Genomic DNA, 94,616 nt, shown 5'->3' with positions numbered 1-94,616 from the left:
GCCCCGTCGCCGGTCGGCTTCAGATCGGAACGGTGGCCGGCTTCGCCTCGGAATGACGGCCGGCTTCAACTTGGAACCCCCGGCCGGCTTCGTCGGAATACGCAGGCTCGGTTTCACCGAGGTCGAGGTGATCGACGAGGATCTCGGCTGCTCGGCCGCCGGAGGTACGCTGCGCGCCGGCTTCGAGCGCATGGTCGCCGAGGTCTGCCTGGGCAAGGTTGGCGCGGTCGCCGCACGGGAGGTCTCCCGCTTCGCCCGCAACAGCCGCGACTGGCAGCAACTCGTGGAGATGTGCCGCGTCGTCGATACCCTGCTCGTCGACCAGGAGACGATCTACGCGCCGCGTCTCGGCAACGACCGCCTGCTCCTCGGGCTCAAGGGCAGCCTCAACGAGTACGAGCTCGACCTCCTGCGCCAGCGCTCGCTCGCCGCGCGCTACGAGAAGGCCCGCCGGGGTGAACTCGTGGTCGCTGCGCCCGTGGGCTTCATCAAGGTCGGTGATCGGCTCGAGATGGATCCCGACCGGCGCGTGCAGGCCGCGATCCGCCTCGGCATCGACAAGGTGGCCGAGCTGGGCAGCGTGCGCCAGGCCCTGCTCTGGTTCCTGGAGCACGGGCTCGACCTGCCGACACGCGTCAACGCCGGCCCGGTCGTCTGGCGCCGTCCCCGCTACTCGACGCTTCGCGAGTTCATCGCCAACCCGGCCTATGGCGGCGCCTACGCCTACGGGCGCAGCCGCGTCACGGCCAGCTACGACGCGGCCGGCGCCAAGGCGCGGGCAAGGCGCACGCCACGCTCGGAGTGGCTGGCGTTGAAGCCGGGCGTGCATGAAGGTTACGTGGAGTGGGAGCGGGCGGAGGCGATCCGGACGATGGTGAGCGAGAACGTTCCGGCCAGTTCCCGCGGCGCGCCCAAGCTCGGCGCGGCGCTGCTCTCGGGGCTGCTGCGGTGCCGGCGCTGCGGGCGCAAGCTGAGCGTGCAGTACACCGGAGCCAAGGGACAGATCCCGCGCTACGCCTGCGTGCGCGGGCGGATCGACTATGGGGAGCCGAACTGCATCGCCTTCGGCGGTCTGCGCGTCGACGATGTGGTCGAGGCCGCGCTCCTGTCGGTCGTGCAGCCGGGCGCGGTCGAGGCGGCGCGGGCAGCCGAGGCGCAGGCGAGCACGCGACGCGACGAGGCGCGCGAGGCGATGGTGCGCGACCTGGAGGCGGCCCGCTACGCGGCCGACCGCGCCTTCCGGCAGTACGATGCCGCCGACCCCGAGAACCGTTTGGTGGCCGGCGAACTCGAAGCGCGCTGGAACCGGGCTCTGTCCCGGTTCGGCGCCTGCGAGACGCGCATCGTTGAGCACGACGCGGTCGCCCCCCGGCCCGCCCTTTCTCCGGTCGCGCTGGAGACGCTCGCCGCAGACCTGCAGGGCGTCTGGTCGTCGCCCACGACGGACGCACGGCTCAAGAAGCGGATCGTGCGCACCCTGATCCACGAGGCGGTCGCGGACCTCGACGAGGCGCGGGCCGAGATCGTGCTCACCCTGCACTGGATCGGCGGTGCTCACACGGAGCATCGCCTCCCGCGTCGGCGACGCGGCCAGCGGACCAGTACGCCTGCCGATGTGGTGGAAGCCGTGCGCTCGCTGGCGCTGATCGCGCGCGACGCCGTGATCGCGGGCGTGCTCAACCGCAACGGCGTCAGGACGGGGCACGGCAACCGCTTCACGCGCGAGCGCGTCACGGCGTTGCGCTCGCAGTACCGCATCCCGGTGTTCCGCGAGGCCGCGGCGGGCGACGAGCCCTGGCTGAACCTGACCCAGGCCGCCGCTCGCGTCGGCGTCGCCGCGCGCACGCTTCGTCTGGCGGCGGAACGGGGCGAAATCGATGCCATGCATCCGCTCGCCGACGGACCCTGGGTGTTCAGCCGCGCCGCTCTCGACGGCCCGGTCGCCCAAGCCCTCGCGCAGGAGGCATTGAACCGCGGCAAACACCCCGCGGTACCGCATCCGGCGCAACAATCCCTCTTCGCCTCAATAACATAGCGAGATGCGCGTTCTGATGAGCAGTTGTACAACAGGCAGCGCATCCATTCGGCTCTCGGCTACGTCACACCCGAGCAAGCCGAGCGGAACGCGAGCTAACACCTGTGTCCGCGAAATCTGGGGAGGATCACCAACTATCTCGCCATAATCACGCTTCGCATTAACCATGCTCTGACTCGCATGAGCTTGCGGAGACTCCCTAGGGTACGCTGCGGTACAGTTGCCGATTTTTCCGCCGGTGCTAGATAAAAATTTCATCAAACTGGAGAGCTAAGTGCGCCGCCCTACTATTGCCGATGTGGCCAAGGCTGCCAATGTCAGCGTATCAACAGTCGATCGTGTCCTGAAGCGCCGCCATCCCGTGCGGGAGGAAACCGCCGAGCTGGTACAACGTGCCGCGGAGGCCGTCGGCTATCATCTCGCTCAGACGGTCCGTCGCAGCGGCGAACAGGATCGGCCTGTCCGCACCCTCGGCTTCCTTCTCCAGCGGAGAAACGAGTTTTACGACACACTGGGGAAGCTCCTGCAGGAGACAACGGCTGCCTCGACGACCATCAGAGGCCGGTCGATGCTGAAGTTCCGGGACTACCAGGAGGAGGAGGTCGTCGTGGAACGCCTCGTCCAGCTTGGGCGGACATGCGATGCCGTGGCTGTCGTCGCCGCAGATCACCCACAGCTGACCGAGGCCATCGACATTTTGCACGAGAAAGGCGTGCCTGTATTCGCGTTAATTTCCGAGCTCACGGCGCCGAATCGTGCCGGCTACATAGGACTGGACTATTGGATGGTCGGCAAAACCGCGGCCTGGTTCCTCTCCAATATGTGCAGGACGCCGGGAAAGATCGCCATTTATGTAGGGAATCATCGCTTCCAGAGCGAAATTGCCAGCGAAATGAGTTTACGTTCGTATTTCCGTGAATATGCGAGAGATTTTCAGTTACTCGAGTCGGTGGTAACCCTCGATGAAGACGACATAGCTTATAAATATACAATTAATTTATTAAGAGAGACGCAGGATTTAGTTGGAATTTACGTCGCTGGCGGCGGCATCAACGGCGTCATCCGGGCGTGCCGTGAGGACCCGAGCACCTCGTCCCGAAACCTCGTGATTATTGTAATGGAAGGGACTCAAGAGGCGGCTAAAGCACTCCTTACCGGTGAGATCAAAGTGATCCTGGCGCACCCAAAGAAATTGTTAGCTGACACCCTGGTCGAAGCGATGGCGAAATCAACGATCATTAACCAAGGCGCCTACTACGTGCATCCTAGAATTCAGTTCGATATACGGACACAAGCAAATTGGATTCCTGAATCTGAGTTGCTGAAGCCGTATAAGCCCGGGCTTCCATAGCGGAGGGACATACCACGGAACCCGACATAGAGGGGCGTATCGCCGCTGCCGTCATCAGACGGGAACTTGAGCGCCTGAGCAAACAGAAGCTGATCGAACTACGAATAATTTGAACCATTCGAGTATTTGGAAAGGGGAGCCGGGCCGCAAGGCCCGGCTCTGGCGCAGCACCACGGCAGCACGGTCAGGCGATCGCGGACTGGATCCAGCGCAACAGGTCGCCCTTCGGCGCCGCCCCGACCTTCTGGCTGGCGAGCTTGCCGTCCTTGAAGATCATCAGGGTCGGGATCGGGCGGATGCCGTATTCCGAGACGATGCCGGGGTTCTCGTCCACGTTCACCTTGGCGATCTTCACCCGGCCCTGCATCTCGCTCGAGATCTCCTCGAGCGCCGGCCCGATCGCCTGACAGGGACCGCACCACTCGGCCCAGAAATCGACGACGACGGGCTCGGAGGCCTCGAGGACATCCTGCCTGAAGCTCGCGTCGGTCACCTTCACGGTTGCCATCGCAAAACCCTCGTTTCTCCGGGACGCCGCAGACCCGGCTTCACCGCGGCGTGAGTGCCGCCTAGCAAGCTGCGAGAGCCCGATCAAGCCGGATAACTAATGTAATTGAGAATATATGAACTCCAATATCCCAAGAAATATTCTATGAAGGTTCTTGAGTTCGTTATTGCCCGCGCCCCTTGCGCGACGTAGGTTTCCCTGATTTCCTTGAGGGATGGGCCGCAGGTAAGCAGCCACGCCCGCGGCAGCGGGCTCAGGCGCGGATGGTCTTGAGAATGTTCGCGAAGGTGCCGGCACCTGAGGGGCGAGCGGTGTCGACGACCGTACGGTCGTCCGCCTCGCCCGCGGGCGCCCACATGGCCCGACAGCCGTTCGTCACCTTCCGCTGCACCACCGCCGGGCGCAGGGCTCGCTCGCAGCCGTTGTTAGTGACCGCCACACGGTCGGGATGGCCGAGGAAGACCAGAAGCTGATCGCGAGCCCGGCCGATTTTAGCCTGCAGAGCGCGGGCCAGATCGCAACGGCTTGGTACGTGCAGGATGGCGGACAGACGCCGCTCCAGCGCCCGGCGCTTGGCCGCGAGCGTCGAGGCCGCCAGGCCGGTGACGCGCTCGGCCAGGCTGAACACGGATCCCAGCCAGAGCTGCAGGCGCAGCGGCACCTGATCCTCGCTCACCTCGACCGTATAAGCGACCTCGCGCGCCAGATGCGCCAGGCAGGTCTGGTGACGCTCGCCGTGGCCCTGCTGGGCGGTGGAGCGGTCCGACAGCCGCACCGCGGGCCGGTGCCCGTCCATCATCGCGTGCACCACCGCGGCGGCTCGGGTCGGGGCAGCGTGATGCAGCACCGCCTCGTCCGAGCGGAAGACCCCTCGCGCCGCTCCTTGCGATCAGTGGAGGGCGGCTTGGAGTAGGTGCGCGAGGTCTTCTCCGGCCGCTGCAGCCGCAGCACCGGCTCGATCAGCTCCTACTTGCTCAGGCGCTCCAGCTCGCTGCGGCTCATCCCACGAGGGAATCAGCGAAATCCACGCCGCGCGAGGGGCGTGGGCAATACCGAATTCAAGGCCATGCATGAAATATACTTTGGGATATATGATCGTGTATATTCCCGGCGATAAAACAATCTGTCCGATTGGCGACATTATAATCTATATTTTGGTATATGATCTGCAATATGGAGCTAAATATAATTCTATGACATCTTTGCAAGCTTCACGAACAAGCGCATACGGATCGAGCACCGTGAGTGCTTCACTTGGAGCGACCGCCATGCCCCTGAAGGAACGACTGATCGGCGACCCCGCCGCAGAGATCCGCGTCCAGACCTTCCTGAAAGGCGAGCCGATCACGACCCTCGCGAAAGGCCGCGTCTATGTGGTCGTGTTCTGGCCGATCTGGTGCGACCCATGCAAGGCGGCCATCCCGCATTTCACCGCCCTGCAGGATCGGTATCCGGAGGTTTCGATCATTGGCGTCGCCGTCGACTGGACGGATCTCGGCAAGATCGTGGCCTTCGTGCGCGATCACGGCGACGCGATCGGCTACCGGAACGCGGCCGATCTGCCGTCCTCGCCCGACGAGCGTCTGGGCGCGATGAACCGGACCTGGTGCCAGGCGGCCTATAATATCGCCATCCCAACCGCCTTCATCTTCGACCGCGAGGGCCGGACCGCCTGGGTCGGGCATCCCTGGAAGTGCGACGGCCCGCTCGCCGCGGTGGTCGAGGGGCGCTGGGACCTCGCGGCGGCCCGAGAGAAGCAGGAGGCGGTCCTGCAGCGCGACAAGGTGCGGGAGCTGTGAAGACTGGAGGAGGCCGTCGAGCACCACCTCGCCGCGGGAGACCGCACCGGCCTCCTGCAGGCTTACGATGCGGCGTTCGCGGCTGATCCCGGCCTCGAGTCGCTCCAAGGTCTGCACAAGTTCGCGCTGCTGCCCGCCCGCGATGCGGCGGCCCTGGATTACGCGCGGCACCTGATCGGGGCGGTCGTCGCGGACCAGATCGAACCGCTCATCCACCTCGGCACTATGCTGGCCGAGGCGGCCGAGCAGGGCACGGCGCCGCCGGACTGGCCTCCGGCCGCCGCGAACCTGGCGCTGTCGGCGTTCACTCGGGCGGAGGCCTCCGGCGAAGGGACTCGCACCGACCAGCGGATGCAGCTCGCGGACACCGCCGCCCGGGCCCTGCTCGTCGTCGGCCGGACCGGCGAGGCCGCCGCCCGCGCCCGGGCGGCCCGGGCCCTCGCGCCCGCGCCCGACATAGTCCGGGCGGTGATCATCTTCCAACTCGACCAGCTCGTCGCGCGCTGCGACGCGGCCGCCGGGCGCCGCGATGGAGCGACTTGCCGGCTCGACGAGGCGTGACCCGCGGGCGGGAAGCCGACGCGCCTTCCCCAACCCCGGGGCTGTCGGACATTGTCAGATCCCCGACAGCCCGGTGAGGTCTCCACCAATCGCTCTCGCAGCCATTAACTCACTGGTACCAATATAAAAATGTACTCGGAAGGAATTGGCGCATCGCTTGCGCAACGAGGGTGCGACGGCGGCGGAAGTCGCTGCCGGCCGTGACATCGGGAGCGATGTCGCCGCCAACCAAGCGCGGTTCGGCCATAGCTGATCTGCGCCAGGTACCGTCCGCAGAAAACCGCCCGGAGGTAGCATCGATGTCCACGCAGTTCGCATTCGCCTGGAGGGCGCTGGCTGCCCATTTCGGCCCCGAGCAGATCAACAGGATCGTGAGCTCGCGGCGCGAGTTCGGTGCGCACCTGCGTCCTGACGTCCAATCCGCAATTAACGAGCAACTCGCCCCGTTCGAGACCACCCTGCTGGGCTTGCACCAATACGAGGCCTGGGATCCGCTCACGTTCTCCAGGCTCTTGGTCCGCGGTGAGCGGCACCAGATTCCCGTCACGGCACTTCAGTACCAGGACGTGGATGTCGGCGAGGCAAAACCCTTCGCCGTGCTGAACAACGGACTGTGGCTGTTTCGGGTGGAGAATCGCCCCGTCGCCGTCTTGGTATCGCAGTACACCGTGCCTCTCATGGGAAAATTCACCCAAGTAGAGATCGCGACGCTGGACGAGCCGACTTCGGTGGAGTTCGCTCGTAACTTCCTGGCCGCGGTGCAGGCGGCCGGCGCGACTTCGGCCCTCTATCGCGGCAAAATGCTCTCCTTCGAGGAGGAAACCGACTATTCAGGCGTGCGCGCCGCCACCATGCGGGTCCACAAGCTGCCGGCCGTCCCCCGCGAGGCTGTCATCTTGGACGAGGCGACGATGGCTCGGCTCGACCGCGGAATCTTCAAGTTCGTCCGTCATCGGGAGGCGCTGAAGCAGCTCGGCCAGTCCACCCGCAAGGGCCTGCTGCTCTATGGGCCGACCGGAAACGGCAAGAGTCTCATCATCCGCTACATCGCCTCCAATCTGCCCGAACACACCACGCTGTTGATCACGGGAGACCAAGTGGGAGACCTCCTGAGTTATATGCGGATCGCCCGCACCCTTCAGCCGAGCATCGTTGTGCTGGAGGACATGGACCTCATCGGCCGCACTCGCGAAGACATGAACAGCCCGAAGACCGAGGTGCTGCTCAACACACTGCTCAATGAGGTGGACGGTCAGCGCGACGACGCCGACTTGCTGTTCATCCTCACGACAAACCGGGTGGAGGACATCGAGAAGGCTCTGGCCTGCCGACCAGGGCGTGTGGACGAGGCGATCGAGATCGCTAACCCGGACTCTGCGTGCCGGGCCCGACTGATCGCGCTCTACGGAGACGGCCTTGTCTTTGAAGACGGGGCCGTGGACGAGTTCGTGCAGCGATCGGAAGGCGAGAGCGCGTCCTCCGTCAGGGTGACGGTTCGCCGCCTCGCCCAGGCCGCTCTCGCGAGCGGCAACGGCACGCGGATCAGCCGCGAACTGGTTGCCCGGGTCCTCGGGGAGGCCACTGACCCTGGCAGCCGGATCGTCGCTCTCTTCGACACGGCGTCGGGAGGGTAGGAAGGCGGCCACCCTACGGCGACTGAGACGATGATTTGTAACGCAGTGGCGTCCATCCTCGTCTGCCCTAGCAGATGAGGATGGACGCAAAGCTGCTGATCGCTTCCTGCAGTCTTCTCGCCGTCTTCGGCTCGACAAGGGCGCGGGTCCGGTTGCATCTCTACGAAGACGATGTGTCACGGCGAGGGCGCCGGCTCTTCGGGCAATTCGAGCTGATCCGGGAGAGCAAAGATCCGCAGGCCAGCGCCAATGATGTGATCGAGGCAGCCCAAAGCACCCGCGGCATCGGCGCCACATAGCGCTGAGAAAATACCATCACTTATCGCTCAAAGGCACAGCCAAGGAGGCCCCGATCCGGGTGTGAAGTTTCCCGTTTGAGAGCCCATTTGAGAATGAAGCTTGAGCACAATACCTCGCAGCTCGCAGCGGCGGCGAGCTATGGCTCCTTGTGGTCCCATGGGCAATACCCAATTCAAGGCCATGCATGAAGCATAGTTTGGGATATATGATCGTCTATATTCTCGGTGATGTGAGATATACATCTGATTCACGGCCGTGCAAGCTATAATGTAGGACTGAATATACAATATAAAGGAAATTACATGCTCATTGTATCTTTGCAAGCTTCACGAACAAGCGCATACGGGTCGAGCACCGTGAGTGCTTCACTTGGAGCGACCGCCATGCCCCTGAAGGAACGACTGATCGGCGACCCCGCCGCAGAGATCCGCGTCCAGACCTTCCTGAAAGGCGAGCCGATCACGACCCTCGCGAAAGGCCGCGTCTATGTGGTCGTGTTCTGGGCGATCTGGTGCGCCCCATGCAAGGCGGCCATCCCGCATCTCACCGCCCTGCAGCTCCGGCATCCGCAGGTTCCGGTCATCGGCGTCGCCGTCGACTGGACGGATCTCGGCGAGATCGCGGCCTTCGTGCGCGATCAGGGCGACGCGATCGGCTACCGGATCGCGGCCGATCTGCCGCTCTCGCCCGGCGAGCGTCAGGGCACGATGGGCCGGACCTGGTGCCAGGCGGCCTATAATACCGCCGTCCCAACCGCCTTCATCATCGATCGCGACGGCCGGATCGCCTGGATCGGCGATCCCCTGGAGAGCGACGACCCGCTCGCCGCGGTGGTCGAGGGGCGCTGGGACCTCGCGGCGGCCCGAGAGAAACAGGAGGCGGTCCTGCAGCGCGACAAGGTGCGGGAGCTCCGGAGACTGGAGGAGACAATCGAGCGCCATCTCGCCGCGGGAGACCGCACCGGCCTCCTGCAGGCCTACGACGTGGCGTTCGCGGCCGATCCCGGCCTCGAGCCACTCCGAGGTCTGGACAAGTTCGCGCTGCTGCTGGCCACCCGCCATGCGGCGGCCCTGGATTACGCGCGGCACCTGATCGGGGTGGTCGTCGCGGACCAGATCGGACCGCTCATCCGCCTCGGCACCATGCTGGCCAAGGCGGCCGAGCAGGGCACGCCGGCGCCGGACAGGCCTCCGGCCGCCGCGAACCTGGCGCTGTCGGCGTTCACCCGGGCGGAGGCCTTGTTCGGCGAAGGGACCGACACCATCACGCGGGTGATTCTCGCGGACACCGCCGCCCGGGCCCTGCTCGTCGTCGGCCGGACCGCCGAGGCCGCCGACCGCGCCCGGGCGGCCCGTGCCCTCGCGCCCGCCGCCTTCGCCCTCGAGCCCGACATAGACCTGGCGGCGACCATCTCCCAACTCGACCAGCTCGTCGCGCACTGCGATGCGGCCGCCGGGCGCCGCGATGGAGCGACCTGCCGGCTCGACGAGGCGTGACCCGCGGGCGGGAAGCCGACGCGCGACATCCGCGCCGGTTCGACCGTGGGAGCCTCCCGGTCTCGTTCGACAAGGCAGACGAGGCGCTCCGGCCGGGCCGCGGCCGGCGCGCCGCGATCAGGAACGGTGCAGGTCCGGCATGATCCTCGGGCGAGGCTCTGGGCGCATGCAGGCCGCCCCGGCCCGGAGCGCTCCCGGGGATGCGGCGGATCAGCCAGGCCCCGAGGTCAGTACGACAACCAAGACGTGATGGACCGCCTTTCATCCGGATCGTGCCCGGCGGAGCACATCGATCCGAGAGGCTTCCGTTCACACGGACGCTCCTCGCTCATTACGGGCCGTTGCGAAGGCCCCTCTTCAAGGAAATCAGCATGAAACCGCGGAAGCACTCTCTCCCCCACCCGACCGGCAGACCCGGCCCCGCCCTGCGCCTCGATGCGGCGCCGCACGGGCGGGCCGAGGCGGGCGGGCCCGATGTCGCGTCCTTCACCCTCGACAACGGCCTCGACGTGGTCGTCATCCCCGACCACCGGGCACCGGTCGCGACCCACATGATCTGGTACCGCAACGGTTCGGCGGACGATCCGCTCGGCCAGTCGGGCATCGCTCACTTCCTCGAGCACCTGATGTTCAAGGGCACCGAGAAGAACCCGGTCGGGGCCTTCTCCAAGGCGGTGTCGAGCCTGGGCGGGCAGGAGAACGCCTTCACGTCCTTCGACTACACGTCCTACTTCCAGCGCGTCGCCCGCGACAACCTGAAGTCCATGATGGAGTTCGAGGCCGACCGGATGACCGGCCTCGTCCTCGACGATTCGGTGGTGGCGCCCGAGCGGGACGTGGTGCTGGAGGAGCGCCGCATGGAGGTCGAGAACGACCCGAGCGCGCAGCTCTCCGAGGCGATGGCGGCCTCGCTCTTCGTCCACCACCCCTACGGCATCCCGATCATCGGCTGGATGCATGAGATCGAGGAGCTCAACCGCGCCCACGCGCTCGCCTATTACCGGCGATTCTACACGCCCGAGAACGCGATCCTGGTCGTGGCAGGCGACGTGACCGCCGACGAGGTGCGCCGCCTCGCCGAGGCCACCTACGGGCAGGTGGCGCCCCGCGGCGAGCGCCCGGTGCGCCTGCGCCCGCGCGAGCCCGAGCCCCGCGCGGCCCGACGCCTCAGCGTCGCGGATCCGAAGGTCGAGCAGCCGAAGCTCCAGCGCTACTACCTCGCGCCCTCCTACAACACGGCCCGGGAGGGAGAGGAGCACGCCCTCGAACTCCTCGCCGAGGTGATGGGCGGCGGGCGGACCTCCTATCTCTACCGCTCGCTGGTGATGGAGCAGGGCGTCGCCGTGAGTGCCCACGCCTGGTACGTGGGCGCGGCCAAGGACGACACCCGCTTCTCGGTCTACGCGGTGCCGGCCGAGGGCGTCTCCCTGGAGAAGCTGGAGGAGGCGGTCGACACGGCCCTCCGGCGCCTGCCCTCTCAGGCTCTCGCCCCCGAGGCGGTGGAGCGGGCCAAGACCCGGCTCGTCGCCTCGATGGTCTATTCCTCGGACAACCAGTCCGACCTCGCCAGGATCTACGGCACGGTGCTCGCCATCGGCAAGAGCATCGAGGAGGTGCGCCGCTGGCCCGCCGACATCGAGGCCGTGGAGGCGGACCGGCTCGCGACTGCGGCCGAGCGCTACCTCACCCCGGCTCGCTCCGTGACCGGCTACCTGATCAAGGCCCACGAGGCCGATGCGGCCGTCGCCTGACGGCTGCCGCCCGCCCCCGACCTGAACCAAGACAAGAGGTCCCCATGGCCGACCCCAGCATCCAGACTGCCGCCCTCGCCACCCCCTCTTCCCCGGTCAAGGCCAGGTCCGTGATCGCCGCAAGCGGTGTCGAGGCGTGGCACGTCGAGTCCCCCGTCGTCCCGCTGGTCGCGCTCGCCTTCACCTTCGAGGGCGGCGCCGCCCAGGACCCGGAGGGCAAGTCCGGCGCGGTGCAGATGCTGTCGTGGCTTCTCGACGAGGGCGCCGGCCCCTACGGCTCGGACGCCTTCCAGGAGCGGCTCGCCGCCCGGGCGATCGAACTGAACTTCCACGCCAGGCCGGACGCCATCGGCGGCTCGTTCATGATGCTGGTCAAGCACGCGGACGAGGCGATCGAGCTTCTGGCACTCGCCCTCGCCGAGCCCCGCTTCGACGAGGCGGCGGTCGAGCGCGCGCGCGCGCAGATGCTGATGAGGATCCGCCGCCAGCAGAACGACCCGGGCGTGATGGCCTCGCGCCGCTTCTTCTCCGAGGCCTATCCGGGCCATCCCTATGGCCGCCCCTCCGGGGGCACGCTCGAGAGCGTGGCGAGCATCACCCGCGGCGACCTCGTGGCGCTGCACCGCCGGCTGATCAGCCGCGCGCGGGTCAAGGTCGCGGCAGTGGGCGCGATCGGCGAGGCGGCGCTGCAGCGGGCCCTCGACGCGGCCTTCGGCCGCCTCTCCGAGGGCGGACCGCTCGCCGAGGTGCCGCCGACGCGGATCGCCGGCCTCGGCCGCCGGGTCGTGGTGGATCTCGACGTGCCGCAATCGGTGATCCGCTTCGGCACGCACGGCGTGCCGTGGCGCGACCCGGACTACTTCCCGGCCTGCGTGCTCAACCACATCCTGGGGGGCGGCGCCTTCACGTCGCGGCTGTACCAGGCGGTGCGCGAGAAGCGCGGCCTCGCCTATTCGGTGGACACCGCGCTGGTGAGCCACCGGGCCGCCTCGATGACCTGGGGCTACACTGCCACCAAGAACGAGCGCGTGGGCGAGGCTCTGTCGGTGATCGGCGAGGAGATCGCGCGGCTCACCCGTGACGGGCCCTCCGACGAGGAGCTGCAGAAGGCCAAGGACTACCTCACCGGCTCCTACGCGCTCGGCTTCGGCACCTCGACGGAGATCGCCGGCCGGCTCGTCCAGGTAGCCTTCGAGGGGCTCGGCATCGACTATATCAGCCGCCGCAACGGCCTGATCGCCGCAGTGACCCAGGACGACATCCGCCGCGCCACCGCCCGCACCCTCGGCGACGGCCGCCTTCTGGTGGTGGCCGCGGGGCGCCCGACCGAGATCTAGCTGTTGTTGCCATGGAGGTTGTCCGTCCGAGGGTTGGGAGCGAGGCTGTGGTTGCGACACCTGCAGCCTGGCTCGCGGAGCCTCGGATGGACGCCCACCAGAGTGCCCCCTCCGTAGTCGATAGCTCATCGTACCGCGGCTGGCGCAGGGCTGGACGGTGAGTGCGCTGGCGCTTGGGATCAGCAACGCTTCAGGCGCGCGGGCGCACGCTCGCGGCAGGGTCGGCCGGCAGGGCCATCAACGAACGTTGATGGAGGTCGTGAGGAGCTTGAGCGTACTTGCAATGGCTGCCGCGATGCTCGGCGGCCCCACTTTGCGGGTGCTGCACAGGCCGCGCCGGTCTCACCCCTGCTGAGCGCGGCTGTGGAGAGCGACACCGTCCAGAAGGTGGATTGGGCCTGCGGGCCGGACTTCCACCTCAACCCGTGGGGCCACTGCAGTCCGAATTGGTTGCTGAACATAGACCCCGAACAGGGTGCTGGTGTCCCAGCCGAGCCGATCGGCCTCGGGCCCGAACTCGTCCACGAAGCGGCGGCAGTTCTCCAGGGTGGTCGCCCAATCCTCCGGGAGGAATCCGGGGCAGGGCGCCTGGCCGGGCGAGAGGCTGGCGAGGCCGCGGGACCATTCGAGGACGGTGGGGGGAGGACGAATCAGCGGGGCTCATGCTCCCGGGTAAGGCCCTGCCGGAGGTACCCGCAAGGGCCAGAACTGGTGCACTGAGGCTGTGCCGACAATTGTGCCGGCCTCGTCCAGGTGCAGCCGGCGTTACCCGGCAGTCGGCAGAGCGAAGCCTGTGCCGACCTGTGCCGGCTTCTGTGCGTCCGAAAACACCCTTTGTTCCGTCTTGTCCGCGATGTCCGCGCGCGCAAGCACAGGAAAACAAAGGAAAATTTGGCTGGGGCGCCAGGATTCGAACCTGGGAATGGCGGTACCAAAAACCGCTGCCTTACCGCTTGGCGACGCCCCACCGCGGGGATGCGGCTTCCATAGCGGCGCGCGCGGGGCGTGGCAACCACCCGGTGGAGCCGCGCCGCGCCCGGTGCTAAGCCCCGGGAGAGGGCCGCGAAGCCCAGGGAGGACGCCGATGAGCAACGGGCCGCAGAAGATCGCGCTGGTGACGGGGGCCGGGTCGGGCGTCGGGCGGGCGGTGGCCCTCGGCCTCGCCGGGGCCGGCTACGACGTCGTGCTCTCCGGGCGCCGGCCCGAACCCCTCGCGGCCGTCCAGGCCGAGATCGAGGCGAAGGGCCGCCGCGCCCTCGCCCATCCGACCGATGTCGGGGACGAGGCCTCGGTCGCCGGCCTGTTCTCCGCCCTCGTCGAGACCTTCGGCCGGCTCGACCTCCTGTTCAACAATGCCGGGATCGGCGCGCCGCCCGTGCCCATCGACGAATTGCCCGTCGCCACGTGGCGCGCGGTGGTCGATACCAACCTCACCGGCGCCTTCCTGTGCACGCGCGAGGCCTTCCGGCTGATGAAGGCGCAGTCGCCCCGCGGCGGGCGCATCGTCAACAACGGCTCGATCTCCGCCTACGCGCCGCGCCCGAACTCGGCGCCCTACACCGCGACCAAGCACGCGATCAGCGGGCTCACCCGCTCCAGCTCCCTCGACGGCCGCGCCTTCGACATCGCCTGCGGGCAGATCGACATCGGCAATGCCGGGACCGAGATGACCGCCCGGATGCAGAGCGGCGTGCTGCAGGCGGACGGCTCGACCCGGAGCGAGCCCGTGATGGACGTGCGCCACGTCGCCGATGCCGTCGTCTACATGGCGGGCCTGCCCCTCGACGCCAACGTGCAGTTCATGACCGTCATGGCGACGAAGATGCCCTATATCGGCCGCGGCTGAGGCGGCACCCGCCATGGAACGGGCGCCGCCCATGCGCTATGGGGAGGGGGAGCGGGGGCGCTGACGCGGCGCCCGCGGCACCCCATCTCCCGCTCACCACCCCGCCGCCCGCAGCCCCAGCCTGTCCCGTTCCGATGTTGATGCAGACCAATCCCACGACCGCGCCGACGCGGCCCGCCGACCCGGTCGCGCGCCGCCGCACCTTCGCGATCATCTCCCACCCGGATGCCGGCAAGACCACGCTCACCGAGAAGCTGCTGCTCTTCGGCGGCGCGATCCAGCTCGCCGGCGAGGTCAAGGCCAAGCGCAACCGCATCGCCACGCGCTCCGACTGGATGGGCATCGAGAAGGAGCGCGGCATCTCGGTCGTGACCTCGGTCATGACCTTCGAGTACGGCGATTGCGTCTTCAACCTGCTCGACACTCCCGGCCACGAGGACTTCTCGGAGGACACGTACCGCACCCTCACGGCGGTCGATTCCGCCGTGATGGTGATCGACGCCGCCAAGGGCATCGAGGCGCGCACCCGCAAGCTGTTCGAGGTCTGCCGCCTGCGCGACATCCCGATCGTCACCTTCGTCAACAAGCTCGACCGGGAGGCCCGCGACCCGTTCGACCTCCTCGACGAGATCGAGAAGACGCTCGCCCTCGACGTCGCCCCGGTGACCTGGCCGATCGGGCGCGGGCGCAGCTTCGCGGGCACCTACGACCTCGCCGCCCGCCGCGTGCGCCGCCTCGACGCGGCCGACGAGGCCGGGACCGTGCCGGTCTCCGGCTTCGACGACCCGCTCTTCGACGCGCTCCTCCCCGAGCCCGGCGCCGCGCAGGCCTGGCGCGAGGAGGCCGAACTCGCCGCGGCCGGCTGCAAGCCCTTCGACCTCGCGGCCTTCCGGGAGGGGCACCTCACCCCGGTCTTCTTCGGCTCGGCCCTGCGCAATTTCGGGGTGCGCGACCTGATCGACGGGCTCGCCAGCGTCGCGCCCCCGCCGCGCGGCCAATCGGCCGACCGGCGCGAGGTCGAGCCCGGCGAGCCCAAGATGACCGGCTTCGTCTTCAAGATCCAGGCGAACATGGACCCCAACCACCGGGACCGGATCGCCTTCCTGCGGGTCTGCTCGGGCCGGCTGTCGCGGGGCATGAAGGCGCGGCTGGTGCGCACCGGCAAGCCGATCTCGCTCTCCGCCCCGCAATTCTTCTTCGCCCAGGACCGCGCCATCGCGGACGAGGCCTATGCGGGCGACGTGGTCGGCATCCCCAACCACGGCACCCTGCGCATCGGCGACACCCTCACCGAGGGCGAGGACCTCGTCTTCCGCGGCGTGCCGAGCTTCGCGCCCGAGATCCTGCGGCGCATCAAGCTCACCGACGCCATGAAGGCCAAGAAGCTGCGCGAGGCCCTGCAGCAGATGGGCGAGGAGGGGGTGGTGCAGCTCTTCCTGCCCCATGACGGCTCGGCCGCCATCGTGGGCGTGGTCGGCGCGCTGCAGCTCGACGTGCTGAAGGAGCGGCTCCAGGCCGAGTACGGGCTGCCCATCGACTACGAGGCGACGCGCTTCACCATCTGCCGCTGGATCGAGGCCGCGAACCCCGCCGAGCTCGACAAGTTCGTGGGCGCGCACGGCTCCTCCATGGCCGCCGACCTCGACGGAGCCCCCGTCTTCATGGCGACCACCGCCTTCTCGCTGCGCTACGAGCAGGAGCGCTGGACCGAGATCCGCTTCTCCGACGTGAAGGATTACCAGAAGCGCGCCGCGGCCTGACCGGCCGGGGCGCCGCGTTCGGCGCCGGCGGCGCCCGCGCGGCTCAGACCTTGCCGAGCATCGGGAACTCGCTCGTGAGCGGCGAATCCGACGGCGGAACGCGCTCGCGCTTGCGCGGGCGGCGGTTCAGCACCTGCTTGAGCTTCGCCTTCAGCAGGGCGAGGTCGAAGGGCTTGAGGATGAAGGCGTCGGCCCCCGCGAGGTGCGCCACGTTGATGTCCTCGAACCCGAAGGCCGTCTCGGTGAGGATGAAGGGCGTGTTCACCAGGGTGTCGTCGGCGCGGATCTCGCGCAGGAGCTGGATCCCGTCCATCGGCTCCATGTCGAGGTCCGAGATCACGAGGCCGTACTTGCGCGCGCGGAGCATCTCGAGCGCCTGAGGCCCGTCCGTCGCCCCGTCGACCTCCGGAAAGCCGAGCCGGTTCATCAGTTCGGTGACGAGGCGAAGGAGCTTCACCTGATCGTCGACGATGAGGATCGGAGGAGCGTCGCTCATGCGGACCAACCAGACCTGTTTGCGGTGACGCGCCGGCCGAGGGCGGCGCGTGCGATGGGCGAACACCACCGCAAAATGATTGAGGAAGCGCTACGCCGATCCGTCACCTCTCCCCGTCGAGCCTCAGACGAAGAGGTGATCGATGCCCTGCTTGGCCATCGAGTCGGCCTGCAACGCCCGCGCGAGATTGTGGACGATTCCCGCCTTCGGCGTTCCGCGCTGGAGCATCGGCAGGATGTTGGCCTTCTGAAACAGGGCATCATTCGCCGCGTTGCGCTGGACGATGTTGAACGAGGTGAAGAACTCGCGCTTGACGATCTCGCGCCACTCGATGATCTGGACGTCGCGGTGGCGCCGGTCGTTGGCGATGCGCGCGAAGGTGTCCTGCACGGATTGGCGCTCGCCCTCCAGCACCTGGATGAAGTAGCCCTGCTCCAGGAGCAGGAAGCTCGTGATGACCGAGAACTCGTTGCGCTTCTGCGCGTGGCGGGCGATCTCGCCGAGTTCCCGCGCGCGCGTCCCCGGCTCGGCGGAGAGCAGCGCGCGCGAGAAGTAGATCAGGTGGATGAGGTTGTTCCGCTTGCTGCGCATGCGTCGAGCCCGCCGGGGTTGCCCCCCTGCATAGCCGGCCCGCGCTCAACGGCGGGTAAAGACGCCCTCCTGCATTGTGCCGTTGCGGAAAAGTCCCGGCAAAATGTGCCCGCCATCCGGCCCGGCTGGGCAGGATCTGCCGCCCTGCGGGCGGTCGAGCCCTAGCAATATCAATGACTTGGCTTTGGCACCGGGCTTGCGGCAATCCCCGCACCGACGCGGCCAGGAAGTGCGGTGATGGACGTTTTCAGCGCGATGCAGACCGCGGTCTCGGGCCTCCAGGCCCAGGCCTTCTCGCTCAACAACATCTCGGGCAACATCGCGAATGCCCAGACCACGGGCTATCGCCGCATCGACACGACCTTCGCCGACCTGCTGGCGGAGCAGCCGAACGACCGGCAGACCAGCGGCTCGGTGGCGGCCTCGTCCCAGTTCACCAACACGCTGCAGGGCAACATCGCCTCGACCGGCATCACCACCAACATGGCGCTCAACGGGGGCGGCTTCTTCGTGGTGCGCACCCCGAGCGCGACGAGCGGCGGGCAGCCGAGCTTCACGAGCCAGGACCTCTACACCCGCCGCGGCGACTTCGCCGTCGACAAGGACGGCTACCTCGTGAACGGGGCCGGCTCCTACCTGGTGGGCCAGAGCCTCGATCCCCGGACCGGCCAGGCGACCGGGAACGGGGTCATCCGGATCGGGAACCAAGCGCTGCCGGCCCAGGCCACCACCACCATCAGCTACGCGGCCAACCTGCCGAGCACGCCCGGCACCACGGGACCGGCCGTGCTCGGCGCCCTCGCGGGGGGCGACGTGCGGGTGATGTCGGGCACCAGCGCGAGCCCCGCCACGGTGGCGGCCTCCGACAGCGGCAGCTTCCTCGCCTCCAGCCTCTCGGGCGGGTCGCTCACCGCCTATTCGGCGGCCGGCGGGCCCGTGAACCTGCAGCTGCGCTGGGCCAAGGTCGCCGCCGCGGACAGCGCCGCGGGCACCGGCGACACCTGGAACCTGTTCTACGCCAAGCAGAACGGCACGGACTCGACCGCCACCGCCTGGACCAATGCGGGGACCGCCTTCACGTTCAACGCCAGCGGCCAGCTCACGGCGCCGGCCGGCGGTTCGGCCACGATCCCGAACGTCACGGTCGACGGCGTCCCACTCGGCACGCTCACGCTGAACACGGCGTCGGGCGGCCTCACCCAGTACGGCGCGGCGGGCGGCCAGGTGACGACCAACACCCTGCAGCAGAACGGCTCCGCCTCCGGCACGCTCAGGAGCTTGGCGGTGACCAGCGACGGCCGCGTCACCGGCACCTACTCGAACGGCACCACCGCCACCCTCGCGCAGGTCGGCATCGCCCGGTTCAACGCCCCCGACGCGCTCAAGGCCGAGTCGCTCGGCAACTACGCCCAGACGGTGGAATCGGGCGGCCCGGTCTCGGGCCTCGCCGGCACCACCGTCGTAGGCGGCAACGTCGAGCAGTCGAACACCGACACGGCCAACGAGTTCTCGAAGCTCATCATCACGCAGCAGGCCTATTCGGCCAACACGCGGGTGATGTCGACCGCCCAGCAGATGATGTCCGACCTCGTCAACATCATCCGGTGACGGGGCCGGCGCGGCAGCCCTCCGGACCGGCCCCGCGCTGACCCTGCGATGCTCCCGCCCGAGGTGCGCCCATGGCCCTGAACGCGCTCAACACCGCCGCGGACGGCCTGCAGGTCACGCAGGCCGCGATCGGGATCGTCTCGCAGAACGTCGCCAACCAGGGCACGCCCGGCTACGTCCGGCGCACGCTCACGCCGGTCTCGCAGCCCGGGAATTCGGGCGTCGCGACCGGGACGGTGACGCGCGCCCTCGACGCCTCGGCCCTGCGGCAGCTCCGCCTGGAGACGGCGGGGGCGGCCTACACGGACCTCGTCTCCTCGGTGCACGCGCAGATCGACGCGCTGTACGGCCCGCCCGGCAGCGATTCCGCCCTCGACGGCATCACCAACGCGTTCGCGGCCTCGCTCCGGACCCTGGCGAGCGACCCCGCCTCGGCGGCGAACCGCTCCGCGGCGGTGACCGCCGCCGGGCGCCTCGCCGGCAAGGTCGCGGACGCGGCGAACGGGGTGCAGCAGCTGCGCAGCGGGCTGGAGACGCAGCTCAGCGCGGACGTGGCCTCGGCCAGCACCCTCCTGTCGCGGATCGCCGACCTCAACCTGCGGATCGCCGCGGCGGGCGGCGGGGCAGGGGACTCGCGCGCGGCCGACCTCGCCGACCAGCGCGACCAGGCCATCACCGACCTCGCCAAGTACATGGACGTGCAGACGAGTCCGGCGGCGGACGGCACGGTCTCCGTGCAGACCGGCTCCGGCGTCACCCTCGTCGACCACGGGGCGGCGGCCAGCCTGCGCTTCGACGGGCGCGGCGCGCTCGGCCCCTCATCGCGCTACGGCACGGACGCGACGGCGCGGGGCGTCGGCACCATCACGGCGGTGACGCCCTCCGGCGCCCGCATCGACCTCCTGGCCGATCAGGGCATCCGCTCCGGCGCGATCGCCGCGGCGGTGTCGCTGCGCGACGACACGCTGGTCCAGGCGCAGCGGCAGCTCGACGACCTCGCGGCCGGCCTGTCGCGGGCGATGAGCGACCGGCAGGCCACCGGCACGCCCGCCACGGGCGCGGCCGGCAGCGGCTTCGACATCGACCTCACCGGCCTCCAGGCCGGCAACGCGGTGACGCTCGGCCTGCGCAGCGCCGCGGGGGTGAACCGCAACGTCATCCTGGTGCCGACGGGCGGGAACGCCCCCAGCCCGATCGACCCGGCCCTGACCGACGACCCGACCGCCCTCGTGGTGCCCTTCGACATCTCGGGCGGTTCCTCGACCTACGCCGGCGCCATCGCGGCGGCCCTCGGCCCCGGCTTCACGGTGAGCGCCGTCCCCTCCGGCGCCGCGGGCGCCGTGCGCATCCTGGCGAGCGGCGTCGCGCTGACCTCCGCCTCGGCCTCGATCACCGTGCCGACGAGCCCGACCGACACGCGCAACGGGGCGCCGCAGATCCCGCTCTTCGTCGATTCGGGCCACGGCGGCAGCGTCTACACGGGCTCGTTCGAGGGCGGCGCGCACCTCACCGGCCTCGCCCAGCGGCTCGCGGTCAACGGGGCGATCGCCGCCGACACCTCGCGCCTCGTCGCCTCCGCGGACGGGACCCAGGACGCGGACGCGGCGCGCCCGAGCTTCCTCGCCGACGCGCTCACCCGCGAGAGCCGCACCTTCTCGGCGGCGAGCGGCATCGGCGGCGTGCAGGCGCCCACCCGCGCCAGCGTGCAGGCCTTCGCGCAGGCGGTCATCGCCGCGCAGGGCGCCGCCGCCTCGCAGGCGAGCCAGCTCGACGAGGGGCAGAAGATCGCCCTCTCGACGGCCCAGGGCCGCTTCAGCGAGACGTCCGGCGTCACCATCGACGAGGAGCTCTCCCGGCTGATCCAGCTCCAATCCGCCTACAGCGCCAATGCCCGGGTGCTGACGGCGGCCCGGGACGTCCTGGACACGCTGATGCGGATCTGACGCGATGACGATCTCTCCCTACGCGGCCGGCACCTACGCGGGCGACCTCAACGCCCGCAGGCTCATCGGCCTCAAGAGCCAGCTCGACGGGCTCTCGACGCAGCTCAGCACCGGCAAGGTGGCGCAGACCTACGGGGCGCTCGGCACGGCGCGGAGCACCAGCCTGTCCGCGCACGCGCAGGTCTCCGCCCTCGACGCCTCCGACGCCGCGATCGACCTCGCGAAGACGCGCCTCGACCTCGCCGGGGCCAGCGTCCAGCAGGCGGGCAAGCTCGCCTCCGACACCTGGAGCCAATTCGCCAATCCCGGCACCCAGACCGGAGGCGTCGCGCGCGCCAACCTCAAGGCGATCGCGGCCGGGCGGCTGGGGGGCCTCGTCGACGCGCTCAACCAGCAGACCGGCAACCAGTACCTGTTCGGGGGGCGCACCACCGGCACCGCCCCGGTCGCGACCGCGGACGTGATCCTGAACGGCGATGCGGCGGCGCATCGCGACGGGCTCGGCGCGGTGATCGCCGAGCGCCGCAGCGCCGATCTCGGCACCGGCACGCCCCGGACCGGCCGGCTCTCGCTCGCGCGGAGCGGGAGCGCCGTGACCCTGGCCGAGAGCCAGGACCCGTCCGTGCGGGCGAATTTCGGCTTCACCCTGGCGGGCGCCACCAGTTCCAACCCCTCGGCGATCGCCGTCACCGCGGTGGCCGGCACCGCGGCGAGCGCGAGTCTCGCCTTCGCGAGCCAGCCGAAGGAGGGCGACATCGTGCGGGTCACGGTTCAGAACCCGGACGGCAGCCAGGGCTTCGTCGACCTCACGGCCCGCAGCGGGCCTGCGGGCGGCGACGGCTTCGCCATCGGCGCCGACGCGGCGGCGAGCGCGGCGAACCTCTCCGCGGCGCTGACCGGCCGCCAAGTGGCCGGCGTGCAAGTGATCGGCGTGCAGAGCGCCGCCCCGCCCGGGGCGAGCGCCGCGCTCGGCGGGGGCAGCCCCGCCTCGGTCTCCGTCGCCGTGAACGCCCAGCCGAGCCCGGGCGACACGGTGCGGGTCACGGTGGGGCTGCGCGACGGCACCAGCAAGGTCATCGTGCTGACGGCCGCGGCGGCGGGCGCGACCGCGCCCGGCAGTTTCGCGATCGGCGCGACGGCGGCGGACACGGCGAAGAACCTCTCGGACGCCCTCGGGAGCGCCCTCGACACCGCCGCGACCACGGACCTCGCCGCGAGTTCGGCGGTGCGGGCCTCCTCGGACTTCTTCGCCGCGTCCGCCTCGCCCGGGCTCGCGCCGCGCCGGGTCGCCCTCGACGCCGCCGGCAACGCCGCCGGCTACCTCGCCGATCCGAGCGGCCGGACGGTGATCTGGTACCGGGGCGACGACACCTCGGCGGATCCGCGCGAGACGGCGCAGGTGCGGATCTCGGACAACGAGACGGTGGGGATCGGCGTGCAGGCGAACGAGGCGCCGCTCCGCGACGCGATGGCGGGCCTCGCGGTGGCGGCGAGCCTGAGCTTCCAGGAAGCATCGAGCGACGACGCGCGCTACGCGGCCTTCTCGGACCGGCTGAAGAGCCTGCTCAGCCCGGATCACGGCCCGACCATCAAGGACATCAGCACGGATCTGACCCTGGCCTCCGGGCGGATCACCGCCCAGAAGACGCAGAACGGCCAGACCCGCCTCGTCCTGCAGAACGCCCTCGCCGGGGTCGAGAACGCCGACACGCAGGAGGTCGCGACCAAGCTCCTCGCCCTGCAGACGCAGCTCCAGGCGAGCTATCAGACCACCGCCACCTTGGCGAAGCTGTCGCTCACGAACTACCTTTAGGCGGGAGCACGGCGGGGAGCGGCCGCTCTCCGCCGCGCTCGCGTCCGAGCCGGCAGCCGGGAAGGATCAGCGACATGAGCCGTGCGATCGCGACGCTGGCGGCGGCCTGCTTCCTCGCCGCACCGGCCCGGGCGCTCGACCTCGACCTGCCCCGCACGCCGACGCCCTGCCTCGCCGAAGGGCCCCGCTTCGCCGCGCTGCCGGGCAGCGGGACCTGCCTGCGGATCGGCGGTCGGGTCGCCGCCGAGGCGGGGACGGCCGGCGGGCGGGGTCCGGCCGCCCGCGAGGCCGCGCGCACCGGTGCGGGCGGGCGCCTCGACCTCGACGCCCGCACCGAGACGGAGGTCGGCCCGGCGCGGGCCTTCATTCGCCTGCGCGCCGGGTCCCTGACGCGCTGAGCGGTCGCGGACGTGGCGATGTCCGGCCCGGGCGCTCCGCCCGATATCGCGGGTTGCGGCGAGTTCGCGGACCGTCACGGCCCTACAGGCTGCGCGACAGGACCAGCGGCGTCGCCCGCGCCGGCCCATAGGGCGAGGGCATCGGCCGGGCGCGGCCGTAGCCCTGCGGCTGGTCCGCCCGGGCGAGATCCGCCGAGAGCGATTTCAGCAGCCCCTCGGAGACGCTGCGGGCCGTGGCGAGCACCGCCTGGTTGCGCTCCAGCACCGCCGCGAAGCGGCGATGCGCCTCGCGCAGCGCCGCGATCCCGGCCGGGGCGAAGCGCGCCAGCGCCACCGCATTCGCCTTCACCTCCTCCAGCCCGGTCAGGTAGGCGCCGGCCAGGGCCGCCTTCGCGGCCTCGCCCGCCAATCCCTCGCGCAGGCGGCCCGCGCGCACATGCGCGCTCTCCGCCTCCAGGGCGGCTTCGAGGGCGCTCATCCGGCCGAGCGTCTCGGCGACGAGGCGCTCGGCCGCGGCCGCATCCGCGACCCGCACGGGCTCAGGCCGCGGCGGCATTCCCCGCCTCCTGCATGCGCAGCATCTCGCGCATCACCTGGTCGCCGATGCCGACGCCGCCGCTCTTCACGACGCTCTGCGCGTATTCCTTGTTCAGCATCGAGCGGTAGACGCCGCCGCCGGTGCCGTTCTCGCCGAGCGGGCCGTCGGACCCGGTCGACCCGTTCAGCTTGTCGAGGGTCGTCTCCAGGAACATCGACTCGAAGTCCTGCGCGGTCTTCCTGATCTTGGCGGTTCCGCCGGTCGCGGTGCCGAGCGCGGCGCCGGCGACGCCCGCGAGGGCCCGGCCGGCGGCGATCGCCGTGGTGGCGGCGAGGGGAGCGAGGGGGAGCATGGCGGGAATCTCCTTTGCGGCGAGGCCGTCACATCACCTCGATGTCGGCCTGGAGGGCGCCCGAGGCCTTGATGGCCTGCAGGATCGAGATCAGGTCGCGCGGGCCGATGCCGAGCGCGTTGAGGCCGTCCACGAGCTCGCGCAGGCTCACGCCCTCCTTGACGAGGGCGAGCTTATTGCGGTCGCCGGTCTCGACCTTGATGGCGGTGCGCGGCACCACCACGGTCTGGCCCTGGGACAGGGGTTCGGGCTGGCTGACCTGCGGCTGCTCGGTGATCGTGACGGTGAGGTTGCCCTGCGCCACCGCCACCGTGGAGACGCGCACGTCGCGGCCCATCACGATGATGCCGGAGCGCTCGTCGATGACGACGCGGGCGGTCTGGTCGGGCTCGACCTTGAGCTGCTCAATCTCGGTGAGCAGCCGGATCATGTTGCCCTGGTAGCGCGGCGGCACCTGCAGGGTGACGGTGGAGGGGTCGGTGGGCTCGGCCGTATCGGCCCCCATGAAGTCGTTGATCGCCGCGGCGATCCGCTTCGAGGTGGTGAGGTCCGGGTTGCGCAGCGAGAGCCGCAGCGCCCGCTGCTGGCCGAGCTTGAACTCGATCTCGCGCTCGATCATCGCGCCGTTGGCGATGCGCCCGTTCGTCGGCACGCCGCGGGTGACCTTGGCGGCGTCGCCCTCGGCCTGGAACCCCGCGATGGCGAGCGACCCCTGCGCCAGGGCGTAGACCTCGCCGTCCGCGCCGAGGAGCGGCGTGACCAGGAGCGTGCCGCCCTGCAGGGACTTGGCGTCCCCCAGCGAGGAGACCGTGACGTCGATCCGTGTGCCCTGGGCGGCGAAGGGCGGCAGGTTCGCCGTCACCATGACGGCGGCGAGGTTCGCCGTGCGCATGGTGGCGCCGCGGGTATTGACCCCGAGCCGCTCCAGCATCGCCTGCACCGATTGCTTGGTGAAGGGCACGTTGTTGAGCGTGTCGCCGGTGCCGTTGAGCCCGACGACGATGCCGTAGCCGACGAGCTGGTTGGGGCGCACGCCCTCGATCGTGGCGAGATCCTTCACCCGCGACAGGGCGCGGGCCGGGCCCGCCGCCAGGGGCGCGGCGAGGCAGAGGAGGAGGATCGGAACGAGGCGGGAGAGACGCATCACGCATCCTGACGGAACGGCCGAGGATCCGGGTGCCAGGACCGTGCCAGCCGCCGCGTCCCGCGAAGTCTCTGAGAATCAAGGATGTTCCTGGCCGGCGAGCGGCCCGGCCGGCCCCGCGCGCCCGGCGGAATCGGCCGGCCCGGCAGCTTTTGCCGGTGCCTTTACGTTTCGTTCACCATGCTGGCGCAGGCTCCCCGTCGATCCCGGCCCTCGCGGAGGCGCTTCGGAGGAGCGCCAAGGAGCGTCATGCGCGTCGATCCCCGCATCGTGACCGCTGCCCCGGGCGGCGGCGTCAGGCGCCCGGCTGAGGGCCCGCAGGCATTCGCGGTCGCGCCCGAGGCCGCGCCGCGCGGCCCCACCAGCGCGGGCGGCGCCGCGACGCTGGCGGGGCTCGACGCGATCCTCACCCTCCAGAGCCAGCCCGACGATCCCGGCGAGCGCCGCCGCCGCAGCGCCCGGCGCGGCCACGACCTGCTCGACGCCCTCGACCGGCTCAAGGCGGCCCTGCTCGGCGGGCGGGTCAGCACCCAGGACCTGAAGGCGATCGCCGCGCGCCTCGCCGAGCGCGGCGGCGCGTCGGGCGATCCGCGCCTCGACGACCTGATCGGGCAGATCGAACTCAGGGCCGAGGTCGAGCTGGCCAAGCTCGGCCTCTCGGGCTGACCGCGTTGACGCCCCGGATCCGATCGCCCAGAAGGGCGCCCGCCCGGACCGGCCGCGATGCTGTTCAACTCCTTCCCGTTCCTCCTCGGCTTCCTGCCGCTGGCCCTGGCCCTGCACGCCCTGGTGCTGCGGTTGCGGCCCGGCTGGCGCCTGCCGTTGCTGGTCCTGCTGTCCTTCGCCTTCTACGGCTGGTGGGATCCGCGCTTCGTGCCCCTGCTCGCCGGCTCGATCGGCCTCAACTGGCTCGTGGCGCGTCGGGCCGGCCCGGGCGGGGGGCGCCGGGCGATCCCGGCGGCGATCGTCGCCAACCTCGCGCTCCTCGCCCTGTTCAAGTACGCGGGCTGGCTGACGGACCTCGCGAACCTCGTGCCGGGTCTCGACCTGACGCGGCCGAGCCTCGCCCTGCCGCTCGGCATCTCGTTCTTCACCTTCCACCACATCATGTACCTCGTCGACCTGCGGGCGGGCCGCGCCCCGCCGGTCGATCTCACCCGCTACGCCCTCTACCTCGCCTTCTTCCCGCAGGTGCTGGCGGGGCCGCTGGTGCGCTGGAGCGAGATCCTCCACCAATTCGACGCGCCCCCCTCGGCGGGCCCGGAGGCCGCCCCGCGGCTCGCCCGGGGGCTGATGCTGCTCTGCCTGGGCCTTGCCAAGAAGGTCTTCCTCGGCGATCCGCTCGCGGCCTACGCCAATCCGGTCTTCGAGGCGGCGGCGCAGGGCCAGGCCGTCGCGGTGGCGCAGGCCTGGCAGGCCACGCTCGCCTTCACGTTCCAGATCTACTTCGACTTCTCGGGCTACACCGACATGGCGCTCGGCCTCGCGCTCCTGTTCGGGATCGTCCTGCCGCAGAACTTCGACGCTCCCTACCGGGCGACCTCCCTGCGGGACTTCTGGCGGCGCTGGCACATGACCCTGTCGCGCTTCCTGCGCGACTACCTCTACGTGCCGCTCGGGGGCAACCGGCGCGGGCTCGCGGTGCAGCTCGGGGCGCTCCTCGCCACGATGACGCTCGGCGGCCTCTGGCACGGGGCGGGGCTCACCTTCGTGGCCTGGGGCGCGGCGCACGGGCTCGGGCTCGGCGCCGGGCTGCTGTGGCGGCGGGCCGGATGGCCCATGCCGGCTCTCCTCGGCTGGGCGCTGACCTTCGGCTTCGTGACGCTGACCTGGGTGCTGTTCCGCGCCCCCTCCTTCGACGCGGCGGTCGCGATCTACAAGGGGCTCGCCGGCTTCGGGCCGGCCGGGGAGGGGCTGAAGTGGCGCGCCTTCCTGCCGGCCCTGGTCGCGGCGCTCGCCGGGCCGACCGCCTGGGCGGCGGTGCACCGGATCCCGCCCCGGCCCGCCGCCGCCGCCGCCTTCGGCCTCCTGCTCGCCGCCGCGCTGCTGCGGATCGGCGACGAGGCGAACTACACCTTCATCTACTTCCAGTTCTGAGGGCAGCGGCCGCGCCGCGCCGGGCGGCGCGCCGCCGTGGCGCGCGGGCAGCAGGGGGGCGGGCCGGGGCGGTCCGAACCTCGCGTGACGAGGAAGCCACGTTGTCGGGCCATCCTGGCTCGATTATACGCCTGCACCGAACGGCGCCGGCCGCGTAAACTGCGATGTATCGAGGGGCGTGATGGCGAAGGTCGTGATCGAGGACGGTTATGCCCCCAGCGATGCCGAGCCTTTCATGAATGAACGGCAGCGCGAGTATTTCCGCCGTAAGTTGCTGAGCTGGAAGCAGGACATCCTGCGGGAGGCCCAGGACACCCTGGTCGCCCTGCAGACCGAGAACGAGAATCACCCGGACCTGACCGACCGCGCATCATCCGAGACCGATCGGGCGATCGAGCTCCGCGCCCGCGACCGGCAGCGCAAACTGATCGCCAAGATCGACGCGGCGCTCGCCCGGATCGAGGACGGCTCCTACGGCTATTGCGAGGAGACGGGCGAGCCGATCTCTCTCAAGCGCCTGGAGGCGCGGCCGATCGCGACCCTGTCCCTGGAGGCGCAGGAGCGCCACGAGCGCCGCGAGCGCGTCTACCGCGACGATTGATCCGAAATCCGACGGATTGCGTCGCGATACGGATGTCGGCGTCGCTCACGCGCCGCGCGGGCGTGTCATCCGCTGTCCGGACGTGATCGTCCGGGCAGCGTCTGACCGGGGCCTCCCATGTGGCGCGTCGCCGCGGACGCGCCGGTGCGGCGGCGCGCGATTCGCGGTGGATAGCCTTCGCCGCAGCGCGGCAGCCGCTGGTGTCGGGGCATCGGATCGTCAACATCTCGCTCGGCGAGTGATCGACGGGATGGCGATGTCGACCTGGACGGACGAGCGGATCGAGGAACTGAAGCGGCTCTGGAGCCAGAGCCTGACCGGCACCGAGATCGCCAAGCGCCTCGGGCTGAAGGACCGCAACGCGGTGATGGGCAAGATCCATCGGCTCGGTCTCGCCCGCAAGAACATCGCGGCGGAGGCGAATCCGCCCGCGAACGACACGCGGCCGGCCGAGCCCGAGATGCCGCTGCACCCGATCCTGCTGCTCAAGGAATGGTCCTGCCGCTTCCCGGTCGGCGATCCCCTCGGCAGCGAGTTCCGCTTCTGCGGCGCCAAGCGCCAGCCGGGCCTGCCCTATTGCGAGGCCCATGCGCGCATCGCCTACACGCCGGTCGAGCGCTCGCAGCGCGCGGCGCGGCGCTGAGCATTCCGCGCCGAACCGGTCACCGCTTCGGCGGCGAAGATGATGCGAGACCAAGGGACTTGAGCGGAATGGCCGGGGCCGTTCGGCTTGGGCGGCCGGCGGGGCGCGCCGCGGCCCCCGCCGAGCGGGTTCAGAAGGGCAGCATCACGTCGAGGAATTGCTGCCCGTAGCGGGGCTGCTGCACGTCGGTGATCTGGCCGCGACCGCCATAGGCGATGCGCGCCTCCGCGATCTTGGCCGAATCGATCGTGTTGTCCGATTCGATGTCCTCCGGGCGGATCACCCCGGCGACGACGAGTTCGCGCACCTCGAAATTGACCCGGATCTCCTGCTTGCCCTCGACCACGAGGTTGCCGTTCGGGAGCACCTGCGTGACGATCGCCGCCACGTTGGTGGTCACGGTCTCGGCCCGCTGGATCGAGCCCGCCCCGTCGTTGCTCATGGTGGACGCGGTGTCGAGCAGGTTCTTGGGATCGGCCGCGCCGATGAGCTTGGCGCTCTTCTCCAGCCCGAACGCGTTCGGGACGCCGAAAGCCTCGGTATTCGCCCGCGAGCGCTTGGTCTCGTTGTTGAGGTTGGCCTTGTCGGTGACGTTGACCTTCACGGTGACGAGATCGCCGACCTTGGCGGCGCGCTGATCCTTGAAGAAGGCGCGCGAGCCGGTGCGCCAGAGGGAGTTCGGCGCGTAGGAGACCGGTTGAACCTCCGGCATCGGCAGGCGCACCGGCTTGTAGCCGGCCTGGGCGGTCGGGTCCTCGATGGCCGAGAGGGGCGGCCGCGCGCCGATCTGGCTCAGCCGGTCGACCGTGTTGCAGGCCGAGAGGCCGGCCCCGAGCAGGCAGGCGAGGGCGAGGCGGGAGGCGAGGGGCATGGCGGTCACGGGCGGGCGGGGAACGCGGCGGCGAGGCTGGCGGGGCGCGGGGCGGGGCCGACGCTGACCCGGCCGGGGCCGACCACCGTGCCCTGCAGCACCTTCTTGGAGACGGGGTTGACGACCGAGACCGTCGCGCCGAGCGGACCGCCCTCGCGGGCCAGCCCGCGCAGGGCGAGGCTCACTCCCGGCCCGTCGTAGAGGATCGTCACCGCCTCGCCCCGCTGGACGAGGTCGGGCCGGGCGAGGTCGGCGCTCCGCAGGGGCTGACCGGGGGCGAGGGCGCGCTGGGCGACCTGGCCCACCAGGGACGCGGCGTCCGCCACGCCGTCGGGCGGCGCGGCGTCCCGGGGGCGCCGCTCCAGCATCACGTCCTGCGGCCCGACCGTCTCGCCCCGGGCCAGCGGCCGGGCGAGCACCGCGACCTCGACCATCTCGATGACCTGCCCGGACACCCGCAGGGAGGCTTGGCGCTCGCCCACGGTGACGAGGCCCGAGACGCGGCGGCTGCGCGGATCGTAGGTCACCTCCGCGGCGCGGGCCGGGGCGTCGAGATCCACCGGCACGGTCAGCACCGGCGCCTCGCCGTCGAAGGCCACCGAGAGGCTCGCCGCGTCGAGGCCCCGCAGGCGAGCCAGGGCCTCGCGCAGGGCGGCCTCGATCTCGGGGGCGGCGATGCGGCGCGCCGCCCGCTGCACGGTGACCTGGAGGCGGCCGCCGCTCTCCGGCGGCTCGACCCCGAGATGGGCCGCCGCCTCCATGATGCGGCGCACCTGGATCGTCCCGGTGGCGCCGAGGGCCGGCGCCCGGAACAGGGGCCGCTCCGCGAGCTCCGCGGGCGCGCCGGAGACGAGGTCGCCGAGGGTGATCACGTCGCGGCGGGCCGTGATGTCCCCCCGCAGCACCGGGCGCTCGGGCCCGGCCGCGAGCACCGGCAGGGTCAGGAAGCCGAGCGCGACGAGGGCGAGGGCCGTGCGGCCGAGGATGCCGGCGCTGAGCAGCGCGCAGGTCCTCGCGCGCACCGGCGGCTCATGGGGATCGAAGCTCATCTGGGCTGACCTCGGAGGCTACCCGCGGAACATCTGCGAGGTGGTGGAGAGCATCTGGTCGGCGGCGGTGACGACCTTCGAGTTCATCTCGTAGGCGCGCTGCGCGGCGATCAGGGACGAGATCTCGGTGACGGCGTTGACGTTCGCCTCCTCGAGGTAGCTCTGCTGGAGGCTCCCGAAGCCCTCGGTCCCGGGATTGCCCTGAATCGCCGGCCCGGAGGCCTGGGTCTCGATGAAGAGGTTGTCGCCGATCGATTCGAGCCCGACCTTGTTGACGAAGCGCGCGAGCTGGATCTGGCCGAGATTCTGCGGCGCGGTCTGGCCCGGCAGCGTGGCCTGCACCAGCCCCGAGGCGCTGATCGTCACGGCGGTGGCGTTGTTCGGCACCGTGATCGCCGGGTTGAGCAGGTAGCCGTCGCGGCTGACGATCTGGCCCTGCGCGTCGAGGTCGAACGAGCCGTCCCGCGTGTAGGCGGTGCGCCCGTCCGGCATCGTGATCTGGAACAGGCCCTCGCCGCGGATCGCGACGTCGTAGGTCTTCTCCGTGGAGGAGAGCGTGCCCTGGCTCATCACCCGGGCGGTCGAGGTGGTCTTGACGCCCGAGCCGAGGGCGAGGCCGGCGGGCAGCTGGTTGCCCTGGTCGGAGGTCGCCGTCCCGGCCCGGCGCAGGTTCTGGTAGAGCAGGTCCTGGAAATGCGCCTGCTGGCGCTTGTAGCCGGTGGTGCGCAGGTTCGCGATGTTGTTGGAGATGACCTGGACGTTGAGTTCCTGGGCCGCCATCCCGGTGGCGGCGGCGTAGAGGGCGCGCATCGCGGCTCACTCCTCAGGCGTTGCCGACATCGGCGAGGCGCTGGATGGCGCTGCCGCGCAGGGAATCCATGCGCGCGATCGTGTCGGCGACGAGCGCGTAGACGCGGTTGACCTCCATCATGCGGGTCATGGTGAGCACCGGGCTGACGTTGGAGCGTTCGAGGGCGCCGGGCTCGATCCGCGCCAGGGGGCCGGCGGGCCGCGGCGGCGCCGAGGCGGCGTAGAGGTTCGCCCCCGCATTGGTGAGCTGGCGCGGATCCGCGAAGGCCACGAGGCGGATCCGGCCCCGGTTGCCCTGGCTGGTCGAGACGGTGCCGTCCGCCCCGATCGCCAGCCCCGTCTCCTGCGGGTTGATCTGGATCGGCCCGCCCTCGCCGAGGACGAGGTTGCCGTCGCTCGTGACCAGCTGGCCCTGCGCGTTGAGCTCGAAGGCGCCGTTGCGGGTGTAGCGCTCGCCCTGCGGCGTCTGCACGGCGAAGAAGGCGTCGCCCCGGATCGCCGCGTTGAGCGGGTTGCCGGTCGACTCGATCGGCCCCTGCGAGAGGTCGAGGGGCGTGCCCGCGTCGATGACGTAGGACAGGCGCCGGTCCGGCATCCGGAAGGTCTCGGCCCGGGCCTTGGGCATCAGGTATTCCTGGAAATGCGTCGTGCGGCCCTTGAAGCCCGTCGTCGAGACGTTCGCCATGTTGTTGGCGATCACCTCGAGTTCGCGCCCGAGCGCCATCTGGGCCGAGAGACCGATCAACTGCGCGTTCTGCATCGTCCCTGCGCTCCGCGAACCCTTCCCCGCCGGGTCGGCAGGGAGAGGGGATCGCAGGGGCCGTGCCAGGTCGCGCCGGCGGGGAAAATCCTTGCGCGACAGCAGCTTGGACGAATGCCCGGCGCTCCCGGCCGCGAGCCGGGAGCGCCGGGCGGCAGCTTCGACCCGGCAGGATCTGCCGCCTTAACGGCGGATTAACCATGCTCCTTTACCGGTTGTGCCGCACGCCCCGCCGGTCGGGCGGGTTGCGGGACGCGGTCAGCCATGGCGAAGAAGCCGAAGAAGGCGCCCGAGGGCGAGGAGGGCGAGGAGGGCGGGGGCCCGGAGGCGAAGCGCGGGAAGACGCTCGCCCTGGTCGCGGGCGCGCTCGTCGTCCTGCTCCTGGCGGGCGGCGGCTACGGCTTCGTGAAGTACCGCGCCGGAAAGACCGAGGAGGTGGCCGAGGCCAAGCCCGCCATCACCTTCCTGGACGTGCGCGACCTCGTGATGAACCTCACCCCGGATGTCGGGCAGCCGAACGTGCGCTTCATCAAGCTGAAGGTCGCCCTGGAGGTCCACGACCCGAAGACGGCGGCCGAGATCCAGCCGCTGATGCCGCGCATCGAGGACGCCTTCCAGGTCTACATCCGCGAGATGCGCCCGGCCGATTTCGACGGCTCGATCGGCACCTACCGGTTGCGGGAGGAATTGCTGCGGCGCGTCAACGTCGCGGTCTACCCGGCCCGGGTGGACGCCGTGCTGTTCAAGGAATTCGTGATCCAGTAGCCGCGGGAAGGGACCAGCACCTTGGCCGGACCGGACGACGAGATCCTGGACGACGACTGGGCGGCGGCGCTCGCCGAGCAGAATGCCGGCGGCGACGCCTCCCTGGCGGAGGAATGGGGCGCGGCCCTCGCCGAGCAGGGCACGACCCTGTCGAGCGACATGGCGGCCGAATGGGCCAACATGATCGACGAGGGCGAGGCCGAGAACCTCCCCGAACTCGCCGGGAACGACCGGATCCTCAACCAGGAGGAGATTGACCAGGTCCTCGGCTTCTCGCTGAGGGAACTCTCGGCCTCGGGCGCGGGCGGCATCCGCGCGATCGTCGATTCGGGCGTCGTCTCCTACGAACGCCTGCCGATGCTGGAGATCATCTTCGACCGGATGATCCGGTTGTTGTCGACCTCCCTGCGCAACTTCTTCCAGGACAACGTCGAGGTCACGCTCGACAACATCACCTCGGTGCGCTTCGGCGACTACCTCAACGCGATTCCGCTACCGACGCTGCTCGGCGTGTTCAAGGCCGACCTGTGGGAGAATTCCGGCCTCGTCACGGTCGATTCGAACCTCGCCTACGCGACGCTCGACCTGCTGCTCGGCGGCAAGCGCGGCACGACGACGATCCGCCTCGACGGGCGGCCCTTCACCAGCATCGAGATGTCGCTGGTGCGGCGCATGCTGGAGATCATCCTCGGCGACCTCGAAGCCTCCTTCCAGCCCCTCTCGCCGGTGCGCTTCCAGATCGACCGGCTCGAATCGAACCCGCGCTTCGCCACCATCACCCGGCCGGCCAACGCCGCCATCCTGATCGACCTCAAGCTCGACATGGAGGGCCGCGGCGGCCTGCTGCAGATCCTGTTCCCCTACGCCACGATCGAGCCGATCCGCGACCTGCTGCTGCAGAGCTTCATGGGCGAGAAGCTCGGGCGGGACCACGTCTGGGAGGGGCACCTCGCCACCGAGATCTGGCAGGCCGAGGTCGAGGTGGAGGCGGTGCTCCACCAGATGACCCTGCCGCTCAAGCGCGTCCTCGCCCTCGAAGTGGGCGACACGATCCTGTTCGACGCCAAGCCCACGGACCTCATCACCCTGCGCTGCGGCGACTGGGCGCTGAGCCAGGGGCGGATCGGGCGGCTGGAGGACAGCATCGCGGTCCAGGTCACCCGCCCGCTCCGGCGCGCCCGCACCACCTTCGCGGCCTTCGAGGCCTCGATGAAGAACCAGAAGGACGGCTGACCCGTGTCCCACGCCCTCGCGCAAGCGGCTTCGCCATGACAGCCCTGGTCGGATTGCTGGCCGACGGGCTCGTCGCCGTGCTCCTCGTCGCGAGCATCGTCTCGTCGGTGACGCTGAGCCGCCGCATCGTGCGGCTCAAGGCCGACGAATCCGCCATGCGCCGCACCATCGGCGACCTCATGATCGCGACCGAATCGGCCGAGCGGGCCATCACCGGGCTTCGCGCGACGCTCGGCGCCTGCGAGCGCACCCTGGCCGAGCGCCTCACCGTGGCGGAGGCGACGACGGCGGGGCTCGCCGAGCAGGTCCGGGCCGGCGAGGAGGTGGTGGAGCGCATCGCCCGCATCGTCGCCCAGGCACGCCCGGCCGCGGCCGCGGCCGCGCCCGCCGTGATGTCCGCCGCCCCGGCCCGAGCGCCCGCCGCCCCGCCCGAGCCCTCGACCGCCGAGCGCCTCGGCGCCGCCGCCGCCGCCGCCCGCGCGCTCAGCGAGCGGGCCCTCAACCGCCTCCAGAGCCAGGCCGCATGAGCGGAACCCTGCGGCGGCTGGCCGCGCGGCTCGCCGGGACGCAGCCCACCCATCGCCCGTCCGGGCCAGAGGCCAGGCCCGCGGCCAAGCCGGAGGCCAGGCCCGCGGCTAAGCCGGAGGCCAGGCCAGGCGTCAAGCCAGACGTCAAGCCAGACGCCAAGCCCCGCGCCGGACGCGGGCGGCCCTCGCCCGGCAAGCTCGTCAAGAAGCCCTCCTGGCGGGGGCCGAGCCCGCGCCTGCGGCTCGTGGATGCGGTCGCGCTCGCGGCGGGCGGCCTGCTGATCCTCAAGCTCCTCAGCCTCGCGGCGGAGGACGGCCCGGCGCGCCGCACGGATTTCGCCCGCGTGCTCTCGCATGCCCGCGCGGGGGCCGAGCTGCCGGACCCCTCGGTGACCGGCTCGGTCGGGTCGATGGAGGAGGCCGAGCGGGAGACCAGGGAGGCGGGCAGGGAGCCGCCCGCGTCCCGGCCCGCCCCCAGGGCCGCGCCCGAGGGCGCCTCCAGCGAGCGGGCGATCCTCGAGAAGCTCGGCGCCCGCCGCGACGCGCTGCAGCAGCGCAACCGCGACCTCGACACCCGCGAGCAGCTCCTCGAGAACGCCGAGCGCCGGCTGGAGACGCGCATCCGCGACCTGAAATCCCTGGAGGACAAGGCCGAGGGCGCCGCCGTGGCCAAGCGCGGCGAGAGCGAGGCGGCGGGGTTGAAGCCCCTCGTCACCATGTACGAGACCATGAAGCCGAAGGAGGCGGCGCGCGTCTTCGACCGGCTCTCCCTCGACGTGCTGGTGCCGGTCGTGGTCGCGATGAACCCGCGCAAGATGGCCGAGGTGCTGGCGGTGATGCAGCCGGAGGCCGCCGAGAAGCTGACGGTCGCCCTGGCGATGCGCGCCCGCGGCGCCCCCGTCCCGCCGCCCGCGCCGAGCGCCGCCGCGCTGCCCCCGAACGAGTTGCCGGCGATCGAGCCTCCGCCCGGGCGGTGACGCCCCGGCCTCGCCGGACCGGCATCCCGGGGCCCGAGCGCTCCGGCTTCCGACGCGACCACGCGCTGCAGCCCGGATAGGCCTTTGGTCCAGATCGGAGGGCCACTTTCCTTAGGGAAGAATACAGACTTGCCGCCGATCATCCGGCGGATTCGAGCAATCGGGAGCTCCCCATGCGGTCCCTGTCGATCCGCGTCGTCGTCATGTCACTGTCGCTGGGGCTCGGGCTCGCCGCGGTCGCGCTCGCGGCGTTCCAGCTCGCCGGGCTGATCGACCGCAGGGAGGTCGCCGACCGGGTCGCGACCTACGTGGCGGCCGACCGGGCGCTCTTCCTCGGGCTGACCGGGACGCGCCTGGAGCGCGGTTACGGCTTCACCGCCCTGATGCAGGACCTCGAGACCGGTCGCTGGAACCGGGAGAAGTCGCTCGAGGCCCGGCCCGCCCTGGATCAGGCCGTCGCGCGGGCGGTGGGGGAGATGCGCCGCGTGGCGAGCCCCGCCCTGCGCGACAAGGGCGCCGAGATCGACGCGCTCTACGAGGAGTGGAAGCGGCTGCGCCCGTCCGTGACGGCGGCCTACGGCCAGGAGCTCCCGGCGCGCGATCCCGCGCTGGGCAAGCGGATGATGGAACTCGGAACCCGCCTCGTCACGCTCCTCGAAGCGGCCTCCGACGCCGTCGAGACCGAGATCCGCGCGCTGGATCCCGCGCTCTCGGGACATCTCGACGCGCGCATGACGACCTGGCTGGCCCGGACCTCGATCGGGCAGCACGCCTTCGTCACCAACAACCTGATGGCGGCGGGGCGGCCGGCCACGCCGGCCGAGGCGATCGAGCTCGGCCAGGCGGACACCCAGAACCGCAGCGCCTGGCAGCTCGTCGGCCGCATGATCAAGGCCGGCGGCTTCGAGGCCGCGGTGCGCGACGCCTACGCGCGCGCCCAGGACCTGAACTACGCCGGGAGCATGGCGCGGATGCGCGACTCCGCCACCGCCGCGGTGCATGACGGCCGCCCGATCCAGCTGCCGCGCCGGGAATGGGATATGAGCGTCTTCGAGGGCCAGGCCGCCATCGTCGACGTGGCGGTCGCCCTGCTGGACGCGGCCGTCGCCGAGGCCCAGGCCCGCTCGGCGCAGGCCGGCCGGGCGGTGTCCCTCTGCGCGGCGCTGATCGTCGCGCTGGTGCTCCTCACCGGGGCGGCGCTCGTGATCGTGCAGGTCAGGGTGGTGCGCGGCATCCTGAACCTGTCGGTCGCGATGCAGGACCTCGCGGCCGGGCGCATGGACGTCGAGGTGCCGGGGGCGGGACGCCGGGACGAGCTCGGCGCGATGGCGGCGGCCGTGCAGGTCTTCCGCACGAACCTGGTCCACGCCAGGGCGACGGAGGAGCAGGCCTCCCGCGAGCGCCTCTCGGCCCAGGAGCAGCGGCGGGCCGGCCGCCGCCAGCTGGCCGACGCCTTCGAGGCGGCGGTGAGCGGCATCATCACGGTCGTCTCCTCGTCGGCCGACGCGCTGCAGAGTGCCGCCGGCGCGATGACCAGCACCGCGGCCGAGACGGCGGACCGCTCCGCGCGGGTCGCGTCCTCGGCCGAGCGGGCCGCGTCCAACGTCGCGGCGGTGGCGGCCGCGACCGAGGAGCTCGGCGCCTCGGCCCAGGAGATCGGCCGGCAGGTCTCCGGCTCGGCGGATCTCGCCCGCGTGGCGGTCGGCGAGGCGGACCAGACCGCCTCGCTCGTCCACGAACTGAGCGGCGCGGTCGCCCGGATCGGCGACGTGGTGTCGATCATCTCCTCGATCGCGAGCCAGACCAACCTGCTGGCCTTGAACGCCACGATCGAGGCGGCGCGGGCCGGCGAGGCGGGGCGCGGCTTCGCCGTGGTCGCCGCCGAGGTGAAGGCCCTGGCCGACCAGACCGCCAAGGCCACCGACGAGATCGCCCGGCAGATTGGGCAGGTCCAGGGCGCGACCGGCAACGCCGTGGCGGCGATCGGCGGCATCGCGGCGCGGATCCGGGAGATCAGCGGCCTCGCGGTCGCCACCGCCTCGGCGGTCGAGGAGCAGGGCGCGGTCACGCAGGAGATCCTGCGCAACGTCACGCAGGCGGCGGACGGCGCGGGCGAGGTCAGGAACACCATCGCGGGCGTCGCGGGGGCGGCGGAGCGGACCGGCACCACCGCCGGCCAGGTGCTGTCCTCGGCCTCCGACCTCTCGCGCGAGGCGCAGCACCTCTCGGAGGAGGTGACGCGCTTCCTCTCGGGCCTGCGCGCCGCCTGAGCGCGCGGGCCCGGATCAGGCCGGCTCCCCGAGGGCGGTCCCCGCCGTCCGGGCGCGGGGTGAGCGCGCGGGCCTCCGTCGCGGGCGCCCCGCGCCGGGCCGGCGGGGGCCGGCGCGCTCCCGCGCCTCCGCGGGCGCCGGCCGGGCATGCGCGTCGAGGAAGGCCCGGCAGGCCGCGAACTCCGTCCGCGCCTCCTCGGGCAGGTCGGGCAGGCCCGCCTCCCGCGCGAGGGATTCGGCGTAGCGCAGCATGGCGGGCGTGGGCCGGCGCGGGGCGCCCGGCGCGGTCGGCTCCCGCTTCTCCGCGTGCGCGTCGAGGAAGCGCCGGCAGACCGCGGCGTCGCGCGCGACGCCGCGGGGCAGGGGCAGGTTCTTCCGGGCGGCGAGCGCCGTCGCGAAGGCCACCATCGCGTCGCTCGGCGGCCGCCCGGCCGGCGCGGCGGCCGGGCCCTCGACGGCGGCCCGTTCCAGCCCGGCCACTGCGGCGATCAGCGCGTCGAGGCGCGCCCGGGTCCGCTGCCGAAACGTCTCGGCCCGGCTCACCGCCTCGGCGCGCGTCGCGGCCCGGCCGATCTCGGCGAGGTCCGCCTCGAACACCGCGCGCCCGACCGGGTCGCCGTAGGCCGGGAAGACCCGCCGGACGGCGTCGATGAAGGCGAGGCCCGCCTCCGTCACGGTGATCGTGGGGTCGCGGCCCCTGGCGCCGCCCCCGCCCCGGTCGGCGCGGCCGGGGGTGTCGCGCCGGCGCCGCGGGGCGTTGCCCCCCGCACCGGCCCGCGCATCGGCGGGGAGAGCGCCGCCGAGGACGACGTAGCCGCTCTTCTCCAGCTTCGGCAGCACCGCGTCGCGGGTCGCGGCCGTCCCGAGGCCGCGGGGCTCGTTCGGGTTCGCCGGGTTCTCCAGGGCGCGCTTGAGCGCCGGATCCTCCACCTGGTCGATGAGCCGGCCCATCACCACCGGCAGCTCGCCGCGGGTGATCCGGCGCGGCGGCTCGGTCATCGCGCCCTCGACCCGCGCCTCGCCGGCGCGGGCCGCCTCGCCCGGTGCGACCGGCGGCAGGCGCCCGGCCGAGGGCTCGTCCTCCCGCTTCGCCTTGCCGGGCACGGGCTCCTCGTCCTCGGCCTCGGCGCCGTAGACCGCCCGCCAGCCGGGCGCGCGCACGACGCTGCCGGTCACCGCGAAGCGCTTGGGCCCGAGCGCGGTCGCGACCTCGGCCGAGACCGTGGTCCGGGCGTCGATCCCGTCCGGCAGGTGGGCGGCCAGGAAGGCCTTGGCCACCAGCTCCCAGAGCCGCCACGCCTCCGGCCCGACCTCGCCCGGCCGCGGCACCTTGCGCAGCGGCACGATGGCGTGGTGCTCGCCCGGATCCTTGACGTAGTGGCCGCGCGGACCGCGGCGGAGCACGACCGCCCCGGGCGCCGGGACGAGCCCGGCGAGGTCGGGCAGGCTCGCGCCGAGCGCCGCGAGCACGGCCGGCGCGTCGCCGCTCTGGCTCTCCGGCAAGTGCTCGGATTCGGTGCGCGGGTAGCTCAGGAAGCCGCGGTCGTAGAGGTCCTGGGCCAGGGAGGCGGTGCGCTGCGGGTCGAAGCCGAAGCTCTTGGCGCAGCGCCGGGCCAGGGTGTCCTTCGAGAACAGCCGCGGCGGCGGGCGCCGCACGTCCCGCTCGGCGACCGCGAGGGGCCCGGCCCAGCCGCGCGCCGCGGCCGCGATCGCCTCCGCCTCCTCGCGGGCGAAGATCCGCTCCTTCGGCGCGTGCCACAGCGTCAGCTCCGCCCCGCTCACCGTCGCGACCGGCAGCGCGACCCGGAAGAATTCCCGCGGCACGAAGTCCCGGATGCGCCGCTCCAGATCGGCCAGCAGCGCGAGGGTCGGCGTCTGCACGCCGCCGAAGCGCCAGGGCTCCCGGAAGGCCGCCGGGCGCAGGCGCAGCGACACCGCCCGGGTGCCGTTGAGTCCGAGATGCCAATCCTCGTAGCGGCGGCAGAGCGCCTCCTGGTAGGCGGCGTAGTCCCGCTCGCCCGAATCCGGGTCGCGCCCCAGGGCCGCGAAGGCGCGCCGGATCGAGACCTCGTCGAGGGCGCCGAGGCGCAGCCGGTCGACCCGGCCGCGATAGCCCAGGTGCTCCAGCACCTCCCAGGCGATCATCGAGCCCTCGCGGCCCGGATCGGTGGCGATGATCACCCGCTCGACCCCGTCGAGGGCCCGGCGGATCGCCGCGATCCGAGCGGCGTGCGAGGCCCCGGACCGGCTCTGCCCGCAGCAGAGCGGGATCTCGTCGACGGCGATCGGCAGGTCCTCGAACCGCCACGCCTTCCAGGCCGGCCTGATCTCGGCGGGTTCCTGCGCGGCGAGCAGGTGCCCCTCGGCGGCGATGCAGACCGTCGTCGGCGCGCGGAAGAAGCGCTGCAGCTCGCGCATCGCCGAGGGCTTCTCGAAGAAGAACAACGTCCTTCCGGCCTGGCCACGGGCCATGGCGCCAGATCCTCAGCGGCAGAATGCGAACGGATCAGGAACATATCGGCCGGGCGGGCGCCCGTCAACGCGGGTCCGCGCCGGCTCCCGGCGCATCGCCTCGGCGCCCCCCTGCCTCAGTCATCATCCCCAGCTTGCCCCCTCGAGGGCGGATGTCATCTTGGATGACGAGGGGAAACTTGCCGAGAGGACCAGTACCATGGATATACGGAACAGCGTTCTGGCCGCCGCAATCCTGACATTCGTGGGTGTTGGTCTTGCGGGTCAGGCGCGCGCGCAGGGCCTGCTGGTGGAGCCGCCGGGTCTTCCGGGCGTGGTGCTGCCGCGGCTGGCGCCGGGCGCGAATCCGCTGATCGACGGCTCCCTGGTCTTCCACGGGAATTACTGCGGCCCCGGCGACCGCGGCCCGGGCCGCCCTCCGGTCGACGCGCTCGACCGGGCCTGCATGCACCACGATGCCTGCACGCCGGCGGGGGGCGTGCCGTCCTGCGCCTGCAACGCCCGCCTGCAGCGGGAGGCCACCGCCGTGGCGCGCAGCCGGCGCCAGCCCGCGGACCTGCGCGACCTCGCCGCCCTCGTGGCCCAGGGCGCGGCCGCGATGCCCTGCAATCCCTGACCCGAGATCGTTCGCCGACGCATCACCGCTTCCGCGGCGGGCGTGAGCCGCGATCCTGATCCTCGGCGCAGCGGCGGACCGCGCTCCTGCCGGGCGTCACGGGGCGCGGCGGGGCGTCCCCTCCTGATCCCGCCGCGCCACCACGCGCAGCGCGGGGAAGGCGGGGCGGCGCTGCGCGGGCCACCCCGCGCGGCAGGCCGCGTTGTCGTTAGCCGGCCGATTCTCGCACGGCATGTAGGCGTCGAGCACGTCGACCGCGTACAGGATCCTGCGGACCGGCGTCGCGGCGCGGCGCCTGCCGCGGCTCATCCGGTGACCAGCCCCCCATTGTCTCGATCGCCCGCTCATCTCGCCCGCCTCGCCTGTCACGCCCGGTCGGTTGCCGGGTCACAACGATCTAGCCGCGGGATGCGATCCGGCGTGGTGCTCGGGCGCACGCGAGCGGACGCGGTCCCGCCCGGGCCGCGGATGGCGCGGCCGACGCGCGCGGCGCGTTAACGCCTCCGCAACGTGACCTAAGGGAAAGTCGCCGGGAGGGTGGCCGGCGACGGGTGCGCGGGGTGACGACGAGCCTTCAATCCCTGTCCGGGTCACAGGAGCTCAGGCTGCTCGGCCTCGCCGCGCTCCTCGCCCTGATGGCGACGGTCACGACCATCGACCTCCTGCAGCACGCGAAGGGCGGCGGCGGGCGGGCCCGGCGCGTGTGGCTCGCGACCGCCGCCGCGGCGGGCGGCTTCGCCCTCTGGGCGGCGCAGGTGGTCGCCCTCCTGGCCGACGACGCGGCGGTGCCGCTCGGCGCGGTGCCGGTCGTCCTGTCGCTGGCCGCCTCCGTCGTGACCCTCGCGGCCGCTCTCCGGCTGGCGCTCGATCCGCGCCCGGCCCTGCGGATGACCGGGGGCGCGCTCCTGGGCCTCGGCGTGCTGGCGCCGCACGATCTCGACCTGATCGGCGGGGCGACGTCCCTGGGCGACCTCGCGCGAGTCGGCGCCGGAGCCGGGGCGGCGGCGCTGATCGGTGCCCTCGGCATGCGGCTCGCCGCCGGGGAGGCGCCCGGGCGGCAGAGCGCGGGCAGCCTCGTCCTCGTCTGCGCCGGGCTCGCGCGCTACCTCGGGCAGCGCAACCTCGTTCATCAGGACCTGCCCCATCAGGGCCTCGCCGCGCTGTCCGACGACGGCATCGCTCCGGTGATCGGCGTCGCCAGCCTGATGCTGCTGGCCGTCGTCCTGGCGACCCTCGCGGTGGACCGGCAGGCGCGGCGCCGGCGCGAGCAGCAGGACCTCGCGCGCAGTCTCGCGGACGCCTCGATCGAGGGCATCGCCCTCTGCGACGGCGACCGGATCGTGACCGCGAATACCAGCCTCGCCGCCCTGCTCGGCTGCCCGGCCGAGCGCCTGCGCGGCCGCCGGCTCGGCGACCTGCTCGAGGGGGAGGGCCAGGCGCGCCTCGACGCGGCGGAGGGGCGCGCCGTCGCGGTGACCCTGGTGGGAGGGCGGGGCGAGCGCGTCGCCGCCGAGGCCGCGCTCCGCCCGATCACCGTCGCGGGGCGGCCCCACCGGGCCCTGGCGGTGCGCGACGTCACGGCGCGCCTCGAGGCGGAGCGGCACATCCAGTACCTCGTCCACCACGACGCCCTGACCGGCCTGCCGAACCGGGCGCGGTTCAACGAGCGGCTGGAGGGCGCGGTCGCGGAAGCCGCGCGCGGCGCGCGCGGTCTGGCGGTCCTCTGCCTCGACGTCGACTGCTTCAAGGAGGTGAACGACACCTGCGGCGAGGCGGCCGGCGACGCGGGCCTGCGCCTGATCGTGCGCTGGGTGGAGCGCGCCCTGGCGGAGGATCAGGTGCTGGCCCGCCTCGGCGCCGACGAGTTCGCCGTCCTGGCGCCGGGCCTGGAGCGGGAGCACGAGGTTTCCGGGCTCGCCGAGCGCGTCCTGGCCGCCTTGCGGCCCGAGATCTGGCGGGAGAGCGGGCTGCCCGCGCTCACCCTGAGCATCGGGGCGGCCCTGTTCCCGCGCGACGCCCAGGACGCGGCCGGCCTGATGAGCCGCGCCGAGGCCGCGCTGGCGGCCGTCAAGGCGCAGGGCGGGGACGGGTTCCGGATCTTCGAGGTCGGGCTCGGCGCCGAGCTGCGCGAGCGCCGCGGCCTCGAGCACGACCTCCGCCAGGCGGCGCGCAGGGGCGAGTTCGCGCTCGTCTACCAGCCCCAGATCGACGTCGCCTCCGGGCGGGTGGTGGGTTTCGAGGCGCTGCTGCGCTGGACCCATCCGGAGCGCGGGCAGGTCCCGCCGGACCGCTTCATCCCGATCGCCGAGGAGACCGGGTCGATCCTGGCGATCGGCGAGTGGGTGCTGCGCCAGGTCTGCCGCGAAGCCGCGGGCTGGGAGAGCCCGCTGCGGGTGGCCGTGAACGTCTCGCCGGTCCAGCTCCACCACCCGGACTTCGCGCAGGTGGTGCAGGAGGTGCTCCACGAGACCGGCCTCGACCCGGCGCGGCTGGAACTGGAGATCACCGAGACCGCCCTGGTGCGCGAGCCCGCCCGCGCCCTGGTCACCCTGCGGCGCCTGAAGGCGCTCGGCCTGCGGATCGCCATGGACGATTTCGGGACGGGCTACTCGTCCCTGTCGAACCTGCGGGTCTTCCCCTTCGACAAGATCAAGATCGACCGCTCGCTGGTCCGCGCCGTGGACGAGAACCGCGAGGCGGCGGCGATCCTGCGGGCGGTGCTGGGCCTCGGGCGCGGCCTCGGGCTCCCGGTCGTGGCCGAGGGAGTCGAGACCCTGGCCGAGCTCGCCTTCCTCGACACGGAGGCCTGCCAGGAGGCGCAGGGCTACCTGATCGGCAAGCCCCTGCCGATCGAGGCCTTCGGGGAGCTCACCCGGCTCGGCCCGGCGGCGCAGGCGCGCGGGGCCCGCGACGCCGCGTGATCCGCCGGCCCGCGCGGCTCAGGCCGCGTGGCGCTCCGCCCCGGCCCCGAAATGGCCGATGTAGCGGGGCGCGATCGCCGCGACCGGCAGCACCACGAATACGTCGGTCGTGCCGAATTGCCGGTCCACCACCGCGCCGTCCCCGAAGGTCGCGCCGAGCCGCAGGTAGCCCTTGATCAGCGGCGGCAGGGCCTGGAGCGCCGCCTTGGGGTCGACGGCCTCGCGGCTCAGCCGGTCCATCGCCACGTGCCGCTCCGGCAGGGCGCGCGCGCGCCAGCGCTCCGGCGCCCGGGCGAAGTAGTGCAGGAAGCTCAGCGGCAGGGCGAGCCGGTCCGGATCGGTGCCGTCGAGGCTCGCGCAGCCCAGCATCGCGTCGACGCGGTGGTGCAGGACGTAGGTCCAGATCCCGTGCCACAGGAGCTCCACCGTCCGCTTGGTCCGGTAGGGCTTGAGCACGCAGGAGCGGCCGAGTTCGAGGAAGCGCAGGCCCGGATTCGCGCTCAGGACCGGCGCGATGTCGTACTCGCCGGCCGTGTAGAAGCCGAAATGCCGCTCGGCCTGGTCCTGACGCAGCAGCCGGTAGGTGCCCACCACCCGCGGCCGCGGCTTGCGGAACGGCTTCGCCTCGGTCGCCGCGTGGTCGATCACCAGCAGGTGGTCGCAGACCGCGTCGTACTCGTCCGCGTCCCGCCGCTTGAGGCCGGCGAGCCCGCTCGGCAGCGCCGACATCTCCTCGTAGAACACGCAGTAGCGCAGGCGCTGGGCCCGGCGGACATCCTTCGGCCGGGTGGCGAGCCGCACCTCCAGCGTGCCGATCCGGCCCAGCACCGGGTCGAGCCCGTGGGTGGGAAGCCGCTTCAGCGGCGGGAACAGCCGCGAGGGCGCCACCACGCCGCGCAGGTCGATGCCCGGCCGCCCCTCGCCCATGCCGGCCCGCCGCATGAGGCGCGCGAGGGGCATTCGGGCATCGCGCGGGTCCGGCCGCGGGCCGGGGGAGAGGAAGGCAACCATGGTCGTGATGTCCCGTGCGGCTCGATCCGGCGGCGGCCGGGCGCCGCGCCGCCTTGAGGCGTGACAACAACACGAAGCGCGCACGGTTTTGTGACACAGGAACGCAAGCGCGGACAATTGCTTGCGTGATTGCGCCGGGAGGCGCCGCGGGGCCGCCCCGGCGGCCCCGGACCTTAGCCGCCGAAGGGTCAGATGAACTGGCTGAGACCCGGCACCGCCCCGACGATCGGGCCGATCACGTCCTCGCCCGCCTTCTCGCGCCCGTAGGCGAAGAGTTCGCGCCCGAGCGGCTGCATCTGGCCCATCGAGACGCCCTCCGCCATCAGCTTCTGGCCGAGCGCCATCACGCCCCCGCCCATCATCCCGCCGAGCATGCCCATCAGGCCGCCGCCGCCCTGGCCGGGGCCGCCGTCGCCCGCCTGGGCCACCGCGCCGTCCGCGCCCGGGATCGCCGCGATCAGCTGGTTGACCTCGTCGGTCGGCCCCTCCTTCTGCAGGAAGGTGAGGATGAGCCCGATCGCCGTCTGGGCCGTGGTCGCGTCCAGTCCCGTGGCCTGCGTCACCCGTGCAACAAGCTCTTCCATCATCGTCTCCTGACACCGTCGAGAGGTCATCGGCGAAGCGTCCCCGGAAATCAACCGCGCGACGGGGAGGCGCAAACCCGGACCAGGACGGCCGGAAACCCGTTGACAGCGCGAGCGCCGCACCGCTAGTAAGCCACCCTTGGCGCGCGGACCGTCCGGTCCGCGCGCCGTCGCGTTCGGCGGCCCTCGCAGGCGGACCGAGCGTCAACTGCCAAGAAGACGGTGCCCGGTCGCGTGCCGGAGCCCGGATGGAACACGAGACCAGAACGATGTTCGCAGTGATCAAGACGGGCGGCAAGCAGTACCGCGTTGCCGCCAACGACGTCATCACGATCGGCAAGCTCGAGGGCGATGCCGGGACGGCGGTGACCTTCGGCGAGGTGCTCCTCTACGCCGACGGCGACGGCGCCACCAAGGTGGGCGCGCCGACCGTGGCGGGGGTGAGCGTCGCGGGCGAGATCGTCGCGCAGACGCGCGGCCCCAAGGTCATCGCCTTCAAGAAGCGCCGCCGGCAGAACTCGCGCCGCAAGCGCGGTCACCGCCAGGACTTCACCGTGGTGCGCGTCACGGGCATCAGCGCCGCCTGATCCGGGCCGGACGCGAGACAGCCCTTCAGAGAGATTCAGGAGTAGCCCGATGGCTCACAAGAAAGCAGGCGGTTCGTCCCGCAACGGCCGCGATTCCGAAGGCCGCCGCCTCGGCGTGAAGAAGTTCGGCAACGAGGCCGTGATCGCCGGCAACATCATCGTGCGTCAGCGCGGCACGCGCTGGCATCCCGGCACCAATGTCGGAATCGGCCGCGACCATACCCTCTTCGCGCTCACCGACGGCCGGGTTCAGTTTGCCACCAAACAAGGCCGAGCTTACGTAACGGTCGTCCCGGCCCAGGATGCCCCGGCCCGCGAGGCCGCCGAATAAACCGACGGAGCCAGTGACGAAGGAGCTCCGCCGGTGTCCCCACCGACCCGGCGGATCCTCGATCCTGGCCCTCAAAGGCCGCGCTTCGATCGAGACCCGGGGGAGGGTGGGGCACCACTCTCCCCTTCGTCGTTCTCGTGGCCGCGTGAGGGCGCCTCGCCCTTCCCGGTCGGATCGGAGTCAGGCGATGTTCCCCGACCTCACCCGCGACGACGTGTTTCGGCTTGAGACCCGCAGGCTCTGGCTGCGCTGGCCGCGCCAGGCCGACGCCCAAGCCATCGTGCGTCTCGCCGGGGAGAAAGCCGTCGCCGAGATGACGGCCGGGATTCCGCATCCCCTGGCGCCGGCCGACGCGGAGGCGTTCATCCTGCGGGCGCGGCGGGACAATGCGGAGGGGCGGGCGCTCACCATGGCGATCACGCCCCGGCGCCAGCCGCAGGCGCTGATCGGGATGGTGGGGATCGAGCCCGACCACGACCAGGCGGGACCGCATCTCGGCTACTGGATCGGCCCGCCGCACTGGGGCCAGGGCCTCGCCACCGAGGCGGCCCGGGCGATGATCGACGCCTTCTTCGCCTATACCGAGGGGGAGGAGCTGACCTCCTCCGCCCGGGTGATCAACCCGGCCTCCCGGCGGGTCCTGGAGAAGTGCGGCTTCGCGGCGGTGGGCTCGGGGCTGCGGCCCTTCCCGGCCCGGGGCGGCGTGTTCCCGGTCGACCATTTCCGGCTCGACCGCCGGGCCTGGGACAGCCTCAAGACCTGGCACGCCTCCGGGCTGATCTTCGACCGGCATCGGGCGGCGGAGCCGCTCGGGGCGGAGCCGTGCCTGGAGGCGTGACGAGACCGGCCGGGGGCACGCCCCCGGCCCCTGCGCGTTGACGGTCAGGAGGACGAGGCCGTGAAGTTCCTCGACGAAGCCAAGGTCTACGTGCGCTCCGGCGACGGCGGGGCCGGCTGCGTGTCGTTCCGGCGCGAGAAGTTCATCGAGTTCGGCGGGCCCGACGGGGGCGACGGCGGGCGCGGCGGCGATGTCTGGGCCGAGTGCGTCGAGGGACTCAACACCCTGATCGACTACCGCTACCAGCAGCATTTCAAGGCCAAGAAGGGCGAGCACGGCTCGGGCCGCAACCGGGCCGGCGCCAAGGGCGGCGACGTGGTGCTGAAGGTTCCGGCCGGCACCCAGATCCTCGCCGAGGACCGCGAGACCCTGGTGGCCGACCTGACGCGGGTGGGCCAGCGCGTACTGCTCGCCCGCGGCGGCAATGGCGGCTTCGGCAACGCCTACTTCACCACCTCGACCAACCGGGCGCCCCGCCACGCCAATCCGGGCCAGGAGGGCCAGGAGCACTGGCTCTGGCTGCGGCTCAAGCTCATCGCGGATGCGGGCCTGGTCGGGCTGCCGAATGCCGGCAAGTCGACCTTCCTCGCCACCGTGACGGCGGCCAAGCCGAAGATCGCCGATTACCCCTTCACCACCCTGCATCCGGGTCTCGGAGTGGTGCGGGTCGACACGCGCGAATTCGTGCTCGCCGACATTCCGGGCCTGATCGAGGGCGCGCACGAGGGCGTGGGCCTCGGCGACCGCTTCCTCGCCCACGTGGAGCGCTGCCGGGTCCTGCTCCACCTCGTCGAGGGGACGAGCGAGGATGCGGGCGCCGCCTACCGCCTCGTGCGGGCGGAGCTGGAGGCCTACGGCCACGGCCTCGCCGACAAGCCCGAGATCGTCGCCCTCTCGAAGGCCGACATCCTCGATCCGGAGAGGCTGGAGGCCCAGGTCGCCAGCCTGGAGGCGGCCTGCGGCCGGCGGCCGCTCGTGATCTCGGCCGCGACGCGCCGGGGCGTGCCGGAGGCCCTGCGCGCCCTCCTCGCCGCGATGGACCGGGCCCAGGCCGAGGCCGCGCCGGAGAAGGCGGAGGCGTGGCAGCCGTGAGAGGCTGATCATCCGCCGCGGCCGGCTCAGCAGGGCTTCTGGCCGCCCGCGCTCGCGAAGGCGTCGAGGAGCTGCTCCATCAGGTAGGGCTTGGGCACGAATTGCCCGGAATCCGGCACGTCCTCGTTCGAGGGGCGGATCCGGCCCGAGGTGATGACCAGCCGCACGTGCGGCCGCATCTCGGCGACGCGCTGGGCGAGGGCGAAGCCGTCCATCGAGCCCGGCATGTCCACGTCGGTGAACAGCGCGCCGATATCGTCGCGCTGCGCGAGGATCGCCATGGCCTCGTCGGCGTCGGAGGCTTCCAGCACGACGAAGCCGGCCTCCTCCAGCATCTCGGTCGCCATCATCCGCACCAAGCCCTCGTCCTCGACCACGAGGACCACCGTCGGGGAGGGGGGAGCGGGCGTGCGGGACATCGGCCAATCAACGGCGCGGCACCGATCAGGTTTCGGTCCCGGTCCCGCGCCTCACGCGGGTGCCCGCCACGGCTCCTGCAGGGCGCTCAGGGGGGCTTCCAGCGTACAGACCAGCCCGGAGGGCGCGAAGGTGAGCGTCACCGCGCCGCCCACCTCCGCGGCGAAGCTGCGCTCCAGCAGCCGCGTGCCGAAGCCCCTGCGGAGGGGCGGCTGGTCGATCGGCGGGCCGCCGCGCTCGGTCCAGGTCAGGCGCAGGCGCGGCCCGGCGGGGGCCGGCTCGACCGTCCAGGCGAGATCGACGCGGCCCGCCGGTGTCGCGAGCGCCCCGTACTTCGCGGCGTTGGTCGCGAGTTCGTGCAGGGCCATGGCGAGGGCGAGGGCGGGTTTCGCCGCGAGCGTCAGGTCGGGGCCCCGGGCGCGGATCCGCACCGCGTCCGCCGCCTCGTGGGCGCCGCGGGCGGCCTCGATGATCTCGGTGATCGGGGCGGCCTTCCAATGCGCCTCGGTCAGGATGTCGTGCGCCCGCCCGAGGGAGATCAGCCGCCCGGCGAGGGCCTCCCGCGCCTCGTCGAGCCCGCTCACCCCGCGCAGGGTCTGGGCCGCGATGGCCTGCACCATGGCGAGGGTGTTCTTCACCCGGTGCTGCAATTCGTGGGTGAGGAGCCGCTGGTGCTCCTCGGCCTCCTTGCGGTCCTGGATGTCGAGGTCGTTGCCGAGCCAGCCGATGATCGCGCCCCGCTCGTCCCGCACCGGCGCGGCGCGGATCAGGAACCAGCGGTAGGTGCCGTCGTGCCGGCGCAGCCGCGCCTCGGTGTCGTACTGGATTCCCTCCCGGCGCGCCCGCGCCCAGGCCACCTCCAGCCCCGGCAGGTCGTCCGGATGGACCGCGCGGGCCCAGCCGTCCGGCAGCGCCTCCTCGGGGCTCTGGCCGGTGTAGCGATACCAGAAGGCGTTGAGGTAGCTGAGCGACCCGTCCGGCCGGCCCTCCCAGACGATGCCCGGGGCGAGTTCGGTCAGCTGCCGGAAGCGGGTCTCGCTCTCGCGGGCGCGCTGCGCGGTCTGCTTCTGCTCGGTGATGTCGACGCTCGCCCCGGCGAAGCGCGAGGCCGCGCCGTCCTCGCCGCGCATCAGGCGGCCGCGGGCGAGGAGCCAGCGCCAGGACCCGTCCGGCTGGCGCACCCGGTACTCCGCCGAGAACGCGTCCCGGCGCCCCGACAGCACCCGGTCGAGCTCCGCCTCGAAGGCCGGCACGTCGTCGGGGTGGAAGGTCCGGGTGAAGGCCGCGAGCGGGGCGCCGCGGGCGGCGTGCTCCGGGTCGACCGAGTAGATCCGGGCGAAGTTCGCGTCCGCGAAGACGAGGTCGCGGCGCAGGTCCCACTCCCAGATGCCGACCATGCCGGCGGCGCCGAGGGCGAGGTTCAGCCGATCCTCGCTCTGGCGCAGCCGCTCCTCCTGGTCGCGCTGGGCGGTGCGGTCGCGCAGGATCTTCAGGTAGCCCAGGTGATGGCCCGCCTCGTCGCGCAGCGGCTGCATCTCGCCGCTCGCCCAGAAGCGGCTGCCGTCCTTGCGCAGGTGCCAGCGCTCGTCCGGACCGGTGCCGGTGAGGCGCGCGTTGCGCATCTCCTCCTCGGGGACGCCGCGGCGGACGTCCGGCTCGGTGAAGAAGCGGGCGGCCGGCTGGCCCAGCATCTCCTCCTCGCTCCAGCCGAGGATGCGCCGCGCGCCCTCGTTCCAGCTGGTGACGGACCCGCTCTCGTCGAGGGTGATGATGGCGTAGTCGGTGGCGCTCTCCAGGATCATCCGCTGGAGCTGCTGATCGCGATGCGCGCGCCGGTGCGCGACCTCATCACCGGGTGCGATGGGCCAGTTCATGATCGTGTGAGGCGGGAGGTGGAACCAAGGATCCCTCCTGCGCCGGCTTCCCGGCGACAATGAGGATCCTTGGCCGTTGCAGGCCTTGGCCGTTGGCCACCTCGGCCGCGCGCATCCTCGCCCGTCGGCCTCCGCAGGCCCGGCGGGGGCTGTCCACGGGCCCCGTCTGCGGCTATGCGCGGCGAGGCTCCGCTCACCCTCACCCGGCCGCTCCATGACCCCCGCCCTCGACCAGTTCCGCCGCGTCGTCCTGAAGGTCGGCTCCGCCCTCCTCGTCGACCGGGCGCGCGGGCGCCTGCGGCACGCCTGGCTCGCCGCCCTCGCCGAGGACATCGCCGACCTGCACGGGCGCGGCGTCGACGTGCTGGTGGTCTCCTCGGGCTCGATCGCCCTCGGGCGGACCGTGCTGGGCTTCCCGCCCGGGGCGCTGCGCCTGGAGGAGAGCCAGGCCGCGGCCGCGGTGGGGCAGATCGCGCTCGCCCGCCACTGGTCGGAGGCGCTGGCGCATCACGGCATCGTCGCCGGCCAGATCCTGGTGACGCCGCACGACACCGAGGAGCGCCGCCGCTACCTCAACGCCCGCGCCACGACGCTGAAGCTCCTCGACATGCGGGCGGTCCCGGTCGTGAACGAGAACGACACGGTCGCCACCTCGGAGATCCGCTACGGCGACAACGACCGGCTCGCCGCCCGCGTGGCGACGATGATCGGGGCGGATCTCCTGGTGCTGTTCTCCGACATCGACGGGCTCTACACGGCGCCGCCGGCCAGCGACCCGTCCGCGCGCCACCTCCCGGTGATCCCGCGCATCACCCCGGAGATCGAGGCCATGGCCGGCGGACCGGCCTCGGAACTGTCGCGCGGCGGCATGCGCACCAAGATCGAGGCGGGCAAGATCGCCGCCGGCGGCGGCACCCACATGCTGATCGCGGACGGGCGCGGCAAGAACCCGCTGCGGGCGGTGGCGGCGGGCGCGCGGGCCTCGTGGTTCCTCTCCGCCTCGACCCCGACGGCGGCGCGCAAGACCTGGATCGCCGGCTCGCTCGAACCCCGCGGCAGTTTGGTGATCGACGCGGGCGCCGAGCGGGCGCTGCAGGGCGGGGCGAGCCTGCTGCCGGTCGGCGTCGCCCGGATCGAGGGCGCCTTCGCCCGCGGCGACGCGGTGGTGATCCGCTCCCTGGGCGGGGCCGTGCTCGGGCGCGGCCTGGTGGCCTATGACAGCGACGACGCGGCCCGCATCATCGGCCGGTCGAGCCGCGAGATCGAGGCGGTCCTGGGCTATCCCGGCCGCGCCGAGATGATCCATCGCGACGACATGGCGCTCGTCGGCGAGTAGGGGCGGCGATCGCGCCCGCCCCCGACTCCGACCGGGCTTCCCCACCGTCGCGCCGCGCTCTATAGCATTGTCCGACGAAGGGGATGCTGGTCCGTCGAAGATAAGGCGGCAGGATCAACGACCTGGAGCAGCGCGCGATTGCACCGTGATCGGGCGCCGCTCTAAGCAGAATTGCATCGGGAATTCTGCTTAGTCTCTTGCTCTCGCATCATTTTCCGCTGGCGCGGTCCTTCGGTTCGCCGCCGAACCGGTGACTGCTTCGGCGCCGGCCGGTCCCGGCCGGCGCAATGATGCTTTGGACCTCGGCGCCCCCCGTGCGGCCGCTTCCTGGACACGAATGCATGACGACGCGACGGATCCCTCCCGCCCTCGCCCTCGCGCTGGCCCTCGCGGCCGGCCCCGCCCTCGCGCAGGCGGCGCCCGACGCGCCGGTTCGCGAGGCCTACCGGATCACGGTCCGCTCCCTCGCCGCGCCGGGACCGGCGAGCGTGCCCCCCCTGGCGGCCGCCGCACCGGCGGACCTTGTTCAGCAAGCGCCTCGCCGCCCTCTTCGCCCGGGACGACCTCTACCAGAAGGAGAGCGGCGATATCGGTCACCTCGACGCCGACCCGTTCCTGAGCGGCCAGGACGGCGAGGTGAAGGACCTGCGCGTCACGGTCGAGACCGGGCCCGCCGAGGGCCGGGCCGAGGTGGTCGCGCGCTTCGTCAGCTTCGGGACGCCGGTCACCGTCCGCTTCCGGGTGGTCGAGGAGGCGGGCGCGTGGCGCATCGACGACATCCTCGACACCGTCGAGGGCAGGGAGGTCCCGGTGAGCGCGCGCCTTACCGCGCCCTACCCGTGCGGCAGCTTCGTCGGAAAACGCTGCCGGCGCTGAGCTCTCCGCCGCCCTGCGCCGGCTCAGCTTGTCGCCGGTGGGGGCCCGTGGCATGGAGAGCCGCGCGGCGACCCGACCCGTCGGACCGAACGCCCGCGCGCATCGCAGGAACAGTGCCGTGTCCGTGCTCAGCCTGAAGCCCCGCGCCGGGGCCGACGACGTCGACGCCCTCATGCGGGAGATCGGCCGCAGGGCGCGCGCCGCCTCCCGGCGCATGGCGCTCGTCCCGGCCCGGGCCAAGGACATGGCCCTGCGGGCCGCCGCGGCCGCCATCCGCGACGCCGCCCCGGTCATCCTGGAGGCGAACGCCGCCGACCTCGCCGAGGCGCGGGGCGCGAACCTGCCCGCCGCGACCCTCGACCGGCTCGCACTGACCCCGGGCCGGGTCGAGGCCATCGCCGCCGCGGTCGAGGCCATCGCGGGCCTGCCCGATCCGGTCGGCCGCCAGCTCGCGGCCTTCGAGCGCCCGAACGGCCTCGCCATCGAGCGGATCTCCACCCCCCTCGGCGTGGTCGGGGTGATCTACGAGAGCCGGCCCAACGTCACGGCCGATGCGGGGGCGCTCTGCCTCAAGGCCGGCAACGCCGCCGTGCTGCGCGCCGGCTCCGAGAGCCTGCGCAGCGCCGCCGCCATCGCGCGGGCCATGGCGGACGGCCTCGCCGCGCAGGGCCTGCCCGCCGAGGCGATCCAGCTCGTGCCCACCCGGGACCGCGCGGCGGTCGGCGCCATGCTGGCGGGCCTCGACGGCTGCATCGACGTCATCGTGCCCCGCGGCGGCAAGAGCCTGGTCGCGCGCGTGCAGAGCGAGGCCCGGGTGCCGGTCTTCGCCCATCTCGAAGGCATCTGCCACGTCTTCGTGCACGCGCGGGCCGACCTCGCCATGGCGCGCGAGATCCTGCGCAACAGCAAGCTGCGCCGCACCGGGATCTGCGGCGCGGCCGAGACGCTGCTGGTCGACCGCGCCTGCGCCGGCACCCACCTGGCGCCCCTCGTCGCCGACCTCCTGGAGGCCGGCTGCGCCGTGCGCGGCGACGCCGAGACCCAGGCGGTCGACCCGCGGGTCACGCCGGCGACCGAGGCCGATTGGCGGACCGAGTACCTCGACGCGGTCATCGCCGTGCGGGTGGTGGACGGGCTCGACGCCGCCATCGACCACGTCGAGACCTACGGCTCGCACCACACGGACGCGATCGTCACGGCCGACGAGGCGGCGGCCGAGCGCTTCCTCGCCGAGGTCGATTCGGCGATCGTGGTGCACAACGCCTCGACGCAATTCGCGGATGGCGGAGAGTTCGGCTTCGGCGCCGAGATCGGCATCGCCACCGGGCGGATGCATGCGCGCGGCCCGGTCGGCGTCGAGCAGCTCACGACCTTCAAGTACCGCGTGCACGGCTCCGGTCAGGTCCGGCCCTGAAGCCAGGTGGGCGTGCGTCTCCCGCCGAGCGCGCCGGGCCTGCGCATCGGGCTCTACGGCGGTTCCTTCAACCCGGCCCATGCCGGCCACCTGCATGTCAGCCAGCTGGCGCTGCGGCGGCTCGCCCTCGACCGGGTCTGGTGGCTCGTGAGCCCGGGCAACCCGCTCAAGGACCGGACGATCCTGGCGCCCCTGGCGGAGCGCGTCGCCGGGGCCGCCGCGATCGCGCGCGACCCGCGCGTCGCCGTGACCGCCTTCGAGAGCGCGATCGGCGCCCGCTTCACCCGCGACTCCCTGGCCTGGCTGCGCCGCCACCGGCCCTTCCCGCTTTTCGTCTGGATCATGGGGGCCGACAGCCTCGCGAGTTTCCACCGCTGGCAGGGCTGGCGCGAGATCGTCCGGTCGATGCCGATCGCGGTGATCGACCGGCCGGGCTTCACCCTCGGGGCCGCCGCGTCCCCGGCGGCGCGGGCGATGGCGCGCCACCGGATCGACGAGCGCGACGCGGCCCGCCTCGCCGGGATGGCGCCGCCGGCCTGGGTGTTCCTGCACGGACCCCGCTCCGACCTCTCCTCGACCGCGCTGCGGCGGGCGTCGTCGGGTGACAGAGATCACGCGCCGTGACACGCGCGTATTGAAAGGCGGGGCCCGGCGCCCTTATCTTGATGCAACGGCGCCGTGTGGCGCGAACGACAGGGGTCGGCACTGAACCAACCACTTTCCCGCGAGGCTCACATCCACGAGCTTCCTGCTCGGCCCGAGGCGGTGCCGCCGGCGGCCGAGGATCGGCCCGACGGGCTCCTGGCGATCGCCCGGCGCTGCCTTGAGGACATGAAGGCCGAGGACACGGTCGAGATCGACCTTGCCGGCAAGACCTCGATCGCCGACGCGATGATCATCACCTCCGGCCGCTCGCACCGCCACGTCGGCTCCATCGCCGAGAAGCTGGTGCAGGAGCTGAAGGCCTCCGGCCACGGCAACGCCCGCATCGAGGGCCTGCCGGCCTGCGACTGGGTGCTGATCGATGCCGGCGATCTCCTGGTGCACATCTTCCGGCCCGAGGTCCGCCACTTCTACAATCTGGAGAAGATGTGGGGGGCCGACCGGCCGGGCGACCGCCTGGCCGGCTGACCCGGTGCGGGCGGCGCAGGGGTGCGCCTCGCCCTCGTGGCCGTCGGCCGCCTGAAGCGCGGCCCGGAGCGGGACCTCGCCGAGGGCTACCGCGCGCGGGCCGACGCGCTGGCGCGGGGCCTCGGCCTGTCCGCGGTCCAGCTCACCGAATTGCCGGAGAGCCGCGCCCGCCGCGCCCCGGACCGCTGCGCCGAGGAGGGCGCGGCGATCCTCGCCTGCCTGCCGGCCGGGAGCGCCGTCATCGTGATGGACGAGGGCGGCAGGGCGGTGACGAGCGCCGGGCTGGCCGAGCAGGTGGCCGCGTGGCGCGACGGCGGCCGGCCCGGTCTCACGATCGTGATTGGCGGGGCCGACGGGCTGTGCGAGAGCGTGCGGCACCGGGCCGACCTCGTCTTCGCCTTCGGGGCCGCCACGCTCCCGCACGGCCTGGTCAGGGTGTTGGTGCTTGAGCAACTATATCGCGTCATGACCATCCTGGCCGGCCACCCCTATCACCGCGGCGCCCCGTGATCCGCCCCCTCCCGCTCCTCGGCTTCCTGCTCGCCTGCGCCGGTGCCGCCGCGCAGGAGCGCGCCTCCGTCCGGCCCGACCCGATCGACCAGGCCCAGGCCGAGAAGGAGCAGAAGGCCCAGAGCCTCAAGGCCCTGGAGGCGGCGCTGGCGGCGAGCGCGGAGGCCCGCGGCCGCCTCGAGAAGGAGGTGGAGGAGCTGAAGGGCGACCGCGCGCGCCTGAGCCAAGCGCTCCTCGACGGAACCCGCCGGGCGCAGGAGGCCGAGGAGCGCATCGGCGTCCTGGAGACGCGCCTGGAGACCATGACGGCGAGCCAGACGGCGATCCGGCGCTCCCTCGAGGCGCGCCGCGGCGTCATCGCCGAGGTGCTGGCGGCGCTCCAGCGGATGGGGCGGCGCCCGCCCCCCGCCGTGCTGGTCCAGCCCGAGGACATGCTGGCGGCGATCCGCACCTCGATGCTGCTCGGCGCCGTCGTGCCCGAATTGCAGGGCGAGGCCGAGACGCTCGCGGGCGACCTCGCCGAACTCGAGCGCCTGCGCGGCCTGATCGCGGCCGACCGGGAGAGCCTGCGCAGGGACCTCGCCGGCTGGGCGGGGGAGCGCCAGCGCCTCGACGCCCTCGTCGCCGCCCGCCAGACCCGCCTCGGCGAGGCCGAGACCGGGCTCGCGGGCGAGCGGGAGCGCGCCGCCGGGCTCGCCGGCCAGGCGCGCAGCCTCAAGGACCTCGTCGACAAGCTCGACGGCGAGATCTCGGCCGCCCGCCGGGCCGCGGAGGCGGAGAGCCGCGAGACCCGCGAGCGCTTCGCCGCCGCGGCCCTGCGCGACCCGGTCCGGTTGGCACCGAAGCTGCCTTTCTCCCAGGTGAGGGGGGTCGTCCCCCGACCGGCGACCGGGGAGGTGGTCAAGGCCTTCGGGGCGGCCGACGGAAACGGCGGAACGACGCGCGGCATTTCGCTCGCGACCCGTCCCCGCGCCGTCGTGTCATCCCCGGCCGACGGGTGGGTCGCCTATGCGGGGCCTTTCCGGAGCTATGGACGTCTCTTGATCATCAACGCGGGCGACGGCTACTATCTCCTTCTGGCGGGCATGGATCAGATCAACGTGGACGTCGGTCAGTTCGTGCTCGCCGGAGAGCCGGTCGCCGCGATGGGGGACTCGGGCTTGGCGCCTTCGGCGGGAGGCGGCGGGCGGAACGATCCCGTCCTGTACGTCGAGTTCAGAAAAGACGGTAGCTCCATCGACCCGGAGCCATGGTGGGCGAAGGCGGCAAGCGAGAAGGTCCGCGGATAATGCGCAAAGTTTCCCTCGTCCTGTTGGGTGCGATCCTGGGCGCCGGGACCGCCACGGTGGCGACCCAGACCCACTTCCTCTCGGGCACCAGCGCGGTAGCGGCCTCCGCCGAAACGTACCGTCAGCTCAGCCTGTTCGGCGACGTCTTCGAGAAGATTCGCACCGACTACGTCGAGAAGCCCGAGGAATCGAAGCTGATCGAGGCGGCCGTCAACGGCATGCTGACCTCGCTCGACCCGCATTCGAGCTACATGGATGCGAAGAGCTTCCGCGACATGCAGGTGCAGACCCGCGGCGAGTTCGGCGGCCTCGGGATCGAGGTGACGATGGAGGACGGCCTCATCAAGGTCGTCACGCCGATCGACGACACGCCCGCCGCCCGCGCCGGCCTGCTCGCCAACGACATCATCACCCAGATCGACAACGAGCAGGTCCAGGGCCTGACCCTCAACCAGGCCGTCGAGAAGATGCGCGGCCCGGTCAACTCGCCGGTGAAGCTCAAGGTCACCCGCAAGGAGGTCAAGGAGCCGCTCGAGATCACGCTGAACCGCGACCTCATCCGCATCAAGCCGGTGCGCTCGCGGGTCGAGGGCGGCGACGTCGGCTACATCCGGCTGACCCAGTTCAACGAGCAGACCTTCGACGGGCTGAAGGCGGCGATCGACAAGATCTCCACCGACGTGCCGAGCGACAAGCTCAAGGGCTACGTCCTCGACCTGCGCAACAACCCGGGCGGCCTGCTCGATCAGGCCGTGATGGTCTCGGACGCGTTCCTCGACCGCGGCGAGATCGTCTCCACCCGCGGCCGCAACCCGGACGAGACGCAGCGCTTCTCGGCCAAGTCCGGCGACCTGACCAAGGGCAAGCCGATCGTGGTGCTGGTCAACGGCGGCTCGGCCTCGGCCTCCGAGATCGTCGCCGGCGCCCTGCAGGACCACAAGCGCGCGACCGTGCTCGGCACGCGCTCCTTCGGCAAGGGCTCGGTGCAGTCGATCATCCCGCTCGGCGGGAACGGCGCCCTGCGCCTGACCACGGCGCGCTACTACACGCCGTCCGGCCGCTCGATCCAGGCCAAGGGCATCGAGCCCGACCAGGAGGTGCTGCAGGAGGTGCCCGACGACCTGAAGGGCAAGGACGAGACCAAGGGCGAGGCCGGCCTGAAGGGCCACCTCAAGCAGAAGGACCAGGAGGAGCGCGGTGGCTCCTCGGCCTACGTCCCGCCGGATCCGGCCAAGGATAAGCAGCTCACCGCCGCGGTCGACCTGCTGCACGGCGTGCAGAAGGGCGCCGCCAACACCGCCAAGAACGGCGTCCCGAACTGACCGGGGCGTCCCGAACCGGCCGGCGGTCTTCTCGCCGGCCGTTAGGGCAGCGTTAACCACGAGGGCCCGCAATGGCGGTCAGGCGACCGTCGCTGCGGGCCTTGTCGTCTGCGGCCGGTCCGAGAGCCGGATGCGCCGCCGTGATCCTCGCCAACGATGCCCTCACCCGACCCCTCGGGATGCGGGACGAGACCCCCTCCCGCCTCGCGCGCCTGCGGGCCGCCATCCCGCTGCGGGCGATCCTGTCGGCCGCGGCGGCCGTCCTGGTCGGGGCCGTCGCCGGGTTCGTCGCCCTGACGGAGGATCCCCTCGGCGGCGAGCCGCACGCCCTGGTGACGATCACCCGGCGCGAGGCCCCGCCCGGCCCGCCGAGCCCGCGCCCGCCCGCCCCGGCGGAGGCCGGGAGCCGCAGCGCGAGCGAGGTCGAGCGCGCCTCGGGCGTGGCGGTGCTGCGGCCGGAGGGCAGTGCCGTGCCGGATTCGGTGGTGATCCGCGTGCCGGGGCCGACCGAGATCCGCCTCGCCCCCGCGCCCGATCCGGCCCTCTCCGAGAAGGGCCGCTACGGGCTGCTGCCGCGCCTCGGGCCGGACGGCGCCCGCGCCCTCGACGTCTACGCCCGGCCGGAGGCGCCCGCCCTGCCGAGCGGCGCGGCGCCGGCCGGCCGGATCGCCCTGGTGGTGACCGGCCTCGGGATCGGGGCGGCGGTGACGCAGGACGCGGTGACCCGGCTGCCGCCCGCCGTCACCCTCGCCTTCGCCCCCTACGGCGCCGACGTGGGCCGGCAGGCGGCCCGCGCCCGCGAGGCCGGCCACGAGGTGATGGTGCAGGCCCCGATGGAGCCCTTCGACTACCCGGACAACGATCCCGGGCCGCAGACGCTGCTCGCGGGCGCCAAGCCCGCCGAGAACGCGGACCGCCTCGGCTTCGTGCTCTCCCGCATCCCGGGCGCGATCGGGGTGGTGAACTACATGGGGGCGCGGCTCACCGCCGAGGCCGGGGCCCTCGACCCGATCCTGCGCGAGATCGGGGCCCGCGGCCTCGGCTTGGTCGACGACGGCACCTCGCCGCGCTCGCTCGCGCTCGACATCGGCCGGCGCGCCCGCGCGCCGGTGGCCCGCGCCGACGTGGTCGTGGACGCGGCGCCGCTCCCCGACGCGGTCGACCGCGAACTCGCCCGGCTGGAGGAGACGGCGCGGCGCAAGGGCTTCGCGATGGGTTCGGCCATGGCGCTGCCGCTCACCATCGACCGGATCGCCCGCTGGAGCCGCGACCTGGAGGCGCGGGGCATCCTGCTCGTCCCGGCGAGCCGCGCCCTCCGGGCGCGTCGGTAGACGCGCCCCCGCGTCGGTAGACGCGCCCCCGCGTCGGTAGACGCGCCCCCGCGTCGGTAGACGCGCCCCCGCGTCGGTAGACGCGCCCCCGCGTCGCCAGACGCGCCCCCGCGTCGCCAGACGCGCCCCGCAGCCTTGTGGCGCCGCGACTTCTCTCGCACAAGGGCGCCAGGATTCCGAAGCGAGCCCGTGCAGGCCCCGATGGCAGACCGCGACACCCGACCGGCCGGCTCCGCCCTGGCCGATCTTCCCTACCGGCCCTGCGTCGGCATCGCCCTGTTCAACCGCGACGGCCTCGTCTTCGCCGGGCGGCGGGCCAGGGAGGCCGGGCTGGTGGCCGAGGCGCCCGCCCATAGCTGGCAGATGCCGCAGGGCGGCATCGACCCGGGCGAGACCCCCGAGGAGGCGGCCCTGCGCGAGCTCTACGAGGAGACGAGCGTGCGGCCGGATTCCGTGCGTCTCCTGGCCGAGGCGCCCGGCTGGTACAGCTACGACCTGCCGAGCGTCGCGGCCGGCCAGCTCTGGAAGGGGCGCTACCGGGGTCAGACCCAGAAGTGGTTCGCCTTCGCCTTCGAGGGGGCCGACAGCGAGATCGACATCCTCCGCCCGGGCGGCGGCGCCCACAAGGCCGAGTTCGACGCGTGGCGCTGGGAACCCCTCGCCAACCTCGCGGAGCTGATCATCCCGTTCAAGCGGCCGGTCTACCAGCAGGTGATCGCCGCCTTCGCACCCTTCGCGCGCCCGGCATGAGGCGGGTTCCGGCCCCGCTGCCCCGGCCGGCGGCGGACTGACCCCATGCGCTGGTGGTGCCTGTTCCTCGCCCTCGTGCTGCTCTGGCTGGGCTACTCGCTCTCGCCCTACCTGGCGCTCTACCGGCTGAGCGAGGCGGTGCGGACCAACGACCTCCCGGCGGTGACCCAGCGGGTGAATTTCCGCACCCTGCGCCTGTCCCTCAGCCGGCAGGCGACGGCCGCCGCCCTGGAGGCGATCGAGGCCCGCCCCGACCTCTCGCCCCGCGACCGCCAGATGCTCACCGACGCGGTGGCGGGGCTGGTCGAGCCCGTGGTCGGCAGCCTGGTGACGCCCGAGATGCTGATGGACCTGCTCGATGACGGCTGGCCCGAGCGCCTCGGCATCGCCCGTCCGGACGGGGCGGCGGGGCCGGGCCGGGGATCGCAGGATCGCGGCCTGCCCGGGCGGCGCGTCTCGGACCTCCTCGCCCTCGCGCGCACCGCCGAGATGCGGGGCTTCCGCGGCGTCGTGTTCAGCTTCCCGCCCGACCGGCCGCGGGCGAGCCAGTACCGGCTGCGGCTGCGCCTGCGCGGCTTCACCTGGCGGGGGGTGGATCTCGAACTCCCGGCCGACCTGCGCGACCGCATCAGCCAGAAGCTCGTCCGCCTGCCCCTGCCGGGCCGGGCCGAGCCGCGCCCCGCCGCTCAGTAGCGGATCGTCGAGCGGATCCCCAGGATCGCCGCGTTGCGCAGCCGCTCGCCGGTGGGCGAGCGCGGGTTCACGCCGTTGCCGCCCGGGTGGAAGACGTACTGGAAGTCCGGCTGCACGGTGATGCCGGGCGCGATCAGCGCCTGGTAGGTCAGTTCGAGCTGTGCCTCGAAGGCGCGCACCGGCCGCGCGACGCCGGTCGCCAGGATCGTGTCGAGGTCGAGGCCGCGGATCGACTGCGAGATCCGCGAATAGGACATGCTGAGGCCGACCGTGTCGTCGGAGCGGCCCGGCAGCAGGCCCTTATAGGCGATGCCGGCATCGACGTAGAAGTCGACGAGGTTGCGGTCGCCGGGCGAGCCGGAGACGCGCACGAAGGCGCTGGCGCCCTCGTCGTTCTTGTCGGGCTCGCGGAACAGCGTCTGGTCGATGATGCCGTAGATGCCGTCATTGCCGCGGAAGCGCCGGGCGATGCCGGTCGTCGAGGGGTCGGCGAGGGGCCGGCCCGAATCGTCGAAGCGCGGGCTGTTGAAGCGGCCGAAATGGTACCAACCGCCCAGCGTGACCGTGCCGGGCTCGTCGATGACCGGGCGCCCGCGATGGCGGCTGTCGAGGTTGTAGGCGTAGGCCGCCTCGGCGATCAGGAGCGGCGGGTCGCCGAGGCGGAAATTCGTGCCGTACCGGTTGCGCCGCTGCGGGTCGGGGTCGAGGCCGGGCCGGGCCGGGCCGGCCGGGTCGCCGTCGAAGAGGCCGACCTGAAGCGAGAAGTTCTTGTTCGGCGTGTATTTCGCCCGCACCGCGGGGGTCGCCAGCGGGTAGGCCGGCCCGCCGCTCGGCAGGTTGACGCCGGTGATGTCCGGCCAGCCATAGGTCGAGTTGACGAACAGGGTCGCGGTCTGGCTGACCAGGAACTCCGTGTCGGCGGCGATCTGGCCGACCTTGAGGCCCAACTGATCGTCGAACAGCTTCTGCTCGATCCAGAGTTCGTAGAGGCGCGAGGAGGGCAGCGCCTCGATGCCGCTGACCACGTCGAGGTTGCCGACGTAGTAGCGGGACAGGCCGGTGCCGTGGATCTGGTAGAAGTTGGTGTGGAAGGCGGCGCCCTTCCAGCCCGCGAGCGTCTCCAGGTCGGCGTCGACCTGGAGATCGAGGCGGCCCTCGTAGATCGCCCCGCGCTTGATCCCGCCCGAGAGGTTGCCCAGCACCTCTCCGACATAGGTGAGGCTGTACTCGATGCCGCGCTTGGCGAGGAAGCTGCGGATCCCGCCCGGATCGGCGGCGGGTCCGAGCAGCCCCTGGATCGAGGTCGTGACGTTGGCCGAGGGCTTGGACGAGGTCTCGGGCTGGGCCACCGACGTCTGCGGGTCGCCGCCCGCGCCCTCGGGCAGGGTCGGCGAGGGCTGCATGGCCGGCGTCGCGACGGACTGGGCAGCGGCACCCGAGCCGAGAGCGGCGCTGGCGAGCAGGGCGGTGAGCCAGGACAGGCGGCGCATCGGAGATCTAACCGGGAGTTGGACCGCCGCGATCGTGGATCGACTGCGACCGGATCAGTTCGGCAGAGCGGTAGCTTGCCCACGGCGCGCTCGCCAGCCTTTCGCGATTGATCGTGGCGGAGGGAATGGCGGATTCCGAGCCGCGTGGCCGCCGCGATACTGCCGCGCTCGGGGGCGCCCGCGCCCCTTGCCCGCGCCCCTTGCCCGCGCCCCTTGCCCGCGCCCCTTGCCCACGCCCCTTGATGGGGCCGGGGCCCCCCGCCATATTGAGGCGGCCGGCGGGGTCCCGCCGGTCGCCTGAGCGCTGCATCCGCGGGCTCACGTCTCGAAGTGCCTCGTCGCAGAAGGGCTTCGTTCGTCCATGTCGCGTCCCTCGCCCTTCGGGCACCCGTTTCTCCTCGGCTTCGACGAGATCGAGCAGGCGCTCGACCGCGTCGCCAAGGCCGCCAACGACGGGTACCCGCCCTACAACATCGAGCGGCTCGCCCGCACCGAGCGGCAGCCGGAGCGCCTGCGCATCACCCTCGCGGTGGCGGGCTTCACGCGCGACCAGCTCGACGTGACGCTGGAGGAGAGCCAGCTCATCGTCCGCGGTCGCCAGACCGACGACAAGAGCCGCACCTTCCTGCATCGCGGCATCGCCGCGCGGCAGTTCCAGCGCGCCTTCCTCCTCGCCGACGGCATGGAGGTGCTGGGCGCGGACCTGTCGAACGGGCTGCTCTCGATCGATCTCGTCCGGCCGGAGCCGGAGCGGATCGTGCGACGGATCGACATCGCCTCGCGCGACGTTGAGTGAGCCGCGTCCTCACCCCTGGTCGCCGGGCCGCCGCGGGGCCCGCGCCGAACCCCACGCTCTGCCACGTCCCGAAGGAGGGCGAACCATGACCGACCGGAACCCGACCATCGATCCCACCGCGCTCGCCGCCCTCGGCGAGGGCCACGTCGCCTACGTGCGGCCGATGACCGCCGACGACGTGAAGCGCCTGTTTCCCCAGGCGCCCGACCTCACCCCCGGCCTGAACCTGTTCGCGCTCCTGTCCGCGAGCGGGGCGCCGATCCTGCTCACCGACAGCCGCGACGCCGCGATCGCCAATGCCTGGGCGCACGACCTCCAGGCGGTGAGCGTGCACTGAGCGGCGGGCCGGCCGGCGGCTCCCGGGACCGGCCTCCCGGTCCCGGAGCGCCGCCTGCCCTCAGGCGATCCCCTCCACCGCCGCGATCAGCCGCGCGAGGCTCGCCGGGTCGGAGAGCCTGTGGTCGCCCTCCTTGATGAGGGTCAGCACCACGCCCCGCTCCGGCAGCGCCTCCACGAGCCGCATCGCGTGCGCCCAGGGGACGTCCGGGTCGGCCATGCCCTGCAGGATGTGGACCGGGCAGCCCGGGTCGATCGGGCCGCCGAGCAGCAGGTGGCGGCGGCCATCCTCGATCAGGGCGCGGGTCACCGGCGTCGGCTCGGGCGAGTAGGCGGAGTCGCGCCGCCACACGCCCTCGCGCGTGATCCGCGCGCGGATCTCCTCCGGCAGCCGCTCCCAGATCAGCGCCTCGGTGAAGTCGGTCGCCGGCGCGATCAGCACGAGCCCGGCCGGCCGGACCCGCCTCGCCGCGAGCAGCGCGACCCAGCCGCCCATCGAGGAGCCGACCAGGATCGGCCGCTCGGGCGCGAAGCGGGCGATCGCCGCCTCCGCGTCGGCGAGCCAGTCGGAGATGGTGAAGGCGGCGAAATCCCCTTCCGATTCCCCGTGGCCGCCGTAATCGAACCGCAGGAAGGCCCGGCCCGTCCGCGCCGCCCAGGCGTCGATCGCCTCGGCCTTGGTGGCCCGCATGTCGGAGCGGAACCCGCCGAGCCAGACGACCGGCGGCCCCTTGCCGTCGCGCGGGATCGTCGCGATCTGGCGGGTGGCGCCGTTCCGAACGACCGGGATCAGGGTGGCGGCGGGGGAGGGAAGGGTCATCGCGGGGCGGTCTCTCCGGGGGCGAGCGTTTACAGATCCGAAATACGATCGGGAGAAGGTCTCGGACCATGCTCGGCGTGACCGAACCTCTAGATCAGGGAGCGCGAATGGGCGCAACGGCCGCGCACAGGGAGGCGGACATCGGAGGATCGCGAGCCAGGACCTGGAGCCCCGCGCCGCCGAGCCAGGCCGCCTCCTTCCGGGCCTCCACGCAGCACCCGCTCGCGGGGGCGACCATCCTGCAGATCATCCCCGAACTCGACGCCGGGGGCGCGGAGCGCACCACGGTCGACGTGGCGGCGGCCCTGGCGGCGATCGGCGCGCGGGCGCTGGTCGCCACCGAGGGCGGGCGGCTCGTCGGGGAGCTGCAGGCGAAGGGCGGGATCTGGGTGCCGTTCCCGGCCCGCACCAAGAACCCCTTCGCGATGGCGGTGAATGTCGGGCGCCTCGTCCGGCTCTGCCGGGCCGAGGGCGTGCGCATCGTCCATGCCCGCTCCCGCGCCCCGGCCTGGGTCGCCCTCGGCGCCCGGCGGCGACTCGGCCTGCCGCTGGTCACGACCTATCACGGCAGCTACTCGGGCCGCACGCCGGTCAAGCAATTCTACAACTCGGTGATGGCCCGCGGCGACGCCGTCATCGCCAACTCGCACTACACGGCGGAGCTGATCCGCTCGGCGCATCCGCAGGCGCGCCCGGAGCGGATCCGGGTGATCCACCGCGGCACCGACCTCGCGGCCTTCTCGGCGGCGCAGGTCGGACCCGGGCGGGTCGAGGCCCTGCGCCGGGCCTGGGGCGTCGCCCCGCACGAGCGGATCGTGCTGCTGGCCGCCCGGCTCACCGCCTGGAAGGGCCAGCGCGTCCTGATCGAGGCGGCGGCCGCCCTGCGCGCCAGGGGCATGAGGGACTTCGCCGTGGTCCTGGCGGGCGACGCGCAGGGCCGGGCCGCCTACGAGCGCGAACTCGACGCGCTCGTCGCCGCGCACAACCTCGGCAGCGTCGTCCGGCGGGTCGGCCACTGCGCCGACATGCCGGCGGCGTTGCGGGCGGCCTCCGTGGTGGCGGTGCCCTCGACGGCGCCCGAGGCCTTCGGCCGCGCCGCCGTCGAGGCCCAGGCGATCGGCACGCCGGTGGTGGTCTCGGATCTCGGCGCGGTGCGCGAGACCGTGCTGGCGCCGCCCGAAGTCGCCGCCGCCGAGCGGACCGGCTGGCGCGTGCCGGCCGGGGAGGTGGAGCCCCTCGCGGAGGCGATCGCCGAGATGCTCCAGCTCGGCGCCAGCGCCCGCGACGCGCTCGCCCGCCGCGCCCGCCGCCACGTGGAGCAGAATTTCTCGCTCGAGCGCATGACCGCCGCCACGCTGGAAGTCTATGCCGCTCTCCTGGCCGCGCCGGAGGCCCCGGTCTAGGCCGGAGGACGGATCGACCGCGGCTTCCTCGGACCGACGATGCTTCGGAATCACCGGATCGCAACCAAGTTCCCTTCCGGCGAGTTGACATCTCGCGCGGTTTAGCCAAGGTGCCGCAGTTCACACGAGTGTGTCCGCGCCTCGCCCCACCGTCTCCCCTGGATGTCAGGGGCGGGCCGGCGAGCCGACCGCGGCAGCAATGAGGAGATACCAGCCATTCGCAGACCTATGAGAGCCATGCCGGCCCCGCAGAAGGACGGGCCGCGCGCCAACCGGGACATCCGCGGCGTTCGTGAAGTTCAGCTCATCGACGAGACCGGACAGAATCGCGGAGTCATGGGCTTCTTCGACGCGCTGCAGGTCGCGGAGGAAGCGGGGCTCGACCTCGTCGAGATCGCCCCGAACTCCACCCCGCCGGTCTGCAAGCTCCTCGACTATGGCCGCTACCGCTTCAACGAACAGAAGAAGCAGGCCGAGGCGCGCAAGCGTCAGAAGACGGTCGAGGTCAAGGAGATCAAGCTCCGGCCCGGCATCGACAAGCACGACTACGACGTCAAGATGAAGGCCGTGCAACGGTTCTTCGAGGAAGGCGACAAGGTCAAGGTGACGCTGCGGTTCCGCGGGCGCGAGATGGCGCACCAGGATCTCGGCCTGCGCCTGCTCGAACGCGTCAAGGCGGAGACGCAGGAGATCGCCAAGGTCGAGAGCGAGCCGCAACTCGAAGGCCGCCAGATGATCATGATCCTGGCGCCGCGCTGAGCGCGGGCGCTTGGCCGAGCGCGGGCGCTTGGCCGCGCCGAGCGCGGATGCCGGCCGCGCCGGGCGTGGACGCCTGATCGCCCGCCTTCGCAGGGCACCCGGGAGGCTCGCCTCGCCGGGTTTTTCGGCGTGGGCCTCCGACGACCGCCTTCCGGCCACCGGGCGGCCTTGCCTTCGGGCCGGGGCTGCCGCAACACGGGGGCGGGGACCGGCGGCCCCGGGCCCCCCGGAGGCCGCCCGGCCTGCGCAGCGGAGGGCCGCACGATCGTGTTCGCCGACGAACTGAGACCGATGGAGACGGTGGCCGAGCCGGAAACGGCCGTCGACCGCCTCGCCGCCCTGCACGCCTCCGCGGTGGAGAGCCTCAAGGCCGCCCTCGGGCGCTTCCTGAAGGACGGGGTGCCGCCCCACGCCGCCGAGCGCCTGAGCTTCCGCTACCCGGAACTGCGCCTGACCTACCGGCCGACCGGCCCGATGCCGCGGATCAAGCGGGCCACCGCCAAGTTTCAGGGGCCGGGCATCTACGCCACCACGGTGACGCAGCCCGCCCATTTCCGCGCCTACCTGCTGGAGCAGCTGCGCCCCCTCGTGGCCGATTACGGCGCCACGATCGAGGTCGGCCTGAGCGCCCAGGAGATCCCCTACCCGTACGTCGTCGAGCCCGGGGCCGAGCTGAGCCGGGGCGAGCAGACCTCGAGCGAGCTCGCCCGCGCCTTCCCGACCCCGATGCTCTCCACGGTCGGCGACGAGATCGCGGACGGGCTCTGGCTGGAGGCCGGCGACGAGCCGCGGCCGCTGGCTCTGTTCGACGGGCCGCGCGTCGACTACTCGCTGCGGCGCCTCGTCCACTATACCGGGGCGGATTGGCGGGCGATCCAGCCCTGGATCCTCCTCACCAACTACCACCGCTACGTCGATCAGTTCGTCCGCGTCGGGCTGCGCACGCTCGCCGAGGCGCCCGAGCGCTACGAGCGGCTGGTCCTGCCCGGGGGCGTGTCGGTCACCGCCGAGGAGGCGAGGGAGGCCGATCCGGGCGCGCTCATCGCGGCCTCCCCCTGGCACCGGTTCCAGATGCCCGCCTACCATCTCGTGGCCCGCGACGGGCAGGGCACCACGCTCGTCAATATCGGGGTCGGTCCCTCGAACGCGAAGACCATCACCGACCACCTCGCCGTCCTGCGCCCGCATTGCTGGCTCATGGTCGGCCATTGCGGCGGGTTGCGGCAGTCGCAGACCATCGGCGACTACGTGCTGGCGCACGGCTACCTGCGCCGCGACCGCATCCTCGACGAGCTCGTGCCGCCGGACGTGCCGATCCCGGCCCTGGCGGAGGTGCAGGTGGCGCTCCAGGAGGCCGCCGCCGCCGTGACCGGCGAGCGCGTCGAGGCGCTCAAGCGCCGGCTGCGCACCGGCACCGTCGTGACCTACGACGACCGGAACTGGGAGTTGCGCTGGTCGCAGGAGCGGCGGCGCATCAACCTCTCGCGGGCGATCGGCGTCGACATGGAGAGCGGCACCATCGCGGCCCAGGGCTACCGGCTGCGCGTGCCCTACGGGACGCTGCTCTGCATCTCCGACAAGCCGCTCCACGGGGAGATCAAGCTCCCGGGGGCCGCCAACGCCTTCTACGAGCGGGCGGTGGGCGAGCACCTGCTGATCGGCCTCGCCACCCTCGACCTGCTGCGCCGCGACCGCGGCCGGCTCCACTCGCGCAAGCTCAGGAGCTTCGACGAGCCGCCGTTCCGCTGAGCGGGTTGTCCGGGTCGTAGGCGTAGGACAGGGTCTCGAAGCGCAGCGAGCGGGCATCGACCATGAGCAGGCGCCCGACCAGCCCCTCGCCGAAGCCCGTCACCTCCCGGATCACCTCGAGCGCCATCATCGAGCCCATCAGCCCGGCGAGCGCCCCGATCACGCCGGCCTCGGCGCAGGTCGGCACCGCGCCCGCGGGCGGCGGCTCGGGGAAGAGGCAGCGATAGGTCGGGTTCGGGCGCCCGTCCGGCCCGGTCTCGTGGGCCCGGATCGTGGTGAGCGACCCGTCGAACTGCCCGAGCGCCGCCGTGACGAGGGGCTTCCCCTGGCGGAAACAGGCGTCCGAGACCGCGTAGCGGGTCGCGAAATTGTCCGACCCGTCCGCCACGAGGTCGTAGGCGCCGACGAGGCGATCGGAATTGTCGGTGCTCAGCCGCGTCGCATGCGTCTCGACCCGCACGTGCGGGTTGAGGCGCGCCACCGCAGCGGCGGCGCTCTCGACTTTCGGGCGCCCGAGGTCGGGCGTGCCGTGGATCACCTGCCGCTGCAGGTTGGAGAGCGACACCGCGTCGTCGTCCACGATCCCAATCGTGCCGAGGCCGGCCGCGGCGAGGTACTGGATCAGCGGCGCGCCGAGCCCACCCGCGCCGACCACCAGCACCCGCGCGGCCTTCAGCCGCGCCTGGCCCGGCCCGCCGACGTCGCGCAGCACGATGTGGCGCGCGTAGCGCTCGATCTCGTCGGGGCTGAGGCTGGTCATCTGCGCGCGTCGCTCCCGGGCCGTCCCTCGGCCGGACCCGCACCGGCTCTCTCCCGAGCACTAACCCCATGCCGGCCGCCCCGGAAGGTCCGCGTTTGCATCCCGGTCCCGCGCCGCTTAAGGGGCGGCCTTCGCCACCGACGGGGCCGCCCGTGCCGACGACACCCTCACCGCTCGCCCTCGCCCAGGGCCTGATCCGCTGCCCCTCCGTCACGCCCGAGGAGGGCGGCGCCCTCGCCTACCTCGCCGGGCTGCTGGCGGCGGCGGGCTTCTCGGTCGAGCGCCCGGTCTTCTCCGCGCCCGGCACGCCCGACGTCGAGAACCTCTACGCCCGCATCGGCGCGGACGGGCCCTGCCTGCTGCTGGCCGGGCATACCGACGTCGTGCCGCCCGGGGAGCCCGCCCTGTGGCGCCACGATCCCTTCGCGGGCGTCGTCGAGGGCGGCGAGCTCCACGGCCGCGGCGCCGTCGACATGAAGGGCGGCATCGCCTGCCTCGCCGCCGCGTCCCTGGCCTTCCTGGCCGAGCGCGGGCCGGCCTTCGGCGGCTCGATCGCCTTCCTGGTCACCGGCGACGAGGAGGGGCCGGCGGTGAACGGGACCGTGAAGCTCCTCGCCTGGGCGCGGGCGCGGGGCGAGCGCTTCGACCATTGCATCCTGGCCGAGCCGACCAACCCCGACGCGCTCGGCGACATGATCAAGATCGGCCGGCGCGGCTCCCTCACCGCCACGCTCACCGTGCTGGGCGCGCAGGGCCACGTCGCCTATCCGCACCGGGCCGAGAACCCGATCCCGGGCCTGATCCGCCTCGCGGGCGCGCTCCTCGCCGCCCCCCTCGACGAGGGCACGGCGCATTTCGACGCCTCCAACCTCGAATTCACCACGATCGACGTCGGCAACCCGGCCTCGAACGTCATCCCGGCGCAGGCCCGCGCCGCGCTCAACATCCGCTTCAACGACCTCTGGAATCCGGCCAGCCTCGAGGCCGAGCTGCGGCGGCGCCTCGACGCGGCGGCCGGGAACGCGGTGCGCTACCGCCTCGACGTGCAGCCGACCAACGCGGTCGCCTTCCTGACCCAGCCCGACGCCTTCGTGGACCTCGTCACCGCCGCGATCGAGGCCGAGACCGGGCGCCGCCCGGTCCTCTCCACCACGGGGGGAACCTCGGACGCGCGCTTCATCAAGGAGGCCTGCCCGGTGATCGAGTTCGGCCTCGTCGGCCAGACCATGCACCAGGTCGACGAGCGCGTCGCGGTGGCGGATCTCGATCGCCTCACCGCCATCTTCCGCCGCATCCTGAATGCCTATTTTCCGGCCAGCCCGCAGCCCGCCGAACGGGCTTGACCCGTATTAGACGAAAGTTGAATCTCGCGCGGTGCGGATTGGCGGGGCGCACCATGCTGGTGAGCGCGGACGAGATCGGACGATCGCTGCGGGGGACGGCGGAGCTCCTCGACCGGCACCCGGGGGCCCTGCGGCGGTTCGACCTGAGCGAGCGCGGCTTCTGGCGCTCCTTCGGCGCGATGGCCCTGACGGCGCCGGCCGCCGTGGTCGCGCTGGCCCTGGAGCGCGGACCGGTCGACCTCGCGCGGGCGCCGCTGCTGCGGCCCGACCACGTGACGCTGGCCGTGATGGGCGGCGTGGTCGCCTGTTTCCTGGCGGTGCCGCTCGGCATGATCGTGCCGGCGCGGCGCCTGGGACTGACCGCCCTCTACGTGCCCTTCGTGGTCGTGACGAACTGGATCCTGGTCCTGGCCTTCCTGGTCCTGTCCCTGCCCGCGCTCCTGCTGGCGCTCGGGCTCTCGACCCCGGGCTTGGCGACGCTCCAATCCGGCGCCTTCGCGGTGATCCTGCTGCGCCTGCACGCCACGGCCGTGCGCCTGACCCTCGGCCTGACCGGGCCGGCGGCGGCCCTCACCAGCCTGGCCTGCGCGGCGGCGGTGGCGGCGGTGGCGAGCGGCGCGCACGCCCTGATTTAACGGGCCGCCGACGCGTCCCGCCGGGCGATTGCCGGCGCGGGGTCCTCGGCGCTATGCCACGGCATCGGCGCGCCGGCGCCGCGGTCGGGATGCGGGGAGGTCCGCCCCGCGCCGCGGCACGGCGCTCGCCGACTCTCGCGAGACGTTGCGATGTTGTTCCGAAAGCGTGCGCCGGCGCCTCACCACGGCTTCCTCGACAAGGTCCAGATCCTGCACCGCGCCGTGTACATCGAGGGCTGGGCGAACGCCCTCGCGCCGAGCCTGCGCTACGAGGGCCGCGACGTCGCCCTGCAGGTCGGCCGGGTGGCGCGTCCCGATCTCGTGCCGATCTTCGGACCGGACGCGCTGATGTGGGGCTTCGTCGCGGTCGGGCTGCTGCCGACCGACCAGATCGACGGGGAGAAGCTGCGCTTCGAGGTCAGTCCGGGGGTGTCCTACGACAATCCGGCCACGCACTTCCCCTGGTCGGGCGACGCGGCCTTCGACGCGATGCAGGACCGCTTCCGCGCCGAGGTCGCCTCCCGCAAGGGCCGGTTCCTGGAGATCGGCAGCCGGGCGCGCAGCGGGACGGTCTACCGCGACGCCTTCCCGCAGGACATCGCGTATGTCGGGCTCGACATCACCGCGGGTCCGAACGTCGACGTGGTCGGGGACGCGCACCACCTCTCCCGCTGCGTCGAGGGGCCCTTCGACTTCGTGTTCTCGATCGCGGTCTTCGAGCACATCCTGATGCCCTGGAAGGTCGCCCTCGAGATGAACAAGGTCATGAGGCCCGGCGGCCTCGCCCTGATCATCTCGCACGGCGCCTGGCCGCTGCACGAGGAGCCGTGGGATTTCTGGCGCTACTCCAAGGAGGCGTGGCGGGGCGTGTTCAACCGGCACACGGGGTTCGAGATGCTGGAGGCGCAGTACAAGCACCCGGGCAGCATCGTCCCGCACCAAGCCGGCAACGCGCATTTCTACCGGATGAGCCTCAGCATGACCTACCTGCTCAGCGGCTGCCTGGTGCGCAAGGTGGCCGATCCGCTGGTGGCCTGGGAGGCCGAGACGGGCGAGGTCTACGACCTCGCCTACGCGCACGCCTGATCCGGGATCGGCTTGATCGAAGCGGATCCCGGATCCCAAGCCCGCGCGGCGCCTGAGCGAAGCCGACATCCGCATGGCCGAAATGGGAGATGCGAAGCCATCAACCGGATGTCGTATGACCCGAGGCGGACCGGCCGCCGCTACGGGCCGGGCTCCGGGTAGTCGACGCCGGTCAGGGTCAGGCCGGCGGCCGGGGCGAGCGGGCCGCAGCGGGTCCGATCCCGGGAGTCGAGCACGGCCCGCACCCCGGCGGCGTCGAGCCGGCCGCACCCGGCCAGCATCAGGGTGCCGACCATCCCGCGCACCTGGTGATGCAGGAAGGAGCGGGCCGAGGTGGCGACCAGGATCTCGTCGCCGATCCGCGCCACGTCGAGCTGGTCGAGGGTGCGCACCGGGCTGTTCGCCTGGCACTCGGCGGCCCGGAAGGCGGAGAAATCGTGCCGGCCGAGCAGGGTCTGCGCCGCCGCGTGCATGGCGTGCGCGTCCAGGGCCCAGGGCACGTGCCAGAGATAGGCCCGGCCGAGGGCCGGCGGGCTGCGGCGGTTCAGGATCCGGTAGCGGTAGTGGCGCCTCAGCGCCGAGTGGCGGGCGTCGAAGTCGGGGCGCACCCGCTCCGCGCTCACGACCGCGACCGGCTCCGGCCGCAGATGGGCGTTGGACGCGTCGCGCACCGTGTCGGTGCGCCAATCGCGGTCGAGGTCGAGGTGGACGACCTGGTGGGTGGCGTGCACGCCCGCATCGGTGCGGCCCGCGCAATGCACCCGCACCGGCGCGCCGGCGAAGCGCGCGATCGCCTCCTCCAGGGCCTGCTGCACCGTCCGGTCGGCGGCTTGGCGCTGCCAGCCGGCGAAGCCGCTGCCGTCGTACTCGACCACGAGCTTGTAGCGGGGCATCGGATCAGGCGAGGCGGGTGCCCGGCTCCAGGCGCCGGCCGCGCAGGAAGTCGGCCGCCTCCATCGCCGCCTTGCCGGCGGGCTGCACCCGCAGGAGCCGCAGCGCGCCCTCGCCGCAGGCGACCGTGCCGGCCTCGTCGAGCAGCGTGCCCGGCGCCCCCGAACCCTCGGCGCTGCGCGCGCGCAGCACCTTCACGCGCTCCGGCCCGCGCCCGAGATCGGCGAGGAAGAAGGCGCCCGGGAAGGGCGAGAGCCCGCGGACCCGGTCGTGCAGGCGGGCGGCCGGCGCGGTCCAGTCGAGCCGCGCCTCCTCGTTGGTGATCTTGTGCGCGTAGACGACGCCCTCGGCGGGCTGGGGCGTGAAGGTGAGTCCGCCGCGCTCGAGCGCCCCGAGCGCCCGGTGCATCAGGTCGGCGCCGAGCGGCATCAGCCGGTCGTGGAGGTCGCCCGCGGTCATTTCGGGGGAGATGGCGACGCGCTCCAGCATGGCGACCGGGCCGGTATCGAGGCCCGGCTCCATGCGCATCACGGCGACGCCGGTCTCCGCGTCGCCCGCCATCACGGCCCGCTGGATCGGCGCCGCGCCGCGCCAGCGCGGCAGGATTGAGGCGTGGAGGTTGAGGCAGCCGAGGGGCGGCGCGTCCAGGATCGCCGGCGGCAGGATCATCCCGTAGGCGACCACCACGGCGACGTCCGCCCCGTGGGCCCGGAAGGTCTCGGCGGCCTCGGGGCCGCGCAGGGTCGAGGGCGTCAGCACGGGCAGGCCGAAGCGCTCGGCGAGGGCCTGGACGGGCGAGGGCCTGAGCGCCATGCCGCGGCCGGCCGGAGCCGGCGCGCGCGTGTAGACCGCCACGACCTCGTGCCCGCCCCCCACGATCTCGGCGAGCGTCGGCACCGCGAAGTCCGGGGTGCCCATGAAGACGACCTTGAGGGACATGCCGGCGACCGCGTCAGGCCGCTTCCTGGCCGCGCTTGGCCGCCTTGGCGAATTTCTTCATCACCCGGTCGCGCTTCAGCTTCGAGATGTGGTCGATGAAGAGCACCCCGTTGAGGTGGTCGAGCTCGTGCTGGAGGCAGGTGGCGAGGAGCCCGTCCGCCTCCTGCTCCACGGTCTCGCCGTCGAGGGTGCGGAAGCGGACCCGCACCCGGTCGGGCCGCACCACCTCGGCGTAGTATTCGGGGATCGACAGGCAGCCCTCCTCGTAGGCGCGGGTCTCCTCGGAGGACCAGACGATCTCCGGGTCGATCAGCACGAGGGGGGTGCGCGCCTCCTTGTCCTTGGAGGTATCGATGGTCACGATGCGGGTCGGCTCGCCGACCTGGATCGCCGCGAGGCCGACGCCCGGGGCGTCGTACATCGTCTCCAGCATGTCGGCCGCGAGCTTGCGCACCTCGCCCGTGATCGTGCCGACCGGTGAGGAGGTCACGCGCAGGCGCGCGTCCGGAAGGATGACGAGGGGGCGGATGGTCATGGGGTAAACCGGGTCAGGGCGCCGACGGGCGCCGCGCATGTCCCGTCGAGATAGGGATTCGGGCTGCCCGGGTCAAATCCGCGCGACGGCCCTCAGAAGGCGGTGCGCTGACGGATCGCCGCGGAGAGCGTGCCCTCGTCGAGATAGTCCAGTTCGCCGCCGACCGGCACGCCGTGGGCGAGCTTCGTGACCTTCACGGGCAGGTGCGCCAGGAGTTCGGTGACGTAGTGGGCGGTGGTCTGCCCGTCCACCGTGGCGCTGAGGGCGAGGATGATCTCGCGCATCTCCGGCACGCTCGCCCGCTCGACGAGCCGCGCGAGGTTGAGGTTCTCCGGGCGGATGCCGTCGAGGGCCGAGAGGATGCCGCCGAGCACGTGGTAGCGGGCCGTGACCGCGCCCGAGCGTTCCAGCGCCCAGAGATCCGAGACGTCCTCGACCACGACGAGCATCGAGGGATCGCGGCCGTGGTCGCGGCAGATCGTGCAGGGGTCGCAGGTGTCGACGTTGCCGCATTCGCGGCAGGTGACGATGCGCTCGGAGGCGACCCGCATCGCCTCGGCGAGGGGGCCGAGCAGGGTGTCGCGCTTCTTGATCAGCTGCAGGGCGGCCCGCCGCGCGGAGCGCGGGCCGAGGCCGGGCATGCGGGCCAGGAGCTGGATCAGGCGCTCGATCTCCGGACCGGCGACGGCTTGCGGCATGGACCATCCCTGGACGCTGGGCGCGGGCTCCCCGGGCCCGCACGGGTTTCGACGGGAACGGGCCGCGTCGCCGACGCGCGGGGGACCCGCCCGGCGCGAGGAGCGCCGCGAGGCTGCGAGCGACGGTCCGGAGCCCGCCCTCGCCGGAATCAGAACGGCAGCTTCATGCCGGGCGGGAGCGGCAGGCCCTTGGTGAGTTCCTGCATCCGCTCCTGGGCGGCGCGCTCGCCCTTGGCGCGGGCGTCGTTCACCGCCGCCACGATCAGGTCCTCCAGGATCTCCTTGTCCTCCCGCACCAGGAGCGAGGGGTCGAGGGTCACGCCCTTCATGACGCCCTTGGCGGTCATCGTCACCGTGACGGCCCCGCCGCCGGCCGCGCCCGAGACCTCGACCGCGTCGAGTTCGTTCTGCAGGTCGGCCATCTTCTGCTGCATGGCCTGGGCCTGCTTCATCAGGCCCATGATGTCGCGCATGACGAGTCCTCCGGCGGTCGCATCCGCCCAATGTGGGGCAGGGGAGCCGCGGCCGCTACTGGTCCGCCTCCGGCTCCTCCGGGGCGCTGAATTCCTCGGGGCTGAATTCCTCGGCGGGTGCCTCGGGCGGCCTCTCCCGCACATCCACGATCTGGGCGCCCGGGAAGCGCTTCAGCACCTCCTGCACCAGGGGATGCGCCGCCGCGCCCTGGTGGCGGCTCTCGCGGGCGGCCTCGGCCCGGGCCGCCAGCGTCGCCTCGCCGGTCTCCCGCGACAGGGCCACCACCCAGCGCCGCCCCGTCCAGAGGTCGAGGGCGCGGGCGAGGTCGTTGGCGAGGCTCGGGCGGCCCGCCTCGGCGAGGCGGAACTCGATGCGGCCCTCCTCGAAGCGCACGAGGTGCACGTCGCGCTCCAGGGCGGCCTTGAGGCCGATGTCGCGCTTGGCCTCCGCGAGCCCCACCACGTCCTCGAAGCGCCGCAGCCGCAGGGCCGGCTCGGCCGCGTGCTGCGCCTGCGCCGGGGCGGCGGCCGGGCGGGCCGCCGCGGCGGATTGCGCGGGGCGGGCGTCCGGCAGGGCGCGCAGGGCGGGGCCGGGCGGGGCGGCGGGCAGAGGGCGGCCGGCGGGCGGGACCGCCGCGCCGCCGCCTTCCCGCACCTGCCGCAGGGCCTCGTCCGGGGTCGGCAGGTCGGCGGCGTAGATCAGGCGCACCAGCGCCATCTCGGCCGCCGCGAGGGGACGGGGCGCCGCCTGCACCTCGGGAATCGCCCTGAGCAGGATCTGCCACGCCCGCGACAGGGCCCGCACCGAGAGCCGGTCCGCGAAGTCGCTGCCGCGGCCCCGCTCGGCCTCGCTCAGGGCGGTGTCGGCGCGGGCGGTCTCGGGCGCGACCTTCAGGCGGGTGACGAGGTGCGTGAAGCCGGCGAGGTCCTGCAGCACCACCGCGGGATCGGCGCCGGCCTCGTACTGACCGTGCAGTTCCGCGAAGGCGGCGGGCGCGTCGCCCCGCATGGCGGCCTCGAACAGGTCGATGATCCGCGCCCGGTCGGCGAGGCCGAGCATGTCGCGCACGGTTTCGGCCGTGACCCGGCCCGCGCCGTGCGCGATCGCCTGGTCGAGGAGGGAGAGCGAATCGCGCACCGAGCCCTCCGCCGCCCGCGCGATGGCGGCGAGCGCCTCGGGCTCCACCGCCACGCCCTCGGCGTCGCAGATCCTGTGCAGGTGGGCGACGAGCGTGCCCGCCTCGACCCGGCGCAGGTCGAAGCGCTGGCAGCGCGACAGGATCGTCACCGGAACCTTGCGGATCTCGGTGGTGGCGAAGACGAATTTCGCGTGCGGCGGGGGCTCCTCCAGCGTCTTCAGGAAGGCGTTGAACGCCTTCTCGGACAGCATGTGGACCTCGTCGACGATGTAGACCTTGTAGCGCGCCGAGACCGGGGCGTAGCGGATGCCGTCGATGATCTGGCGGACGTCGTCGATGCCGGTATGGGAGGCGGCGTCCATCTCCAGCACGTCGATGTGCCGGGATTCCATGATCGCCGCGCAATGCAGGCCGAGCGTCGGCATCCGGATCGTCGGGCCGGCCTTCGCGTCCCCGGCGAGGGCGTAGTTGAGCCCGCGCGCCAGGATGCGGGCGGTGGTGGTCTTGCCCACCCCGCGCACGCCGGTGAGCATCCAGGCCTGCGGGATGCGCCCGGCCTCGAAGGCGTTCGCCAGGGTGCGCACCATGGCACCCTGGCCGATCAGGTCGTCGAAGCTCTGGGGGCGGTACTTGCGCGCCAGCACCCGGTAGGGCGCGGCGGCCGGCGCCGCCGGCGGGGCCAAACCCGGGAAACCCGGCTCGTCGGTCGAGGGCGTGCCGGTGGTCTCGTCCATGCGCCGCGGTCGCGGAGGGCGGCGGAGGCGGGGGTTGCCTCGCGCGCGCGCTCGGGGAGATGAGGGTGGGAGGCTGGACGAGAACCCGCTCGTTCTCGTTAGGGCTGCTTCCTTCCGGACCTGACCCGGTTGGCGAGTGAAACGTCCCCCGCCAACCTCCCGGCGCCTATATGAGCGGCCGGCGGCGGAAACGCAAGCGCGGCTCCGCGCGGTCCTCGTGCCCCAACCTCGGCCCCGCCGCGCGTTGTCATTCCCCGGAGCGCGGCCCGCCGCGCGTCCACCCGCCCGGAGACATCGATGTCGCACCTTGTCCGCGCCGGCCTCCTCGTCCTCGCCCTCGGCGGTCCCGGACAGGCGGCCGGGCCCTACGGGCCGGAACTCGAAGGCTTCGCCTACCCGCACGAGGTCCGCCGCCACGCCTTCTCGTCGCAGGGGCAGGGGCTGACGATGGCCTACATGGACGTGGCGCCCGCCACGCCGAACGGCCGCACCGCCGTACTGCTCCACGGCAAGAATTTCTGCGCCGCCACCTGGGAGCGGACCATCGCGGTGCTGAGCGAGGCCGGGTTCCGGGTGATCGCCCCCGACCAGGTCGGCTTCTGCAAATCGACCAAGCCCGCGGGCTACCAGTTCAGCTTCGAGCAGCTCGCGACCAACACCAGGGCGCTGCTCGACTCCCTCGGCATCGCCAAGGCGACGATCATCGGCCACTCGATGGGCGGCATGCTGGCGGCCCGGTACGCGCTGATGTTCCCCTACTCTGTCGACCAGCTCGTCATGGTCGATCCGCTCGGCCTGGAGGATTGGCGCGAGAAGGGAGTACCCTATACACCGATCGACGTCCTTTACGCCCAGGAGCGCAAGACCAGCGCCGAGAGCATCAAGGCCTACCAGCTGAAATTCTACTACAATAACCAGTGGAAGCCAGAATACGATCGCTGGGTCGAGATGCAGGCCGGTCTCTACGCGGGCCCGGGCGGGGACCGGGTGGCGTGGAATCAGGCGCAGCTGTCGGACATGATCTTCACGCAGCCGGTGGTGCACGAGTTCGAGCGCCTGCGCGTGCCGACCATCCTGATCGTCGGCGGCAAGGACCGCACCGCGCAGGGCGCCAACCGGGTCCATCCCGACCTCGCCGCCACCCTCGGGCGCTATGACCAGCTCGGCCCCGACGTGGCCAAGCGCATCCCGGACGCCAAGCTCGTGGAATTCTCCGAACTCGGCCACGCGCCGCAGGTCCAGGCGCCGGACGAGTTCCACGAGGCCCTGCTCAAGGAACTGGCGGGGCGCTGAGCGCGGGCGGGTGCCCGCCGGGCGCCGGGCGCAGACCTGACCCGATTGGACAGGGAAGGCCGCGCTGCCGACACTGGCGGCGCGGCACGAAGGAGCAGCGATGGCGCCGGCAACCCTGACCCTCGACGTCCCGGGGCTGGAGCACCCGGCCGAGATCCGCATCGACCGCTGGGGCGTCCCGCACATCCGGGCGCTTTCCCGCCGCGACGCCTTCCTGGTCCAGGGCTTCAACGCGGCGCGGGACCGGCTGTGGCAGATCGATCTCTGGCGCAAGCGCGGGCTCGGCCTGCTCGCGGGGGATTTCGGGCCGGGCTACCTCGCGCAGGACCGCGCCGCGCGGCTGTTCCTCTATCGCGGCGACGAGGCCGCCGAGTGGGCCGCCTACGGCACCTCGGAGACGCGCGCCGTCGCGGAGGCCTTCGTCGGCGGGATCAACGCCTTCGTCGGCCTGACCGAGGCGGATCCCGCCTGGCTGCCGCCGGAATTCACCCGGATGGGCACCCGGCCGGCGCGCTGGCAGGCCCTGGACGTCGCGCGCATCCGCAGCCACGCGCTCACCCGCAACGCCCCCTCGGAGGTCGCCCGCGCCCGGCTCGCGGCGCAAGGCGGCCTGGCCCTCGACCGCTTCCGCAAGATCCTGGCGCCGGACCACCGGCCGGCCGTCCCGGAGGGGCTCGACCCGGCGCAGGTGCCCCCGGAGGTCATCGACGCCGTGCGCCTCGCGACCGCCGGCGTTGGCTTCCGGCCCGACCGGCTGCTGGCGGGGCGGGACGAGGCCGAGACCTGGACCTTCGTGGACGAGTTCGGCGCGGTCGGCCCGGCCCGGCGCCCGCCGGAGGACGGGCCGCCCGACGGCTCGAACAACTGGGCCGTGGCGCCCTCCCGCACGGCGACCGGGCGGCCGATCCTGGCGAGCGACCCGCACCGGGCGATCACGCTCCCGTCGCTGCGCTACGTCGTGCACCTCAGCGCGCCGGGCCTCGACGTGATCGGGGCGGGCGAGCCGGCCCTGCCGGGGATCTCGATCGGCCATAACGGCCGGGCGGCCTTCAGCCTGACCATCGCGCCGATCGACCAGGAGGATCTCCTGGTCTACGAGACCCACCAAGACGACCCCGACCTCTACCGCTACGGCGAGGGCTGGGAGCGGATGCGGATCGTGACCGAGACCGCCCCGGTCCGGGGCGGGCCGGAGGCGCAGCACCGCCTCGCCTTCACCCGCCACGGTCCGGTCGTGCACGAGGACCGGGTGGGGCGCCGGGCCTTCGCGCTGCGCACGGTCTGGACCGAGCCCGGCACCGCGGCCTATCTCGGCAGCCTCGCCTATCTCGACGCGGACAGCCCGGAGGCGTTCGGCGCTGCCCTGCGCCACTGGTCGGCGCCGAGCGTCAACCACCTTTACGCGGACGTGTCCGGGCGGATCGGCTGGTTCGTGGCCGGCAAGGCGCCGCGCCGCCCGAACTGGGACGGCCTGATGCCGGTGCCGGGCGACGGCCGCTACGAGTGGGACGGCTTCGTCGCGCCCGAGGATCTGCCGCGCCGCATCGACCCGCCGGAGGGGTTCGTGGCGAGCGCCAACGAGATGAACCTGCCGGAGGGCTACCCCCACCGCCTCGGTCACGAGTGGCACGAGCCCTGGCGGGCGCGGCGCATCCGGGCGGTGCTGGCGGGGCAGCCGCGGCACGGCCTCGCCGATTCGGCGGCCCTCCAGGGCGACGATCATTCGCACCCGGCCCTGGCGCTCGCCGGGCTCGCCCGCGAGGCGCTCGGCGGGGAGGCGGGCCCGCTGCTGCGCGAGCCCCTGGCGCTGCTCGCCGGCTTCGACGGGCGCCTGCGCGAGGAATCCGCGGCGGCGGCGCTGCTCGAGATCTGGTGGGTGCACCATCTGCGCCCGGCGCTCCTCGCGGCGCTCGCGCCCGACCGGGCCACGGCGGAACTCCTCGCCCCCGGCGACACCGAGGCGCTGCTCGGGCTTCTCGGCGCGCCCGCGCCGCCCCTCGACCGCGCCGCGCGCGACCGGATTCTCGGCCGGACTCTCGCGGAGGCCTTCCGCGACGCCGCCGCCCGCCTCGGCGCGGATCCGGCCGGCTGGGCCTGGGGGCGCCTGCACCACGCCCACCTCGTCCACCCGCTCGCGCCGCTCGGCTTCTCGGGCCACGACGTCCCGCGCCTGCCGCTCGGCGGCTCGGGCGTCACGGTGATGTATGCCGGCTACCGCCCGGACACGTTCCGGGTCACCCACGGCGCCTCCTTCCGCATGGTGCTGGATGTCGGGGAGTGGGACGCGAGCCTGTTCGTCAACGGGCCGGGCCAGTCGGGCGACCCGCGCTCGTCCCACTACGCCGACCACGCCGAGACCTGGGCCGGGCGGGGCCACCTGCCGCTCCTCTATTCCCGGGCGGCGGTGGACGGGGCGACGCGGCAGCTGATCCGGCTCGTGCCGGGGCGGGCGTGAGCCCGTCCCTGTACGCCGGCCGAACGCGTCCCTCAGGCCGGCTTCATCCGGCCCACACCATGATCCGGACCGTGACAGCCCCCCGGCTGCCCCGGAGTCCCCGGCCATGACACGTCTCCTCCGCCTGGGCGCCTGCGCCGCCCTGGTCCTCCTTGCCGCCCCCGCTCTCGCGGCCGATCTCGACGGGCCGCCGATCGCCCATGGCGGCCGCCCGGATTGGGCCCCGCCTCCGCCTCTCGCGGAGGGCGGGGAGACCTGCCGGGTCTTCGTGCGCCGCCGCATCGGCCCGGACGGCGAGGAGCGCATCCGCCGGGTGCGCGTCTGCGAGGAGGCCGCGGAGGCCCGCCCGCACTGGCACCACCGGCCGTGGCGCGAGGAGGGAGAGCCCGGCGACCGCTTCCCGTCGCGCGCGCCGGGCGCGGCGCCGATCCCGCCGGAGGAGGTGCCCGAGCGCTGGTAGAGGGTTGCGCCGGGCCCGGGCCGCCCCGATCTTGGCCCTGACCCGATGCTTGGATCCTCCACCTCGCGCCGGCCGGCCCGGGCCGGCGCCGCCGACGCGCCCCGCGACGCCCTCGCGGGGTCGATCGAGCGCGTCACCTTCCACAGCGCCGAGACGGGCTTCTGCGTCCTCAAGGTGAAGGCCCGCGGGCGGCGCGACCTCGTCGCGGTGGTGGGCCACGCGCCGGCGGTCGCGGCCGGGGAGTGGATCGCCGCCACCGGCGCCTGGGTCAGCGACCGCCAGCACGGGCTGCAGTTCCGCGCCGACACCCTGGCCTGCACGCCCCCGACCGGGTCGGAGGGAATCGCCCGCTACCTCGCCTCCGGCCAGATGCGCGGCATCGGCCCGCAGATGGCCAAGCGCATCGTCGCGGCCTTCGGCAGCGAGACCTTCGCGGTGATCGAGGCGAACCCTGAGCGCCTCACCGAGGTGCCGGGGATCGGCCCGACCCGGGCGGCGCGGCTGGTGGCGGCCTGGGCCGAGCACCGCGTGGTGCGGGAGATCATGGTGTTCCTGCACGCGCACGGCGTCGGCACCGCGCGGGCCGTGCGCATCCACAAGACCTACGGCGCCGAGTCGATCGCCGTGATGAGCGAGGATCCCTACCGCCTCGCCCGCGACGTGCGCGGCATCGGCTTCCGGACCGCCGACGCCATCGCCGCCAGGCTCGGCCTGCCGCCGACCGCCCCGGCGCGGCTCCGGGCCGGCCTCGCCCACGCGCTGCAGGCCGCGATGGACGAGGGCCATTGCGCCCTGCCGGTGCCGGACCTCGTGGCGCGGGCGGCCGACCTCCTCGGCGTCGACCCGGGCCTCACCCGCACGGCGCTCGCGGAGGAGCTGGGCGGCGACGCGATCGTGGCGGACACGATCGGCGGCGAGACCCACGTCTTCCTGCGCGGGCTGCACGCGGCCGAGCGGGCGATCGGCGAGCGCCTCGCCGCCCTCGACGCCGCGCCGCTGCCCTGGGGCGAGATCGCGGTCGACCCGGCCCTCGACGCCGTCGAGGCCGAGACCGGGCGCCGCCTCTCGCCCTCGCAGCGCGAGGCGGCCCGCACGGTGCTCTCCGCCAAGGTCGCGGTGATCACCGGGGGGCCCGGCGTCGGCAAGACCAGCACGCTCGACGCGCTGCTGCGCCTGCTCGGCGGCGTCGAGGCCGAGGTGCTGCTCGCGGCGCCGACCGGGCGCGCCGCCAAGCGGATGAGCGAGCAGACCGGCCGGCCCGCCAAGACGCTGCACCGGCTCCTCGAAGTCGATCCCGTCCGCGGCGGATTCCAGCGCTCCGAGCACGATCCCCTGCGCTGCGACCTCCTCGTGGTGGACGAGGCCTCGATGATCGACGTGCCGCTGATGAACGCGCTCACCCGGGCGCTGCCCCGGCACGCGGCGCTCTGGCTCGTCGGCGACGTGGACCAGCTGCCCTCCGTCGGGCCGGGGCAGGTCCTGGCCGACGTGATCGCCTCGGGCGCCGTCGCGGTGGCGCGGCTCACCGAGGTGTTCCGGCAGGCGGCGGAGAGCCGGATCATCGTCAACGCCCACCGCATCCGGGCCGGGCGGATGCCGGAGGGCAGCGCCGATGCGTCCGGGGACTTCTTCCTGGTCGAGATCGAGGACCCCGAGGTCGGGGCGGAGCGGCTCGTCGAGATCGTGACGCGGCGCATCCCCCGCCGCTTCGGTCTCGATCCGGTGCGCGACGTGCAGGTGCTCTGCCCGATGACCCGCGGGGCGCTCGGCAGCCGCCACCTCAATCACGCCCTGCAGCAGGTGCTCAATCCGAACCCGCCGCTCGCCGTCGAGCGCTTCGGCTGGCGCTTCGCGCCGGGCGACCGGGTGATGGTGGTGCAGAACGACTACGACCGCGACGTCTTCAACGGTGATCTCGGCGTGGTGGCGCGGCTCGATCCCGAGGAGGGGGTGCTGATCGGCAGCTTCGACGGGCGCGAGGTGGCATGGCCCTTCGACGAGCTCGACGCCCTCGCCCCGGCCTACGCGATCACGATCCACAAGGCGCAAGGGTCGGAATACCCGGCCGTGGTGATCCCGGTGGCGCTGCAGCACTACGCGATGCTCGCCCGCAACCTCCTCTACACGGGCGTGACCCGCGGCAAGCAGCTCGTGGTGCTGGTGGCGCAGAAGAGGGCGGTGGCGATCGCCGTGCGGGGCGGGACGATGCGGCCGCGCTTCACGAAGCTGCGGGAGTGGCTGCGCCGAAAGACCTGATGCGGGTGGAACGAGGCCTGCCGCAGCATCGGCGCGCGCTGCGTGTCCGGGCGGCCCTCCTGGCGAATCGGCCGCTCGCTCGGAACCCCCTCTTCACGTCATAATCCCTTTTTCACGTCATAATCCCTTTTTCACCTGGGCCAGCGCCCGGGTCATGCCCTCCGCGATGGTCTCGCGCTCGGGCGGGGAGGCGTCGCGGGCGACCAGCACCCGCTGGCCGCGGGAGACGATCGCCAGGATCTGCAGCCCGTACTCGTCGTCCTCGACCTTGTGCAGGCGGCTCCACAGGGGATTGAAGCGCCACTCGGCCCGCTCGCCCCGGGGGCTGACCCGGGCCAGCAGGATCTCGATCGGGCTGATGATCACCTGCTCGAAGGAGCGCCCGCGCCGCATGCTGACGCTGAGCGCGACCCACAGGGCCAGCATGTCGAGGCCGAAGAAGCCCGCGATCGGCCAGAAGCCCTGGCGCAGGAAGACGAGGCTCGTCACCAGCGACACGAGACAGCACCCCGCCATCACGGCCTGGAACCCGGCCCGGCCGAGCGAGCAATGGGGCCGGATCACCGCCGAGAAGACCGGGCGCTCGAACGAGTCCGGATCGCGCCCGTCGGGATGGCGCATGGACGGCCCCTCCTGTCCCTTGCCGCTCTGCATCGGCTCAATATAAGGCGGCTATGACGCCACGAAAGCGCGACGCTCCCACGAAAGTGAAGGCGGCGGGGGCGGCCCTGGTCGCGCCCCCGACCGTGCCCCCGACCGCGCCCGCGCGGGCGCCCGAGCCGGTGGACGTGGCGACCCTGGCCGAGATCTTCGCGCGGCTGAGCGCCGCCAACCCGTCGCCGCGCTCGGACCTGGAATACCTCAACCCCTACACGCTCCTCGTCGCGGTGGTCCTGTCCGCCCAGGCGACGGACCGGAGCGTCAACCTCGCCACCCGCGACCTGTTCGCGAAGGCGGATCATCCGGCCGCGATGCTGGCGCTGGGCGAGGAGGTGGTGCGCGCGCATATCCGCACCATCGGGCTGTTCAACACCAAGGCCAGGAACGTCATCGCGCTCTCGGCGATCCTGGTCGCGGAGCATGGCGGGGCGGTGCCGCGGCGGCGCGAGGACCTGGAGGTGCTGCCGGGGGTCGGCCGCAAGACCGCGAGCGTGGTGCTCAACGTCGCCTTCGGCGAGCCGACCATCGCGGTGGACACCCACATCTTCCGGGTCTCGAACCGGATCCCGCTGGCGCCCGGCGCCACGACCGACAAGGTGCAGGAGGGGCTCGAGGCGATCGTGCCCGAGCCCTACCGGCTCAACGCCCATCACTGGCTCATCCTGCACGGGCGCTACACCTGCAAGGCGCGCAAGCCGGAATGCTGGCGCTGCGTCATCGCGGACCTGTGCCGCTACCCGGACAAGACGGCGGCCGGGGCGTGACGCGCGCGGGGCGGCGCCGGGGGCCGGGCTCCCCGGCGCGGTTCCGCGGCCGGCGTCCATCGCCGGTGCCGGATCGGCTCTCGCGCCGGTCCGCTCGTGCCGGTCCGAACCCCGGAGCGGGACGGGCGCGGCCCGCGCGGCCGCCGCTCACTCCCGGACCAGCATCGCCCGCCCGATCGCGAACAGGCGGCCGTCGCCGAGGAGATGCGCCGTGAGCCCGGTCGGGAACAGCGCGTCGAAGGCGGGGCTGCGCACGTTGAGCCCGCCCGTATAGGCGCCGAAGGCCGGCATCACGAGGCGGGTCGCGTCGGTCGCGAAGCAGCGGCGGCGCACCGCCCGCCCGCGCATCACCACCTTGCCGACCGGGTGCAGGTGGCCCGCCACCTCGCCCGGCGCGGCCCCGTCCCGCGGCTCGTGGCGCAGCACCAGCCCGCCGAGCGCCAGCGCGTCGGCGAAGCGCCCGCCGATGCCGTCCTGCACGGCGCGGTCGTGGTTGCCGTTGATCCAGACCCAGTCGCGCCCTTCCTGCAGGGCGGCGATCAGGGCGTGGTCGCCCGGATCCATCCGGCCCGGGCCGCCCGCATCGTGGAACGAGTCGCCGAGCGCCACCACGCGGGCCGGGTCGAACCGCGCCACCACCTCGTGCAGGGCCGCCAGCGTCTCGCGGGTGTCGTAGGGCGGCAGGAACTGGCCCGAGCGCGCCGCGAAGGAGGAGCCCTTCTCCAGGTGCAGGTCCGAGACCACCAGGGTGCGGTGCGCGTCGAGCCAGAGGGCGCCGCTCAGATCGAGGGTGAGGGCTTCGCCGGCGAGGGTCAGGGCAGGGGTCTTGCGCGTCTTGTCGAGCTTCAGGGCCGGCTTCACTGCGTCTCTTCCTTGGAGCCGGGGCCGGGCTCGTCGCGGTCAGGACAGCGCCTCGTCGAGCAGCGCCGCCTCGGCCTCGGCCAGAATCTCGTCGGCCCCCTCCCCGTAGACCCGCTCCCGCCCGATCTCGAGCATCACGTTCACGGAGAGGGGCGAGACGCGGTCGAGCGCCTTGTGGATGATTCGCCCCTGGATGCGCGACAGCATCATGCCGAGGCGGCGCACGTCGAGGAGTCCGGTTGCCGCATCCTGGCGCGCCGCCCGCAGCAGCAGGTGGTCGGGCTCGTGCTTGCGCAGCACGTCGTAGATCAGGTCGGTCGAGATCGTGACCTGCCGGCCGGTCTTGCGCAGGCCCGGATGGTGGCGCTCGATCAGCCCGGCGATGACCGCGCATTGCCGGAAGGTGCGCTTCATCATGGCGGATTCGTCGAGCCAGGCTTCGAGGTCGTCGCCGAGCATGTCCTGCGCGAAGAGCGCGTCGAGGAAGCCGGGCTCGCGACCGATCCGCTCGGCCACGTCGCGGCTGCCGAAGATCGCCAGCCCGTAATCGTTGGCCGCGAAGCCGAGGGGGCGCAGCCCCGCCCGCTCGAGGCGGCGGGTCAGCAGCATGCCGAGCGTCTGGTGGGCCAGGCGGCCCTCGAACGGGAAGCAGGTCAGGTAGTGGCGGGACCCGCGCGGAAAGGTCTCGACCAGGAGGTCGCGCGGGCCGGGCAGGATCGAGCGGCGGCGCTGCTGCAGCAGGTAGTCGGCGACCTGGGCGGGCAGCCGGTCCCACTCGAACGGGTCGGCGATGAGCTGGCGCACCCGGGCGGCGAGGAAGGTCGAGAGCGGGAATTTCGCGCCCGCGTAGCTCGGGATGGCCGGGTCGGTGCCCGGCGCGCCGCGGGTGACCAGCGCCTCGTCCTCGTGCAGGCCCTCGAAGCGCAGGATCTCGCCCGCGAACAGGAAGGTGTCGCCGACCGTCAGGGTCTCGGCGAAATCCTCCTCGATCTCCCCGAGCACCCGGCCGCCCCGGGGCAGGATCGTGCCGGGCTTGCCCCGCACGCCCCGGGCGAGCCGCACCTTGACGTGGGTCGATTCGATGATCGTGCCGACATTCATCCGGTAGGCCTGCGCCGCGCGGGCGTCGCGCACGCGCCACAGCCCGTCCGGGCCCCGCAGGATCTTGGCGAAGCGCTCGTAGGCGCGCAGGGCGTAGCCGCCGGTGGCGACGAAATCGACCACCTGCTCGAAGTCCTCGTAGGCGAGGCCCGCATAGGGCGCGGCCGCGCGCACCTCCTCGTACAGGTCCTCGACCGCGAAGCCGCCCGCGCAGGCCATGCCGAGCACGTGCTGGGCGAGCACGTCGGGGGCGCCGAGGCGCGGGTCGGGCGTGTCCTGGGCGGCCTCCTCCACGGCGTCGAGGGCGGCGCGGCACTCCAGGATCTCGAAGCGGTTCGCCGGCACCAGGTAGGCCCGGGAGGGCTCGTCCATGCGATGGTTGGCGCGGCCGATCCGCTGCATGATCCGGCTCGCGCCCTTCGGCGCCCCGACATTGACCACGAGGTCGACGTCGCCCCAGTCGATGCCGAGGTCGAGGGTGGCGGTGCAGACGACGGCGCGCAGCCGCCCCTCCGCCATCGCGGCCTCGACGCGGCGGCGCTGCGTGGCGTCGAGGGAGCCGTGGTGGAGCGCGATCGGCAGCGCGTCCTCGTTGAGCTTCCAGAGCTCCTGGAAGGTGTACTCCGCCTGCAGCCGCGTGTTGACGAAGACGAGCACCATCCGGTGCTGCCGGATCAGGTCGTAGATCGCCGGCATCGCCTGCCAGGCGGTGTGCCCGGCGAGCGGCAGGGCGCGGCTCGCCTCCAGCAGGCGCAGGTCGGGCCTCGCCCCGCCCGAGACCGTGATCAGCTCGGCGAGGCGCGGTTCGGGCGCCTGCGGGACGAGGTAGCGCTGCAGCGCCTCCGGCTCGCGCACGGTGGCCGACAGGCCGGTGGCGGCGAGGCCCGGCGCGAGGCGGTGCAGGCGGGCGAGGCCCAGCGCCAGGAGGTCGCCGCGCTTCGAGGTCACCAGCGCGTGCAGCTCGTCGAGGATGACCCGCTTCAGGCCGGCGAACAGGGTCTTGGCCTCCCGGTGGGCGATCAGCAGCGCGAGCTGCTCGGGCGTGGTCAGCAGGATGTCGGGCGGGCGCTCGATCTGGCGGGCGCGCTTGTGGGCGGGCGTGTCGCCGGTGCGGGTCTCGACGCGGATCGGCAGGCCGATCCCCGCGACCGGCGCGTCGAGGTTGCGTGCGATGTCGACGGCGAGCGCCTTCAGGGGCGAGACGTAGAGCGTGTGGAGGCCGCGCGCGCCGGGCGGCCGCTCCGCGAGCTCGACCAGGGTCGGCAGGAAGCCCGCCAGGGTCTTGCCGGCCCCCGTCGGCGCCACGAGCAGCGCCGAGCGGCCCGCCCGGGCGGCGGCGAGCAGAGCGAGCTGGTGCGGCCGCGGCGACCAGCCCCGCGCCGAGAACCAGGCCAGGAAGGCGGGCGGCAGCGCGGCCGCGTCGGCGGCCGGCGCGGGCGGGCGCGTCCCGCGCCGGGGCCGCCCCCGCGCGGCGCTCACGCCCGGCCGCTCTCCAGCATCCGGGAGACGAGCCGGGCGGTGAAGTCCACCATCGGCACGATGCGGGCGTAGTTGAGCCGGGTCGGACCGATCACGCCGACGACCCCGACGATCTTCTGGCGGCCATCCCGGAACGGCGCGGCGATCATCGAGGAGCCGGAGAGCGAGAACAGCTTGTTCTCCGAGCCGATGAAGATGCGCACGCCCTCGCCGCCCTCGGCGCGCGTGAGGAGGTCGATGACGTCCTTCTGGCTCTCCAGGTCGCTGAACAGCAGGCGGATCCGCTCCAGATCCTCGGCGGCGCGCAGATCCTCCAGCAGGTTGGCCTGCCCGCGGACGATCAGCTGGCGCTCGTCGGAGGGCCCGACCGAGCGGGCGAGCCCCGCCTCGACGAGCCGCTCGGTGAGGGCGTCGAGTTCCCGCTTCATCGCCTCGCGCCCGGTCTCGATCTCGGCGCGCACCTCGCCGAGCGTCCGGCCCCGGATGCGGGCGTTGAGGAAGTTCGACGCCTCCTGCAGGGCGCCGGACGGGAGCCCGAGGGGCAGGTCGACGAGGCGGTTCTCCACCGAGCCGTCCTCGGAGACGAGCACCACCAGGGCGCGCCCGGGATCGAGCCGCACGAACTCGATGTGGCGCAGGTTGGCGTTCTGCTTCGTCGTGACCACGACCCCCGCCCCCCGCGAGATGCCCGACAGCATCACGGTCGCCTCCGTGAGCGCGGTCTCGAAGGTGTGGCGGGAGGCGGCGGCGCGCATCTGCGCCTCGATCCGCCCCTGCTCCTCCTGGCCGACATCCCCGAGTTCGAGCAGCGCGTCGACGAAGAAGCGCAAGCCCGTCTCGGTCGGCAGACGCCCCGCGCTGGTGTGCGGGGCGTAGATCAGGCCCGCCTGTTCGAGGTCCGCCATGACGTTGCGCACGGAGGCCGGCGACAGCGTCATCGGCAGGATGCGGGCGAGGTTGCGCGAGCCCACCGGCTCGCCCGTCGCCAGGTAGCTCTCGACGATCTGGCGGAAGATCTCGCGCGAGCGCTCGTTCAACTCGGCGAGGCTGCGGGCTTGGCCTGAGCCGGCAGGCAGGGGAGGAGGATCTCGCGTGTTCATCAAAAGGTTGAAAGCCGAGGCACTCTAATGTGAGGCGGACCGCAGCCATTCGCAAGCGCACGAGAAGCCGCGGCGCGTCCCGGCCGCCGCCCGGCTCGGGCGAGCGGCTTGCCGGACTCTGCGCCACCGCCTAAGAGCGCGTGCCCGTCCCGGTCCCCAAGGAGAGCCCGATGCGTCCATCCAAGCGTGCGCCCGACGAACTGCGCAAGGTCACGCTGGAGAGGGGCGTCGCCCGCTACGCCGAAGGCTCCTGCCTCGTCACCTTCGGGGAGACCAAGGTGCTGTGCACGGCCTCCCTGGAGGAGCGCGGCCCGCCCTGGCTGCGCGGCTCGGGCAAGGGCTGGGTCACGGCCGAGTACGCCATGCTCCCGCGCGCCACGCACGAGCGCAACCGGCGCGAGGTCACGGCCGGCAAGCCCTCCGGCCGCACCCAGGAGATCCAGCGCCTGATCGGCCGCTCGCTGCGGGCCGTGGTCAACCTGCCCGCCATCGGCGAGCGTCAGATCGTCGTCGATTGCGACGTGCTGCAGGCGGATGGCGGCACCCGCACCGCCTCGATCACCGGCGCCTGGGTCGCCCTGCACGAGTGCTTCACCTGGATGCGCGGGCGCTCGATCATCTCGGTCGACCCGATGCGCGACCACGTGGCGGCGATCTCCTGCGGCATCCACAAGGGGATTCCGATCCTCGACCTCGACTACGACGAGGATTCGGCCGCCGACACGGACGCCAATTTCGTGATCACCGGCTCGGGCGGCATCGTCGAGGTGCAGGGCACCGCCGAGATCGCGCCGTTCTCGGAGGAGCAGTTCCTCGGGCTGCTGCGGCTCGCCAAGGCGGGCGTGGCGCAGCTCGTCGCGCTCCAGAAGCAGGCGGTGGGCTAGGCGATGGGGCGTCGCCTCACCGGCCGGGTCGTGATCGCGACCCACAACGGCGGCAAGCTGCGCGAGATGCGCGAATTGCTCGCCCCCTTCGGCGTCGAGGCGGTCTCGGCCGGCGAACTCGGCCTCGCCGAGCCCGAGGAGACCGGCGTGATGTTCGCCGAGAACGCCGCCATCAAGGCCCGGGCCGCCGCGTCCGCCGCCGGCCTGCCGGCCTTCGCGGACGATTCCGGCCTCTGCGTCGACGCCCTCGACGGCGCCCCCGGCCTGTTCTCCGCCCGCTGGGCGGGGCCGTCGAAGGATTTCGGGCAGGCGATGGAGCGGGTCGAGCGCGAACTCGCCCTGCGCGGGGCGACGAACCGGCGGGCGCATTTCGTCTCGGCCCTCGTCCTGGCCTGGCCGGACGGGCACGAGGAGCTGTTCGAGGGACGGGTCTTCGGCGAACTGGTCTGGCCGCCCCGCGGCAGCCGCGGCTTCGGCTACGACCCGATGTTCAAGCCCGACGAGAGCCCGCTCAGCTTCGGCGAACTCGGCGCCGAGGAGAAGCACGGGATCGACTGGGCGAACGGCCGCGCCCTGTCCCACAGGGCGCGCGCCTTCCTGAGCCTCGCGGCCTCCTGCCTCGGCCCCCGGGCCTGACCGGTCGGGGGCCGGGCCGGCCGCCGGCGCGGATCAGACCACGTCGAGCCCGACGTCGACGTTGCCGCGGGTGGCGTTCGAGTAGGGGCAGACCTGGTGCGCCTTCTCGACCAGCCCCTGGGCGGTCGCGCGGTCGAGGCCCGGCAGCGCGACCTTCAGGTTGGCGGTGATGCCGAAGCCGCCCTCCGAGCGCGGGCCGATCCCCACCGTCGCGGTCACGGTCGCGTCGGCCGGCACCTTGATCTTCTCCTGACCGGCGACGAACTTGATCGCGCCGAGGAAGCAGGCCGAGTAGCCGGCCGCGAAGAGCTGCTCGGGATTGTTGCCCTCGCCCCCGCCGCCGCCGAGCTCCTTCGGAGTCGTCAGCTTGACGTCGAGGCTGCCGTCGGCGGTCTTGGCGCGGCCGTCGCGGCCCCCGGTGGCGGTGGCCTGAGTGGTGTACTTCACGTCGACGGACATGGATGCCCTCCATGGATGCGCGGGCGCAACGGCCCGGTGGGTCCGGCCAGCCCTCGCGAGCCGGCGGATTTCATATAGCGCGCTAATTCATAGCGTGCAATTTGTTTTCTGGGCGGCGAAAGCGTATCGTTCCCCTTGCAACCTGCCGTGACAGGAAGTGGGACCCGCACGTTCCCGCTGCGCCGCGGCGGAGGCACCGAGCGGGCCGGCGCCGGGTCGATGGAGGCGGACATGTCGGGTTCACCTGCCGAGGTCGCGGCGACGCGCGGCGCGCCGGCCACCGGCGACCTGCATCTCGCGCAGCAGATCTGCTTCGCGGTCTATTCGGCGGCGCATGCCTTCAACCGCATCTACAAGCCTCTCCTCGACGGCCTCGGCCTGACCTACCCGCAATATCTCGCCCTGCTGGTCCTCTGGGAAGAGGACGGGCAGACGATGAAGGCGATCGGGCAGCGGCTCTACCTCGATTCGGGGACGCTGACGCCGCTGATGAAGCGACTGGAGGCCGGCGGATTGGTGAAGCGGGCCCGCGACGGCGCCGACGAGCGGCTGATGCGGATCACGCTGACGGAGGCCGGGAGGGCTCTCCGCCAGAAGGCGCTGCCCTTTCCGCACGAGATCGTCTGCGCCACCGGGCGCACGCCGGCGCATCTGGAGGCGCTGCGCGACGAGATCGTCGCTTTGCGCGACGCGCTCCACGCCCACGCCGCCCCCGAGCGCGACCTGTCCTGACCGCTCGGCATGTGCGCCAGCGCACCGGCCCGCCCGGCGGGGCGGCCCGGGAACCTTTGCGCGCGGGCGGGACTGACCATCTCAGGGCGGTCCGGCCAGCCCGGACGCAACGGTGGGGGCCGCGCTGAGGCCCCTTCGCGGAGTTCGCACGCAAGCATGACCACCGACATCCTCTTCCGGCCGCTGACCCTCGGCGCGCTCCACCTCCAGCACCGGGTCGTGATGGCGCCGCTGACGCGCATGCGCTCGCGCCAGCCCGGCGACGTCCCGCAGCCCCTGAACGCCGAGTATTACGGCCAGCGCGCCAGCCGCGGCGGCCTCGTGATCGCCGAGGCGACCGACATCACCGCGCAGGCCCGCGGCTATCCGGGCGCCCCCGGCATCTACACGCCGGAGCAGGTCGAAGGCTGGCGGGCGGTCGCCGACGCGATCCACGCCAAGGGCGGCTTCCTGTTCATCCAGATCTGGCACACGGGCCGGATCTCGCATTCCTCGATGCAGCCGGGCGGGGCCCTGCCCGTGGCGCCCTCGCCGGTGCCGGCCCCGGGCCAGCACATGGACGCCCGCTTCAACCCGGTGCCGTTCGAGACGCCGCGCGAACTCGCCGAGGCCGAGATCGCCGAGATCGTCGGCCAATTCGCAGAGGCCGCCCGCAACGCCCGCGCGGCGGGCGCGGACGGGGTCGAGATCCACTCGGCGAACGGCTACCTGATCGACCAGTTCCTGCAGGACTCGACCAACCGCCGGACCGACCGCTACGGCGGCGCGATCGCGAACCGGGCCCGCTTCCAGCTCGAGATCGTCGACGCCGTGACGGCGGCGATCGGCGCGGACCGGGTCGGCATCCGCATCTCGCCCTGGGGCAGCTTCAACGGCATGAGGGACAGCGATCCCGGCGCCCTGTTCGACCACGTCACGGCCGAACTCGGCCGGCGCGGCCTCGCCTACCTGCACGTGGTCGAGCCGCGGGCGGACCAGACCAGCGACGTGAACGCCCTCGACCCGAACGCGCCGGACGCGGCCGCGCGCTTCAAGCGCCGCTTCGGCGGGCCGCTGATCGCCGCGGGCGGCTTCACGCCCGCGACCGCCGCCGCCGCGGTGGCGGGCGGGGACGTGGACGCGGTCGCCTTCGGCCGGCTGTTCATCGCCAATCCGGACCTGCCCGAGCGCATCCGGCGCGGGGCCGGCTTCAACCGCTACGACCGCGCGACCTTCTACGGCGGCGACGCGCGGGGCTACACCGACTACCCGGCCCTGTCCTCGGCCGCCTGACCGCTCGGTCGGGGGCGCCGGCTTGTGCCGGGCGCCCCCGCGCGGCAAGTCTCGCGCGACCTCACGTCGGAGACCTGCCGTGGCCCTCGATTGCACGCCCTCGATCAGCATCGACGAGTCGGAGCTGGAGGAGAGCTTCGTGCGCGCCTCGGGGCCGGGGGGGCAGAACGTCAACAAGGTGGCGACCGCGGTGCAGCTGCGCTTCGACGTGCGCCGCTCGCCCTCGCTGCCGAACGCGGTCGCGATCCGCCTCATGAAGCTCGCCGGCCGGCGGCTCACCGCCGAGGGCGTCCTCGTCATCACCGCGCAGGAGCACCGGACGCAGGACCGCAACCGGGCCGAGGCGCGCGAGCGGCTGG

General features: G+C 72.6%; 89 protein-coding genes, 1 tRNA gene, 1 other RNA gene and 2 pseudogenes. 60 read left to right on the top strand and 33 right to left on the bottom strand.

Annotated elements, in window-relative coordinates; all coding sequences use genetic code 11:
- The first annotated feature begins 52 nt into the window (after positions 1–52).
- The gene (locus tag MET2598_RS36620) at positions 53–2,035 is read left to right on the top strand and encodes a recombinase family protein (protein ID WP_236728728.1); all 1,983 of its coding nucleotides are present in this window, start codon (positions 53–55) and stop codon (positions 2,033–2,035) included.
- A gap of 274 nt (positions 2,036–2,309) precedes the next feature.
- Entirely contained in the window at positions 2,310–3,386 is a 1,077-nt protein-coding gene (locus tag MET2598_RS39255; RefSeq protein WP_084673851.1) for a LacI family DNA-binding transcriptional regulator, read from the top strand.
- A 184-nt stretch (positions 3,387–3,570) separates the two neighbouring features.
- Here the strand turns inward: MET2598_RS39255 and trxA are convergent, their stop codons facing one another.
- Entirely contained in the window at positions 3,571–3,894 is a 324-nt protein-coding gene (gene trxA / locus MET2598_RS0115920; RefSeq protein WP_018261513.1) for a thioredoxin, read from the bottom strand.
- A 253-nt stretch (positions 3,895–4,147) separates the two neighbouring features.
- Positions 4,148–4,762, bottom strand: a pseudogene (locus tag MET2598_RS36615) (IS66 family transposase); the annotation flags it as partial.
- Positions 4,763–5,162: 400 nt separating this feature from the next.
- Here MET2598_RS36615 and MET2598_RS42820 point away from each other — a divergent pair.
- The 8 genes from MET2598_RS42820 (at position 5,163) to MET2598_RS43765 (ending at position 13,492) form a co-directional block, all read left to right on the top strand.
- A complete protein-coding gene (locus tag MET2598_RS42820) occupies positions 5,163–5,693 on the top strand; it encodes a TlpA family protein disulfide reductase (RefSeq protein WP_018261511.1) in 531 nt (176 codons plus the stop codon).
- 351 nt (positions 5,694–6,044) lie between these two features.
- Positions 6,045–6,254 (top strand): hypothetical protein, encoded by a 210-nt coding sequence (locus MET2598_RS42815; RefSeq protein WP_236728727.1) that lies wholly within the window; start codon positions 6,045–6,047, stop codon positions 6,252–6,254.
- Positions 6,255–6,553: 299 nt separating this feature from the next.
- Positions 6,554–7,888 (top strand): AAA family ATPase, encoded by a 1,335-nt coding sequence (locus MET2598_RS36605; protein WP_018261509.1) that lies wholly within the window; start codon positions 6,554–6,556, stop codon positions 7,886–7,888.
- A gap of 80 nt (positions 7,889–7,968) precedes the next feature.
- Positions 7,969–8,187, top strand: a complete 219-nt coding sequence (locus MET2598_RS0115900; RefSeq protein WP_018261508.1) for a hypothetical protein — start codon at positions 7,969–7,971, stop codon at positions 8,185–8,187.
- 384 nt (positions 8,188–8,571) lie between these two features.
- Positions 8,572–9,684: a TlpA disulfide reductase family protein gene (locus MET2598_RS0115895; RefSeq protein WP_018261507.1), complete on the top strand. Its 1,113-nt coding sequence runs from the start codon at positions 8,572–8,574 to the stop codon at positions 9,682–9,684.
- A 371-nt stretch (positions 9,685–10,055) separates the two neighbouring features.
- Complete coding sequence (locus MET2598_RS0115890; RefSeq protein ID WP_018261506.1) at positions 10,056–11,435, top strand: M16 family metallopeptidase; 1,380 nt, start codon at positions 10,056–10,058, stop codon at positions 11,433–11,435.
- A gap of 44 nt (positions 11,436–11,479) precedes the next feature.
- Positions 11,480–12,772, top strand: coding sequence for a M16 family metallopeptidase (locus tag MET2598_RS0115885; RefSeq protein WP_018261505.1), 1,293 nt, complete (start codon positions 11,480–11,482; stop codon positions 12,770–12,772).
- A gap of 363 nt (positions 12,773–13,135) precedes the next feature.
- Positions 13,136–13,492 carry a GCG_CRPN prefix-to-repeats domain-containing protein gene (locus tag MET2598_RS43765; protein WP_442918995.1) on the top strand — a complete coding sequence of 119 codons (357 nt, stop codon included), beginning with the start codon at positions 13,136–13,138 and terminating at the stop codon, positions 13,490–13,492.
- A gap of 172 nt (positions 13,493–13,664) precedes the next feature.
- Here the strand turns inward: MET2598_RS43765 and MET2598_RS0115880 are convergent.
- A tRNA-Gln gene (locus tag MET2598_RS0115880) sits at positions 13,665–13,739 on the bottom strand.
- A gap of 117 nt (positions 13,740–13,856) precedes the next feature.
- On the opposite strand from MET2598_RS0115880, the gene MET2598_RS0115875 reads away from it, so the two are divergent.
- Together MET2598_RS0115875 and MET2598_RS0115870 are read left to right on the top strand one after the other, a co-directional pair.
- Complete coding sequence (locus MET2598_RS0115875; protein ID WP_012333920.1) at positions 13,857–14,618, top strand: SDR family oxidoreductase; 762 nt, start codon at positions 13,857–13,859, stop codon at positions 14,616–14,618.
- A 134-nt stretch (positions 14,619–14,752) separates the two neighbouring features.
- The gene (locus MET2598_RS0115870) at positions 14,753–16,378 is read left to right on the top strand and encodes a peptide chain release factor 3 (protein WP_026190756.1); all 1,626 of its coding nucleotides are present in this window, start codon (positions 14,753–14,755) and stop codon (positions 16,376–16,378) included.
- A gap of 43 nt (positions 16,379–16,421) precedes the next feature.
- Here the strand turns inward: MET2598_RS0115870 and MET2598_RS0115865 are convergent, their stop codons facing one another.
- Positions 16,422–16,874, bottom strand: coding sequence for a response regulator (locus tag MET2598_RS0115865; RefSeq protein WP_012333922.1), 453 nt, complete (start codon positions 16,872–16,874; stop codon positions 16,422–16,424).
- A 123-nt stretch (positions 16,875–16,997) separates the two neighbouring features.
- A complete protein-coding gene (locus tag MET2598_RS0115860; protein ID WP_012333923.1) occupies positions 16,998–17,465 on the bottom strand; it encodes a BLUF domain-containing protein in 468 nt (155 codons plus the stop codon).
- Between the two features lie 237 nt (positions 17,466–17,702).
- Here MET2598_RS0115860 and MET2598_RS0115855 point away from each other — a divergent pair, with 237 nt between their 5' ends.
- The 4 genes from MET2598_RS0115855 to MET2598_RS0115840 all read left to right on the top strand — a co-directional run bounded on the left by MET2598_RS0115855 (position 17,703) and on the right by MET2598_RS0115840 (position 23,227).
- Positions 17,703–19,073, top strand: coding sequence for a flagellar hook protein FlgE (locus tag MET2598_RS0115855; RefSeq protein ID WP_018261504.1), 1,371 nt, complete (start codon positions 17,703–17,705; stop codon positions 19,071–19,073).
- 71 nt (positions 19,074–19,144) lie between these two features.
- Positions 19,145–21,016, top strand: coding sequence for a flagellar hook-associated protein FlgK (gene flgK, locus MET2598_RS0115850; RefSeq protein WP_018261503.1), 1,872 nt, complete (start codon positions 19,145–19,147; stop codon positions 21,014–21,016).
- 4 nt (positions 21,017–21,020) lie between these two features.
- Entirely contained in the window at positions 21,021–22,829 is a 1,809-nt protein-coding gene (locus MET2598_RS0115845) for a hypothetical protein (protein ID WP_018261502.1), read from the top strand.
- Positions 22,830–22,903: 74 nt separating this feature from the next.
- The gene (locus MET2598_RS0115840; RefSeq protein ID WP_018261501.1) at positions 22,904–23,227 is read left to right on the top strand and encodes a porin; all 324 of its coding nucleotides are present in this window, start codon (positions 22,904–22,906) and stop codon (positions 23,225–23,227) included.
- An 82-nt stretch (positions 23,228–23,309) separates the two neighbouring features.
- Here the strand turns inward: MET2598_RS0115840 and MET2598_RS0115835 are convergent, their stop codons facing one another.
- The 3 genes from MET2598_RS0115835 to MET2598_RS0115825 are packed head-to-tail and all read right to left on the bottom strand — an operon-like array spanning position 23,310 to position 25,261.
- Entirely contained in the window at positions 23,310–23,783 is a 474-nt protein-coding gene (locus MET2598_RS0115835) for a hypothetical protein (RefSeq protein ID WP_018261500.1), read from the bottom strand.
- Positions 23,767–24,117 carry a rod-binding protein gene (locus MET2598_RS0115830; protein ID WP_018261499.1) on the bottom strand — a complete coding sequence of 117 codons (351 nt, stop codon included), beginning with the start codon at positions 24,115–24,117 and terminating at the stop codon, positions 23,767–23,769. The genes MET2598_RS0115835 and MET2598_RS0115830 overlap by 17 nt, the downstream gene beginning before the upstream one ends.
- A 28-nt stretch (positions 24,118–24,145) precedes the next feature.
- Complete coding sequence (locus MET2598_RS0115825; RefSeq protein ID WP_012333930.1) at positions 24,146–25,261, bottom strand: flagellar basal body P-ring protein FlgI; 1,116 nt, start codon at positions 25,259–25,261, stop codon at positions 24,146–24,148.
- Between the two features lie 249 nt (positions 25,262–25,510).
- Here MET2598_RS0115825 and MET2598_RS0115820 point away from each other — a divergent pair, with 249 nt between their 5' ends.
- The 4 genes from MET2598_RS0115820 (at position 25,511) to MET2598_RS0115805 (ending at position 28,602) form a co-directional block, all read left to right on the top strand.
- Positions 25,511–25,927 (top strand): flagellar assembly protein FliX, encoded by a 417-nt coding sequence (locus tag MET2598_RS0115820; protein ID WP_012333931.1) that lies wholly within the window; start codon positions 25,511–25,513, stop codon positions 25,925–25,927.
- A gap of 57 nt (positions 25,928–25,984) precedes the next feature.
- Complete coding sequence (locus MET2598_RS0115815) at positions 25,985–27,358, top strand: MBOAT family O-acyltransferase (RefSeq protein WP_012333932.1); 1,374 nt, start codon at positions 25,985–25,987, stop codon at positions 27,356–27,358.
- A 181-nt stretch (positions 27,359–27,539) separates the two neighbouring features.
- A complete protein-coding gene (gene dksA, locus MET2598_RS0115810; protein WP_012333933.1) occupies positions 27,540–27,959 on the top strand; it encodes an RNA polymerase-binding protein DksA in 420 nt (139 codons plus the stop codon).
- A 250-nt stretch (positions 27,960–28,209) separates the two neighbouring features.
- Positions 28,210–28,602 carry a GcrA family cell cycle regulator gene (locus MET2598_RS0115805; RefSeq protein ID WP_036270822.1) on the top strand — a complete coding sequence of 131 codons (393 nt, stop codon included), beginning with the start codon at positions 28,210–28,212 and terminating at the stop codon, positions 28,600–28,602.
- Positions 28,603–28,732: 130 nt separating this feature from the next.
- Here the strand turns inward: MET2598_RS0115805 and flgH are convergent, their stop codons facing one another.
- The 4 genes from flgH to flgF are packed head-to-tail and all read right to left on the bottom strand — an operon-like array spanning position 28,733 to position 32,092.
- The gene (gene flgH, locus MET2598_RS0115800; protein ID WP_012333935.1) at positions 28,733–29,473 is read right to left on the bottom strand and encodes a flagellar basal body L-ring protein FlgH; all 741 of its coding nucleotides are present in this window, start codon (positions 29,471–29,473) and stop codon (positions 28,733–28,735) included.
- A 5-nt stretch (positions 29,474–29,478) separates the two neighbouring features.
- Positions 29,479–30,522, bottom strand: a complete 1,044-nt coding sequence (gene flgA, locus MET2598_RS0115795; protein ID WP_018261497.1) for a flagellar basal body P-ring formation chaperone FlgA — start codon at positions 30,520–30,522, stop codon at positions 29,479–29,481.
- A gap of 18 nt (positions 30,523–30,540) precedes the next feature.
- Positions 30,541–31,332: a flagellar basal-body rod protein FlgG gene (flgG, locus tag MET2598_RS0115790; protein WP_012333937.1), complete on the bottom strand. Its 792-nt coding sequence runs from the start codon at positions 31,330–31,332 to the stop codon at positions 30,541–30,543.
- Between the two features lie 13 nt (positions 31,333–31,345).
- Entirely contained in the window at positions 31,346–32,092 is a 747-nt protein-coding gene (gene flgF / locus MET2598_RS0115785; RefSeq protein WP_018261496.1) for a flagellar basal-body rod protein FlgF, read from the bottom strand.
- Positions 32,093–32,356: 264 nt separating this feature from the next.
- Here flgF and fliL point away from each other — a divergent pair, with 264 nt between their 5' ends.
- The 5 genes from fliL to MET2598_RS0115760 all read left to right on the top strand — a co-directional run bounded on the left by fliL (position 32,357) and on the right by MET2598_RS0115760 (position 37,864).
- On the top strand, positions 32,357–32,857 hold the full coding sequence (gene fliL / locus MET2598_RS0115780) for a flagellar basal body-associated protein FliL (RefSeq protein ID WP_012333939.1): 501 nt from the start codon (positions 32,357–32,359) through the stop codon (positions 32,855–32,857).
- A 21-nt stretch (positions 32,858–32,878) separates the two neighbouring features.
- On the top strand, positions 32,879–34,090 hold the full coding sequence (gene fliM / locus MET2598_RS0115775) for a flagellar motor switch protein FliM (RefSeq protein WP_012333940.1): 1,212 nt from the start codon (positions 32,879–32,881) through the stop codon (positions 34,088–34,090).
- A 35-nt stretch (positions 34,091–34,125) separates the two neighbouring features.
- On the top strand, positions 34,126–34,617 hold the full coding sequence (locus tag MET2598_RS0115770) for a DUF6468 domain-containing protein (RefSeq protein ID WP_012333941.1): 492 nt from the start codon (positions 34,126–34,128) through the stop codon (positions 34,615–34,617).
- Positions 34,614–35,594: a MotE family protein gene (locus MET2598_RS0115765; protein WP_084673850.1), complete on the top strand. Its 981-nt coding sequence runs from the start codon at positions 34,614–34,616 to the stop codon at positions 35,592–35,594. The genes MET2598_RS0115770 and MET2598_RS0115765 overlap by 4 nt, the downstream gene beginning before the upstream one ends.
- 173 nt (positions 35,595–35,767) lie before the next feature.
- Positions 35,768–37,864: a methyl-accepting chemotaxis protein gene (locus MET2598_RS0115760; protein WP_018261493.1), complete on the top strand. Its 2,097-nt coding sequence runs from the start codon at positions 35,768–35,770 to the stop codon at positions 37,862–37,864.
- Positions 37,865–37,879: 15 nt separating this feature from the next.
- Here the strand turns inward: MET2598_RS0115760 and MET2598_RS0115755 are convergent, their stop codons facing one another.
- On the bottom strand, positions 37,880–40,336 hold the full coding sequence (locus tag MET2598_RS0115755) for a type IA DNA topoisomerase (RefSeq protein WP_236728726.1): 2,457 nt from the start codon (positions 40,334–40,336) through the stop codon (positions 37,880–37,882).
- A 199-nt stretch (positions 40,337–40,535) separates the two neighbouring features.
- On the opposite strand from MET2598_RS0115755, the gene MET2598_RS36600 reads away from it, so the two are divergent.
- A complete protein-coding gene (locus MET2598_RS36600) occupies positions 40,536–40,952 on the top strand; it encodes a hypothetical protein (protein ID WP_026190754.1) in 417 nt (138 codons plus the stop codon).
- Between the two features lie 96 nt (positions 40,953–41,048).
- Here the strand turns inward: MET2598_RS36600 and MET2598_RS0115745 are convergent, their stop codons facing one another.
- A complete protein-coding gene (locus MET2598_RS0115745; protein WP_012333946.1) occupies positions 41,049–41,261 on the bottom strand; it encodes a hypothetical protein in 213 nt (70 codons plus the stop codon).
- 251 nt (positions 41,262–41,512) lie between these two features.
- Here MET2598_RS0115745 and MET2598_RS0115740 point away from each other — a divergent pair, with 251 nt between their 5' ends.
- Positions 41,513–43,873: a putative bifunctional diguanylate cyclase/phosphodiesterase gene (locus MET2598_RS0115740; RefSeq protein ID WP_036270820.1), complete on the top strand. Its 2,361-nt coding sequence runs from the start codon at positions 41,513–41,515 to the stop codon at positions 43,871–43,873.
- Positions 43,874–43,891: 18 nt separating this feature from the next.
- On the opposite strand, the gene MET2598_RS0115735 is transcribed toward MET2598_RS0115740, so the two are convergent.
- Both MET2598_RS0115735 and MET2598_RS0115730 read right to left on the bottom strand, forming a co-directional pair.
- A complete protein-coding gene (locus tag MET2598_RS0115735) occupies positions 43,892–44,833 on the bottom strand; it encodes a GNAT family N-acyltransferase (protein WP_018261489.1) in 942 nt (313 codons plus the stop codon).
- A gap of 239 nt (positions 44,834–45,072) precedes the next feature.
- Entirely contained in the window at positions 45,073–45,468 is a 396-nt protein-coding gene (locus MET2598_RS0115730; RefSeq protein WP_026190752.1) for a hypothetical protein, read from the bottom strand.
- A gap of 269 nt (positions 45,469–45,737) precedes the next feature.
- On the opposite strand from MET2598_RS0115730, the gene rplU reads away from it, so the two are divergent.
- The 4 genes from rplU (at position 45,738) to obgE (ending at position 48,316) form a co-directional block, all read left to right on the top strand.
- Positions 45,738–46,055, top strand: a complete 318-nt coding sequence (gene rplU, locus MET2598_RS0115725; protein WP_012333950.1) for a 50S ribosomal protein L21 — start codon at positions 45,738–45,740, stop codon at positions 46,053–46,055.
- A 49-nt stretch (positions 46,056–46,104) separates the two neighbouring features.
- A complete protein-coding gene (gene rpmA / locus MET2598_RS0115720) occupies positions 46,105–46,386 on the top strand; it encodes a 50S ribosomal protein L27 (RefSeq protein WP_012333951.1) in 282 nt (93 codons plus the stop codon).
- A gap of 187 nt (positions 46,387–46,573) precedes the next feature.
- Positions 46,574–47,224: a GNAT family N-acetyltransferase gene (locus MET2598_RS0115715; RefSeq protein ID WP_018261487.1), complete on the top strand. Its 651-nt coding sequence runs from the start codon at positions 46,574–46,576 to the stop codon at positions 47,222–47,224.
- A 60-nt stretch (positions 47,225–47,284) separates the two neighbouring features.
- Positions 47,285–48,316, top strand: a complete 1,032-nt coding sequence (gene obgE, locus MET2598_RS0115710) for a GTPase ObgE (protein ID WP_012333953.1) — start codon at positions 47,285–47,287, stop codon at positions 48,314–48,316.
- A 26-nt stretch (positions 48,317–48,342) separates the two neighbouring features.
- Here obgE and MET2598_RS0115705 read toward each other — a convergent pair whose 3' ends face one another.
- The gene (locus MET2598_RS0115705; RefSeq protein ID WP_026190751.1) at positions 48,343–48,735 is read right to left on the bottom strand and encodes a response regulator; all 393 of its coding nucleotides are present in this window, start codon (positions 48,733–48,735) and stop codon (positions 48,343–48,345) included.
- Between the two features lie 51 nt (positions 48,736–48,786).
- Positions 48,787–50,535 (bottom strand): sensor histidine kinase, encoded by a 1,749-nt coding sequence (locus MET2598_RS0115700; RefSeq protein WP_036270818.1) that lies wholly within the window; start codon positions 50,533–50,535, stop codon positions 48,787–48,789.
- Positions 50,536–50,821: 286 nt separating this feature from the next.
- Here MET2598_RS0115700 and proB point away from each other — a divergent pair, with 286 nt between their 5' ends.
- From proB to MET2598_RS0115645, 11 genes and pseudogenes are all read left to right on the top strand, one after another.
- Positions 50,822–51,943 carry a glutamate 5-kinase gene (gene proB / locus MET2598_RS0115695; RefSeq protein WP_012333956.1) on the top strand — a complete coding sequence of 374 codons (1,122 nt, stop codon included), beginning with the start codon at positions 50,822–50,824 and terminating at the stop codon, positions 51,941–51,943.
- Between the two features lie 516 nt (positions 51,944–52,459).
- A pseudogene (locus MET2598_RS38155) lies at positions 52,460–52,819 on the top strand (DUF3828 domain-containing protein); the annotation flags it as partial.
- A 118-nt stretch (positions 52,820–52,937) separates the two neighbouring features.
- A complete protein-coding gene (locus tag MET2598_RS0115685; RefSeq protein WP_012333958.1) occupies positions 52,938–54,233 on the top strand; it encodes a glutamate-5-semialdehyde dehydrogenase in 1,296 nt (431 codons plus the stop codon).
- Positions 54,234–54,239: 6 nt separating this feature from the next.
- Positions 54,240–54,857: a nicotinate-nucleotide adenylyltransferase gene (locus tag MET2598_RS0115680; protein ID WP_012333959.1), complete on the top strand. Its 618-nt coding sequence runs from the start codon at positions 54,240–54,242 to the stop codon at positions 54,855–54,857.
- Positions 54,858–54,998: 141 nt separating this feature from the next.
- Positions 54,999–55,364 (top strand): ribosome silencing factor, encoded by a 366-nt coding sequence (gene rsfS, locus MET2598_RS0115675; protein WP_012333960.1) that lies wholly within the window; start codon positions 54,999–55,001, stop codon positions 55,362–55,364.
- 21 nt (positions 55,365–55,385) lie between these two features.
- Positions 55,386–55,874, top strand: a complete 489-nt coding sequence (gene rlmH, locus MET2598_RS0115670) for a 23S rRNA (pseudouridine(1915)-N(3))-methyltransferase RlmH (RefSeq protein WP_012333961.1) — start codon at positions 55,386–55,388, stop codon at positions 55,872–55,874.
- The gene (locus tag MET2598_RS0115665; protein ID WP_012333962.1) at positions 55,871–57,163 is read left to right on the top strand and encodes a murein hydrolase activator EnvC family protein; all 1,293 of its coding nucleotides are present in this window, start codon (positions 55,871–55,873) and stop codon (positions 57,161–57,163) included. The genes rlmH and MET2598_RS0115665 overlap by 4 nt, the downstream gene beginning before the upstream one ends.
- Positions 57,163–58,485, top strand: a complete 1,323-nt coding sequence (locus tag MET2598_RS0115660; protein ID WP_026190749.1) for a S41 family peptidase — start codon at positions 57,163–57,165, stop codon at positions 58,483–58,485. The genes MET2598_RS0115665 and MET2598_RS0115660 overlap by 1 nt, the downstream gene beginning before the upstream one ends.
- 140 nt (positions 58,486–58,625) lie before the next feature.
- Entirely contained in the window at positions 58,626–59,816 is a 1,191-nt protein-coding gene (locus MET2598_RS0115655) for a divergent polysaccharide deacetylase family protein (RefSeq protein ID WP_018261482.1), read from the top strand.
- A 201-nt stretch (positions 59,817–60,017) separates the two neighbouring features.
- Positions 60,018–60,566 (top strand): RNA pyrophosphohydrolase, encoded by a 549-nt coding sequence (locus tag MET2598_RS0115650; protein WP_018261481.1) that lies wholly within the window; start codon positions 60,018–60,020, stop codon positions 60,564–60,566.
- A gap of 45 nt (positions 60,567–60,611) precedes the next feature.
- Complete coding sequence (locus MET2598_RS0115645) at positions 60,612–61,259, top strand: DUF2939 domain-containing protein (RefSeq protein ID WP_018261480.1); 648 nt, start codon at positions 60,612–60,614, stop codon at positions 61,257–61,259.
- Here the strand turns inward: MET2598_RS0115645 and MET2598_RS0115640 are convergent.
- On the bottom strand, positions 61,253–62,749 hold the full coding sequence (locus MET2598_RS0115640; RefSeq protein WP_018261479.1) for a carbohydrate porin: 1,497 nt from the start codon (positions 62,747–62,749) through the stop codon (positions 61,253–61,255). The genes MET2598_RS0115645 and MET2598_RS0115640 overlap by 7 nt on opposite strands.
- 361 nt (positions 62,750–63,110) lie before the next feature.
- On the opposite strand from MET2598_RS0115640, the gene MET2598_RS0115635 reads away from it, so the two are divergent.
- Positions 63,111–63,545 (top strand): Hsp20 family protein, encoded by a 435-nt coding sequence (locus MET2598_RS0115635; RefSeq protein ID WP_012333968.1) that lies wholly within the window; start codon positions 63,111–63,113, stop codon positions 63,543–63,545.
- An 85-nt stretch (positions 63,546–63,630) separates the two neighbouring features.
- Positions 63,631–63,882: a DUF1150 family protein gene (locus MET2598_RS0115630; protein ID WP_012333969.1), complete on the top strand. Its 252-nt coding sequence runs from the start codon at positions 63,631–63,633 to the stop codon at positions 63,880–63,882.
- A 60-nt stretch (positions 63,883–63,942) separates the two neighbouring features.
- Here MET2598_RS0115630 and MET2598_RS0115625 read toward each other — a convergent pair whose 3' ends face one another.
- Positions 63,943–64,701, bottom strand: a complete 759-nt coding sequence (locus MET2598_RS0115625) for an alpha/beta hydrolase (protein WP_018261478.1) — start codon at positions 64,699–64,701, stop codon at positions 63,943–63,945.
- 107 nt (positions 64,702–64,808) lie between these two features.
- Here MET2598_RS0115625 and MET2598_RS0115620 point away from each other — a divergent pair, with 107 nt between their 5' ends.
- The 3 genes from MET2598_RS0115620 to MET2598_RS0115610 all read left to right on the top strand — a co-directional run bounded on the left by MET2598_RS0115620 (position 64,809) and on the right by MET2598_RS0115610 (position 68,612).
- The gene (locus tag MET2598_RS0115620) at positions 64,809–66,104 is read left to right on the top strand and encodes a glycosyltransferase family 4 protein (protein ID WP_012333971.1); all 1,296 of its coding nucleotides are present in this window, start codon (positions 64,809–64,811) and stop codon (positions 66,102–66,104) included.
- A 237-nt stretch (positions 66,105–66,341) separates the two neighbouring features.
- A complete protein-coding gene (gene infC, locus MET2598_RS0115615; protein ID WP_012333972.1) occupies positions 66,342–66,863 on the top strand; it encodes a translation initiation factor IF-3 in 522 nt (173 codons plus the stop codon).
- A gap of 267 nt (positions 66,864–67,130) precedes the next feature.
- Positions 67,131–68,612 carry an AMP nucleosidase gene (locus tag MET2598_RS0115610; protein WP_012333973.1) on the top strand — a complete coding sequence of 494 codons (1,482 nt, stop codon included), beginning with the start codon at positions 67,131–67,133 and terminating at the stop codon, positions 68,610–68,612.
- On the opposite strand, the gene MET2598_RS0115605 is transcribed toward MET2598_RS0115610, so the two are convergent.
- Positions 68,581–69,372 carry a HesA/MoeB/ThiF family protein gene (locus MET2598_RS0115605; protein WP_012333974.1) on the bottom strand — a complete coding sequence of 264 codons (792 nt, stop codon included), beginning with the start codon at positions 69,370–69,372 and terminating at the stop codon, positions 68,581–68,583. The two genes, MET2598_RS0115610 and MET2598_RS0115605, sit on opposite strands and share 32 nt — an antisense overlap.
- 152 nt (positions 69,373–69,524) lie before the next feature.
- On the opposite strand from MET2598_RS0115605, the gene dapE reads away from it, so the two are divergent.
- The 3 genes from dapE to MET2598_RS0115590 all read left to right on the top strand — a co-directional run bounded on the left by dapE (position 69,525) and on the right by MET2598_RS0115590 (position 72,436).
- Complete coding sequence (dapE, locus tag MET2598_RS0115600; RefSeq protein ID WP_018261476.1) at positions 69,525–70,715, top strand: succinyl-diaminopimelate desuccinylase; 1,191 nt, start codon at positions 69,525–69,527, stop codon at positions 70,713–70,715.
- Positions 70,716–70,768: 53 nt separating this feature from the next.
- Positions 70,769–71,350, top strand: a complete 582-nt coding sequence (locus MET2598_RS0115595; RefSeq protein WP_012333976.1) for a hypothetical protein — start codon at positions 70,769–70,771, stop codon at positions 71,348–71,350.
- 150 nt (positions 71,351–71,500) lie between these two features.
- Positions 71,501–72,436, top strand: coding sequence for a class I SAM-dependent methyltransferase (locus MET2598_RS0115590; protein WP_018261475.1), 936 nt, complete (start codon positions 71,501–71,503; stop codon positions 72,434–72,436).
- A 140-nt stretch (positions 72,437–72,576) separates the two neighbouring features.
- Here MET2598_RS0115590 and truA read toward each other — a convergent pair whose 3' ends face one another.
- The 7 genes from truA to ffs form a co-directional block, all read right to left on the bottom strand.
- The gene (gene truA, locus MET2598_RS0115585; RefSeq protein WP_018261474.1) at positions 72,577–73,329 is read right to left on the bottom strand and encodes a tRNA pseudouridine(38-40) synthase TruA; all 753 of its coding nucleotides are present in this window, start codon (positions 73,327–73,329) and stop codon (positions 72,577–72,579) included.
- A gap of 4 nt (positions 73,330–73,333) precedes the next feature.
- A complete protein-coding gene (gene fmt / locus MET2598_RS0115580) occupies positions 73,334–74,266 on the bottom strand; it encodes a methionyl-tRNA formyltransferase (protein ID WP_012333979.1) in 933 nt (310 codons plus the stop codon).
- 13 nt (positions 74,267–74,279) lie between these two features.
- On the bottom strand, positions 74,280–74,801 hold the full coding sequence (gene def, locus MET2598_RS0115575; protein ID WP_012333980.1) for a peptide deformylase: 522 nt from the start codon (positions 74,799–74,801) through the stop codon (positions 74,280–74,282).
- Between the two features lie 92 nt (positions 74,802–74,893).
- Positions 74,894–75,499, bottom strand: coding sequence for a recombination mediator RecR (gene recR / locus MET2598_RS0115570; RefSeq protein ID WP_012333981.1), 606 nt, complete (start codon positions 75,497–75,499; stop codon positions 74,894–74,896).
- A 149-nt stretch (positions 75,500–75,648) separates the two neighbouring features.
- Positions 75,649–75,972 carry a YbaB/EbfC family nucleoid-associated protein gene (locus MET2598_RS0115565; RefSeq protein WP_012333982.1) on the bottom strand — a complete coding sequence of 108 codons (324 nt, stop codon included), beginning with the start codon at positions 75,970–75,972 and terminating at the stop codon, positions 75,649–75,651.
- Between the two features lie 55 nt (positions 75,973–76,027).
- Positions 76,028–77,845: a DNA polymerase III subunit gamma/tau gene (locus tag MET2598_RS0115560; RefSeq protein WP_018261473.1), complete on the bottom strand. Its 1,818-nt coding sequence runs from the start codon at positions 77,843–77,845 to the stop codon at positions 76,028–76,030.
- 64 nt (positions 77,846–77,909) lie between these two features.
- Positions 77,910–78,006: signal recognition particle sRNA small type (gene ffs, locus MET2598_RS38415), an RNA gene on the bottom strand.
- 136 nt (positions 78,007–78,142) lie between these two features.
- Between ffs and MET2598_RS0115555 the strand changes: the two genes are divergently transcribed.
- From MET2598_RS0115555 to recD2, 4 genes are all read left to right on the top strand, one after another.
- Entirely contained in the window at positions 78,143–79,138 is a 996-nt protein-coding gene (locus MET2598_RS0115555; RefSeq protein WP_018261472.1) for an alpha/beta fold hydrolase, read from the top strand.
- A 100-nt stretch (positions 79,139–79,238) separates the two neighbouring features.
- Complete coding sequence (locus MET2598_RS0115550) at positions 79,239–81,593, top strand: penicillin acylase family protein (protein ID WP_018261471.1); 2,355 nt, start codon at positions 79,239–79,241, stop codon at positions 81,591–81,593.
- Between the two features lie 106 nt (positions 81,594–81,699).
- Positions 81,700–82,053, top strand: a complete 354-nt coding sequence (locus MET2598_RS0115545; protein ID WP_012333986.1) for a hypothetical protein — start codon at positions 81,700–81,702, stop codon at positions 82,051–82,053.
- 45 nt (positions 82,054–82,098) lie between these two features.
- Positions 82,099–84,309, top strand: a complete 2,211-nt coding sequence (gene recD2 / locus MET2598_RS0115540; RefSeq protein ID WP_018261470.1) for an SF1B family DNA helicase RecD2 — start codon at positions 82,099–82,101, stop codon at positions 84,307–84,309.
- A 117-nt stretch (positions 84,310–84,426) separates the two neighbouring features.
- On the opposite strand, the gene MET2598_RS0115535 is transcribed toward recD2, so the two are convergent.
- Entirely contained in the window at positions 84,427–84,930 is a 504-nt protein-coding gene (locus MET2598_RS0115535) for a DUF2244 domain-containing protein (protein WP_012333988.1), read from the bottom strand.
- Positions 84,931–84,983: 53 nt separating this feature from the next.
- Between MET2598_RS0115535 and nth the strand changes: the two genes are divergently transcribed.
- On the top strand, positions 84,984–85,733 hold the full coding sequence (gene nth, locus MET2598_RS0115530) for an endonuclease III (protein ID WP_026190748.1): 750 nt from the start codon (positions 84,984–84,986) through the stop codon (positions 85,731–85,733).
- Between the two features lie 147 nt (positions 85,734–85,880).
- Here nth and pdeM read toward each other — a convergent pair whose 3' ends face one another.
- From pdeM to hrcA, 3 genes are read right to left on the bottom strand one after another with little or no spacing between them, the layout of a single operon-like run.
- Positions 85,881–86,594 carry a ligase-associated DNA damage response endonuclease PdeM gene (gene pdeM / locus MET2598_RS0115525; protein WP_018261468.1) on the bottom strand — a complete coding sequence of 238 codons (714 nt, stop codon included), beginning with the start codon at positions 86,592–86,594 and terminating at the stop codon, positions 85,881–85,883.
- A gap of 39 nt (positions 86,595–86,633) precedes the next feature.
- Positions 86,634–89,174 (bottom strand): ligase-associated DNA damage response DEXH box helicase, encoded by a 2,541-nt coding sequence (locus tag MET2598_RS0115520; protein ID WP_018261467.1) that lies wholly within the window; start codon positions 89,172–89,174, stop codon positions 86,634–86,636.
- Positions 89,171–90,274 (bottom strand): heat-inducible transcriptional repressor HrcA, encoded by a 1,104-nt coding sequence (hrcA, locus tag MET2598_RS0115515; RefSeq protein WP_012333992.1) that lies wholly within the window; start codon positions 90,272–90,274, stop codon positions 89,171–89,173. The genes MET2598_RS0115520 and hrcA overlap by 4 nt, the downstream gene beginning before the upstream one ends.
- A gap of 170 nt (positions 90,275–90,444) precedes the next feature.
- Between hrcA and rph the strand changes: the two genes are divergently transcribed.
- Positions 90,445–91,158: a ribonuclease PH gene (gene rph / locus MET2598_RS0115510; protein WP_018261465.1), complete on the top strand. Its 714-nt coding sequence runs from the start codon at positions 90,445–90,447 to the stop codon at positions 91,156–91,158.
- Positions 91,159–91,161: 3 nt separating this feature from the next.
- Positions 91,162–91,794, top strand: coding sequence for an RdgB/HAM1 family non-canonical purine NTP pyrophosphatase (rdgB, locus tag MET2598_RS0115505; protein ID WP_012333994.1), 633 nt, complete (start codon positions 91,162–91,164; stop codon positions 91,792–91,794).
- Positions 91,795–91,827: 33 nt separating this feature from the next.
- On the opposite strand, the gene MET2598_RS0115500 is transcribed toward rdgB, so the two are convergent.
- Positions 91,828–92,253 carry an organic hydroperoxide resistance protein gene (locus tag MET2598_RS0115500; RefSeq protein WP_012333995.1) on the bottom strand — a complete coding sequence of 142 codons (426 nt, stop codon included), beginning with the start codon at positions 92,251–92,253 and terminating at the stop codon, positions 91,828–91,830.
- Between the two features lie 231 nt (positions 92,254–92,484).
- On the opposite strand from MET2598_RS0115500, the gene MET2598_RS0115495 reads away from it, so the two are divergent.
- The 3 genes from MET2598_RS0115495 to arfB form a co-directional block, all read left to right on the top strand.
- Positions 92,485–92,985, top strand: coding sequence for a MarR family winged helix-turn-helix transcriptional regulator (locus tag MET2598_RS0115495; RefSeq protein ID WP_012333996.1), 501 nt, complete (start codon positions 92,485–92,487; stop codon positions 92,983–92,985).
- A 156-nt stretch (positions 92,986–93,141) separates the two neighbouring features.
- Positions 93,142–94,257 carry an alkene reductase gene (locus tag MET2598_RS0115490; RefSeq protein WP_018261463.1) on the top strand — a complete coding sequence of 372 codons (1,116 nt, stop codon included), beginning with the start codon at positions 93,142–93,144 and terminating at the stop codon, positions 94,255–94,257.
- Between the two features lie 79 nt (positions 94,258–94,336).
- Positions 94,337–94,616: alternative ribosome rescue aminoacyl-tRNA hydrolase ArfB (gene arfB, locus MET2598_RS36590; protein ID WP_018261462.1), on the top strand; the 280-nt coding region annotated here is incomplete at its 3' end.

The sequence above is a fragment of the Methylobacterium sp. WSM2598 genome (genome assembly GCF_000379105.1).
In the GTDB taxonomy this organism is placed as follows: Bacteria; Pseudomonadota; Alphaproteobacteria; order Rhizobiales; family Beijerinckiaceae; genus Methylobacterium.
The sequence above is the reverse complement of the archived record's forward strand: the minus strand, read 5'-3'. Positions and strand labels throughout refer to the sequence as shown.

What these genes read in the sequence shown, in the direction of transcription:
- MET2598_RS36620 (WP_236728728.1), top strand. Translation starts at nt 53, where the DNA reads ATGACGGCCGGCTTCAACTTGGAACCCCCGGCCGGCTTCGTCGGAATA.
- trxA (WP_018261513.1), bottom strand. Translation starts at nt 3,894, where the DNA reads ATGGCAACCGTGAAGGTGACCGACGCGAGCTTCAGGCAGGATGTCCTC.
- MET2598_RS42820 (WP_018261511.1), top strand. Translation starts at nt 5,163, where the DNA reads ATGCCCCTGAAGGAACGACTGATCGGCGACCCCGCCGCAGAGATCCGC.
- MET2598_RS42815 (WP_236728727.1), top strand. Translation starts at nt 6,045, where the DNA reads ATGCAGCTCGCGGACACCGCCGCCCGGGCCCTGCTCGTCGTCGGCCGG.
- MET2598_RS36605 (WP_018261509.1), top strand. Translation starts at nt 6,554, where the DNA reads ATGTCCACGCAGTTCGCATTCGCCTGGAGGGCGCTGGCTGCCCATTTC.
- MET2598_RS0115900 (WP_018261508.1), top strand. Translation starts at nt 7,969, where the DNA reads ATGGACGCAAAGCTGCTGATCGCTTCCTGCAGTCTTCTCGCCGTCTTC.
- MET2598_RS0115895 (WP_018261507.1), top strand. Translation starts at nt 8,572, where the DNA reads ATGCCCCTGAAGGAACGACTGATCGGCGACCCCGCCGCAGAGATCCGC.
- MET2598_RS0115890 (WP_018261506.1), top strand. Translation starts at nt 10,056, where the DNA reads ATGAAACCGCGGAAGCACTCTCTCCCCCACCCGACCGGCAGACCCGGC.
- MET2598_RS0115885 (WP_018261505.1), top strand. Translation starts at nt 11,480, where the DNA reads ATGGCCGACCCCAGCATCCAGACTGCCGCCCTCGCCACCCCCTCTTCC.
- MET2598_RS0115875 (WP_012333920.1), top strand. Translation starts at nt 13,857, where the DNA reads ATGAGCAACGGGCCGCAGAAGATCGCGCTGGTGACGGGGGCCGGGTCG.
- MET2598_RS0115870 (WP_026190756.1), top strand. Translation starts at nt 14,753, where the DNA reads ATGTTGATGCAGACCAATCCCACGACCGCGCCGACGCGGCCCGCCGAC.
- MET2598_RS0115865 (WP_012333922.1), bottom strand. Translation starts at nt 16,874, where the DNA reads ATGAGCGACGCTCCTCCGATCCTCATCGTCGACGATCAGGTGAAGCTC.
- MET2598_RS0115860 (WP_012333923.1), bottom strand. Translation starts at nt 17,465, where the DNA reads ATGCGCAGCAAGCGGAACAACCTCATCCACCTGATCTACTTCTCGCGC.
- MET2598_RS0115855 (WP_018261504.1), top strand. Translation starts at nt 17,703, where the DNA reads ATGGACGTTTTCAGCGCGATGCAGACCGCGGTCTCGGGCCTCCAGGCC.
- flgK (WP_018261503.1), top strand. Translation starts at nt 19,145, where the DNA reads ATGGCCCTGAACGCGCTCAACACCGCCGCGGACGGCCTGCAGGTCACG.
- MET2598_RS0115845 (WP_018261502.1), top strand. Translation starts at nt 21,021, where the DNA reads ATGACGATCTCTCCCTACGCGGCCGGCACCTACGCGGGCGACCTCAAC.
- MET2598_RS0115840 (WP_018261501.1), top strand. Translation starts at nt 22,904, where the DNA reads ATGAGCCGTGCGATCGCGACGCTGGCGGCGGCCTGCTTCCTCGCCGCA.
- MET2598_RS0115835 (WP_018261500.1), bottom strand. Translation starts at nt 23,783, where the DNA reads ATGCCGCCGCGGCCTGAGCCCGTGCGGGTCGCGGATGCGGCCGCGGCC.
- MET2598_RS0115830 (WP_018261499.1), bottom strand. Translation starts at nt 24,117, where the DNA reads ATGCTCCCCCTCGCTCCCCTCGCCGCCACCACGGCGATCGCCGCCGGC.
- MET2598_RS0115825 (WP_012333930.1), bottom strand. Translation starts at nt 25,261, where the DNA reads ATGCGTCTCTCCCGCCTCGTTCCGATCCTCCTCCTCTGCCTCGCCGCG.
- MET2598_RS0115820 (WP_012333931.1), top strand. Translation starts at nt 25,511, where the DNA reads ATGCGCGTCGATCCCCGCATCGTGACCGCTGCCCCGGGCGGCGGCGTC.
- MET2598_RS0115815 (WP_012333932.1), top strand. Translation starts at nt 25,985, where the DNA reads ATGCTGTTCAACTCCTTCCCGTTCCTCCTCGGCTTCCTGCCGCTGGCC.
- dksA (WP_012333933.1), top strand. Translation starts at nt 27,540, where the DNA reads ATGGCGAAGGTCGTGATCGAGGACGGTTATGCCCCCAGCGATGCCGAG.
- MET2598_RS0115805 (WP_036270822.1), top strand. Translation starts at nt 28,210, where the DNA reads ATGGCGATGTCGACCTGGACGGACGAGCGGATCGAGGAACTGAAGCGG.
- flgH (WP_012333935.1), bottom strand. Translation starts at nt 29,473, where the DNA reads ATGCCCCTCGCCTCCCGCCTCGCCCTCGCCTGCCTGCTCGGGGCCGGC.
- flgA (WP_018261497.1), bottom strand. Translation starts at nt 30,522, where the DNA reads ATGAGCTTCGATCCCCATGAGCCGCCGGTGCGCGCGAGGACCTGCGCG.
- flgG (WP_012333937.1), bottom strand. Translation starts at nt 31,332, where the DNA reads ATGCGCGCCCTCTACGCCGCCGCCACCGGGATGGCGGCCCAGGAACTC.
- flgF (WP_018261496.1), bottom strand. Translation starts at nt 32,092, where the DNA reads ATGCAGAACGCGCAGTTGATCGGTCTCTCGGCCCAGATGGCGCTCGGG.
- fliL (WP_012333939.1), top strand. Translation starts at nt 32,357, where the DNA reads ATGGCGAAGAAGCCGAAGAAGGCGCCCGAGGGCGAGGAGGGCGAGGAG.
- MET2598_RS0115770 (WP_012333941.1), top strand. Translation starts at nt 34,126, where the DNA reads ATGACAGCCCTGGTCGGATTGCTGGCCGACGGGCTCGTCGCCGTGCTC.
- MET2598_RS0115765 (WP_084673850.1), top strand. Translation starts at nt 34,614, where the DNA reads ATGAGCGGAACCCTGCGGCGGCTGGCCGCGCGGCTCGCCGGGACGCAG.
- MET2598_RS0115760 (WP_018261493.1), top strand. Translation starts at nt 35,768, where the DNA reads ATGCGGTCCCTGTCGATCCGCGTCGTCGTCATGTCACTGTCGCTGGGG.
- MET2598_RS0115755 (WP_236728726.1), bottom strand. Translation starts at nt 40,336, where the DNA reads ATGGCCCGTGGCCAGGCCGGAAGGACGTTGTTCTTCTTCGAGAAGCCC.
- MET2598_RS36600 (WP_026190754.1), top strand. Translation starts at nt 40,536, where the DNA reads ATGGATATACGGAACAGCGTTCTGGCCGCCGCAATCCTGACATTCGTG.
- MET2598_RS0115745 (WP_012333946.1), bottom strand. Translation starts at nt 41,261, where the DNA reads ATGAGCCGCGGCAGGCGCCGCGCCGCGACGCCGGTCCGCAGGATCCTG.
- MET2598_RS0115735 (WP_018261489.1), bottom strand. Translation starts at nt 44,833, where the DNA reads ATGCCCCTCGCGCGCCTCATGCGGCGGGCCGGCATGGGCGAGGGGCGG.
- MET2598_RS0115730 (WP_026190752.1), bottom strand. Translation starts at nt 45,468, where the DNA reads ATGGAAGAGCTTGTTGCACGGGTGACGCAGGCCACGGGACTGGACGCG.
- rplU (WP_012333950.1), top strand. Translation starts at nt 45,738, where the DNA reads ATGTTCGCAGTGATCAAGACGGGCGGCAAGCAGTACCGCGTTGCCGCC.
- rpmA (WP_012333951.1), top strand. Translation starts at nt 46,105, where the DNA reads ATGGCTCACAAGAAAGCAGGCGGTTCGTCCCGCAACGGCCGCGATTCC.
- MET2598_RS0115715 (WP_018261487.1), top strand. Translation starts at nt 46,574, where the DNA reads ATGTTCCCCGACCTCACCCGCGACGACGTGTTTCGGCTTGAGACCCGC.
- MET2598_RS0115705 (WP_026190751.1), bottom strand. Translation starts at nt 48,735, where the DNA reads ATGTCCCGCACGCCCGCTCCCCCCTCCCCGACGGTGGTCCTCGTGGTC.
- MET2598_RS0115700 (WP_036270818.1), bottom strand. Translation starts at nt 50,535, where the DNA reads ATGATCCTGGAGAGCGCCACCGACTACGCCATCATCACCCTCGACGAG.
- proB (WP_012333956.1), top strand. Translation starts at nt 50,822, where the DNA reads ATGACCCCCGCCCTCGACCAGTTCCGCCGCGTCGTCCTGAAGGTCGGC.
- MET2598_RS0115660 (WP_026190749.1), top strand. Translation starts at nt 57,163, where the DNA reads ATGCGCAAAGTTTCCCTCGTCCTGTTGGGTGCGATCCTGGGCGCCGGG.
- MET2598_RS0115650 (WP_018261481.1), top strand. Translation starts at nt 60,018, where the DNA reads ATGGCAGACCGCGACACCCGACCGGCCGGCTCCGCCCTGGCCGATCTT.
- MET2598_RS0115645 (WP_018261480.1), top strand. Translation starts at nt 60,612, where the DNA reads ATGCGCTGGTGGTGCCTGTTCCTCGCCCTCGTGCTGCTCTGGCTGGGC.
- MET2598_RS0115640 (WP_018261479.1), bottom strand. Translation starts at nt 62,749, where the DNA reads ATGCGCCGCCTGTCCTGGCTCACCGCCCTGCTCGCCAGCGCCGCTCTC.
- MET2598_RS0115635 (WP_012333968.1), top strand. Translation starts at nt 63,111, where the DNA reads ATGTCGCGTCCCTCGCCCTTCGGGCACCCGTTTCTCCTCGGCTTCGAC.
- MET2598_RS0115630 (WP_012333969.1), top strand. Translation starts at nt 63,631, where the DNA reads ATGACCGACCGGAACCCGACCATCGATCCCACCGCGCTCGCCGCCCTC.
- MET2598_RS0115625 (WP_018261478.1), bottom strand. Translation starts at nt 64,701, where the DNA reads ATGACCCTTCCCTCCCCCGCCGCCACCCTGATCCCGGTCGTTCGGAAC.
- MET2598_RS0115620 (WP_012333971.1), top strand. Translation starts at nt 64,809, where the DNA reads ATGGGCGCAACGGCCGCGCACAGGGAGGCGGACATCGGAGGATCGCGA.
- infC (WP_012333972.1), top strand. Translation starts at nt 66,342, where the DNA reads ATGCCGGCCCCGCAGAAGGACGGGCCGCGCGCCAACCGGGACATCCGC.
- MET2598_RS0115605 (WP_012333974.1), bottom strand. Translation starts at nt 69,372, where the DNA reads ATGACCAGCCTCAGCCCCGACGAGATCGAGCGCTACGCGCGCCACATC.
- MET2598_RS0115595 (WP_012333976.1), top strand. Translation starts at nt 70,769, where the DNA reads ATGCTGGTGAGCGCGGACGAGATCGGACGATCGCTGCGGGGGACGGCG.
- MET2598_RS0115590 (WP_018261475.1), top strand. Translation starts at nt 71,501, where the DNA reads ATGTTGTTCCGAAAGCGTGCGCCGGCGCCTCACCACGGCTTCCTCGAC.
- truA (WP_018261474.1), bottom strand. Translation starts at nt 73,329, where the DNA reads ATGCCCCGCTACAAGCTCGTGGTCGAGTACGACGGCAGCGGCTTCGCC.
- fmt (WP_012333979.1), bottom strand. Translation starts at nt 74,266, where the DNA reads ATGTCCCTCAAGGTCGTCTTCATGGGCACCCCGGACTTCGCGGTGCCG.
- def (WP_012333980.1), bottom strand. Translation starts at nt 74,801, where the DNA reads ATGACCATCCGCCCCCTCGTCATCCTTCCGGACGCGCGCCTGCGCGTG.
- recR (WP_012333981.1), bottom strand. Translation starts at nt 75,499, where the DNA reads ATGCCGCAAGCCGTCGCCGGTCCGGAGATCGAGCGCCTGATCCAGCTC.
- MET2598_RS0115565 (WP_012333982.1), bottom strand. Translation starts at nt 75,972, where the DNA reads ATGCGCGACATCATGGGCCTGATGAAGCAGGCCCAGGCCATGCAGCAG.
- MET2598_RS0115560 (WP_018261473.1), bottom strand. Translation starts at nt 77,845, where the DNA reads ATGGACGAGACCACCGGCACGCCCTCGACCGACGAGCCGGGTTTCCCG.
- MET2598_RS0115555 (WP_018261472.1), top strand. Translation starts at nt 78,143, where the DNA reads ATGTCGCACCTTGTCCGCGCCGGCCTCCTCGTCCTCGCCCTCGGCGGT.
- MET2598_RS0115550 (WP_018261471.1), top strand. Translation starts at nt 79,239, where the DNA reads ATGGCGCCGGCAACCCTGACCCTCGACGTCCCGGGGCTGGAGCACCCG.
- MET2598_RS0115545 (WP_012333986.1), top strand. Translation starts at nt 81,700, where the DNA reads ATGACACGTCTCCTCCGCCTGGGCGCCTGCGCCGCCCTGGTCCTCCTT.
- recD2 (WP_018261470.1), top strand. Translation starts at nt 82,099, where the DNA reads ATGCTTGGATCCTCCACCTCGCGCCGGCCGGCCCGGGCCGGCGCCGCC.
- MET2598_RS0115535 (WP_012333988.1), bottom strand. Translation starts at nt 84,930, where the DNA reads ATGCGCCATCCCGACGGGCGCGATCCGGACTCGTTCGAGCGCCCGGTC.
- nth (WP_026190748.1), top strand. Translation starts at nt 84,984, where the DNA reads ATGACGCCACGAAAGCGCGACGCTCCCACGAAAGTGAAGGCGGCGGGG.
- hrcA (WP_012333992.1), bottom strand. Translation starts at nt 90,274, where the DNA reads ATGAACACGCGAGATCCTCCTCCCCTGCCTGCCGGCTCAGGCCAAGCC.
- rph (WP_018261465.1), top strand. Translation starts at nt 90,445, where the DNA reads ATGCGTCCATCCAAGCGTGCGCCCGACGAACTGCGCAAGGTCACGCTG.
- rdgB (WP_012333994.1), top strand. Translation starts at nt 91,162, where the DNA reads ATGGGGCGTCGCCTCACCGGCCGGGTCGTGATCGCGACCCACAACGGC.
- MET2598_RS0115500 (WP_012333995.1), bottom strand. Translation starts at nt 92,253, where the DNA reads ATGTCCGTCGACGTGAAGTACACCACTCAGGCCACCGCCACCGGGGGC.
- MET2598_RS0115495 (WP_012333996.1), top strand. Translation starts at nt 92,485, where the DNA reads ATGTCGGGTTCACCTGCCGAGGTCGCGGCGACGCGCGGCGCGCCGGCC.
- MET2598_RS0115490 (WP_018261463.1), top strand. Translation starts at nt 93,142, where the DNA reads ATGACCACCGACATCCTCTTCCGGCCGCTGACCCTCGGCGCGCTCCAC.